101 protein-coding genes, 3 tRNA genes and 1 other RNA gene (1 of these 105 running past the window's edge) are annotated in these 115,343 nt (G+C 48.5%); 87 read left to right on the plus strand and 18 right to left on the minus strand.

The window, feature by feature from the left end; all coding sequences use genetic code 11:
- The 14 genes from J3369_RS06275 to J3369_RS06340 form a co-directional block, all read left to right on the plus strand.
- Positions 1-1,106, plus strand: partial view of an AMP-binding protein gene (locus J3369_RS06275; protein ID WP_349585044.1) — the 3' portion only. It extends 277 nt beyond the left edge of the window; the window shows 1,106 of its 1,383 coding nt (coding positions 278-1,383); its start codon lies off the left edge, out of view; it ends in the stop codon at positions 1,104-1,106.
- Positions 1,093-2,202 carry a LuxE/PaaK family acyltransferase gene (locus J3369_RS06280; RefSeq protein ID WP_349585046.1) on the plus strand — a complete coding sequence of 370 codons (1,110 nt, stop codon included), beginning with the start codon at positions 1,093-1,095 and terminating at the stop codon, positions 2,200-2,202. The genes J3369_RS06275 and J3369_RS06280 overlap by 14 nt, the downstream gene beginning before the upstream one ends.
- Positions 2,199-3,392, plus strand: a complete 1,194-nt coding sequence (locus J3369_RS06285) for an acyl-CoA reductase (protein WP_349585048.1) — start codon at positions 2,199-2,201, stop codon at positions 3,390-3,392. Before J3369_RS06280 ends, J3369_RS06285 begins: the two co-directional genes overlap by 4 nt.
- A complete protein-coding gene (locus tag J3369_RS06290) occupies positions 3,389-4,342 on the plus strand; it encodes a glycosyltransferase family 2 protein (RefSeq protein WP_349585050.1) in 954 nt (317 codons plus the stop codon). The genes J3369_RS06285 and J3369_RS06290 overlap by 4 nt, the downstream gene beginning before the upstream one ends.
- Entirely contained in the window at positions 4,339-5,661 is a 1,323-nt protein-coding gene (locus J3369_RS06295) for a glycosyltransferase family 2 protein (protein ID WP_349585052.1), read from the plus strand. The genes J3369_RS06290 and J3369_RS06295 overlap by 4 nt, the downstream gene beginning before the upstream one ends.
- Positions 5,658-8,000 carry an HAD-IA family hydrolase gene (locus J3369_RS06300; RefSeq protein WP_349585055.1) on the plus strand — a complete coding sequence of 781 codons (2,343 nt, stop codon included), beginning with the start codon at positions 5,658-5,660 and terminating at the stop codon, positions 7,998-8,000. The genes J3369_RS06295 and J3369_RS06300 overlap by 4 nt, the downstream gene beginning before the upstream one ends.
- A 2-nt stretch (positions 8,001-8,002) precedes the next feature.
- Positions 8,003-9,319 (plus strand): glycosyltransferase family A protein, encoded by a 1,317-nt coding sequence (locus J3369_RS06305; protein ID WP_303574386.1) that lies wholly within the window; start codon positions 8,003-8,005, stop codon positions 9,317-9,319.
- 10 nt (positions 9,320-9,329) lie between these two features.
- Positions 9,330-10,664: a glycosyltransferase family 2 protein gene (locus J3369_RS06310; RefSeq protein WP_349585058.1), complete on the plus strand. Its 1,335-nt coding sequence runs from the start codon at positions 9,330-9,332 to the stop codon at positions 10,662-10,664.
- A 163-nt stretch (positions 10,665-10,827) separates the two neighbouring features.
- On the plus strand, positions 10,828-11,187 hold the full coding sequence (locus tag J3369_RS06315; protein WP_474851034.1) for a RapZ C-terminal domain-containing protein: 360 nt from the start codon (positions 10,828-10,830) through the stop codon (positions 11,185-11,187).
- On the plus strand, positions 11,177-11,968 hold the full coding sequence (locus tag J3369_RS06320; protein WP_349585061.1) for a glycosyltransferase family 2 protein: 792 nt from the start codon (positions 11,177-11,179) through the stop codon (positions 11,966-11,968). The genes J3369_RS06315 and J3369_RS06320 overlap by 11 nt, the downstream gene beginning before the upstream one ends.
- 48 nt (positions 11,969-12,016) lie before the next feature.
- Positions 12,017-13,099 carry a hypothetical protein gene (locus tag J3369_RS06325; RefSeq protein ID WP_349585064.1) on the plus strand — a complete coding sequence of 361 codons (1,083 nt, stop codon included), beginning with the start codon at positions 12,017-12,019 and terminating at the stop codon, positions 13,097-13,099.
- Complete coding sequence (locus tag J3369_RS06330) at positions 13,099-14,028, plus strand: class I SAM-dependent methyltransferase (RefSeq protein ID WP_303574381.1); 930 nt, start codon at positions 13,099-13,101, stop codon at positions 14,026-14,028. Before J3369_RS06325 ends, J3369_RS06330 begins: the two co-directional genes overlap by 1 nt.
- Positions 14,013-14,975, plus strand: coding sequence for a radical SAM/SPASM domain-containing protein (locus tag J3369_RS06335; protein ID WP_303574380.1), 963 nt, complete (start codon positions 14,013-14,015; stop codon positions 14,973-14,975). The genes J3369_RS06330 and J3369_RS06335 overlap by 16 nt, the downstream gene beginning before the upstream one ends.
- Positions 14,972-15,760: a sulfotransferase gene (locus J3369_RS06340; protein WP_349585069.1), complete on the plus strand. Its 789-nt coding sequence runs from the start codon at positions 14,972-14,974 to the stop codon at positions 15,758-15,760. The genes J3369_RS06335 and J3369_RS06340 overlap by 4 nt, the downstream gene beginning before the upstream one ends.
- A 3-nt stretch (positions 15,761-15,763) precedes the next feature.
- Here the strand turns inward: J3369_RS06340 and J3369_RS06345 are convergent, their stop codons facing one another.
- Complete coding sequence (locus J3369_RS06345) at positions 15,764-19,279, minus strand: motility associated factor glycosyltransferase family protein (RefSeq protein ID WP_303574378.1); 3,516 nt, start codon at positions 19,277-19,279, stop codon at positions 15,764-15,766.
- A 261-nt stretch (positions 19,280-19,540) separates the two neighbouring features.
- Here J3369_RS06345 and J3369_RS06350 point away from each other — a divergent pair, with 261 nt between their 5' ends.
- From J3369_RS06350 to flhB, 19 genes are all read left to right on the plus strand, one after another.
- Entirely contained in the window at positions 19,541-20,344 is an 804-nt protein-coding gene (locus tag J3369_RS06350; RefSeq protein ID WP_119500559.1) for a flagellin N-terminal helical domain-containing protein, read from the plus strand.
- A 154-nt stretch (positions 20,345-20,498) separates the two neighbouring features.
- Positions 20,499-21,983, plus strand: coding sequence for a sigma-54 dependent transcriptional regulator (locus tag J3369_RS06355; protein WP_303574376.1), 1,485 nt, complete (start codon positions 20,499-20,501; stop codon positions 21,981-21,983).
- Between the two features lie 117 nt (positions 21,984-22,100).
- A complete protein-coding gene (locus tag J3369_RS06360; protein WP_349585075.1) occupies positions 22,101-23,237 on the plus strand; it encodes a sensor histidine kinase in 1,137 nt (378 codons plus the stop codon).
- Positions 23,234-24,580, plus strand: coding sequence for a sigma-54-dependent transcriptional regulator (locus J3369_RS06365; RefSeq protein ID WP_349585078.1), 1,347 nt, complete (start codon positions 23,234-23,236; stop codon positions 24,578-24,580). The genes J3369_RS06360 and J3369_RS06365 overlap by 4 nt, the downstream gene beginning before the upstream one ends.
- A gap of 236 nt (positions 24,581-24,816) precedes the next feature.
- Entirely contained in the window at positions 24,817-25,152 is a 336-nt protein-coding gene (gene fliE, locus J3369_RS06370; protein ID WP_119500563.1) for a flagellar hook-basal body complex protein FliE, read from the plus strand.
- 14 nt (positions 25,153-25,166) lie between these two features.
- On the plus strand, positions 25,167-26,870 hold the full coding sequence (fliF, locus tag J3369_RS06375; RefSeq protein WP_349585082.1) for a flagellar basal-body MS-ring/collar protein FliF: 1,704 nt from the start codon (positions 25,167-25,169) through the stop codon (positions 26,868-26,870).
- An 11-nt stretch (positions 26,871-26,881) separates the two neighbouring features.
- Positions 26,882-27,919 (plus strand): flagellar motor switch protein FliG, encoded by a 1,038-nt coding sequence (gene fliG / locus J3369_RS06380; protein ID WP_349585085.1) that lies wholly within the window; start codon positions 26,882-26,884, stop codon positions 27,917-27,919.
- 34 nt (positions 27,920-27,953) lie between these two features.
- Entirely contained in the window at positions 27,954-28,736 is a 783-nt protein-coding gene (gene fliH, locus J3369_RS06385; RefSeq protein WP_349585087.1) for a flagellar assembly protein FliH, read from the plus strand.
- The gene (gene fliI / locus J3369_RS06390) at positions 28,729-30,063 is read left to right on the plus strand and encodes a flagellar protein export ATPase FliI (RefSeq protein WP_349585090.1); all 1,335 of its coding nucleotides are present in this window, start codon (positions 28,729-28,731) and stop codon (positions 30,061-30,063) included. Before fliH ends, fliI begins: the two co-directional genes overlap by 8 nt.
- A 5-nt stretch (positions 30,064-30,068) precedes the next feature.
- Positions 30,069-30,518, plus strand: a complete 450-nt coding sequence (gene fliJ / locus J3369_RS06395; protein WP_349585092.1) for a flagellar export protein FliJ — start codon at positions 30,069-30,071, stop codon at positions 30,516-30,518.
- A gap of 182 nt (positions 30,519-30,700) precedes the next feature.
- Positions 30,701-32,680, plus strand: coding sequence for a flagellar hook-length control protein FliK (locus J3369_RS06400; RefSeq protein WP_349585095.1), 1,980 nt, complete (start codon positions 30,701-30,703; stop codon positions 32,678-32,680).
- 85 nt (positions 32,681-32,765) lie between these two features.
- Complete coding sequence (fliL, locus tag J3369_RS06405) at positions 32,766-33,323, plus strand: flagellar basal body-associated protein FliL (RefSeq protein WP_349585098.1); 558 nt, start codon at positions 32,766-32,768, stop codon at positions 33,321-33,323.
- 12 nt (positions 33,324-33,335) lie between these two features.
- Entirely contained in the window at positions 33,336-34,394 is a 1,059-nt protein-coding gene (gene fliM, locus J3369_RS06410; protein WP_119500571.1) for a flagellar motor switch protein FliM, read from the plus strand.
- Positions 34,395-34,421: 27 nt separating this feature from the next.
- Positions 34,422-34,829 carry a flagellar motor switch protein FliN gene (gene fliN, locus J3369_RS06415; protein WP_349585101.1) on the plus strand — a complete coding sequence of 136 codons (408 nt, stop codon included), beginning with the start codon at positions 34,422-34,424 and terminating at the stop codon, positions 34,827-34,829.
- Between the two features lie 28 nt (positions 34,830-34,857).
- Positions 34,858-35,277, plus strand: a complete 420-nt coding sequence (gene fliO / locus J3369_RS06420) for a flagellar biosynthetic protein FliO (RefSeq protein ID WP_349586193.1) — start codon at positions 34,858-34,860, stop codon at positions 35,275-35,277.
- Positions 35,264-36,031 (plus strand): flagellar type III secretion system pore protein FliP, encoded by a 768-nt coding sequence (gene fliP / locus J3369_RS06425; RefSeq protein ID WP_303574368.1) that lies wholly within the window; start codon positions 35,264-35,266, stop codon positions 36,029-36,031. The genes fliO and fliP overlap by 14 nt, the downstream gene beginning before the upstream one ends.
- Positions 36,032-36,041: 10 nt before the next feature.
- Positions 36,042-36,311: a flagellar biosynthesis protein FliQ gene (gene fliQ, locus J3369_RS06430; RefSeq protein WP_119500574.1), complete on the plus strand. Its 270-nt coding sequence runs from the start codon at positions 36,042-36,044 to the stop codon at positions 36,309-36,311.
- Positions 36,312-36,323: 12 nt separating this feature from the next.
- The gene (gene fliR / locus J3369_RS06435) at positions 36,324-37,106 is read left to right on the plus strand and encodes a flagellar biosynthetic protein FliR (RefSeq protein WP_119500575.1); all 783 of its coding nucleotides are present in this window, start codon (positions 36,324-36,326) and stop codon (positions 37,104-37,106) included.
- 8 nt (positions 37,107-37,114) lie between these two features.
- Entirely contained in the window at positions 37,115-38,239 is a 1,125-nt protein-coding gene (flhB, locus tag J3369_RS06440; protein ID WP_349585106.1) for a flagellar biosynthesis protein FlhB, read from the plus strand.
- Here the strand turns inward: flhB and J3369_RS06445 are convergent.
- On the minus strand, positions 38,229-40,070 hold the full coding sequence (locus J3369_RS06445; protein ID WP_349585109.1) for a tetratricopeptide repeat-containing diguanylate cyclase: 1,842 nt from the start codon (positions 40,068-40,070) through the stop codon (positions 38,229-38,231). The genes flhB and J3369_RS06445 overlap by 11 nt on opposite strands.
- A gap of 238 nt (positions 40,071-40,308) precedes the next feature.
- Here J3369_RS06445 and flhA point away from each other — a divergent pair, with 238 nt between their 5' ends.
- The 16 genes from flhA (at position 40,309) to J3369_RS06525 (ending at position 58,088) form a co-directional block, all read left to right on the plus strand.
- On the plus strand, positions 40,309-42,411 hold the full coding sequence (gene flhA, locus J3369_RS06450) for a flagellar biosynthesis protein FlhA (RefSeq protein ID WP_119500578.1): 2,103 nt from the start codon (positions 40,309-40,311) through the stop codon (positions 42,409-42,411).
- A gap of 29 nt (positions 42,412-42,440) precedes the next feature.
- Positions 42,441-43,886 (plus strand): flagellar biosynthesis GTPase FlhF, encoded by a 1,446-nt coding sequence (gene flhF / locus J3369_RS06455; RefSeq protein ID WP_349585112.1) that lies wholly within the window; start codon positions 42,441-42,443, stop codon positions 43,884-43,886.
- Positions 43,883-44,749 (plus strand): MinD/ParA family protein, encoded by an 867-nt coding sequence (locus J3369_RS06460; protein ID WP_119500580.1) that lies wholly within the window; start codon positions 43,883-43,885, stop codon positions 44,747-44,749. Before flhF ends, J3369_RS06460 begins: the two co-directional genes overlap by 4 nt.
- The gene (locus J3369_RS06465) at positions 44,746-45,474 is read left to right on the plus strand and encodes an RNA polymerase sigma factor FliA (RefSeq protein ID WP_119500581.1); all 729 of its coding nucleotides are present in this window, start codon (positions 44,746-44,748) and stop codon (positions 45,472-45,474) included. The genes J3369_RS06460 and J3369_RS06465 overlap by 4 nt, the downstream gene beginning before the upstream one ends.
- A gap of 47 nt (positions 45,475-45,521) precedes the next feature.
- Positions 45,522-45,905 carry a chemotaxis response regulator CheY gene (gene cheY, locus J3369_RS06470; RefSeq protein WP_119500582.1) on the plus strand — a complete coding sequence of 128 codons (384 nt, stop codon included), beginning with the start codon at positions 45,522-45,524 and terminating at the stop codon, positions 45,903-45,905.
- A 34-nt stretch (positions 45,906-45,939) separates the two neighbouring features.
- On the plus strand, positions 45,940-46,686 hold the full coding sequence (locus J3369_RS06475) for a protein phosphatase CheZ (protein ID WP_303574364.1): 747 nt from the start codon (positions 45,940-45,942) through the stop codon (positions 46,684-46,686).
- Between the two features lie 12 nt (positions 46,687-46,698).
- Positions 46,699-48,984, plus strand: coding sequence for a chemotaxis protein CheA (locus tag J3369_RS06480; protein ID WP_349585117.1), 2,286 nt, complete (start codon positions 46,699-46,701; stop codon positions 48,982-48,984).
- Between the two features lie 25 nt (positions 48,985-49,009).
- A complete protein-coding gene (locus tag J3369_RS06485; RefSeq protein ID WP_349585120.1) occupies positions 49,010-50,158 on the plus strand; it encodes a protein-glutamate methylesterase/protein-glutamine glutaminase in 1,149 nt (382 codons plus the stop codon).
- A gap of 22 nt (positions 50,159-50,180) precedes the next feature.
- On the plus strand, positions 50,181-50,945 hold the full coding sequence (locus J3369_RS06490) for a ParA family protein (protein ID WP_119500586.1): 765 nt from the start codon (positions 50,181-50,183) through the stop codon (positions 50,943-50,945).
- Between the two features lie 7 nt (positions 50,946-50,952).
- On the plus strand, positions 50,953-51,684 hold the full coding sequence (locus J3369_RS06495; protein ID WP_349585124.1) for a chemotaxis protein CheW: 732 nt from the start codon (positions 50,953-50,955) through the stop codon (positions 51,682-51,684).
- A 17-nt stretch (positions 51,685-51,701) separates the two neighbouring features.
- Positions 51,702-52,190 carry a chemotaxis protein CheW gene (locus J3369_RS06500; protein WP_119500587.1) on the plus strand — a complete coding sequence of 163 codons (489 nt, stop codon included), beginning with the start codon at positions 51,702-51,704 and terminating at the stop codon, positions 52,188-52,190.
- 38 nt (positions 52,191-52,228) lie between these two features.
- Entirely contained in the window at positions 52,229-52,711 is a 483-nt protein-coding gene (locus tag J3369_RS06505) for a DUF2802 domain-containing protein (RefSeq protein WP_349585127.1), read from the plus strand.
- Between the two features lie 130 nt (positions 52,712-52,841).
- On the plus strand, positions 52,842-53,780 hold the full coding sequence (metA, locus tag J3369_RS06510) for a homoserine O-acetyltransferase MetA (protein WP_119503335.1): 939 nt from the start codon (positions 52,842-52,844) through the stop codon (positions 53,778-53,780).
- A gap of 3 nt (positions 53,781-53,783) precedes the next feature.
- Positions 53,784-54,839 carry a homocysteine S-methyltransferase family protein gene (locus tag J3369_RS06515; protein WP_349585130.1) on the plus strand — a complete coding sequence of 352 codons (1,056 nt, stop codon included), beginning with the start codon at positions 53,784-53,786 and terminating at the stop codon, positions 54,837-54,839.
- Between the two features lie 9 nt (positions 54,840-54,848).
- Positions 54,849-57,473, plus strand: a complete 2,625-nt coding sequence (metH, locus tag J3369_RS06520; RefSeq protein WP_349585133.1) for a methionine synthase — start codon at positions 54,849-54,851, stop codon at positions 57,471-57,473.
- Between the two features lie 24 nt (positions 57,474-57,497).
- Positions 57,498-58,088, plus strand: coding sequence for a DUF938 domain-containing protein (locus tag J3369_RS06525; RefSeq protein ID WP_349585136.1), 591 nt, complete (start codon positions 57,498-57,500; stop codon positions 58,086-58,088).
- A 53-nt stretch (positions 58,089-58,141) separates the two neighbouring features.
- Here J3369_RS06525 and J3369_RS06530 read toward each other — a convergent pair whose 3' ends face one another.
- The gene (locus J3369_RS06530) at positions 58,142-58,597 is read right to left on the minus strand and encodes a hypothetical protein (RefSeq protein WP_349585139.1); all 456 of its coding nucleotides are present in this window, start codon (positions 58,595-58,597) and stop codon (positions 58,142-58,144) included.
- Positions 58,598-58,789: 192 nt separating this feature from the next.
- Between J3369_RS06530 and J3369_RS06535 the strand changes: the two genes are divergently transcribed.
- Positions 58,790-59,152 carry a hypothetical protein gene (locus J3369_RS06535; RefSeq protein ID WP_303574354.1) on the plus strand — a complete coding sequence of 121 codons (363 nt, stop codon included), beginning with the start codon at positions 58,790-58,792 and terminating at the stop codon, positions 59,150-59,152.
- Positions 59,153-59,195: 43 nt separating this feature from the next.
- On the opposite strand, the gene J3369_RS06540 is transcribed toward J3369_RS06535, so the two are convergent.
- Positions 59,196-60,086 carry a LysR family transcriptional regulator gene (locus J3369_RS06540; protein WP_349585142.1) on the minus strand — a complete coding sequence of 297 codons (891 nt, stop codon included), beginning with the start codon at positions 60,084-60,086 and terminating at the stop codon, positions 59,196-59,198.
- Positions 60,087-60,196: 110 nt separating this feature from the next.
- A complete protein-coding gene (locus J3369_RS06545; RefSeq protein ID WP_119500596.1) occupies positions 60,197-61,150 on the minus strand; it encodes a hydrogen peroxide-inducible genes activator in 954 nt (317 codons plus the stop codon).
- Between the two features lie 149 nt (positions 61,151-61,299).
- Here J3369_RS06545 and J3369_RS06550 point away from each other — a divergent pair, with 149 nt between their 5' ends.
- From J3369_RS06550 to J3369_RS06565, 4 genes are all read left to right on the plus strand, one after another.
- Positions 61,300-61,947 carry a carbonic anhydrase gene (locus J3369_RS06550; protein WP_349585145.1) on the plus strand — a complete coding sequence of 216 codons (648 nt, stop codon included), beginning with the start codon at positions 61,300-61,302 and terminating at the stop codon, positions 61,945-61,947.
- Positions 61,948-61,956: 9 nt separating this feature from the next.
- Positions 61,957-63,498, plus strand: a complete 1,542-nt coding sequence (locus tag J3369_RS06555) for a SulP family inorganic anion transporter (protein ID WP_303574351.1) — start codon at positions 61,957-61,959, stop codon at positions 63,496-63,498.
- 241 nt (positions 63,499-63,739) lie between these two features.
- Positions 63,740-64,399 carry a carbonic anhydrase gene (locus J3369_RS06560; RefSeq protein ID WP_349585149.1) on the plus strand — a complete coding sequence of 220 codons (660 nt, stop codon included), beginning with the start codon at positions 63,740-63,742 and terminating at the stop codon, positions 64,397-64,399.
- A 3-nt stretch (positions 64,400-64,402) separates the two neighbouring features.
- On the plus strand, positions 64,403-66,046 hold the full coding sequence (locus J3369_RS06565; protein WP_349585152.1) for a SulP family inorganic anion transporter: 1,644 nt from the start codon (positions 64,403-64,405) through the stop codon (positions 66,044-66,046).
- Positions 66,047-66,156: 110 nt separating this feature from the next.
- Here the strand turns inward: J3369_RS06565 and J3369_RS06570 are convergent, their stop codons facing one another.
- From J3369_RS06570 to J3369_RS06585, 4 genes are all read right to left on the minus strand, one after another.
- Positions 66,157-68,865 (minus strand): TonB-dependent receptor, encoded by a 2,709-nt coding sequence (locus J3369_RS06570; protein WP_349585155.1) that lies wholly within the window; start codon positions 68,863-68,865, stop codon positions 66,157-66,159.
- 233 nt (positions 68,866-69,098) lie between these two features.
- Complete coding sequence (locus J3369_RS06575; protein WP_349585158.1) at positions 69,099-70,463, minus strand: glycoside hydrolase family 28 protein; 1,365 nt, start codon at positions 70,461-70,463, stop codon at positions 69,099-69,101.
- Between the two features lie 223 nt (positions 70,464-70,686).
- Entirely contained in the window at positions 70,687-72,765 is a 2,079-nt protein-coding gene (locus J3369_RS06580) for a M13 family metallopeptidase (protein WP_349585161.1), read from the minus strand.
- On the minus strand, positions 72,755-73,978 hold the full coding sequence (locus J3369_RS06585; RefSeq protein WP_349585164.1) for a GNAT family N-acetyltransferase: 1,224 nt from the start codon (positions 73,976-73,978) through the stop codon (positions 72,755-72,757). The genes J3369_RS06580 and J3369_RS06585 overlap by 11 nt, the downstream gene beginning before the upstream one ends.
- 129 nt (positions 73,979-74,107) lie before the next feature.
- Between J3369_RS06585 and J3369_RS06590 the strand changes: the two genes are divergently transcribed.
- From J3369_RS06590 to J3369_RS06680, 19 genes are all read left to right on the plus strand, one after another.
- Positions 74,108-74,557 carry a regulatory protein RecX gene (locus J3369_RS06590; RefSeq protein WP_349585167.1) on the plus strand — a complete coding sequence of 150 codons (450 nt, stop codon included), beginning with the start codon at positions 74,108-74,110 and terminating at the stop codon, positions 74,555-74,557.
- Between the two features lie 178 nt (positions 74,558-74,735).
- Complete coding sequence (alaS, locus tag J3369_RS06595; RefSeq protein ID WP_349585170.1) at positions 74,736-77,333, plus strand: alanine--tRNA ligase; 2,598 nt, start codon at positions 74,736-74,738, stop codon at positions 77,331-77,333.
- Between the two features lie 136 nt (positions 77,334-77,469).
- On the plus strand, positions 77,470-77,667 hold the full coding sequence (csrA, locus tag J3369_RS06600) for a carbon storage regulator CsrA (protein WP_119500605.1): 198 nt from the start codon (positions 77,470-77,472) through the stop codon (positions 77,665-77,667).
- Between the two features lie 162 nt (positions 77,668-77,829).
- Positions 77,830-77,920, plus strand: a tRNA-Ser gene (locus tag J3369_RS06605).
- Between the two features lie 43 nt (positions 77,921-77,963).
- A tRNA-Arg gene (locus tag J3369_RS06610) sits at positions 77,964-78,040 on the plus strand.
- A gap of 49 nt (positions 78,041-78,089) precedes the next feature.
- Positions 78,090-78,166: transfer RNA gene (locus tag J3369_RS06615), tRNA-Arg, on the plus strand.
- Between the two features lie 119 nt (positions 78,167-78,285).
- A complete protein-coding gene (locus J3369_RS06620) occupies positions 78,286-78,957 on the plus strand; it encodes a response regulator transcription factor (protein ID WP_119500606.1) in 672 nt (223 codons plus the stop codon).
- A complete protein-coding gene (locus J3369_RS06625) occupies positions 78,954-80,255 on the plus strand; it encodes an ATP-binding protein (protein ID WP_349585174.1) in 1,302 nt (433 codons plus the stop codon). Before J3369_RS06620 ends, J3369_RS06625 begins: the two co-directional genes overlap by 4 nt.
- A gap of 5 nt (positions 80,256-80,260) precedes the next feature.
- Positions 80,261-80,605, plus strand: a complete 345-nt coding sequence (locus tag J3369_RS06630) for a cupredoxin domain-containing protein (RefSeq protein WP_303575358.1) — start codon at positions 80,261-80,263, stop codon at positions 80,603-80,605.
- Positions 80,595-81,344 carry a hypothetical protein gene (locus tag J3369_RS06635; RefSeq protein ID WP_303575352.1) on the plus strand — a complete coding sequence of 250 codons (750 nt, stop codon included), beginning with the start codon at positions 80,595-80,597 and terminating at the stop codon, positions 81,342-81,344. Before J3369_RS06630 ends, J3369_RS06635 begins: the two co-directional genes overlap by 11 nt.
- Entirely contained in the window at positions 81,344-82,039 is a 696-nt protein-coding gene (locus J3369_RS06640; RefSeq protein WP_349585177.1) for a hypothetical protein, read from the plus strand. Before J3369_RS06635 ends, J3369_RS06640 begins: the two co-directional genes overlap by 1 nt.
- A 94-nt stretch (positions 82,040-82,133) precedes the next feature.
- Complete coding sequence (locus tag J3369_RS06645) at positions 82,134-82,835, plus strand: thermostable hemolysin (RefSeq protein ID WP_349585180.1); 702 nt, start codon at positions 82,134-82,136, stop codon at positions 82,833-82,835.
- A complete protein-coding gene (locus J3369_RS06650; RefSeq protein WP_349585183.1) occupies positions 82,832-84,298 on the plus strand; it encodes an AMP-binding protein in 1,467 nt (488 codons plus the stop codon). Before J3369_RS06645 ends, J3369_RS06650 begins: the two co-directional genes overlap by 4 nt.
- Entirely contained in the window at positions 84,295-84,966 is a 672-nt protein-coding gene (locus J3369_RS06655) for an iron-containing redox enzyme family protein (protein ID WP_349585186.1), read from the plus strand. Before J3369_RS06650 ends, J3369_RS06655 begins: the two co-directional genes overlap by 4 nt.
- Positions 84,966-85,775: an SDR family oxidoreductase gene (locus J3369_RS06660; RefSeq protein WP_349585189.1), complete on the plus strand. Its 810-nt coding sequence runs from the start codon at positions 84,966-84,968 to the stop codon at positions 85,773-85,775. The genes J3369_RS06655 and J3369_RS06660 overlap by 1 nt, the downstream gene beginning before the upstream one ends.
- 41 nt (positions 85,776-85,816) lie before the next feature.
- Entirely contained in the window at positions 85,817-86,413 is a 597-nt protein-coding gene (locus J3369_RS06665; protein ID WP_349586195.1) for a tetratricopeptide repeat protein, read from the plus strand.
- Between the two features lie 273 nt (positions 86,414-86,686).
- The gene (locus J3369_RS06670) at positions 86,687-86,947 is read left to right on the plus strand and encodes an OadG family protein (RefSeq protein WP_349585192.1); all 261 of its coding nucleotides are present in this window, start codon (positions 86,687-86,689) and stop codon (positions 86,945-86,947) included.
- Positions 86,948-86,965: 18 nt separating this feature from the next.
- Entirely contained in the window at positions 86,966-88,756 is a 1,791-nt protein-coding gene (gene oadA / locus J3369_RS06675; RefSeq protein WP_349585195.1) for a sodium-extruding oxaloacetate decarboxylase subunit alpha, read from the plus strand.
- The gene (locus J3369_RS06680; protein WP_119500617.1) at positions 88,756-89,886 is read left to right on the plus strand and encodes a sodium ion-translocating decarboxylase subunit beta; all 1,131 of its coding nucleotides are present in this window, start codon (positions 88,756-88,758) and stop codon (positions 89,884-89,886) included. The genes oadA and J3369_RS06680 overlap by 1 nt, the downstream gene beginning before the upstream one ends.
- A 26-nt stretch (positions 89,887-89,912) precedes the next feature.
- Here the strand turns inward: J3369_RS06680 and J3369_RS06685 are convergent, their stop codons facing one another.
- Genes J3369_RS06685 through pspF form a run of 6 tightly spaced genes read right to left on the minus strand, consistent with a single transcriptional unit; the run spans position 89,913 to position 96,368 of the window.
- Complete coding sequence (locus J3369_RS06685) at positions 89,913-90,719, minus strand: ATP-binding cassette domain-containing protein (RefSeq protein WP_119500618.1); 807 nt, start codon at positions 90,717-90,719, stop codon at positions 89,913-89,915.
- Positions 90,716-91,711, minus strand: coding sequence for a peptide ABC transporter ATP-binding protein (locus J3369_RS06690; protein WP_119500619.1), 996 nt, complete (start codon positions 91,709-91,711; stop codon positions 90,716-90,718). Before J3369_RS06690 ends, J3369_RS06685 begins: the two co-directional genes overlap by 4 nt.
- Positions 91,711-92,604: an ABC transporter permease subunit gene (locus J3369_RS06695; protein WP_349585200.1), complete on the minus strand. Its 894-nt coding sequence runs from the start codon at positions 92,602-92,604 to the stop codon at positions 91,711-91,713. Before J3369_RS06695 ends, J3369_RS06690 begins: the two co-directional genes overlap by 1 nt.
- The gene (locus tag J3369_RS06700) at positions 92,591-93,622 is read right to left on the minus strand and encodes an ABC transporter permease (protein ID WP_303575342.1); all 1,032 of its coding nucleotides are present in this window, start codon (positions 93,620-93,622) and stop codon (positions 92,591-92,593) included. The genes J3369_RS06695 and J3369_RS06700 overlap by 14 nt, the downstream gene beginning before the upstream one ends.
- A complete protein-coding gene (locus J3369_RS06705; protein ID WP_502877416.1) occupies positions 93,619-95,253 on the minus strand; it encodes an ABC transporter substrate-binding protein in 1,635 nt (544 codons plus the stop codon). Before J3369_RS06705 ends, J3369_RS06700 begins: the two co-directional genes overlap by 4 nt.
- A gap of 2 nt (positions 95,254-95,255) precedes the next feature.
- Complete coding sequence (pspF, locus tag J3369_RS06710) at positions 95,256-96,368, minus strand: phage shock protein operon transcriptional activator (RefSeq protein WP_349585204.1); 1,113 nt, start codon at positions 96,366-96,368, stop codon at positions 95,256-95,258.
- A gap of 227 nt (positions 96,369-96,595) precedes the next feature.
- Here pspF and pspA point away from each other — a divergent pair, with 227 nt between their 5' ends.
- The 9 genes from pspA to maiA all read left to right on the plus strand — a co-directional run bounded on the left by pspA (position 96,596) and on the right by maiA (position 104,855).
- Positions 96,596-97,267: a phage shock protein PspA gene (gene pspA / locus J3369_RS06715; RefSeq protein WP_349585207.1), complete on the plus strand. Its 672-nt coding sequence runs from the start codon at positions 96,596-96,598 to the stop codon at positions 97,265-97,267.
- An 88-nt stretch (positions 97,268-97,355) separates the two neighbouring features.
- Positions 97,356-97,595, plus strand: a complete 240-nt coding sequence (gene pspB, locus J3369_RS06720) for an envelope stress response membrane protein PspB (protein WP_349585209.1) — start codon at positions 97,356-97,358, stop codon at positions 97,593-97,595.
- A complete protein-coding gene (gene pspC, locus J3369_RS06725; RefSeq protein ID WP_349585212.1) occupies positions 97,592-98,053 on the plus strand; it encodes an envelope stress response membrane protein PspC in 462 nt (153 codons plus the stop codon). The genes pspB and pspC overlap by 4 nt, the downstream gene beginning before the upstream one ends.
- A gap of 221 nt (positions 98,054-98,274) precedes the next feature.
- On the plus strand, positions 98,275-99,075 hold the full coding sequence (phhA, locus tag J3369_RS06730; RefSeq protein WP_349585215.1) for a phenylalanine 4-monooxygenase: 801 nt from the start codon (positions 98,275-98,277) through the stop codon (positions 99,073-99,075).
- 77 nt (positions 99,076-99,152) lie between these two features.
- Positions 99,153-100,709: a transcriptional regulator TyrR gene (gene tyrR / locus J3369_RS06735; RefSeq protein WP_349585218.1), complete on the plus strand. Its 1,557-nt coding sequence runs from the start codon at positions 99,153-99,155 to the stop codon at positions 100,707-100,709.
- A gap of 204 nt (positions 100,710-100,913) precedes the next feature.
- Entirely contained in the window at positions 100,914-102,020 is a 1,107-nt protein-coding gene (gene hppD / locus J3369_RS06740) for a 4-hydroxyphenylpyruvate dioxygenase (protein WP_349585220.1), read from the plus strand.
- On the plus strand, positions 102,013-103,161 hold the full coding sequence (locus tag J3369_RS06745; RefSeq protein WP_349585223.1) for a homogentisate 1,2-dioxygenase: 1,149 nt from the start codon (positions 102,013-102,015) through the stop codon (positions 103,159-103,161). Before hppD ends, J3369_RS06745 begins: the two co-directional genes overlap by 8 nt.
- Positions 103,158-104,168 (plus strand): fumarylacetoacetate hydrolase family protein, encoded by a 1,011-nt coding sequence (locus J3369_RS06750; protein WP_303575335.1) that lies wholly within the window; start codon positions 103,158-103,160, stop codon positions 104,166-104,168. Before J3369_RS06745 ends, J3369_RS06750 begins: the two co-directional genes overlap by 4 nt.
- 30 nt (positions 104,169-104,198) lie before the next feature.
- Positions 104,199-104,855, plus strand: coding sequence for a maleylacetoacetate isomerase (maiA, locus tag J3369_RS06755; RefSeq protein WP_303575334.1), 657 nt, complete (start codon positions 104,199-104,201; stop codon positions 104,853-104,855).
- 72 nt (positions 104,856-104,927) lie between these two features.
- Here maiA and J3369_RS06760 read toward each other — a convergent pair whose 3' ends face one another.
- A complete protein-coding gene (locus tag J3369_RS06760) occupies positions 104,928-105,395 on the minus strand; it encodes an Lrp/AsnC family transcriptional regulator (RefSeq protein WP_119500633.1) in 468 nt (155 codons plus the stop codon).
- A gap of 196 nt (positions 105,396-105,591) precedes the next feature.
- Here J3369_RS06760 and J3369_RS06765 point away from each other — a divergent pair, with 196 nt between their 5' ends.
- On the plus strand, positions 105,592-106,647 hold the full coding sequence (locus J3369_RS06765) for a Glu/Leu/Phe/Val dehydrogenase dimerization domain-containing protein (RefSeq protein ID WP_303575333.1): 1,056 nt from the start codon (positions 105,592-105,594) through the stop codon (positions 106,645-106,647).
- A gap of 95 nt (positions 106,648-106,742) precedes the next feature.
- An RNA gene (gene ffs, locus J3369_RS06770) (signal recognition particle sRNA small type) lies at positions 106,743-106,839 on the plus strand.
- Between the two features lie 14 nt (positions 106,840-106,853).
- Here the strand turns inward: ffs and J3369_RS06775 are convergent.
- The gene (locus tag J3369_RS06775) at positions 106,854-107,132 is read right to left on the minus strand and encodes a late competence development ComFB family protein (RefSeq protein WP_119500635.1); all 279 of its coding nucleotides are present in this window, start codon (positions 107,130-107,132) and stop codon (positions 106,854-106,856) included.
- A 241-nt stretch (positions 107,133-107,373) separates the two neighbouring features.
- Between J3369_RS06775 and J3369_RS06780 the strand changes: the two genes are divergently transcribed.
- The 3 genes from J3369_RS06780 (at position 107,374) to J3369_RS06790 (ending at position 113,639) form a co-directional block, all read left to right on the plus strand.
- Positions 107,374-108,462, plus strand: coding sequence for a tryptophan 2,3-dioxygenase family protein (locus J3369_RS06780; RefSeq protein ID WP_349585228.1), 1,089 nt, complete (start codon positions 107,374-107,376; stop codon positions 108,460-108,462).
- Positions 108,463-108,886: 424 nt separating this feature from the next.
- On the plus strand, positions 108,887-111,721 hold the full coding sequence (locus J3369_RS06785; RefSeq protein ID WP_349585231.1) for a TonB-dependent receptor domain-containing protein: 2,835 nt from the start codon (positions 108,887-108,889) through the stop codon (positions 111,719-111,721).
- A gap of 184 nt (positions 111,722-111,905) precedes the next feature.
- Positions 111,906-113,639 carry a putative 2OG-Fe(II) oxygenase gene (locus tag J3369_RS06790; protein WP_349585234.1) on the plus strand — a complete coding sequence of 578 codons (1,734 nt, stop codon included), beginning with the start codon at positions 111,906-111,908 and terminating at the stop codon, positions 113,637-113,639.
- On the opposite strand, the gene J3369_RS06795 is transcribed toward J3369_RS06790, so the two are convergent.
- Positions 113,636-115,276 carry a tetratricopeptide repeat-containing sulfotransferase family protein gene (locus J3369_RS06795; protein ID WP_349585237.1) on the minus strand — a complete coding sequence of 547 codons (1,641 nt, stop codon included), beginning with the start codon at positions 115,274-115,276 and terminating at the stop codon, positions 113,636-113,638. The genes J3369_RS06790 and J3369_RS06795 overlap by 4 nt on opposite strands.
- Positions 115,277-115,343 lie beyond the last annotated feature (67 nt).

The raw sequence follows: 115,343 nt of genomic DNA on the forward strand, positions 1-115,343 counted from the left end.
GGCTCCCCCCCAATTTGCTGGTGGCAGATAACAGCCTGACCGTAAAACACCAGCGGTGCATACCTGTAGCCGGGGAACTGGCACTTTTGCTTACCACATCGGGTTCAACCGGTGGTGGAAAGTTTGTTGCTTTATCCCGTGAAAACCTTGCTGCGAATACGGCCTCTATCTGTTCTTATCTGCCTGTTACATCAGAAGACAAAACCCTGCTTAGCATGCCGTTATCCTATTCTTACGGGTTGTCGGTACTAAATACCCATCTGGCAAAAGGGGCGACAGTCAGGTTGACTTCACTCACGCCAATGGACCGTGCATTCTGGACGTTGCTTAAAGATGAAGCGGTGACGTCACTGTCCGGCGTACCGTCTTTTTATGAAATGCTGCTGCGCTTACGGTTCGACCGCCAATTATTGCCGGAACTTGCCTATTTCACTCAGGCTGGTGGCAAGCTCAAAGAAGCCGGGGTTAAAACCCTCGCTGAATATGCCGATAAACACAACAAGCAATGTTTCATCATGTACGGACAAACAGAGGCGACCGCGAGAATGGCATATCTCGAACCACATACCGTATTAAGCAAACCTTCAGCAGCAGGTAAAGCGATACCGGGCGGCAAATTGTCACTTTGTGATGAATATGGCCGGCTTATCAGTGAGCCCTACGTAACGGGTGAACTGCTGTATGAAGGAAAAAATGTCATGCTGGGGTATGTGTCTGATCATACCGATCTGGCAGCGTTTTCTCCTTCCGCTGTGTTACATACCGGTGATTTAGCCTTTTTCGATGAAGACGGCGACTACACCATAACAGGCCGCCTGAAACGCATTATTAAACTGGCTGGTGAACGGGTGAATCTGGACGGACTGGAAGCGTTATTTGCAGAGCAGGGGCTGGAAGTTAAAGTGGCCGGTGAGGACAACTTTCTTGTCATAGCATGCCGGGAAAGTGAGGTGTCAGAAGCTGAAAGTCGTCTTAAATCTCTGGTATCCGCGCCGCCTGCCTACTTAACGGTACGGGCATTTTCAGACTGGCCATTGCTGGGTAACGGAAAAACAGATTATCAGGCTATTTTGAAAGCAGGAAGGGATAAGCATGATAACGGCTGATACCGCGCCTTTTCCAAAGTCTTATGAAGACGCGTATAACCTGCTGCTCAGCGAACCCGTGTATGGCCTGCCTCAGGCAGAGAAAAGTCGCTTACTGTGTCATGTCACGTCATTGCTGCATCAGCATCATCTGACACATTGTGATGCATATCATCAGCTTTTCGCCTCCTCCGCAGAGATTTTCCATGAATACAGCGACTTACCTTATCTGGCTGTGCGGCTTTTCAAACTGATGCATCTTAGCAGTGTAGCACCCCAAAATGTGTTTAAAACCTTGCAGTCATCCGGAACGACCGGTCAGGTGACGGCGAAAGTGACCCTGGACAAAGAAACCAGCGGCAGACAATCCAAAGCGCTGGTTACCATCATGCAGCAATTTATTGGTAAACAGCGTTTGCCTATGCTGATCATTGATTCGCCGGATGTGCTGAAAAGCCCTCATCTCTCAGCCCGGGGAGCCGGCGTCGGCGGCATGGCTTTTTTTGGTCGCGGACATACCTATGCACTGAACACCGATATGTCGCTGAATCAGCAGGCGGTAAAGGAATTTGCAGATAAGTATGCCGGACAACCGGTGCTGGTGTTCGGCTTTACCTTTATGGTGTGGTTACACTTCGTGGAAGCGCTTAAAGCAGACGGTATTGCGCTTAATTTATCTGACGGGATCCTTATTCACAGTGGCGGATGGAAAAAGCTTAAGGACAAACAGGTTAGTAACCTCCAGTTCAAAGATACCGTGCGTACCGTAACCGGCATCACAAAAGTGCATAACTTTTACGGCATGGCAGAGCAGGTAGGCAGTGTATTTGTGGAATGTGAAGAAGGCCACTTACATGCACCTTCACTGGCAGAAGTGGTGATCCGCGATCCCCGTACGCTGGCAATCTGCGGCCCTGACGAACCCGGTATTATTCAGGTTATATCGGCGTTGCCTCACAGTTATCCCGGCTACAGTTTACTGACTGAAGATCGTGGCAGAATTCTGGGGGAAGACGATTGTACCTGCGGGCGTAAAGGACGATATTTCGAAGTCACAGGACGGTTGCCGAAAGCAGAATTGCGGGGTTGCAGTGATACTGCCGGAGGTGCTGTGTGATTAAAGATTTAATCCGGCAGGAACCAGTCTCCGCTGATGCGTTGCCGGCAATCAGTGCGCAAAATCTTCCTGTCAGTGCCGCTGACGTGCTGGTATTTACTACTGCGTTATCGCGCCAGCTCATGACATCATCAGACTGCCGCCAGTATCCTGAACTCATAGCGCTGGGTCACTGGCTCAGACAAGGTAATCTGAATGCGCTGACAGCCAATATAGCAAAGCAAAGTTACCGTCCGTTGGGACTGGTGGTGCATTACACACCGGCGAATGTGGACACCATGTTTATCTACAGCTGGATTTGCGCCTTGTTGATGGGCAACAGAAATCTGGTACGGGTATCGGGCAGAGACAGTGATGTGCAAACAGTTCTGCTGGAAAAGTTACGCTACTTGCTGTTGCTACCGGAACATGCTGCCCTCCATGCCGGCAATCAGTTTATCCATTTTGATCGGGATGACCCTGCCGGCCCGGCAGTGAGCATGCTGGCGGATGCCAGAGTGTTATGGGGCGGAGACGACAGCGTGAGGCAAATACGCGGGTTATCCTGTAAGCCAAGATGCCGGGATATCAGTTTTGCCGATCGATTTTCAGCAGCACTGATCAATGTAGATGCATTGAATAGTGACGGTGCGCAAAGTGCTGATGAAAAGGCAGAAGCCATGGCATCAGCATTGTGGCGTGAATGCGATATGTTTCAGCAACAGGCCTGTTCTTCTCCCCGCATTCTGTTCTGGACGGGAGAAAAGCAAAACTGGAACACATTGACCCGCGCCCTGTCAGACATCGCGGTTCAGCATGCCCCTTCAATGGTGCAGCGTAACGAGCAGCTAGTGCTTGCCCAGTGGTGTATTGCTGATGGTGCGGCAAGTACTGAAGAGCAATGCGGTGATCTGTCTCTTGTACATATTAATCACTGGCACCATGCCTTGCTGGAACGCCATCAGGGGCATAGTACGCTGTTCTGTATTCATATTGATGATGTACAGGCCATTGCCGGTTACGACCACGCAGGCTGGCAGACTTTGTCGTATGCCGGCTTTGAAAAAGAAGCACTTTTTATGATTATCCGCGCGTTGCCGATACAGGGAATAGACAGGGTAGTACCTCTGGGGAATGCACTTGCTTTTTCTCCGGACTGGGACGGATATGATTTGTTTAGCCAGTTAGGCAGAAAAGTGGTGTTTGAATGAAACTGTCAGTCATTGTACCGGCTTATAATCTTGAGCGTTATATCGGGGAGTGCCTGCGTTCAGTGCTGGACCAGCATGTCGATTTCGATTATGAAGTGCTGGTGTGTGACGATGCATCCTCTGACCACACCCGCGAAGAAATTGAAGCGCTGTGTCAGGAGTTCAGTCACTTAAAACCCATCTTTAAAACGCAGAATGCCGGACTGGCTGAAAATATGAAAACCCTGCTTGGTGAAGCAGGAGGTAAGTACATTGCTTATCTGGACGGCGATGATGTTGCCCTACCGGGTAAATTGCAAAAGCAGGTGGACTATCTCGACAATCATCCTGAATGCCAGATGGTGTTTCATGAGTCTGATATGTTCGATTCGCAAACTAATGAAACCATTCGCCTGTACAGCCAGACTTTCTACAACTGGCAGCATATTCCACCACAGTCAGACATCACTCATCTCATTCGCTACGGCACCTATATGCAGGCCAGCAGTGTGATGTTCCGCAGGCATAACCATCTTGCCTGCACCATTGCGACAGAGTGCCGCATTATTCTGGACTATCCGTTTTATATCTTAAACGCCGGTTTCTTGAATGCCCGCATCGACTACATGCCGGACGTACTGGGGCGTTACCGTATTCATCCTGACAGCTTTGGCGCGCAAACGCAGCGTAGTGCAGAGCGTCGTGAGCAAAGCCTGCGGGATATCTGTCTCGCTTGCGAACAGACCGCGCAATTTGGTGTAGAGCCGGACATTATTCAGCAGGGTATTGCCCATCATCAGTTTGCTGCGGCGCTGTACTTTCTGTTCCGTGATAACGATGAGAAATTTGTTGAGTGGATAGAAAAGTCGTCTGCAACCGGCTACTTCTTCGATGAGCGCCACCGGTTTGCGTTTGGCAACCGGGCAAACCCGTCAAAAGTGAAAGCTTTTATTCGTCAGGGGAGTGCATGATGACAGTCTCCCTGACGGCAGTAGTTTGCAACTTCAATAAAAAAGATTACCTGAAAGGCTGCCTCGATTCTCTGTTGGCCACACAATCTGATTCACTGAGTATCAATGTGATCGTGGTGGACAATGCTTCCACCGACGGCAGTCAGCAGCTGATTGAAAGCGAGTACGGCAAACAGGTGACGCTGATTGCAAAAGCAGAAAACACCGGCGGAGCAGGGGGCTTTGCCACCGGCATGCGTGCAGCAGTGGAAACCGGGTGCGATTATGTGGCCTTGCTGGACAACGATATTCTTCTCGACACCGACACCTTACCCAAACTGATTGCGTACTTACAGGCACATTCTGAAGTGGGCGTTGCCGGTGCCAAAATCTGCACCATGGATGATCCGGCCATTTTGCAGGAACTCGGTGCATTTATTGACCGGGAAAACTATGGTGTGAAAACGCCATTAAAAGGCCACAAAGATGATACTTCGCTGCCGGACGTTGTGGTCTGCGATTATGTGCCCGCATGCTGCCTGGTCACACGTACAGAGATAATCCGCGAAGCGGGCGTGTTCGATGAGGCTCATTTTATCTACTGGGACGATATGGACTGGTGTACCCGGGTGAAGCAGGCCGGTTATGAAGTCCACGCTATTGCCAGTGCCCGTGTTCAGCATAAGATGGGAGCAGTTCACGCCACCAATACATTCAGTAATTATTACTTTGAGCGTAACCGGCTGAGGTATTTTGCGAAGTATCTGACCAAAGAGTCTTTTGATTCATTTATCGCTGTAAGGCTAAGTGAGCTCCCCAGACAAGCATTCTGGGCCAGTCGCAAGGGACAGTCTTCACAATCGCTCAGCAGTAATCTGTCTGTCTATGATTTTGCCATGGGGCAGTGGTACGCTCAGCCACAGAATATTCTGGCTAAGTCTGAGTATTGCTGGCGGGATGCCATTGGTGAGGACTGGATCAGGCTGGTGGTGTGTGATGAACCTGACAATTATACTGCAGTGACGGGACAAATCCTTCAGGTCTGGCCTCAGGCCAGAATTATCAGCTGTGCCCAATATGCCGGTTCAGAAGCCGGACAGGATGCTATCCATGTCGTCAGTCATATTCTGGACGTGACAGAAGTGCCTGCAGGCGGATATGTCGTTGATCGTTTTTTTAATGTTTGTCAGGTGCAGGAAGTAACTGCAATTCAGCATGCTTATCATACTTACCAGCAGCTGTTTGCACAGGTACACGGGCCTGTAATCCGCAGGCAATTAGAAGATGGCTATGTGGCGTTCCATCGTGCCGGCACTTCAGTCGCGGATACGTCGATATGAATATTTACCGGCACATTCTTCAGCGTGTCACCGGCAGGCAAATAAAAACCGTTACATTCGATATATTCGATACCCTGATTTTCAGGCACGTCTCAGATCCGCTTCAGGTTTTCAGTCTCATAGATAGCAGCATTTTTGCCGGACACAGGGTGCCTGCTCCGGATTATCCCTCGTTACGTGTCCACGCTGAAGCACTGGCCAGACAGCTATACAATGAACGTGAAGACATACAGTTTGAGCAAATTTTTTCCGCTATGCCCTTTTCTCCTGCATTACGCAGTGCACTGGCGTTGGCTGAGTGTGAGGCGGAAACGCAGATAAGTGTGGTTAACACAGCGCTTGTTGATGTGATCAGGCAACTTAAAGAGCAGGGGATTCAGGTTGCATTCATTTCCGATATGTACTTTTCTGCCGCACAAATCCGTGAGATTTTTTTCAGGGGGAATGAAGATCTTTGTCAGTTACCGCTTTTCGTATCCTCTGAAACCGGCGTTACCAAGCAAAGCGGTAAAATGTTTTTACACGTAAAAGAAGTACTGAAAGCCAGCCCGGAAAGCTGGTTGCATGTAGGTGATAATAAAGCCTCAGATGTGGACGCAGCCCTGGCGGCCGGACTCGACGCTCTGCATTTTTCACCGGCTATCGATGTGCACTTTATTACCCGGATGGAAATGGCCCTGTCTCCGGAGCCCGGTGTCTCTGGCGCTGCACGTACGTTGAGTTGTCTTGAACAACCGGCACACAGCGAAAAAGGGGGAGCAGAGTATATTGCACGTGACTTAGGCAGCTTCGTGTGGGGCCCGGTAATGCAGGCTTTTGCCGGCTGGCTACGAGCACAATGTGAAGTTGCAAACATCAGGCATATTCTCTGTGTCATGCGGGAGGGAGCGTTTTTTACCCCACTGCTGCGAAAGTATTTTGCACTTCAGGGGGAAGACTGCATTACGGTGGAATCACTGTATGTGTCCCGCCTGTCAGCATTCTGGGCTGGGATTAATACTGAAAAAGCAGACTGGCTGGAACAGGCTGTTGATACGCTTATACATTACAATGGATACACGCTGCAGAACTTTGCTGATGATTTTTATCTCAGTTCTGACGGATTCGGCAGTCTCAGTCCATCTGTTTGCTTGCGCAGCGCCGGAAACATGATGGTAGACGGGCGGACATTACGACAGGTCTTGTTGGAAAAAGCACACAAAAACAGTGCAAGAATACAGCAAAAAGTGGCTACCCAAAAATCCCTGTTTTTGCGTTATACGCGTGATATTTTAAGGGCGGATTTCGGCGATTGTGCCGTAGTCGATTTTGGTGATGGCGGGACTATTCAGCATTCTTTGGAGTCCATTTTTGGCAGCCCTGCCAAAGCCAATTTTTTGTTTTTTGCCACGAACAGAATTTACCGTTTCCTCAACCACACTATATACAGTGTTTTTCTGCCTCCCGGTGGACTATATGACCGTATTGCTGATCGTCTGGCACGGTCGCCGGAATGTATTGAAGCTTTATTACTCGGGAGTGAAGGCTCCACACTGAGTTACGTCGATGATGACGGGAAAGTCAGACCGGTCACGGGCAGGGCGTTGCCGGAGAACAGTGCTTTTTGCGATGCCTTTCTTGAAGGTTGCCTGACTTATATGGATATGGCTCATAAGATGGAGCTGCCTCCACCCCCGACCTCGCAGGCTGCAATGCTGGTGAAGCGTTATCTCATGATGCCCTGTGAAGAAGAAGCAACGTTGTTTGCTCAACTGAAGCATCAGGATAACTTTGGCAGTGAAAACGAATTCTATGTGATTGATGAAGAGCAGAAAACAAAGCTGAAAACTGACTCTGCCAGACAACAGGCTGTCGCCCTGGTAACCAGCGGCGGGGCATGGCAGAAGGGTGAACTTCACTGGCCAGCCGGAGTACTGGCAACAGAGGATAAGAATACTGTTCCCCGGTTTATGGGGCTGTTAAAAAATGATAGGCAGCAGGCAATTAATTTTCTGATCAACAGAATGGCGTCTCTGGGATGGCAGAATATTGGCGTATACGGTGCCGGTGAATTCTTTGTTGCTCTGGCTCCCTCGTTAAGAGCAGCCGGGATCGCTGTAAGCCATTTGATTGATCGCAAAGCCGGGCTGGGAAAACACTATCAGGTGGCGGGCTATACAGTTGTCAGCGCGGGAGCGGCGCTTGAGCAGGGTTGCCGGCGAATTGTGATTGCCTCCCAGGCATTTCAGCAGGAAATAAAAGACACCATTATGCTGGAAGCCCAAAAGCAAGAATGCTGCGGTATAGAAATTATCGCGCCGGATGATGAACAGGCGGGAATTTTCCCGGCAGGTGTATAAAAATGAAAGATGAACCGCTCATTTCTGTCATTATCCCCTGTTATCAGCAGTCGCATTTGTTGCAACGTGCACTGAATTCAGTTGAATCTCAAACTTACCGCAATATTGAAGTGATTGTTATTGATGATGGCAGCGAGCCGGCGGTCAATGTGCAGCCTGAAAAGTTTTCCTTTCCGGTTATACTGATCAGACAGTCTAACAGTGGCTTGCCTGCGGCACGCAATTCCGGATTACAGGCTGCCAGCGGGACACTGATTAAATTTCTGGATTCCGATGATGAACTGCTTCCATGCTGCCTGGAAGAGCAGGTGTCAGCAATGAATGGTGATACCAGTGCCATCAGTTGTATCGGGTACCGTGAGCAGTTTGAAGATACCGGCGAATCTCTTAATGTTGTCCGTGCATTTGGCAATCCGCTGCACGGTGCTTTGATGCTTAATCTTTACCCTGTTCACTGTTATCTGTTTAAGAAAACTGATGTGATTGCTGCAGGCGGCTTTGATGTGTCTGAGCGTACACGTGGAGGGCACGAAGACTATGACTTGCTTCTCCGTTTACTTCTCAACAACGCTCAGGTCATCACCCATCATTGTACAGGTGTTGTGTACTATCGTTATTCCGGCTCCATGTCGACCAATCATGATGCTATGCATCGTTCAAGGGCGAATGTCTGGACCAACGCGGTAAAACAGTTATTGATCAAAAATAATCTGAGCGGGCACACTCTGATGGCAATTCTTACCAGCTTCAGTCATCTTAATAGGATCACGCCTGCTGCTTTCTCCTCAGATTTAAAGACTGTCAGAAGTATGCTGGAAGAAAAGTTGCGGGTGCAGGACTTTCCCGGCGGGGCACAAATTCAAACGCTGATTGATGAGTTACAGGATGACCCGGCGAATCTTTCTCTTATTGAATTACTCCGGCCCGGACTCTGCCAGCCACCGCCATACGGTGCCTACTGGGAGTTGCAGGAATTAATTGATTACCGTACCAGCGTGGCACTGCCAATTGCTAATTTTCGTGATGATTATCTGGTTAGTTTATTTGCGCTTATCCGTGAAAAACAAAATATCGCTGTTTACGGTGCTGGAGAACTTGGGCAGCGTATAACCGGACTTATTAAATCCGCCGGCTTCGAAGTGAAGGTCATTTTCGATCAGAACTGGGAGCAAATTAAAGTTTATCGCGATGTTCCCGTGGTGAAAGTCGACGCAGAGAATGTCAGCGGTATCGACGTTATCATCATTGCTTCTCTGGCATACAAAGAAGAAATTTCGGCGTCTCTGAGTGCCTCATTTCCATCAGTTCAATTATTTTGAGTGGCAGGATATGACGAAGATTAATGCACATTTACTCTCTCCTGCTGTGACTGTCGTTATACCCTGCTTTCAGCAACAGGCCTATCTTGAAAGGGCTCTCCTTTCTGTTAAATCGCAAACCTGCCAGAACATCGAAGTTATTGTGGTTGATGATGGTAGTGAACCTGCTTTGAGTATTCCGGCGGGTTATGATTCAGCACGCCTAATCCGTCAGAATAACAGTGGTTTATCTTCGGCACGAAATACTGGCCTTGCAGCAGCAAATGGCGAATTCATTAAATTTCTGGATGCGGATGATGAGCTCAGGCCAGGGTGTATTGAAAGGCAACTACTGTCCTTTGGCTGTGCAGAGAAAACTATCAGTTGTACTGGTTTTACTGAAATATGTGAACAGACCGGACGAACCGGGGATATTCTTCCTGCATTCGGAGAGCCACTTTCAGCCATTGCATTAATCAATTTTGGTCCTCCTCATATCTATTTGTTCAGAACTGCTGAGATCAGGGAAGCGGGCGCTTTTTCTGTTTCAGACAGGGTCAGGGGGGGTCATGAAGATTATGATTTGATCTTCAGATTATTAGTGTCAGGTTTCCGGGTTCGTACCCTGCACAGCGCACTTGCCGTTTATCACAAAAGAGAAAACAGCATGTCGTCTAAAAGGGGACCGATGAACCGGACCCGCTCTCTGGTGTGGCTTCACAACACTCTCGAAGCGTTTGAAAAAGGCCGCATGGCGGAACAGGAAATATTGTTGAGTTTTACTACGGGACTCGCACTTATCCTGAAAACGACGCCTGAAGATTGCAAACACCTCTATGAACCACTGATTGATTTATTTGAATCGTCATTGCGGGAACAGGTTTTGACAATCAACAAAGACGACTTATCCCGTTTAACATCATTATTACTGGAAAACGAGCAGACAGTCAGACTTGCCGGAGGGCTATCAGTCAGTCAATTTGCAGGACTGGAGCAACAGGCTTTTCCGGCCAGATTTATTATCGATCCGCGTTTTCATTTGAAAACCAAAGAAAGGCATTTTCCCGATACTACGCTAGCCCGTGTGCTTGGCCGGACGCTGAAACACAATCACCATTTTGCTATATATGGGGCTGCAGAGTCAGGCCGGCGATTACTGAAGATTTTGTCTGCAGCAGGGATCCGCCCTGCGTTTATCGTTGATCGTGCATGGCAGAATATCGAAGCCATTGATGGTATTCCTGTAAGAGCGCCGGACAGCCTGTCTGAATCAGACATTCAACTTGTAGTTATCGCATCGTCAGGCAGCTATAACGAAATAAGTCGTAGTATTGAAGAAATGGCTTCGGAGTTAGAAATTGTTTGAAAATCAGTGATGATTGAACCCATAGCCGGAGTAAGTACCAACAAAAGTAAAGTTATAACGGATTCCGGCCGATAACATTAATACACAGCCTGATCTGAAATGACAGACAGGTATAATTGCCTGAAGATTAAATCGCTGAGTGAACATAGGTTCGAGGGGCCATATGCAAAAAATTACACTTATTAGTTTTGGGTTTAAATATGGTATCCCAAACTCGAATTATTATTTTGACGTCAGTTTCGCCAAGAATCCTGCCCGTGAAAGTCGCTGGAATTTATTCGACAAGCCAGATGACGAAATGGTGGACTATGTACTGAGTCAGCCGGCTGTAAATGACTTTATCTCGGCACTTCTCCCTATGTTAAACGTTATCGTAACCCTCGATGATGATGCTCGTGTAGCGCTTGGCTGTAATGCCGGACGTCACCGTTCTGCCATCATTGTAGAGCACGTAGCTGCGCGCCTGCGGGCCGCAGGGAAAGACGTGGAAGTTATTCACCGGGAGTGGAAAAATGAGCAGTAGTCCGAGCGTTGCGATTATCATTGTTTCACGGAACAGGAAGGATCTGGTTACCCGCAGTGTAGAGCACTTCAGAAACGACAGTTTTGGCAATAAAGATATTCTGGTAGTTGAGTGTGGTACGGAAGTATCAAACCTCAGTGAGTTTAATACCATTTGCTACACCGATGACGACTTCAAAGGTAAGTGTTTCGGCCACAACGTGGGCCTGAACTACCTGAACATGCAGAAAACCTATGATTATTATCTTTTCTGCATGAATGACGTGTTCGTCGAAGACAAGACGGATTTTATTCAGGAAATGATTGATGTTATGCAGGATAATCCGCGCCTCGCCATGATGTCACCTGCCGAACACGGTGCGCAGTATCCGGGGGCGATTCCTCAGAATAAAGGGCTCCGCCCAGTCACCACATCGGATTACCTGATGCTGTTTATTCGCGGAGACGTTGTGAATAAATACGGCTTTTTAAATCACACCTTTAAATATTGCTGGGGAGCGATCCATGAATACACTTACCGGCTTTATTCCGATGGCTGGTTCGCCGCATATTATGATTTCCTGACCTATCATCATCTTGGGGGGACGACCTACGGTAACAAGTCCACTAAGACTATCCCACGTGAAGAATATATCGCTAATGCAAAGCGTTTCGCTGCGGAGTATTTTGTTGAGCATTACGGCGAAGACTGGGATGAAAAGTTTTGGGAAACAGCATCCCGTGAGCATGACATTGAACATAACACTTACGCTGCGCACAGAAAATACTGGGAGCGTGGCTGAAGCCGTGAGTTGCCGGCCGGCACATAACAGATAAAGGCAGTTCTGAACATGAAACCAATGATCCTGGCAACAGGAACACAAAGCGGTGGTACAACGCTGGTCTCAGCAGCTTTTTTAAAACATCCTGAACTGGATGGCATACTCGATATGGCGTCAGACCGCATCGAAGTTAACCTGTCAGCGGTGACCGCACCGGTAACCTTTGTGAAAATGACGACCATTGCCTTTCGCTGGCAAGAGGTGGCCAGTGTATATGAAATGCATGGTTATAAGCCTTATCCGCTGATGGTCGTCAGAAATCCGTTTGATGTATGGGTGTCGCTAAAGAAAAAATGGTACGGTCTGAACGGACTGACCGCTGAAGATCCCCCTCTTTTCTTACGGATGCAGCGCTTTCTTGAAGACTGGAGGCTGTTTATGGACTCTGGCTATCCGGTGATTCAGTTTGAAGAATTTATCGAGTCGCCAGAAGCGCAACTTCGTGCAGTGATGGAGGCCTTGCCTGTAACATTTGATAAAGCCATGTTGAACCCGAATACGGACTTAAATTCCATATCTTATGTGGCAGAATCGAACGCCTCGTTCATTGAGTCTCTTGATTCGGGGGCATCAGATAAGGTGGCTTTTAAGCAGGCGTTGATAACGGGACGTGAAGCTGACTGGATAACACGGCATTTCAGTGAATATAACGCGTGCTACGGTTATGAGAATAATCACAAAGTCAACGATGAAGAAATTAACGAGCTGAGACCATTTCCTTTCGACAACCGGCGTTTTCTGGGCTTCGGTTCAATAGCATTAACCCGTAAAACATCGCCGAAATATCCGCAGATGGTCGTATCAGCAAGAAAGTATCTAACAGAAGGCAGAAAAGTCGCCATTTACGGAGCCTGCGAATTTGGTGAATATCTCGCGGGTGTTTTCGCTGAAAATGGTATTACTGTGGATTGTTTCTTTGACTCATATAGCACACCGGGAAGTAAAATTGGTGGATACCAGGTAAAAGAAAGAGACGCAGACAATTACTTTATTGTCGTTGCCAGTCTGGCACATAGTCCGGACATTAAGGCGGCTCTGCTTGCTGACGGTATCAGTGAAGAGTGTATTTTCACGTACGGAGATCAAAACTAATGGGCGCACTGACACGTTATGTGAGTACCAGTTATCAGAATAAGCTGATTGTCTCCGGCGATGCTGCTGCACTAAAACGCGCTGAGCAGATTCTGGCTGAAAATAACTTATCCGGAAGTAATGGTGTGCGTCTGGAAATGTTGAACGACATTCAGGAAGTGATGACACCGCCTGGTTTGATCATTGTTTTTGAAATGGATTTACAGCGCGCCCTTGAAACCAGTAAGCAACTGAATCATTTTAAAGATAAGGGAATTCCGGTTGTTTTCGGGAATGCCAGAGATATTTTCTTTACACAACCGGATGTCAGCCAGCGTGGCCTTTCTTATGCTGGTATGTTTCAGTTGTGCAGTGACTTTCTGAAAGGTATTAAACAGCTGGACAGTCAAAAACTGGCGTATGGCGAGTTTGGTGTATTTGATGGCAGAACCTGTACATTAGCGTGGCAACTGTTTCAAAACAATCTTCAACATTTTTATGCCTTTGATTCGTTTAAAGGAATACTCGGAAAAGCGCCGGGTGAAGACTTTTTCTATCAAACTGGTGACTATTACGCTAATAAAGAAACCTTGTTGCTGAATTTTACTTTGGCTGGGGGGGAGGAGAGCCGTCTTTCACTTGTTGAATGTGACTTTGATACCTCTCTGGAAACACCGGACAAGCATGAAGCAGTAAAGCATCAGTTCGGAATTATTCACATCGACTGCGATGTTTATCCTGCCGCTTTGCATGCGCTCGAATTTGCAACTCCCCATCTGGCAGATAACTTTATCTTACTGCTGGATGATTATGATTCTATGTGGGGTGACAGCTCTAAAGGTGAAAAAAGAGCGCTGATTGAATGGATGGATATTCATCCTGAGTGGGAAGTATCTGAATTCAGATGCTATTCGGCAACCGGCAGATCATTCCTATGTCACAAGAAATAGCTCTGCTGGATTCATCACCTGTTGCCGCACCGGACAAGCGTCTGATCGTTGGACTGGAGCTGACTAATGCGTGCAATTTTAGATGTCCTATATGCCCGCAGTCTTATCGTTATGCGAAAAAGCCACAGCCTGCCGGGGCTGCCTATGACAGAGCAATAGGAAATATTTCTGTAGCGGTCTTCCGGAGAGTTGTCGATGAATGTGAGCGGGTTGCCAAAATGGTGGAGCTCAATTTCTTTGGCGAACAGACACTCCACCCCAAATATCACGATTTCCTGGACATTCTGGCAGGGAGGCAGCACTTCCAACTTGTTACTAACACCAACATGTCATTGATGGACGAAAAGACTATGCGCACGTGGATCCATGCGCGGATGGACCAGGTACGGTTGAGTATTGACGCGATAGACAGCGATGTGTTTGATGTTGCCAGGCCCGGTCGGGTGAAAGACCTGAGTGGGAAGAGTATAAAAACGGACCGGCTCAAAGCTATTCATGACAAAATGAAGTTATGGTTTTCTATGCCAGATCACCGCCCGACCAGGTTAGTGTTTGTAGAAAGTCAGTACAACAAAGGACAATCGCAACGTTTCATCGATTTCTGGCAGCCGTTTCTCGGAGAAAGGGACGAAATTATCGTAAAGCCTGTTTTGTCATACGGTGGGAAAATCAGCGATCCCTCAATCACCCACGGAAGTTGCAATGTATGGGACTTGAAAATGTGTCAGCTGGACTGGCAGGGGAATGTATCTCCGTGCAACCTCGATGTAAATATGGATTTGCGACTTGGCAATATAATGGAAAACTCTTTATATAATATTTATTACTCAGATGAGGCGCGGACACTGCAGAAGAAAACAGGTTGCGGAAACGATGTAACGCCTTGCAAAACCTGTACAGACAGTAATTTCTGGGAAGGTATTATCAGAGTAAAGGGGGGGGAATGAGTTATCCGTCGCAAATGCTGAAGCCGCTCATGGTGGGGGAATGTGCAGAGGGTGCCCCCCCTTATTTCATTGGGCTGGGAACGCCCAAAGCGGGAACCTCCTGGTGGTATCACTTGTTGATGATGCACCCTCAGATTAAAGATAATAATTTTGGTGTTAAAGAAACTTGTTATTACTGTCACAACTGGCCTGAAGAAAATGCAGAAGAGTTGAAACAACAATATCAGAGAGGCTTTACCTCAGAAGATTCCGGAACAGTAACCGGAGAATGGTCAACGCTATATCTTTCTCACCCGTTTGCTTTAAAGCGATTGATCGGGGATTTTCCTGAAGCCCGGTATTTACTTTTGTTTCGGGATCCGATTGACACTTTGAATTCCTGGCTAAATCAACTGATGCGTAACAGAGCAAAGAAGATGCTCAAAGACGACGATGCATCCCGCTTTATGTATCTTAATTACGATGCAATACCGTCTTTGTTTGCGCAGATTATGCGTTATCCAACTCTCTTACATGAATTGCAGAATGTTGCGGGACTTAAGCTACTGTGCCTGCAATACGAACAAAATGCTGCAGATATTCAGACACAATATGATAAAATGACAGATTTTCTCGGGCTACAGCGTTTCGAGTTAAATAATGCTGATGTTCAGATCAATACCGCCGATAGTAATCTGGTCGCCGACCTTGTTCTTCCTGAAGTAGTTAAAAATGATCTGAAAGCGTGTGCCCGTGAACTGCTGAAAATGTGCCCTGATTTCGAACCATCTCTCTGGCAGCACTAACTATCAGAAGTCCAGGCTCTTCAACCACCTTTTCTGTTTACTGTACGCTTCTTCTGTCAGTTCAAAATACAGGTCGTCTGCCCGCATGCTCCTGTTTCTGATCTTACCCCTGTCACCTTTTATATCTACACCAATAGTCTTGTAGTGATCAGCACTTAAAGGAATAGCCAGATAATTACCGAAGTCGATAAAACATTTGAAGCCATCGAAGAGTGATAATTGATTGTTGATTTCGGTAAGCATCGTATCTGACGGCACATTGGCAAAGCGTAACTTTTGGATGAAAATACAGGACCGGGCAATATTTTTTCTCATCAAAGACATTTGCCTTGCATGGTATACAGGTGCAAAGAAAGGTAGCTCTCCTGCCAGTATCTCTGCATCTTGTGTACTGGTGTTATCATGCAATGAGGGATAGTAGTAATAACTAACACCTGTTTCGGGCGTATCTTCGCGGGACCGCCAGTTTTGCAACTGCTCAAAACTGCAAACACCAATGAAAATCATATCGCAGGGTGTTCGAAGGATTATCTGATTTGCTTTATCGATACTGTCATCATTCCATACCCTGCTGAAAAGGATAAGTTCTGTCGGTGCAGAATTACTGGCATTCGTACCATGGTTAAAAAAGTCTGTGTAGGCTTTTTCGAACCACGGGTTACTTTCAGGGAACCAGAATCTGCAGTTTCTGACGAGGGCATATTTTTTCGTATAACTCGCTATCCGTAAGTGGCGGAAAGAAGATATCAAATCATATGCGTCAGGCGCTTCAAGGTAGTCATTAATCAGAATTTCCGACCACTTCTTCCAGCTTTCCAGTGCTGCAGGCAGCAGGGTTTCAGCTTCGTCTGAGGCGATAACTTTTATCAAAAAGGCATTGGTGTAGTTCACAGTCCCGTGAAGCAGATAGAACAGCAGTGACTTGCCATTCGAATAGGAATCAAAAATCAGCTTTCTTTGCGCATCAACCAATCTTTCCACTGCTGTGGCGGTAGCCTCTGTACTGTCTATTAATGACCGTAATTTTTCTGCTTCGTTTCTGAAACTGTCAGTCTGATAGCGCTCATTGTATGTTTCTGCAAATTGTGCAGTATTGCTGACGGGCCGGAAGGCCAGCGTATCGATGAAGGTCCGGGATGCTTCCCTGGCTTGAGGAGTTGATGTGGTTAATATTAAATCCGGAGCCAGTGGAGACGTACCATTGATGAACGCGCCATCGCTGGTGTTGTAACAGGTTGAACCCTGATATTTTGAGTAAACCTGTTCCAGTATTGTCCTGGACATCTTGAATTCGTATTTGGTAAAAACGAACGGACGGAAGTTTCCTCTGGTTTTAATTGCTGTGTTGTTGGCTTCACGATAATCGTAAATTTCATTACCGTCTTCGTCGTAGTAACCTGAGTCCTTACTGTGATGATAGGTGTCGTCGGCGAACCCCAGGTCAATACCGAACAGATATAACTGAGTAAAGCCAAGTTCACAGAAAAGGTTATTCACTAAGTTGGCTACGGTAGGGTAGGCAAATTTAAGTTCGGTATAATTCTCCCGTCCGAGCACTTCAAGGCTGGATACTGTTGAAGACTCCCCGTCTTTAAACGCAATCAGTGTTTTACCAAAAAGATCTGAAGTATCAGGATGGATGCCGTTACAGGAGATCAGTGTGATTTTCTTTAGATAATCGAAGGCTCCCACTCTTGAGCACCAGTCGAATGTGGAGCGGTTTTGTTCTATTTCCGCGTGATAATCAGGCGTGATGCCGGCTTTTTCCAGTGGCATGAGCGCAGTGCCGCAAGAGATAACTATGGAAGAATCCCGCCACTCCTTTATTGCCTCAATACTGGCATCAAGAGAAGGGCCGTTACCCACAATGAATACCGGGACATCGGCAATGTCAGCCGGAACAGGCCGCAATGCTTTCTTAGTGAGGATGGGCGAACCGCGCAAAATCATTTCTTTGGTATGCGAAATTCCAAATCTGGCATGGTCAAAATATTCGCCCATGCTGATGAGCAACTGGAGATGCTCACGCATATTCGCTATCGCGTGAGACAGCGTGGGATTGAAGTAACTTTGATAGAAATATGTGTCGACCAGATTATAAGGGCCGACGGCATAGAACTGATGAGTTAAATCGTTGGACAGATTGCTGCCATCGTCTCCTATATTGACATACAGCCTGCCTTCAATGGCTTCTGTCTGATCGAAAATTGCCTGCCAGTCGATGGCAAATAGTGAGGCGTAGAAAAAGTCGCGGTCAGGTTCACAAATAAATAGCTTATTCACAGAGTGGGACGCGAGCAACGCTTCAAGCTGATAACCAAAGCCAAGGCCAAAAAGAATCAGAGATTTTATCTCTTCTGGTAAATTACTCTTTGTCTCATGCAGTTTGTCCAGCAAGCCTTCTGTTTCTTCAACATACTGATAATGGAGGTAGTCATTTAACTTACCTCCTGTGTATCCCATGATTAAACCATCTTTGTGGGGATATCTGGCAAAGTTTTGCTGATTAAGCTCACCTTCTGTGCGCGGATTCGATAAAAACAGCGTGTTATCTGTTTTATCGAGTAAGTTAATGTCACCGTTTTCGCATTTCACCGGAAACCAGTATGCCGGGGTAAATTCCTTAAATTCGTCAAAAATATCCGGAAAGTACTTCTTAAACGCCTTCAGGTTTTCAACAAACCGGGGAGCGGTATCATTTAACGCTTCGTGTGTGTCAGGGTCCAGATAAACGGTTGACCATACGGGCTTGAGTACATCACGGCGAATGTACTTTTCTACATTAAGGTTTTGTGCAGAAAGAACCGCCCAGTCATCTTCGCTGAAAGCACGGAAAATAGCGTCGGAAACCGGCGTGCTATAATGTTTATAGAGGTAGAAGTCGTTAATGTTTTCGTGCTGTTTAAGTTCAAGCAGGTCATCAACAATGGTGTTGCCGTTATTTTGTGGCATGAAAAAGAGCAGGGTATTATTGTCCCGGGCTACAGAAAATATTCTGCTCCAGTCGCACATCATCAGTGATGCTTTGAAATACTGAATCTCCGGCTCATATATAATGAGGTGGCGAATTGAATATTCAGTTAATAAGTATTCAATATGTATTCCGCCGCCCAGCCCGAGACTAACCAGTGTGTCGATGGTGTCACCTTTCACCAGGGGGGCGTTTTCCAGCCGTGAAGATTTATCCGGAGAGGGGGGTGATTTAAGAGAATACTTTTTGGCTGCATGGCTGGCCCAGCTGTCTACATGGGAGCACACTTCCTGTTCAGGATGCAAACCATAGAATGCCTGCCCTGCGCCGTAATCAATGATATTAAGTTCGCCAAATTTATTACAAAAAACGGATATGTTGCTGCTACGTTCATTTTCTACAAGAGAGGCGAGCTGAGGCATGTTGATCTTCAGCGTTTGCAGGCCTTTTTTGTATGTCTTGATCAATGTTTCTGCATTTTCGGCCTCGATAGATTTCTGGATCTCTTCATCAGCATGCAGGTGAATTCTTATATCGTTTATGATCATTGACGGGAACTTTAATCATCGGAAAACATAAATGTTATGCCGAACTACCCGGCAGGGCAAGCCGGTGAAGTTAATTGATTTATAAGAACCTTCAATGCCTGATGAGGGTTGCCGGTTATCAATATCCGGTTGAGCAAACAGCCGGCAACACCTGTGAATTTTGGTTATGGAACTCCATACCTTGTAATTCATCCTCATAACCTTAAAGTTAACCATTGTGTTATCACAGATCTGCTATACTTCGTCATAGAGGAGGCGTGTATGATCAATTTCAACAGCAATTCGTCATCGACAACATCATTACTTCAGCAGGTGCAGGAAAAACAAACCAGCCTGATGGAGAAACTGGCGTCGGGCAAACGCATTAACAGTGCTGCCGACGGTGCGGCTGCGCAGCAAATCATCGACCGTCTTACTTCTCAGGTAGAAGGCAACCGTCAGGCAATCAATAATGCCTATGACGGTATCTCGCTGGCGCAGGTTGCGGAAAGTGGCTTGTCCGGCATTAATGACGACGTCAACCGTATCCGCGAACTCACCTTGCAAGCCGGCAGCGGCGTACTGAATGATGCCGATCGTCAGGCGATACAGTCTGAAATTACCCAGTTGCAGGATAATATCTCGCAAACAATCGATCAGACGACCTTTGGCGGCAAGCCTCTGCTGAGTGCTGAAGGGGAAATTAATTTTCAGGTGGGGGCAAATCCTGATCAGTCCGTGGGCGTACGCACTTCTGATGTTGCCGGCAATCTGTCCGGTATTTTGAATATTGATATCACTTCCGGCGATTTGGATGCTGCGTTGCAGGCGGCTGATGAAGCCGTTGAGTCAGTGGGCGGATTCCGCGCAGATCTCGGTGCGACACAGAATGCACTGGCCAGTACGGCAAGAAACCTCAGTGAAGCCGATGTGAACGTGTCTGCAGCCCGTAGCCGAATTCAGGATCTGGACTATGCGCAGGCGGTATCAGAAAATATCTCTAACAGCGTACTGGGTCAGGCTGCTACTTCTGTGCAGGCACAGGCGAACCAACAGCAGGGACAGGTTCTGGCATTGTTAAACTAGAACGGGTGTGATTACGTTTTAATCAAAAAGGCAGGTTAAACCTGCTTTTTTTGCTTCAGGAACAAGAATCAGTGTTTGCGAACTGATCTTTTACCGCTACAATCATGCAGATGCGCTAAACTGTAAATAATAAAAATGCGTTCTCGGGGAATAGATGAAGGAAATTCTGCTCGTTAGTGATGACGGCGAACTCATTCAAAAATTAGAAACCGTTATCACGTTCATGGGGGAAGCTTGCTACGGGCAATCTTTTGAGGATAGCTACGGCTATCTGAATACCCATACCGTTGAAGCGGTCATGATTGATTACGCCAGAGCTGACCAGGTTCAAAACCTGGTGGCGCAGTTTCCCCACATCCCGTTTGTCGCTATTCAGGCGCAGGATGGCCTTATTGCACCGAATTGCAATCTGGTCAGTACCGCTACACTGCCTGTTACTTATCCTGTTCTGACTCAGGCAATTCACCGTTGCCAGGAATATTCCCGTCACCGCCCGGGCCCGGTAAAAACAGCTGGCCTGAAAACCCGTCTTTTCCGTAGCCTAGTTGGCCGCAGCCAGCAAATCCAGACTGTACGTAAACTGGTTGAGCAGGTTGCCCCGACCGATGCCACCGTGCTGATTCTGGGTGAATCCGGTACCGGTAAAGAGGTTATCGCCCGTAACGTTCACTTTATGTCTGAGCGTAAAGAAGGCCCGTTTATTCCGGTCAACTGTGGTGCCATACCCGGTGAACTGTTAGAAAGTGAATTATTCGGCCACGAGAAAGGCGCATTTACCGGTGCAATCAGTGCACGGAAAGGACGCTTTGAACTGGCAGAAGGCGGAACACTGTTTCTTGACGAAATAGGTGACATGCCGCTGCAAATGCAGGTTAAATTGCTACGGGTATTGCAGGAACGGACATTTGAGCGTGTTGGTGGTCATACACCGATAAAAGCCAATGTACGTATTGTTGCTGCCACCCACCGTAACCTGGAAAACATGATTAAAGACGATAAGTTCCGTGAGGATCTTTATTATCGCCTGAACGTGTTTCCCATCGACAGTCCTGCACTTCGTGAACGCCGCGAAGACATCCCGTTATTGCTGCAGGAATTAATCAGCCGTATTCAGGGTGACGGCGTATCGGTAGTTAAATTCACCGAAATGGCTATTTCCTCTTTAATGGAACATGACTGGGCGGGTAATGTCCGTGAGCTGTCTAATCTGGTAGAGCGGCTGAGTATACTGTTCCCTAATCAAATCGTTGATATTCAGGACTTGCCGCCTAAGTATCAGTACGGTGAAATTCAGGCTTACGAGCCGGACTATCCTGAAGAGTTGCTGGAACGCGATGCATTCAATGAATTGTTCGCCGAGTCAGCTGCTTCAGAAGATTTACGTTCACCGGTTGAAGATTCGGCTTATGCTGTCCCCCGTGAAGAAGGCGCTGAGTCTTCACAGCTACCGGAAGAGGGCGTAAATCTTAAAGAGTATCTGTCGGAGCTGGAAATTAACCTGATCATACAGGCTCTGGATCAGCAGGACTGGGTTGTTGCCCGTGCTGCTGATAAACTGGGTATGCGCAGAACCACTCTGGTTGAAAAGATGCGCAAGTATGAAATTCAGCGCGAAGAGTCGGTATCGTCAGATAATTGACTTTAAACTTCTTTACAAAACTTCTATAACATACTGTTTTAAATGTAAAATAATACTGGCACATCAAATGCATTAACCCAGTCAGGACGTAATGTCTGCTTTTTGACGAGGGTTATCATGACATACGATGGGCATAGCTACGCAGCCGCTGCCGGCGAAGCATCCGTACATTTATCTGACTATCATTACGCGCATTCTGCACAGGCGGAAAGCAGTAGTGATGATATTGATGTGCTTAAAAAGCAGGCCAGTCGTTTATCTCATTTATTGCAGGTCATGCCTGCCGGCGTTATCGTCATTGACGGGCAGGGGATTGTGCGTCAGGCGAACGGTCAGGCTAAGTCACTGTTAGGTGAACCCCTCGAGGGCCAGCTCTGGCGAACCATCATTGCCCGTTCATTTAAACCCCGTGCGGACGACGGCCATGAAGTGTCATTAATTGACGGCCGCCGGGTAAAGCTATCCATTACCCCTCTTGATAACGAGCCGGGCCAGCTTATTGTACTGACCGATCTTACCGAAACCCGGCAATTGCAGGCCAGAGTCAGCCACATGCAGCGCTTATCAGCGCTGGGCAAAATGGTGGCGTCACTGGCGCATCAAATCCGCACGCCGCTTTCTGCTGCGATGTTGTACGCCGCTAATATGAAACGCAAGGGCCTCGGGGAAGCGGCCACAGTCGATTTTGCCGGTAAACTCACCGACCGCCTGAAAGAGCTGGAGAGTCAGGTAAACGATATGCTGCTGTTCGCCAAATCCGGTGAAGATCAGGTCGTGTCTGTACTGACACCTGCACAACTTGAAGATGCCATTGTTCCTGTTGCAGAAACCATGACCCGTCAGGCCGGCGTGAATTTCTCCGTCAGCGGTTTCAGTACTGACGCCACACTTACCGGCAATATTACCGCCCTGCAGGGAGCGTTACTTAATCTTGTACATAATGCCTGTCAGGTCAGTGAAGCCGGCGGGACGGTCTACGTCAATGCCGTTTGCAGCGGTGAACACATTGCTGTTTCTGTTATTGATGAGGGCCCGGGTGTTCCGGCAGCTGTGCGCCAGAAAATTTTTGAACCGTTTTTCACTACGAAAACCCATGGCACGGGCCTGGGACTCGCGGTAGTGAAATCTGTTGTGAATGCACACAAAGGCCGGCTTGGTGTGACTAATTTAGAGGGACAGGGAGCATGCTTCACCATGACGCTGCCTGTTGCCCGGACCACTTTATCCCCTGAGAATACAGGAGACCTTGTATGAGCCACTCTACTATTTTGATTGTTGAAGACGACGCGGGGTTGCGTGAAGCATTAAATGACACGCTGAAACTGGCTGATTACCGGGTTATTGCTGCGGCTTCTGCAGAAAATGCACTGATTCAGCTGGCTGCGGAGAAAGTTGATCTCGTCGTCAGTGACATTCAGATGGGTGACATGAACGGTCTGACCCTGCTGAAGAATATCAAAGCCCGTTATCCCCAGTTACCGGTATTGCTGATGACGGCGTATGCCACCATTGATGATGCGGTTCAGGCCATGCGTGACGGAGCGACAGATTATCTGTCCAAGCCGTTTGCTCCTGAGGTACTGCTGAATCTGGTCAGCCGCTATGCGCCGGCACATAAAATTGAGTCCCGTACGCCCATTGCGGCAGATCCCGGCAGTCTCAGATTGCTGGAGTTGTCCCGCAAAGTTGCCGGTTCTGATGCCACGGTAATGGTACTGGGGCCAAGCGGTTCCGGTAAAGAAGTGTTATCACGTTATATCCACGATCAGTCATCCCGCGCTGCGGAGGCCTTCGTGGCGATCAACTGCGCGGCTATTCCTGAAAATATGCTGGAAGCCACATTGTTTGGCTATGAAAAAGGTGCCTTTACCGGTGCGGTTCAGGCATGTCCCGGCAAATTTGAGCAGGCGCAGAACGGCACTATTCTGCTGGATGAAATTACCGAAATGGCCCTGGCTCTGCAGGCGAAATTACTGCGTGTACTACAGGAAAAAGAGGTCGAGCGCCTGGGCGGACGCAAGACCATTGCACTGGATGTCCGTGTCATTGCCACCAGTAACCGGGATTTGCGTCAGGCTGTAGAGGCGGGGGAGTTCCGCGAAGATTTATATTATCGCCTGAATGTTTTCCCGGTGGTCTGGTTGCCGCTGGCGAAAAGGCCGGGTGATATTGTTCCGCTGGCCGAACACCTGATCCAGCGTCATACCGGCGGTCAGCGAGAAAGTACGCTGCGTTTGTCCGGTGCTGCCAGAAACAAGCTGGTTCAGTATGACTGGCCGGGCAATGTGCGGGAACTGGAAAATGTTATCCAGCGCGCTTTAATCCTGTGTGACGGTGAAGTTATCGAATCCTCTGATCTGATGATTGATATGGCGGCTACACTGGCAAGCCACAGTATTCAGGCTGATGAAGTGGTTACCGACGACAGTAAGCTCGGTTCTGAGCTGCGTCATCAGGAACATCAGATAATCCTGGATACACTGCAGTTGTGTAAAGGGAAACGTAAAGATGTGGCTGAAAAGCTTGGTATCAGTCCCCGTACCCTGCGCTATAAACTGGCCAGAATGCGGGAAGAAGGTATCGACGTTCCTGCCTGATTAATATTGCATCAATATATTCATTGCAAGTGTGTGTTTCACACTAAAGCCTCTTGCCACGGCAGCCGCCGTGGCTTTTTTCGTTTTTCTCTCCTGCCTGTGTCATTAATTTGGCATTCTTTCTAACTTGCTGATTAAATTGAAAAATAAAAGTTGGTATTGCTTTTGCTTTTGTCTGTTTAAGAACCAGTGTCAGACAGCTTTCTGACGATAAGCATTATAACGAGGAGTGGGGTATGGACGTTAAAGCCAACAGTTTGTATCAGGAGATGCAATCAATGATCGGCCAGACTCGTCTGCAGGCTACAGAGATGCCCGAACAGGCACTCGAAGTAAAAAATGCCTCTGCCAGCGATTTTTCAGCCATGTTGAAACAGGCCGTTGAAGGTGTGAACAACATGCAGATGGAATCAAAATCAATGCAACAACGCTTTGAGATGGGCGACCCGTCATTAAGTCTTGCCGAAGTCATGCTGACCAAAGAAAAAGCAGGCATTGCCTTTGAAGCGACCGTTCAGGTACGCAACAAGGTGCTCGAAGCTTATAAAACTATCATGAACATGCCGGTGTAGTGGAGTAGTACGTCATGGCCGAAGCAACAGGTACTAACCTGACAGTCAGCGACTCAACCGGCGAAACCGGCGGTTCAGACGCGGAGAACAAATCCGGATTCATGGACACGCTGGGCAGTGCCGACATGGTGCGCCAGATGGCACTGGTCGTTGTACTGGTGATTTGTGTGGCCATCGCCATTTTCATTTTATTGTGGGCACAGGAACCGGATTTCCGGCCGTTGGCGAAAATGGAAACCGAAGAGCTTATCGAAACACTGGATTACCTGGATGCCAGTCAAATCGAATACAAGCTGGAAGGTAATACCATATATGTGCGCAGCGACGAGTTTCAGGATGTGCGGCTGGGAATGACCCGTCAGGGACTTACCCGTGCGGGAGATGCCGGCACCGATATCATCATGCAGGATATGGGATTCGGTGTATCGCAACGGGTAGAGATGGAGCGTCTTAAACACGCCCGCGAACAACAGATTGCAACCACTATCGAAGACATGGCCAGCGTCCAGAAGGCCCGTGTGTTATTGGCTATGCCAAAAGAAAACGTGTTTGCCCGCCGGGAAAAGAAAGCCAGTGCTACTGTTGTGCTCACGGCCAAACGTGGCAAAGTGATTGCCGGTGAAGAAGTGGATGCGGTGGTGGATATCGTCGCTTCCGCTGTGCAGGGCATGGAGCCGTCACGGGTTACCGTTACAGACAGCAATGGACGTCTGCTGAATTCCGGTTCGCAGGATTCCATGAGTGCAAGGGCGCGGAAAGAATATGAAATCGAGCGCCAGCGTGAACAGGAATATCTGGAGAAAATTGATGCTATCCTGATCCCCATTCTCGGGATCGGTAATTATACGGCGCAGGCTGATATTTCCATGGACTTTACGGCCATGGAGCAAACCCAGCGTACATACAATCCGGACCTGCCAGCTGTACGCAGTGAAATGACCGTGGAATCAAATTCCGTTGGCTCCATAGCCGGCGGTATCCCCGGCGCGCTGAGTAATCAGCCGCCGCTGGAGTCCAATATTCCTGAAAATGCCATCGGACAGGATGGTCAGACAGCGCCGGTCCCCGGACGCAGCAACCGCGAGTCCACGAAAAACTATGAGCTGGATACCACTATCAGCCATACCAAAAAGCAAACCGGTGTGATCAGACGTCTCAGTGTGTCTGTGGCGGTGGATCACGATCGTACCGTTGCTGAAGACGGCAGTGTCACCACCGCACCGAAAAGTCAGGAGCAACTGCTGAATATCCGCCGTCTGCTGCAGGGTGGTATAGGATTCGACGTCGCCCGCGGAGATTCTCTGGAAGTCGTCAGTGTGCCGTTCACACGGATGGATGCAGAAGGTGTTGAAGAGGTGCCTTTCTGGGAACGTCCTGAAATTTTACCTATACTTAAACTGGTAATGGGTGGGTTGATCATCATTGTATTGATTATCTTCGTGATAAGACCCATGTTACGTCGTCTTATCAACCCTGATGAATCGAAAAACACCGACGAGTTTGATGCAGATGAAAGTCTCGACCTGGGTGATGATACCATCAGCATGCTGAGTCAGGATTTCGACGAAGCACAGGTTGGCTTTGCACCGGACGGCTCACTGATGCTGCCGGATCTGCATAAAGATGAAGATGTTCTTAAAGCCGTGCGTGCACTGGTGGCCAATGAGCCGGAGTTGTCTGCACAGGTTGTTAAGGGCTGGTTGACACTGGATGATTAAGGTTCAACGTAATGCCTGATGAAATGGCTCAAGGCCAACAAAGTTACGATATCAGTAAATTAGAAGGGGTGGAGAAAGCCGCCATCCTGTTACTGAGCTTATCGGAAGAAGATGCTGCGCAAATTTTAAAACACCTGGAGCCGAAGCAAGTGCAGAAGCTCGGCGGTGAAATGGCAAAAATTGAAGACATGACACAGCCGAAAATTACGGCGGTGCATAAGCATTTCATCGAGGAAATTCAAAATTACAGTACCATCGGATTCCAGAGCCAGGACTTCGTTAAACGGGCGCTGACTGCGGCATTAGGTGAAGATAAAGCGGCAAACCTGATTGACCAAATTCTCATGGGCAGTGGTGCAAAAGGCCTGGATTCTCTCAAATGGATGGATTCCAAACAGGTTGCCAGTATTATCCGGAACGAGCACCCCCAAATCCAGACCATTGTATTGTCTTACCTTGAGCCGGAACAAAGTGCTGAGATTTTGGCACAGTTTCCTGAAAAAGTCCGTCTCGATTTGTTAATGCGTATCGCCAACCTGGAAGAAGTGCAGCCGGCGGCACTGCAGGAACTGAACGAGATCATGGAGAAACAGTTTGCCGGTCAGGCCGGGACTCAGGCAGCAAAAATGGGTGGCCTGAAGTCTGCTGCCGACATCATGAACTACCTCGATACGTCCATTGAAGGACAGTTGATGGATGCTATCCGCGAGCAGGATGAGGAAATGAGTCAGCAGATCCAGGATCTGATGTTTGTCTTCGATAACCTGATTGACGTTGATGACAGAGGTATTCAGGCTATTCTGCGTGAAGTTAATCAGGATTCATTACTGAAAGCGATTAAGGGTGCGGATGAAGAATTGAAGAATAAGATTACCGGCAATATGTCTAAGCGGGCTGCTGAAATGATGCTGGATGATCTCGAAGCGCTGGGTCCAGTGCGCTTGTCTGAAGTGGAAACTGCGCAAAAAGAAATTCTGTCTGTTGCCAGACGTCTGGCTGACTCCGGTGAAATTATGCTGGGCGGCGGCGGTGGCGAAGAATTCCTGTGATAAGTGCTTGTGCAGTTAGCGGGTGCCAGATTATATGAGTGATAATTCAACACCAGATGACAAATTTAACGAGGCTAAATCCTGGGATTTACCGTTTTTGTCTGACGAAAAAACAACGCAGGATCTACAACGCACTAATGCGCTGAATCGTCGCAGTGACTGGAAATATGAACCTCCGGAGCCGGAAGAAGAAGAGATCCTGCCTCCTACTGCGGAAGAAATTGAAGCCATCCGTCAGTCAGCCCATGATGAGGGCTACAATGAAGGCAAGCAAACCGGCTTTGAAGAGGGCAAAGCGCAGGGATATACCGAAGGCAAAGAACAGGGTCATGGCGAGGGTCTGGAAGCCGGTAGAGCAGAAGGTATCCGGGCCGCTCAGGCTGAAATAGATGCACTGGCTGCTAATTGGACATCACTGGCAGACAATCTCACTGCGCCGTTATCGCAGGTAAATAATGATACCCGCAAACAACTGGTCAGGCTGGCTGTATCACTGGCAAGGGCAGTGATACGCACCGAAGTGAAAACCGGTGAGGACGCTATTTTGCAGGCGCTGGCCGAAGGGTTAAAAGCCCTGCCGGTGAACGAAACCCGTTACCACATCTCCATGCACCCTGATGACATACAGCTGGTCACAGAGCATTACGGAAAAGACACGGTTGAGCAGAAAGGCTGGCAGTTTATTGAATCTCCGGCAATGTCCCGTGGCGGCTGTGATATTACCACCCAACAAAACGCTGTTGATGTGTCTGTAGAACGCCGCTGCAAAGATATACTTAGCAAGTTCCTCCTCGAACGGGGGCTTTCAGATGACTAGTCCCTGGGGCAGTTATTTTGAAGATCTTATCGACCAGATACCGCAGCCTCCTGTGGTTACCGCCGGAAAACTGGTTCGTGGTATTGGTCTCACCCTTGAAGCCGTCGGCTGCCAGCTGCCTGTTGGCAGTCAGTGTATGGTACAGACCATTGAAGGGGAAATTGAAGCTGAAGTCGTCGGTTTCGGCGACGATATTACCTATCTGATGCCCACTGAAGCGGTTCGCGGGATTGTTCCCGGTTCAAGAGTGTTGCCACTAAACCGTGAAAGTGGTCTGGCTGTGGGTATGGGTCTGCTCGGTCGTGTGGTCGACGGGAATGGCCAGCCTCTTGACGGATTAGGACCGGTAAAAACCGACATCCGCGTGCCCACCACCAAACCACCCATCAACCCGCTGACACGCCGGCCAATCTCTGAACCTATGGATGTGGGCGTACGCGCAATTAACGCATTGAACACAGTAGGCGTAGGGCAGCGGATGGGACTCTTTGCCGGATCCGGTGTGGGTAAGTCGGTGTTGCTGGGCATGATGACCCGGGGCTGTGAAGCTGATGTGGTGGTCGTGGGTCTTGTGGGAGAACGGGGCCGTGAGGTCAAAGAGTTTATCCACGATATCCTTACTGAAGAGGAACGCCAGCGCGCCGTGGTTGTGGCTGCACCGGCAGACACCTCGCCGTTAATGCGCCTGAAAGGCTGTGAAACAGCCGTGACGATTGCTGAGTATTTCCGCGACCAGGGCATGAACGTATTGCTGCTGATTGATTCTCTGACCCGTTATGCCATGGCGCAACGGGAAATCGCGCTCGCCGTAGGCGAACCCCCGGCAACTAAAGGCTATCCGCCCTCTGTGTTTGCACGCTTACCGGCACTGGTTGAGCGTGCCGGTAATGGCAGCGCCGGTCAGGGCTCGATAACTGCTTTCTATACAGTTTTAACCGAAGGCGACGATTTACAGGACCCTATTGCCGATGCGGCCAGAGCTATTCTTGACGGTCACGTGGTGTTGTCACGTACGCTGGCAGACAGTGGCCATTATCCGGCAATTGATATTGAAGCGTCTATCAGCCGGGTGATGCCCATGGTGACCAGTGATGAGCATTTACAGCAGGCGCGGCGTATCCGTCAGGTGTATTCCACGTACAAGCAAAACCGCGATCTTATTTCTATCGGTGCTTATGCGAAGGGCTCTGATCCCCGTATCGATCTCGCTATCCGTGCGGAACCGGCTATTAATGCATTCCTGCAGCAAGGCATGAAAAACGTTTTGCCCTATGATGAGTGTCTGCAGGGCATGTCGGCACTGGCCGGCGGGTTAGGTAAAGGGTAAGGTCAATGAGTCAGCTGGCACTGGTTGCAAAATTCGAACTGGAAAAAGAGCAGAAAGCTGCGCAGCAGTTTCAGCTTGCTCAACAGCACGTTACTCAACAGCGTCAAAAACTCAGCAATTTGCAACAGTACCGACTTGATTATGTCCGTCAAATACAGGCAACCGGTAAAGGTGGCGTGGCAGCGAAAGCTTACCATCAGCATTTGTCGTTTGTGGGTAAGCTGGATAAAGCCTGTCAGCAGCAAATGAATGTGATTTCTCAGGCATCACTGGTCGCTGAGCAGCGAAAACGGGCCTGGCTGGAGCAGCAAAAGCGCCGTAAAGCGGTGGATATGCTCATTGACAAAAAAGCAAAGGAAGCGCAGCGTATTGAAGCCCGCCGTGAGCAGCAAATGCTTGATGAATATGCCTCTCAGAAATTCTACAGAAATCAATTAACTAAATCTCCATTCTAACTACCGGTGCCTCTGTTCGGGTATGAATAAGCCCGGCGGTGCCGTAATTAATTTCCTCTTTAACGTCTGAAACCGGCGACCTGGAACAGGTTTTGCGTAGTTGTAAACGTGAAAGTAATTAACCCGCAAATACCACTGTTTTTTGACAGAAATACGGGGTTTCCGGGAAGAGGATTAAGATTATGATGCAACAAGTTGCCACTCAGCGTTCAGAAATTGCCGCTTTGCCGATAGATATCGATACATCCGCCGGAGTATCGACGTTTGACGGACAGCAACAGGCTTTTGCTGATGTGTTTAACCGCGCTGCCACACCGGCAGAGCAGGCAAGAAAATCCTCTTCTGCCAGTCAGCGTCCTGATAATACTACAGATGCCAAATCCGCGGACAGTAAACGCAGTGTCTCCTCCCGTGATACACAAACAAGCCGTGAGCCCATGGAACGGAATAAAAACCATGTGGCAGACGAACACAAAGTGACTGAATCTGCGCAAACTGCGGCAAAACAAGTTGCTAAAGAAAAGGCAGACGTTGAGAAAAGTAATGCATCTGAAAATGCTGTGGTAACAGCAGAGGCTGAGTCAGAAACAAACGTGGAAAGCGCCGCCTCTGCAGATACGCAGAGTGCCACAGATAAAGCAGAAGATTCCACAGACTGGCTGTCTTTTGTTGATGCCGTGCGCCGTCTGAATGAAGGTGAACTAAACACCGGTGCACAGGTAGAAGGTGATGTCACGCTGGCTACCAGTGTTGAAGCGTTACCGGAGGAACTGCACCTTGACGCATTGATCAGCGGCGAAGAACTGTTTGCCGGTAATGGCAATGATGAGCTTGAAGCGCTGATCGCCAGCTTAAAAGAGGCGCAAAAAACGCAATCCGGAACGGGCGAAAGCAATGATGTTGACGGCAGTGAGTCATTACAGGCCCTTGCTGAAGCCCTTAACGAAGCCGTCAATGCGCTGATTGCCGCACAGGAAGAGGAAAGCGCTGCCGCCGGTGCCGGTGATGCAGAAATCTCAGATGAAGAGGCAATGAAGCTGGCTGCCGCCATGATTGCTGCTATGAATAAGGCGTCAGGCAAAGATGTAAACAAAGCGGCTTCAGAGAATGCTGAAAATGCCGGACTGACTGAAAGTGAACTGGAAGCAGAAGCTGCCTTGCTGGTTTCTCTGATGAAAGCAGAAATGAGCGGCGAATCCGGTGCGGATAATCAACAAAGCGGGAAAGAACAGCAAACACTGAACAGCAGCGCATCTGCGAATGCTGAAGCGGGCATTGTCGCACAAAACACCGCCGGCGAATTTGCCAAAATACTGGCGTCATCATCAGAAGAATCACAGACACTGGTGACAGACAACCTGGCTGATAAGGTGGTGGCTATGTTACCCGACACCGCCAGTGAAGGTCAGAAAGCAGAAGTAAAACAAGGCGTCATTGATGCCGTTAAGCAGTTTCAGGCTCAGTTGCAAAGCGGCAGTGAACAACAGTCAGCGCTGGAAGCGATGATTGCCAGTGCCATTGAAGAAGCCGGCGTGGCGCCGGTGGAGAACCTTGAGGTAATGCTGCAAACAGAAATGAGACAACTCACTGCCATTACGGGGACCGCTTCGCAACTGGCGCAGGGCATCACAGTGACAGCTCTGGCATCACTTCATTCGGGCTCAGATACTACCGTAGCTGATATTCAGCAGGCCCGGACTGAGCGGTCAGCCGCTCAACAGGCCGCTGATGCAGACAAGCCGGTGAATATTCATCAACCGGAAGGTCAGCAGCAACTGGCTGAGAAGGTACGCTGGATGGTCAATGCCAGAAATTCCATGGCGGAAATCCGCCTCGATCCGCCGGAATTGGGCAGCATGCAGGTGCGGGTGAATGTATCCGGTGACGCAGCGACGGTAAACTTTGTCGTACAGTCAGCGCAGGCCAGAGATGCTCTGGCTCAGGCCGAGCCACGGCTGCGTGAAATGCTGGCAGAGCAGGGTATTAATCTGGGCGAATCTTTTGTCAGTCAGCAACAACAGGGTGGCAACGGTGAAGGTGGTGAAGGCAGTCAGCAGGGTGGCGGAAATGGCCAGCTTGCACAGGAAGCCGGCGAAGACAAACAAGTAACAGAACAATCGCTTACCCGCCAGGCGCAGGGCGGAATTGATGACTATGCTTAACCATGAGCAGACATACGCAATGGTTATTGCCAATTGTCTGTAATTCACCATAATACTCGCCAAAATGGTTAACGGGGAAAGCGCAATGGCTGATGAAGAGTTACAAATCGAAGAAGAAGGTGGCGGCAAAAAAAGTAAGATGATGTTGATCATCATCATTGCTGTGGTATTGATTGGTGGCGGTGCCGGTGCTTATTTCTTTCTGTTTGCCGGTGGTGATGAGCCTGCAGCAGAAGCATTAGCTGAAGGCGAAGAAGCCGCAGCCGCTGAAAGTGAAGGCGAAGCGCCGGAAGCTGCTCCGGCATCAGGTTCAGCGGAAGTGGGAACAGCCTTGTATGTTGCTTTACCGCAACCCTTACTGTTCCATATTCCGGGCAGTGGCCGTGAGCGTACGGTACAGATTAAAATTCAGTTGCTGGTCAGGGGCACTGATAATGAAGAAACTGCGAAAGTGAATATTCCGCTTATTCAGGGGCGTTTATTGCAGGTATTCAGCAGCAGTAATGCCGATGATCTGGTCACAGAAGCGGGTAAAATCGAATTGCGGGAAAAAGCCCTTGAAGAAGTACAGTCGGCCATGAAGGAATATACAGGGTCAGAAGTAGTTGAACAGGTATTGTTCACAGGTTTCGTGATGCAATAACGGGTTATCACAGTGAGCGATTTATTATCACAAGACGAAATTGACGCGCTCTTACACGGTGTCGATGATGTCGAAGAAGAAGAGGTATCGGACGCACCCTCCGACAGATCTGCGCTGGAATATGATTTCTCCTCGCAGGACCGGATTGTACGTGGCCGTATGCCAACGCTGGAAATTGTTAACGAGCGTTTTGCCCGGCATTTGCGGGTGAGCTTGTTTAACATGATGCGACGGTCTGCCGAAGTCTCTATTAACGGCATCCAGATGATCAAATTCGGCGAGTACATTCACACGCTGTTTGTACCCACGAGCCTGAACATGGTGCGCTTCCGTCCGCTGAAAGGAACGGGGCTCATCACCATGGAAGCCCGGCTGGTGTTTATTCTGGTGGATAACTTCTTCGGTGGTGATGGCCGCTATCATGCGAAAATCGAAGGTCGCGAATTTACGCCTACTGAACGGCGTATTATTCAGATGTTGCTGAAAATTATTTTCGAAGACTACAAAGAAGCCTGGGCGCCGGTCATGGACGTTTCTTTTGAGTATCTGGATTCTGAAGTTAACCCGGCCATGGCTAACATTGTCAGCCCGACTGAAGTGGTAGTTATCAGTTCTTTCCACATAGAACTGGACGGCGGCGGTGGTGACTTCCACGTGTCGTTGCCCTATTCCATGCTGGAACCTATTCGTGAATTACTCGATGCCGGTGTGCAATCTGATAAAGAAGACACCGATTTACGCTGGAGTAAGGCACTGCGTGACGAAATCCTTGACGTAAAAGTGGCATTAACCACGCATATGCTGGATGTGGACGTGCCACTGCGTCAAATTATGGAATTTAAAGCCGGGGATATCATTCCGGTGGAAATGCCGGAGCACATTACTGTGCTGATTGAAGATCTCCCAACGTTCCGGGCTAAGCTCGGACGCTCAAGGGATGCGCTGGCACTAAAAATTTCCGATAAGATCCCGCGTCCGACGTCGGTGAAATCGGAACTGCAATTATTAACCCGCGGCGGGCGCGTTATTGATAACGACGCTGAGCTGCAAGTACTTGAAGAAGATCTGTAGTGACGATCTTAGTAAGAGGGCAAAGTCATGAGTGATAATGACGGAATGGACGACTGGGCCGCAGCCATGGCCGAGCAGGCTGATGCTGAAGCTGGCGAAGGTGAAGGTGATGATGACGTTCAGGTTGCTGAATTAGATGAGCTGACCGATGACGCGCCGATTACTCAGGAAGAGAAAAAGAAACTCGATACCATTTTAGATATTCCTGTGACCATTTCTATGGAAGTGGGACGCAGCCAGATAAGCATCCGTAACCTGCTACAATTGAACCAGGGTTCCGTGGTCGAGCTGGACCGGGTGGCCGGTGAACCACTGGATGTTCTGGTAAATGGCACGTTGATTGCTCATGGAGAGGTAGTAGTGGTCAACGATAAGTTTGGTATTCGGTTAACGGATGTTATCAGTCAAATCGAGAGAATCAAAAAGCTTCGCTAAAACGCTTTCTAAAACAGGGGGTTGCATTCTGCTGCCCCTGTTATTTAGCCATCAGGCCTGTGCTCAAAGCACCCGGTCAATAACTAATCCCACGTCTGTACTGTCAATTTTCCTGTCATTGCTGGTGGTTGTCGGCATTATATTTTCCCTCGCCTGGCTTATGCGCCGGTTTAATGTCACTCATGCTGCGAACGGGCAGATGAAAGTGGTTGCCAGCATGATGGCCGGTGCCAAAGAGCGCATTATGGTTATTCAGGTGGGTGACGAGCAGCATCTCATCGGCGTGACTGCTCACAACATCAATCATCTCAGTAAACTGGAAACGCCATTAGCACCTGCCGGAAACGGACAGGAGGGTAACGGTGCAGATTTTCGTCAGAAGCTGGTTAAAGCTATGGCTGGCGCCATGAATCCGGCAGTGAAAGGAGAGGGCAATGATAAACAATAAGTGGTTGTGCCGTTTTCTGACGCTCTGTCCGGTATTATTTCTTCTGGCTCTGCCAGCCAGTGCCCAGCAGGGGATCTCTGCCGTCACTGTGACCACCAATGCGGACGGTACGCAGGATTATTCAATGACGTTGCAGGCATTGTTCATCATGTCTGCGCTGAGTCTTATTCCTGCGTTTATTATGATGATGACGTCATTTACCCGCATTATTGTAGTGTTATCCATTCTCCGTCAGGCCATTGGCCTGCAGCAGTCTCCTTCCAATCAAATCCTTATCGGCGTGAGCCTGTTTCTGTCTATGTTTATCATGACGCCGGTGTTTGAAGAGGTAAATGAGCGCGCCCTGCAACCTTATCTGAACGAGGAAATGACCTCCCGCCAGGCGCTGGAAGAAGCAGCAGAACCCATGCGGGCGTTTATGTTGTCACAAACCCGGGTGAAAGATCTGGAAACCTTTGTCCGTATTGCCGGCGATGAAGACAAGTATGATGAGCCTGCAGATGTGCCGCTGACCATTCTGATCCCGTCATTCGTGACCAGCGAGCTGAAAACCGCATTTCAAATCGGTTTCATGTTGTTTATTCCTTTTCTCATTATTGACCTGGTCGTGGCCTCCATTTTGATGGCGATGGGTATGATGATGCTGTCGCCGATGATTGTGTCACTGCCCTTTAAATTAATGCTGTTTGTACTGGTGGATGGCTGGAATCTTATATTCGGCACCCTGGCAACCAGTTTCGGCATGGGCGTGTAGGAGACAACACATGACACCAGAAGTCTTTGTTCAAATTCTCCGTGAATCCATGTTTATGGTTATCCTGCTGGTGTCAGCGGTGATTGTGCCCAGCATGATTGTGGGTCTGATTGTGGCAGTGTTTCAGGCGGCCACGTCAATTAACGAACAGACAATGAGTTTCCTGCCCAGGCTTATCGTGACCTTGCTGGCACTGGCGTGGGGAGGTAACTGGCTGGTGGAGCAACTGATGGACTTTACCTTTCATATGGTCAATCAAATCCCTCAGGTCGTCGGGTAAAGGTTACGTTCCGTGAACGTGGATTTATCTACCATTAATCAGTTTCTGGCTGATATGTTGCTGCCGTTTATGCGCATCAGCGGCATGTTTGCAGCCATGATTGGATTAAGTGCCAAATCTATTCCCCAGTCGGTGAGAGCCCTGCTGGCTATCTTTCTGACCCTGGTGATTATGCCGGTCGTTAAACCGGTACCCGTGGACGATTTGGTCGGCGTAGGATCTTTTCTGATGGTTATTCAGCAGTTGCTGATTGGAATCGCCATCGGGTTTATTTCTATGATGGTCCTGAACACCTTTGTTCTGGCAGGTCAGATCATCGCCATGCAAACCGGTCTGGGGTTTGCCTCTATTGTCGACCCGGTAAACGGAATTAACGTGCCGGCAGTCGGTCAGTTTTATCTGATCCTGGCGACGTTGCTGTTCTGGACCGTTGACGGCCATCTGGCCATGATCCAGATGATTGTTATCAGCTTTGATGCGTTTCCCATCGGCGAAGCATGGTGGACAGCAGATCAGTTCCGCGATATTGCAGAATGGGGCGGCTGGATGTTTGTGTCTGCGATTACGTTATCGCTGGCGCCCATCGTGTCACTGCTGATCGTGAACCTCGCGTTCGGGGTGATGACCAAAGCATCGCCACAGTTAAATATTTTCAGCATTGGTTTTTCCATTGCTCAAATCATGGGGTTAATCATTATCTGGATTACCCTCGATAACTTTACGTCCCACTTTGCCACCCAGTGGCAACGTGCTCAGCAATTCATGTGTGAGTTGCTGATGATCTGTCCCGTGTGAGGTAGACGATGGCTGACGAACAGGAAAAAACAGAAGACCCCACGGGGAAAAAACTCGACGACGCACGAAAAAAAGGCCAGCTTGCCCGGTCAAGAGAGTTGTCGACGACACTGGTTCTGGTGGTCAGTGGCGTCATGTTTCTTGTCATGGGGGGCACCATCGCACAGGCTATTTTCGGCATGATGAAAAACATGTTCCAGCTTTCCCGCGACCAAACCTATGACGCAACTCACATGTTTGGGGCCTGGGTTTACGGTTTTTCTGCGGTGGCAGCGCCTGTTTTACTGTACATGGTCGTGGCGATGGCCGCCGGTATTTACGGCTCTATTGCGCTGGGCGGATACAATTTCACCTGGGAATCGGCGTCGCCGAAAATGAATAAGCTGAATCCGCTTAACGGTTTTAAGCGCATGTTCGGTGTTAATGGCCTGGTGGAACTGCTTAAGTCCATTGCCAAGTTCTTCGTTATCGGTTCCATGGCGCTGGTATCGTTAATGTACTTTCAGGATGAAGCACTGCATCTTGACCTTGAGCTGTACCCGAATAATTTGTTCCACGCACTGAACATGCTCGAATGGGCGTTTTTCCTGCTGACACTGGGCATGATCCCCATCGCTATTTTTGATGTGCCGTACCAGCTGTACAAGCACAACAAAGAAATGAAAATGTCCAAGCAGGAGGTGAAAGACGAACGTAAAAATGCCGAGGGTGATCCTCAGGTGAAAGGACGTATACGTCGCCTGCAATATCAGGCTGCAGCCCGCCGGATGATGCAGGAAGTACCGAAAGCGGATGTGGTTGTGACTAACCCGACGCACTATTCCGTGGCGCTTAAATACGATGATAACGGCGGCAGAGCACCTGTGGTGGTGGCAAAAGGGATTGATGAACTGGCCATGCATATCCGTAAAATTGCCGGTGCCCATGAAGTGCCTGTTGTGCCGTCACCCATGCTGGCAAGGGCTATTTATTATTCCACTGAAGTTGAGCACGAAATTCCCCACAAATTGTTCATGTCGGTGGCACAGGTGCTGGCGTATGTGTATCAATTACGTGCATTTAAGGCGGGTAAGGGCAAACGTCCTAAACCACTTAAGAAAGACTTGCCGATACCACCTGAACTCAGAAGGTAAATCCGTCAGTACTTTTATCTACAGTAATGATGGCGTCGCGGCCTGTTTCTTTGGCCTGATATAATGCTTTGTCGATGGCTTCCAGTTCTGCGGCCATCGTATCCGGTCCGGTAACGTATCCTATCCCGCCGGATACCGTGAGCGGGCCCAATGCATAGGGAAGGGCATTTCCGGCCGCTTTGAGGGCTGCTCTGAATTTGTCTGTAGCAGCTTTTGCTTCTGTAAAATCCGCATCAGGAAATATGAGTAAAAATTCTTCACCGCCTATTCTGCCTGTAATATCGGTTTTTCTGAAATTGTCTCTGACCAGAGCACCAAAGGTACGTAATACTTCATCACCGGCAGCATGACCAAAATTATCATTTACCTGTTTGAATAAATCGATATCGAGCAGGGCGACAGCAAGCTTTTTGCCGCAGGCCCCGGCGATGTCAGCCTGTTCTTCCAGTGATTTAAAGGTATGCTGGCGGTTTAGCAGAGATGTCAGGCTGTCAGTCATCGCAATCTGTTCCAGTTTATGCTGATACCTGGCGCGCTTTTTCTGCAAAATAACCAGTGCCACGCACAGACTGAAAAGCAAAACGAGCGCCGATATCATAAAGAAGCCCCGCTGGCGCTCTGTTTTTATGCGCAACTCCTGAGCTTTCGTCATCGCTTTGAGGGCGGCATTTTCCTGACTTTTCTTATCAACGTCGAAAAGAGTCTGCAGTTTGAACAGCTTTTCAGCACTGATTTCATTCAGGCGCTTTACTTGTTTATTGCGTGCGTCTTCCAGTGTTTGATAGGCCTCGCCGTAGTTACCTAATGCCGCCTGAATTCTTGATTCCAGTATCCGTGACTCAATCACTTCTTTTGGCGTAGCAGATGCAGAAATCGTTTCTGCGCGGGCCAGTGTGTCCAGTGCGGTGCCGAAGTTGCCGGTATGATAATGGGCGTTTGATAATCCCCGTAATATATCCCCGTAATACTGTTCCGACGGCAATATTTCCTGAATCAGTATCAGCTCCCGGTAAATCGCCAGCGCCTCTGCATAGGCTTTCTTTTTCATTAGCCTGTCAGCGTCAAGAAGTTGTAATTCCACCTGCGCATTTTTGTCTGCCAGTTCCCGTGCAATGGTCATTGCTTCGTCGAAATAACGCTGCCCTGCAATTTCGTCGCCCGTAGCGAAGTGAGAAAGAGCAAGCTTATGTAACAGGTTTTGCTGATTGACCCGGTTGTGCCTGGAGACTGCAAATTCCAGCGCCTCCTGCAAATAGGGAAGGGCATTGTCGTATTGTTCAGCCTGCTGAAACACCGATGCAATAAGACCCGCTATGTGAGCAGGCGGAATTTGAGTAGCGTTCTCCGATGCAATTCTGTGGGCAATGATCAGTTTTGTCAGCGCGGCCACACGATTTTGTAGTGATTGCTGAATTAATCCCTCTGTCATTAATGCACCGATGTACAGCTGGGTGACAGTATGCTGCTGCGCCCACTCACTGACGGCAGCAACATAATGCAGCGCCAGCACCTGGCGCTCTGTCTTTTCGTAAAGTTGCGATTTTTGCAGCAGTAAACGGTGATAGAGCAACGGTTCGCCTACTTGATCTACATTTTCAAGCCCCTGTTTCAGAAGAGACTCTGAGCGGCTGAAATCACCCAGTTTCATGTAAAAGTACGACAGCAGATATTGAATAGTGGCAGGCGTATATTCGGGCAGGACATCATCAAGCATCTCTTCCAGACCGAGTACGGTTTCCTGCGGGTGCTGATGAAAAGACTTAATGACGCGGATTACCGCATCGTCGGGCGCAGATACCTGTGCCGGTGCCGCAAAGGCGCAAGAAGACATAAATATCAGGCCTGTCGCTGCAACAACAGGAAAAATATTGTTCTTAAATGCAATACGTCGCTGTTTTAACGGGTATTCCGGCACTTGTTGTCCTGAGCATGTCTCATCCGGTTTAACTATAGTTCAAAAAACAACGCCGGGCGCTTGTTGGCAAACATTTTCAAACTGGCACATTAGTTGAACTGACACTGACAGACACGAAGTAAGCGTCAATTTTCTGTTAGCGAGAGCAAATTTTATGCAGCTATCCGGCTATCTGCAGCGGTTCGACAAAAATCAGATTCAAAATATCACCAGTGGTCTGGGGGCGCCTGTCGTTTTGCTTGCGATCATGGGCATGGTTATTTTGCCAATGCCGCCCTTTCTGCTCGATGTTCTTTTCAGTTTTAACATCGCCCTCAGTCTGGTTATTATTCTTGTGGCTGTATTTACCCAAAAGCCGGTGGACTTCGGTATATTCCCCCTGGTTTTGCTGATCGCAACGGTTTTACGGCTGGCATTAAATGTAGCCTCTACGCGGGTCGTTTTGCTGTATGGTCATGAAGGCGGCGATGCTGCGGGTAAGGTAATTGAAGCCTTCGGAGCCGTGGTGATTGGTGGGAACTATGCGGTGGGGGTGGTGGTATTCGCCATCCTGCTCATAATTAACTTCAAAGTAGTGACAGCCGGTGCCGGCCGTATTTCAGAAGTCAGTGCCCGGTTTACCCTTGATGCCATGCCCGGTAAGCAAATGGCCATTGATGCCGATTTGAATGCCGGCTATATCGATCAGGATGAAGCCCGTAAGCGCCGGGAAGAAATCACCGCAGAAGCAGACTTCTATGGCTCGATGGACGGTGCGTCAAAATTCGTTAAAGGTGACGCGGTAGCCGGTTTGTTCATCATGATGATTAACATCGTCGGCGGTTTATTTATCGGCATGATTCAGCATGACTTGTCCTTCGGAAATGCGCTGGAAGTTTACACTATCCTGACCATTGGTGACGGTCTGGTTGCCCAGATCCCATCCCTGTTGTTGTCGGTGGCAACGGCAATTATCGTCACCCGCGAAAACGAAACTCAGGAAATGGGTAAGGAAATCCGGACACAGCTGGGTAATCAGCAGGCTCTGTATATTGCCGCAGCAGTGCTGTTTGTCATGGGCATTGTGCCCGGCATGCCTCACGTGGCCTTTCTGGGATTTTCTGCTATTGCTGCCGGTTATGCATACTGGCAGGGTGTACAGGCGAAGAAAGCGGCAGAAAAACCGGCTGTGCCGGCCAAAATGGAAGGCGGTGCTGACCAGCCTGCACCGGAAATCAAGGAGCTGGGATGGGATGACGTACAGCAAGTTGACACCATTGGTCTTGAAGTCGGTTACCGGCTCATTCCGCTGGTGGATAAATCACAGGGCGGCGAATTGCTGACCCGTATAAAAGGTGTGCGGAAGAAACTGTCTCAGGAACTGGGCTTTCTGGTTCCGCCGGTACACATCCGCGATAACCTTGATCTCGACCCCAATGCTTACACGATCTCCATGCTGGGGGTGACCATCGGCGATGCGCAAATCAGTCATGATGAAGAGCTGGCGATTAACCCCGGGCAAGTGTTCGGTAAGCTGGAAGGACGGGCGACTAAAGACCCCGCTTTCGGACTGGATGCCGTGTGGATACGGCCGAATCAGCGGGAGCATGCGCAAACCCTTGGTTACACAGTAGTGGATGCGGCCACCGTGGTAGCGACACATCTCAGTCAGTTACTCAGCAACAATGCCTACCAGTTACTCGGTCATGAAGAAGTTCAACAACTTCTCGATATGCTGGCGAAATCCAGTCCTAAGCTGGTGGAAGGGCTGGTACCCGATATTCTGCAGCTGAGCACCGTAGTAAAAGTACTGCAAACCTTGTTGTTCGAAGGCGTTCCCATCCGCGATATGCGTACTATCGTTCAAACCTTATCGGAATACGGCCCCCGCAGTCAGGATCCGGATGTGCTGGTATCTGCAGTGCGTATTGCGCTGAAGCGTCTGATTGTGCAGGAAATCAGTCAGGGAGCGAAAGAAGTGCCTGTCATAACTCTGGCACCAGAGTTGGAACAGATGTTGCACCAGTCACTTCAGGCAGGAGGAGAAGACGGCGCCGGCATCGAACCGGGACTGGCCGACCGGCTCCAGCAATCCCTGCAACAGGCCGCACAACAACAAGAACTGAATGGCGAGCCTGCGGTACTGTTGACGTCAGGCATGTTAAGACCTGTGCTGTCACGCTTCCTGAAGTATTCGGTAGCTGGCCTGCATGTGTTGTCTTATCAGGAAATCCCTGATGACAAACAAATCAAAATTGTCAGCTCTGTGGGTCAATAATCTGACGCCGGGTGAGTGAAGAGGTTGAGATGAAAATCAGACGGTTTTTTGGCAAAGATATGCGGGAAGCATTAAGCCAGGTAAAAGCAGAATTGGGCAGTGACGCCGTAATCATGTCGAATCGCAAAGTGGCAGACGGTATTGAGCTGGTCGCCGCTTACGATAAAGAGCCGGAAGCAAAAATAAAACTCAACACCCGCCATGACGCAGGTAAGCCTGCTGCACAGAAGGCGATGCCAAGCCTCAGCGAAATTATCGGTGACGACGGTCCGGATACCTTACGGGCGTTGCTTGAAAAGCAGGCTGCAGAAAAAGCTGCGGCTGCCGGAAGTGACCGTCAGAACCCTGCAGTTTCTCCTGCACCACAAACATCGTCTGCCTTCGCCGGAGATCCCCGTGGAGTCAATCCACAACCCGCTGCATCTCATGACGAAGAGGCGTTTTCATTTGCTGATGTATTTTCTGCAAAAGAACAAAAGCCTGCACCGGTATCTCAGATGAATCCCGACTTTAGAGCGGCGGAAAGTCAGCAGTCTGCCGGTGCCCCGGCCAGTGAGCTGGATGCGATAAAAGAGGAGCTGGCCTCTCTTCGCAGCGTTTTACAATATCAGGTCGCAGACTTGATGGATGCGAAAAAGCAGCGTCAGCGTCCCGTACACAGCTATCTGACTCAGTGTTTAACCGGTATGGGGCTGAGTGCTTCACTGGCTGAGCAACTGGTGCACTACACCCCTTCTCAATACACCGAGCGGGAAGCGTGGATTTATCTTCTCAACCTTTTGGCTAATCGCCTTAATGTTTCCGGTAATGATATCCTGACCCAAACCGGTGTGGTTGCTCTTGTTGGTCCAACGGGAACAGGCAAAACCACGACTGTTGCTAAATTAGCAGCACGCTATGCGCAAAAATACGGTGCTGATCAGGTGGCTATGATCACTATCGATACCTACCGTATTGCCGCTTATGAACAGCTGGCAACGTATGGCAAAATTATTGGCTGTACCACAAGGAAGGCGCAAAGCAGTGAAGAATTAGCCGAACTTCTCTTCCAGTTACGCCATAAGCGTCTAATATTAATAGACACGGCTGGTTTCAGTCAGCGCGACAGTCGTTTAATAAAGCAACTTGGTCAATTTAATCACGGACAAATGCAACCTGTCCGTAAATACCTGGTTGCGCAGGCAAATACCCAATATCCTGCATTGCAACGCATCATTGAAGCGTATAATTCCGTTAAGCTTGACGGATGTATCTTCACGAAAGTTGATGAATGCTACAGTTTGGGTGAGGTTTTAAGTGTTGCTGTTGAACAGCAATTGCCAGTTAGTTATGTGACCGACGGGCAGCAGGTACCTGAAGATATTAAAGTTGCTGATGCAAAATCTCTCGTATCTGCCGCTGCAAAGCTTTATAAAAAGTACGGTTTGAATCATACTAAGCGTAATCATGAAGTTAATTCAGTTCAGGCAGTATGATCGAAGATCAAGCGAGTAGCTTACGAAAGATGAATCAATCACGCCTCATAAAGGTTATTGCCGTTACCGGCGGCAAAGGTGGTGTTGGTAAAACCAATATTACATTAAACACGGCGATTGCTATGGCCAAGCAAGGTAAGCGGGTCATGGTACTCGATGCCGATTTAGGATTAGCGAACGTTGACGTCATGCTGGGTCTGCGTGTTGAGAAGAACCTTTCTCACGTATTATCCGGTGAATGCACACTTGATGATGTTCTGGTAACCGGACCTCACGGTATTAAAATCGCTCCGGCGACTTCAGGTACTCAGGCAATGACTGAGTTATCGCCCACAGAACATGCCGGATTAATCCGTGCTTTCAGTGAGTTGCGGTCGCAGATTGACGTGCTGATTGTAGATACCGCTGCCGGTATTTCCGATATGGTACTGAGTTTCTCCCGTGCCTCGCAGGACATCATGGTCGTGGTTTGTGACGAACCGACTTCTCTGACCGATGCCTATGCACTGATTAAAATATTGAACCGTGAACACGGCGTGTTCCGGTTCAAAATAGTGGCAAACATGGTTCGGGACATCCGTGAAGGGCAGGAATTATTCAGTAAATTATCAAAAGTGACAGGCAGATTCCTGGATGTGGCACTAGAATTGGTGGCAACTGTGCCTTTCGACGAAAATATTCGTCGGGCAGTCAGAAAGCAAACCGCTATTGTGGATGCATTTCCCGGTTCTCCTGCGGCCGTCGCGATTAGTCAGTTAGCCACCAAAGCGCTTAACTGGCCGGTACCGGCTCAGCCGGGTGGTCACCTGGAATTTTTCATTGAACAACTGGTGACGAAGCAAGCAGTAGGAAGCCAACGTTGAATAGTAAAGCGGCAGCTTACCAGCAGCAGACCGACAAGTCGCAGCTGGTCGAGCGCCATGCATCCCTTGTAAAACGCATTGCCCATCACCTGATGGCGCGTTTGCCTGCCAGTGTGCTGGTGGATGACCTGATTCAGGCAGGGATGATCGGATTGCTGGAAGCAGCCAGAAATTTCGACGGCTCGAAAGGGGCCAGTTTCGAAACCTTCGCAGGTATCCGTATTCGTGGTGCTATGCTGGATGAAATCCGTAAGGGCGACTGGACACCCCGTTCAGTGCATAAAAATAGCCGTGCTATTACGGAAGCCATAACACAAGTTGAAAGAGAAACTGGCAGAGACGCGCGTGATACAGAAATTGCTGCTAAGCTAAATGTCAGTATTAATGATTATCATCAAATGCTTAACGAGGTGAATGCCGGTAAACTTGTCGGTATTGAAGACCTGGGTGTGTCAGAAGATGTAATCAGCACAGAACAGAATAAAGGTAATGATTCACCCCTCGAAGATTTAATGCAGGGGGCGTTTCAAAAGGCGTTGGCGCATGCCATCACAACATTACCTGAACGGGAAGCAATTGTACTGTCCCTGTACTATGATGAAGAACTGAATTTACGTGAAATCGGTGAAGTTCTTGAAGTCAGTGAGTCAAGGGTCAGCCAGATTCATAGCCAGGCCATGTTAAAACTAAAAGCCCGAATGCAATCATGGCAGGCAGAAGAATAAAACATACTAATATTAATAACGATTGATAATCCTCACCGGAGGCTATTTTGGACAAGAGTATGAAAATTCTTGTAGTAGACGACTTCTCTACTATGAGACGAATCATAAAGAACCTGCTTAAAGATCTTGGATTTTCCAATATTCAGGAAGCTGACGATGGAAGTACGGCCCTCCCCATGCTCCAGCAAGGCGACTTTGAATTTGTCGTGACCGACTGGAACATGCCAGGTATGCAGGGTATCGACCTGTTACGCGCTATTCGTGCAGACGACAAACTCAAGCACTTGCCAGTATTGATGGTGACAGCTGAAGCGAAAAAAGAGCAAATCGTTGCTGCAGCACAGGCAGGTGTAAACGGATATGTTGTGAAGCCTTTCACAGCCGCTACACTTAAGGAAAAACTCGATAAGATTTTTGAGCGTTTAGGTTGATCCAGCCGCTCCCGCCAGAGAAGAGGATTACTGGATGTCTCCTACTAAAAAAGTCCCTATTTCGCTCGAAGAAGCAAAACAGCTGGTAGCATATCTTGAGCAGGGCGATGACGACTCCGCCAGCGCCCTGCTTGAAGCCGTATCTGCCAAAGAGTCTGTCGAACTTTTTGCTGAAGTTGGCAAACTTACCCGTCAACTTCATGACGCCCTCAACACCTTCCAGTTAGACGAGCGTATTGCTGGTCTGGCTAATGATGATATTCCTGATGCGCAAACGCGTCTCACCTACGTAATTGAAGAAACTGAAAAAGCGGCTAATACTACAATGGACGCTGTAGAGTCCTGTATGCCCATTGCTGAATCTTTATCAGACCGGATCACAGCCCTTGAGCCTGAATGGCAAAAGCTTATGACCCGTCAGATTGAGCTCGGTGAATTCAAGAGTTTATGTATGGATATCGACGCCCTGTTTAAGGACGTGTCGAAAGATTCTTCTAAACTTAATAGCCTTTTGACCGAAGTATTAATGGCACAGGGTTATCAGGATTTGACAGGCCAGGTTATTCGCAGAGTGATTGACCTGGTGAAAGAAGTCGAAGACAGCCTTGTGAACATGCTGACCGTGTTCGGTGAAAGGGATGCACCTGTTAAAGCACAGAGCACCACGAACAAGCCGGACGCTGTTGAAGCGGAAGGGCCAATCATGAACGCTGAGAAGCGGGATGACGTAGTACAAGGCCAGGATGACGTGGATGATCTCCTGTCGAGCCTTGGTTTTTAGGGGAGCGAATGAATGTCGTTTGATGTTGATGAGGATATATTACAGGACTTTCTGGTCGAAGCCGGAGAAATCTTGGAACAATTACAGGAACAGTTAGTTGACCTGGAGAATAATCCGGAAGACGCTGACCTCCTCAACGCGATTTTCCGTGGATATCACACGGTAAAAGGTGGCGCAGGTTTCTTATCTTTGACTGAACTGGTTGAGATTTGTCACGGCGCAGAAAACGTCTTTGACGTAATGCGTAATGGCCAGCGTACACTGACGCCGGAATTAATGGATGTCATTCTGCAAGCGACAGACGTCGTAGTGGAAATGTTTGAGCGGGTAAAAGCCCGTGAACCACTCGAAGCCGCTGATTCAAATCTTGTTGATGTTCTGCATAAGTTGAGCAAGCCTGAAGCCCCCGGCGAAAATATTTTTGGCGGGGAAACGGCAGCACCTGCAGAAGAAGTGCCGGTAGCAGAAGAGCCTGAGCTGATTGTTGAAGAGGTACCGGTTGCACCGGAAGCCGCCGCTGTTGCAGAGCCTGCCGGCGATAACAGCATTGAAGATATCAGCGAAGATGAATTTGAAGCGTTACTGGACCAGCTACATGGTTCCGGTGCGCCCGGCAGACCGTCAGCAGATGCAACTGCTAAGCCGGCAGCTCCTGCACCCGCTCCGGCAGCAGCCGCTGGTGGAGATGGTAAAGATATCACCGATGATGAATTTGAGGCTCTGTTAGACGAGCTTCACGGTAAAGGACAGTTCGGTGGCGATGCCGCACCTGCCGCTACACCAGCGGCCGCAGCACCCGAAGCGAAACAGGCTGCAGCCGGTTCTGATGGTGACGAAATCACCGATGACGAATTTGAGGCTTTGCTTGATCAGTTACACGGTAAAGGTCAGGGGCCCGGCATTGCCGGTGGTGTTGAAGTCGACACTCAGGCAACCAAAGCCGTTCAGGCTGCCAAAGCGGAACAGTCTAAACCTGCTGAGCCTGCCAAGCCGGCTCAACCTGCTAAAGCTGCAGCACCTGCCCCGGCCGCAAAAGCGGCTCCGGCTGCGCCAGCCGCACCCGCTGCACCTTCTAAGCCCGCAGCGCCTGCTGCTAAAGCTGCACCTAAGAAGGAAGAAAAGGCCCCGCAGGCAGAAACTACTGTTCGTGTAGACACCAAACGACTTGACCAGATTATGAATATGGTCGGTGAGTTAGTGCTGGTTCGTAACCGCTTGTTAAGCCTTGGTATCAATACCAATGACGAAGATATGTCGAAGGCTATCGCGAACCTGGATGTGGTGACCGGTGATCTTCAGGGCGCGGTAATGAAAACCCGCATGCAGCCCATCAAGAAAGTCTTCGGTCGTTTCCCCAGGGTTGTCCGCGACCTTGCCCGGAGCCTGAAAAAAGAAATTACTCTTGAGCTTGAAGGGGAAGAAACGGATCTGGATAAAAACCTGGTTGAGGCGCTGGCCGATCCCCTGGTTCACCTGGTGCGTAACTCCGTCGACCATGGTATTGAAATGCCGGATGACCGTGCTAATGCGGGTAAACCGCGCATGGGTACAGTGAAACTGGCAGCTTCACAGGAAGGTGATCATATCCTGCTTACTATCACCGATGATGGTAAAGGGATGGATCCGGAAAAGCTGAAAGAAATCGCTATCAGTCGTGGCGTGCTTGATGCTGATGCCGCCGCCCGTATGTCTGATGTGGAAGCGTTTAATCTGATATTCGCGCCGGGCTTCTCTACCAAGACAGAGATCAGTGATATCTCCGGTCGTGGTGTGGGCATGGACGTGGTTAAAACCAAAATCAACCAGCTGAATGGTACTGTAAATATTGATTCTCATCTGGGTAAAGGTACCCGGTTAGAAATCAAAGTACCGTTAACGCTGGCAATCCTGCCAACTCTGATGATTGTTGTCGGTCAGCAAACCTTTGCATTGCCATTGGGTGCTGTTAACGAAATTATCAATATGGACATCAAGAAAACCAATACGGTAGATGGTCAGTTGACGATGATCGTCCGCTCTAAGGCTATCCCGCTATTCTTCCTTGGTGAATGGCTTATCCGCGGCCCGAAAAATATCGAGAAAGAAAAAGGTCATGTTGTTGTAGTTCAAATCGGTACGCAGCAGGTGGGCTTCGTGGTGGATGCATTGATTGGTCAGGAAGAAGTGGTGATCAAGCCACTGGATGCCTTGTTACAAGGTACACCGGGTATGGCTGGTGCAACCATTACATCGGATGGCGGAATCGCGTTAATTCTTGATATCCCGAGTCTTCTTAAGCGATATGCGCGCAGGTCATAGTCGCAATTAAAGGAACATCATTACTATGGCTTTTAAAGTCCTTGTTGTGGACGATTCGACGTTTTATCGTCGTCGTGTACGCGAAATTCTGGATGAGGACAGAGAACTCGAGGTTGTTGGCGAAGCCAAAAACGGTGAAGAAGCACTGGATATGCTGATTAAGTTGTCACCCGACGTAGTGACAATGGATGTGGAAATGCCGGTGATGGATGGCATTTCCGCTGTAAAAGCGATCATGCAGAAACGCCCTGTACCCATTCTCATGTTTTCGTCTCTGACACACGCCGGCGCCCAGGCAACTCTGGATGCGCTGGAGGCCGGTGCGCTGGATTTTCTGCCAAAGAAATTTGAGGAAATTTCTAAAGAGCGTAAAGAAGCTGTTGGCTTACTACGGACCAAGGTGCGTTTACTGGCGAGACGGGGAGTTGGCATACGCCGCCCTGTTATCTCCAGACAAGAGCCTGTGGCAAAGCCCGCTCCTCCAATGCCTGCCAATGCCCCCAAGTCGACGTTTTTTAAAAGCTCGTCTATTCTCACCGGACGCACTGAGACCGCATCCCAGCCTACTGTTTCTAAAGTTAAGGCATCAGGAAAACGGTATAAATGTCTTGCCATCGGGGCTTCTACAGGTGGTCCGGTGGCACTGCAGAAAGTGCTGTCAGGGCTGCCGGCTAACTTTCCTTATCCGATTTTATTGGTTCAGCATATGCCCGGCACGTTTACAAATGCGTTTGCCCAGCGGCTGAACAATAACTGCGAGATTTCGGTAAAAGAAGCTGAACACGGGGATATACTTAAACCCGGTTGTGCCTATCTTGCGCCCGGGGGCAAGCAAATGGTGGTGGAGTCTATGTCACTGCCAAATATTGTTATCCGTGATGCCCATGAACATGAGAAAGATACCTACAAACCCAGTGTGGATATTACACTTAACAGTCTGGTGGATATTTACGGCGGCGATGTACTGAGTATTATTCTGACGGGCATGGGATCTGATGGACGTGAAGGCTGTGAAGCACTTCACCGTAAAGGCGCCAAAGTGTGGGCGCAGGATCAGGACACCTGTGTGGTATACGGTATGCCACAGGCGGTAGCGAAAGCGAACATCGCAGAAAAGAGCATAGCCATTGATAACATCGCTTCGTGCATACTCACGGAAATGATGCAGAAATAGCTCAGTCAGCAGGAGTTGAAGGTTGAAAATATGGACGATTGCTAACCAGAAAGGCGGGGTAGGGAAGACCACTACCACCGTGACGCTGGGCGGCATTCTGGCGCAACAGGGAAAGCGCGTTCTGCTTATTGATACCGACCCTCATGCATCGCTGAGTTATTATTTTGGTATGGATGCCGAGGAGCTAAATGCTTCTGTTTACGATATTTTTATTAATCATGAACAGATTACTGCCGATAGAGTGCTTGACTGTTTATGTCCGACAAAATTAGACAGTCTGTATATTTTGCCTGCCTCAATGGCACTTGCCACGCTGGACAGGCAAATGGGTATGCAAAACGGTATGGGGCTTATTCTCAAGAAAGCACTGGATACTGTACGCAACGAATTTGACTACGTATTGCTGGATTGTCCGCCGGTTCTGGGCGTGTTGATGGTTAATGCGCTGGCTGCATGCCATAAAGTCATTGTGCCCGTGCAGACCGAATTTCTGGCATTAAAGGGCCTTGACCGGATGATCCATACACTTGAGATTATGGGTCGTTCTTTAAGAAAAGAATTTGATACATTGATAGTGCCGACTATGTTTGACCGCCGGACTAATGCGGCCATCCAGGCACTACAAAAACTGAACGAAGATTACGGTGATAAGGTTTGGCACGGGATGATTCCTGTGGATACCCGCTTCCGTGATGCCAGCCAGGCGCAGTCGCCTGCGTCTGTTGTCTATCCGAAAGCACGGGGCGTTTACGCCTACACCAAATTGTTAGATGAACTGGAGCAGTGAGTCACCTATGAGTAAAAGTACGCCCTTCGCCCGCGAAGATGTGATGCAGGCGTATCTCGACAGCTTGTTACAAAGTCCGGAAGATCCGGCTGAAGTAACGGCTAACACTGCCCGTTTGCTGGAACAGGCCACGGCGGACATTATCGCCAAAGAACCTGTGGTTGCTCCTGTGGCTGAGCCGGTCATAGCGCCGCCAGTCACTGATGATGTTACGGAGACGGCCGTTGAACAACTGAGCGGGGCAGTACCTCCGCCGGTCAAAACCACGCCTGTGAAAGACATGCTGGAAAATCGTTTTCAGGCATTGTTTTTTGAAGTGGCGGGGTTAACGCTGGCTGTACCGCTTATCACTTTAGGTGGCATTCACCGGATTGAAAAAGTGGGTGGGCTGATAGGAAAACCCAAATGGTTCAAGGGCGTAATGCTTCATCGTGATCAAAAAATAAACGTTGTCGATACTGCAATGTGGGTTATGCCAGAAAAATACGACCAAAATCTCGCAGAAACGCTAAACTATCAGTATCTTATTATGTTAGGGGACAGTTTGTGGGGCTTAGCCAGCGACAAACTGGTCAACACCGTTACACTGACCAGGGACGAGGTAAAATGGCGCGAGTCAGGAGGCAAGCGTCCATGGTTAGCGGGCATGGTAAAAGAAAAAATGTGTGCGTTAATAGACGTATATCAGTTAATCGCAATGCTAAATAGCGGCTTAGGCAGTAACGACCAGACGCCATAGCCCGGGGAGCCAGGTTCATGAATGACAAGAGCACAACGAATAACGCGCCGGATAACGATCAGGTGCTTCAGTGGGTTACCTATCGTTTAGGTGACGAAACTTACGGTATTAACGTAATGCAGGTTCAGGAAGTATTACGCTATACCGAAATTGCACCTGTTCCCGGTGCGCCGGATTATGTGTTAGGCATTATCAATCTGCGTGGTAATGTTGTGACGGTTATTGATACCCGCGCCCGCTTTGGCCTTATGCCAACCGATATTACCGACAACACACGGATTGTAATTATTGAATCCGATGAGCAGGTTGTCGGCATCCTGGTAGACAGCGTTGCCGAAGTGGTTTACCTGAAATCATCTGAAATTGACAGTGCGCCTAACGTGGGTACTGAAGAGAGCGCCAAGTTCATTCAGGGCGTGAGCAACCGCGATGGTGAATTGCTGATTCTTGTAGATCTTAATAAGCTTCTCAGTGATGACGAGTGGGATGAACTGAGCAGTCTGTAATGTCATGCAGCGCCTGCTAATCCGGCGGGCGCTTGTCAATGCCTGTATCTTCGCTGCGCTGTTCAGCGCGCGCTATTATCAAAGGGAGAAAACACATCAATATGGACGTGCCGGCACTATCTTTACTCGCTGTTGCTACAGGGTTACTCGCCGTCATTGCTGTTATATGGATGTATTTTTTCTTCAACCGTCAGTTTAAACAACTCGACGATACTGTCCGCTATCAAAAAGAACACATCGATACCCTGCAACTGGAAATTAATGACCTGGAAAACCAGAACGGTGAAATGCAAACCCGTTCGATGGTACAGGGCAAACACATGCGGGAGCTGGCAGATCAATGCACACAACTCGAAAACCAGCTACGTGAAGTAAAAAGTCAGGACCCGTCCATGCGCTTATATACCCGCGCCGCTGAGCTGGTCAAAGCCGGCGCTGACGTCGAAGAGGTGATGCAAGCCTGCGACCTGCCCCGTGCAGAAGCCGAGCTGCTTATCAGCATGCATCGTCAGCGCAGCTAACGGTAAGTTTTCTCTTCTACCAGAGTTAGACTAATGTTTTGAGCCGTTTAGACGTCCAGCCGTAAAGATGTTGACATCTATCGGGATTCAGCCACAATAACGTTATTATCCGTTAATTGTTGGAGCTGCCATGCCTATTTGTATTCCCGAACAACTTCCCGCGCAGGATGTGTTGTCAGGTGAGAATATCTTCACTATGGACAGCACCCGCGCAGCGACACAGGATATTCGCCCCATGGAAGTGGGGATCCTGAATCTCATGCCCAATAAAATTGAAACGGAAGTGCAAATATTACGTTTGCTGTCTAACACACCTCTGCAGGTGAACGTGAACCTGATCCGCGTAGACAAATTAGCGCCAAAGCACACGCCTCAATCTCACATGGACGCCTTCTATCACGACTTTTCTGAAATTGCTGATAAGAAATACGACGGTTTAATCGTAACAGGTGCACCGCTGGCTCACTTGCCTTATGAGGAAGTGAAATACTGGGATCAGATGACAGAGATTTTGGAGTGGGCACAACGTAATGTGCAATCCACACTCTATCTGTGCTGGGCTGCACATGCGGCGATGTATCATTTCTACGGCGTGCAGAGAAAACTCAGGGAAACCAAACTTTCTGGTGTGTTTGAGCATAAAGTGCTCGACCCTTATAACGAGTTGCTGAGAGGTTTCGATCCGGTTTTTTATGCGCCTCATTCCCGTTTCGGGTATATTGACTCCGGTGAATATAACAGTGTTGAAGGTTTGAAGGTCATTACGGAATCTGATGAGGCGGGTGCATACACCATCGCATCTGAAGATAAGCGTATGGTGTTTGTTACCGGGCATCCTGAATACGACCCGGAAACTCTGCATGACGAGTATTTCCGTGATTTACAGGCGGATGCCCATCCGGCAGTGCCGGCTAACTACTTTACAGACGATGACCCCGCAAAAGCGCCTTTAGTTCGCTGGCGCTCCCATGGTAGTCTGCTGTTCAATAACTGGCTGAACTACTATGTTTATCAGACAACACCTTATGATTTGAGTCAGCTGGCTGAGAAACCCCGGCCAAAGAGGTAATAAGTGACATCAGGTACAAAACAACAACTTCTGGATGCAGCGGCAAATCGCGTTTTGATTCTGGACGGTGCCATGGGTACTATGATTCAGGAGCACAAACTGGAAGAAGCCGATTATCGTGGTGAGGCATTTGCTAACTGGCATTGCGATGTAAAAGGCAATAACGATTTGCTGGCGATTACACAGCCGGACATTATTTATAATATCCATTGTGCTTATCTTGAAGCCGGTGCAGATATCATTGAAACCAATACGTTCAATGCTACCACCATCGCCATGGCTGACTACGACATGGAAGCGCAGTCGAAAGACATTAACCTTGCTGCTGCTAAGCTGGCCCGTAAAGCCTGTGATGAATTTACTGCAAAAACACCGGATAAGCCCCGGTATGTGGCAGGGGTCCTCGGCCCCACAAACCGCACAGCGTCAATTTCACCGGATGTTAACGACCCCGGCAAGCGGAATGTAAGCTTTGACGAGCTGGTAGAAGCCTACATCGAGTCCACAGAAGCGCTGTTAGATGGCGGTTCAGATATCATCTTGATAGAAACTATCTTTGATACCCTGAATGCCAAAGCGGCAGTATTCGCGGTAGAAACCGTATTTGAGAAACGTGGTGAGCGCGCACCGGTGATGGTATCAGGTACTATTACCGATGCATCGGGAAGAACCTTGTCAGGACAAACTGCTGAAGCGTTTTACTATTCCATGCGTCATGTATCGCCGGTTTCCATGGGCCTCAACTGTGCATTGGGTCCGGATTTACTGCGTCAGTACGTCGAAGAAATCAGTAATATTTCTGAATGCCTGGTCTCGGCTCACCCCAATGCCGGTTTACCCAATGAGTTTGGTGAATATGATTTGGGCGCAGAAGAAATGGCAGCACACATTAAAGAATGGGCAGAGTCGGGCCTGGTGAATGTGGTAGGTGGTTGTTGCGGCAGTACACCTGAACATATCCGTGCCATGGCCGAAGCGGTAAAAGACGTGAAACCACGTACCGTACCGGTTTTTGAACCTAAAATGCGCCTTTCCGGGCTAGAACCTTTTGTTCACTAAGGTGTTATTGTGACAGCAGAGTTTTCAACCTTTATTAATGTCGGTGAACGGACAAACGTTACCGGATCGGCCGCATTCAAACGCTTAATTTTAAATGCTGAGTACGAGAATGCCCTCGATGTAGCCCGCCAGCAGGTGGAAAACGGTGCGCAGGTGATAGACATCAACATGGACGAAGCCATGTTAGATTCTGTTGAGGCCATGCGTACGTTTTTGAACCTCATTGCTTCAGAACCTGATATTTGCCGTGTTCCGATCATGATTGACTCATCAAAGTGGGAAGTCATTGAAACCGGACTCAAGTGTGTTCAGGGAAAGGCGATTGTGAACTCAATCAGCCTGAAAGAGGGGAAAGAGCAGTTTGTTCATCAGGCTAAACTGATCAAGCGCTACGGTGCCGCAACGGTGGTCATGGCGTTTGATGAAACCGGCCAGGCCGATACCAAAGCGCGTAAAATTGAGATTTGTCAGCGCAGCTACAAAGTGCTTACCGAAGAGGTCGGATTCCCGCCGGAAGATATCATTTTCGACCCGAATATTTTTGCTGTCGCGACAGGCATTGAAGAACATAACAATTATGCGGTGGACTTTATCGAAGCCACCCGCGTTATCCGTCAGACCTGTCCTTACGCCCATATCAGCGGTGGACTATCAAATATTTCATTCTCGTTCCGGGGCAATAACCCGGTACGTGAAGCCATGCACTCGGTGTTTTTGTATCACGCTATCCGCGCGGGTATGGATATGGGCATTGTGAATGCCGGTCAGCTGGAAGTGTATGATCAGATCCCTGAAGAACTCCGTGAGGCAGTGGAAGATGTGATCCTGAACCGTCGTGAAGACGGCACTGAGCGTTTGCTGGACATCGCACCCAAATACCAGGGGGATGGCAAAGCCGCGGCGGCAGAAGATCTCACGTGGCGTGAGCAGCCGGTGAACAAGCGGCTCGAACATGCGCTGGTTAAAGGCATCACCGATTACATCATTGAAGATACTGAAGAAGCCAGACTGGCGGCTGAACGTCCGCTGCACGTAATTGAAGGGCCGTTAATGGACGGCATGAACGTGGTGGGCGACCTGTTCGGTGAAGGTAAAATGTTTCTGCCTCAGGTGGTGAAGTCTGCCCGGGTGATGAAAAAAGCGGTTGCTCACCTGCAACCGTTTATCGAAGCAGAAAAGGACGGCAAGTCATCGAGCAACGGTAAAATTCTGATGGCTACCGTTAAGGGCGACGTGCACGATATCGGCAAGAACATCGTTGGCGTGGTACTGCAATGTAACAATTTCGAAGTAGTAGATTTGGGCGTCATGGTGCCCTGCGCTACGATTTTGCAGGTGGCCAAAGACGAAAACGTGGATATGATCGGGTTATCAGGTCTTATAACCCCGTCGCTGGACGAAATGGTACACGTGGCCAAAGAAATGGAGCGCCTGGGATTAGATTTACCACTGCTTATAGGCGGTGCGACGACATCCAAAGCCCATACTGCGGTGAAAATTGAGCAAAACTACAGCCATCCGGTAGCTTATGTACCTAATGCAAGCCGTGCCGTGGGTGTGTGCCAGAAGCTGATTAACCCTGAGTCCCGCAAAGTCTTTGAAAAAGAACTGTCAGACGAATACGAAAAAGTACGGGCCCAGCATGCCCGGAAACAACCCCGCAGTAAGCCGGTTACGCTGGCAGAAGCACGGGCTAATGCGTATGAGCCGGACTTCTCTGTTCTGCCTGTAAAGCCCAGAACGCCGGGCGTAACACCTGTGTCCGTCGATTTGGCGACACTAAGAGATTATATCGACTGGACACCTTTCTTTTTAACCTGGTCACTGGCCGGTAAATTCCCCCGCATTCTTGATGATGAAGTGGTGGGTGAGCAGGCAAAAGAGCTGTATGCCGATGCCAATAAAATGCTGGATAAAGTCATTGCTGATGGCAGCCTGCAGGCAAAAGGGGTAATCGGTTTATTCCCTGCTAACCGGGTTGGCGATGATATTGAAATTTATCAGAATGATAACCGCGATGCCGTGCTGGGCGTTTCCCGTCATTTGCGTCAGCAAACATTTAAAGACAAGTTTGCCAACTATTGTCTGGCAGACTTCGTTGCTGAGAAGCAAAGTGGAATTGCTGACTACATCGGTGCGTTCGCTGTTACCGGCGGGATCGGTGAAGACGAACTCGCTGAGTCCTACAATAAAGCCGGAGACGATTACAACGCTATCATGGTGAAAGCTGTGGCTGACCGTTTGGCAGAAGCGTTTGCCGAATATCTGCACGAGCAGGTGAGAAAAGACTACTGGGGCTTTGCGCCTGATGAGCACTTCGACAACGATGCGCTCATCCGCGAGAAGTACCTGGGGATTCGTCCTGCGCCAGGTTATGCAGCCTGTCCTGAACACACTGAGAAGCAGTTGATTTGGGATTTGCTCGATGCGGAAGCGCATACCACCATGAAGCTGACTGAAAGTTACGCTATGTGGCCGGGAGCAGCAGTATCAGGCTGGTATTTCTCGCACCCTGAATCCAAATATTTCGCAGTGGCAAAAATTCAGCGTGATCAGCTTGAAGATTACGCACAGCGCAAAGGCTGGAGCACAGAAGAAGCCGAAAAATGGTTAGCGCCGAATCTGGATGATTAACCTGCCTGACAGCCGGAGTCACTTATGACTGATGAACTGCCTTTCTCACAGGCATGCGAAAATAACAAAGGGCCCATTTCTGCCATTTTGGAAGTGGCCCTGAGTCAATGTAAGCGTGTGCTTGAGGTGGGCAGTGGCACTGGACAGCATGCGGTGCACTTTGCACCCTTGTTACCTCACCTGATATGGCAGACCAGTGAACAGCCGCAGTATCACGAAGGGGTACTGAAATGGATAGCTGCGTATCCGTCTAAAAATTTGCTACCTCCGCTTAACCTCACCGTGGGCAAAGACAGGTTGCCTTTTTCTGAATATGACGGTGTTTATTCAGCGAATACTGCTCATATTATGCAGAAAGCCGAAATTAAAATGATGATGCAGAGCCTGTCTGAATCACTGCCGCAAGGTGCAGTATTTTGCCAGTATGGCCCATTTACCGACAACGGTGCATTCAGCAGCGAGAGTAACAGAGAGTTTCATCAGCATCTGATAGCCAGTGGCTATGGCGGTTACCGGGATATACAGGAATTGCAGGCATGGGCGCCGGCACTCACGCTGGAGAAAATTCATGAAATGCCGGCGAATAATTTGTTATTGCAGTGGGTAAAAAACTGAACGCCGGGTCTGTTCAAAAATCATTGAAAAACGGTGCCCCGGCACCGTTTTTTTTATGTCGTCAAATCAATTCTTTTTTCTACAATAACAGGCACACCGTTTCGCACTGCAGAAATGCGCACTCTTACCCGTTTATCGTCGCCGCTGCCACTGCGATACTGAATTTGCTTGTCTTCTTTCAGGCGGGTGAGATAAAGACTGTCTCTTCCCATTATCCTTACGCCTTTGCCGGCAATAATGTCAGCTTTTACATTATGATAATCAGGATGGACTTCATAGCTCAGTAACAGGTTGGCGCGGTTAAAGGCATCATTAGATACTGACAGCGAAACCTGGATAGGGGCCTGTGCCGGCGGACTGAAATGCTGCAACATGACCGGATGCAACGCAGGCTTCAACGGCGGAAACTGAGGAATGTTATTTTCCGTCGGCTCATGGAACTGACAGCTTATCGCATCGGCCGCCATTAAGCTGAGAATGGCTGTCAGACAGTAAATTTTTTTGTTCATAGTGAGGGCTCTGATTAAGTTATAAAGGCGCATGTGCGCCGGTCCTGAGCCTGAAAATGCAAAGCATGAACCCGTTGTCAGTGGCAAACTGCTTTGGTTCTGCAAAAGAATTAATTTATTATATTTCTACTGTATAACCTTAAACCAGCAAAGCCGGAGGGTAAAGTGCTACCGGTTAAGCTTTATCGATGAATGATTAACATCCGACGTATTTTCAGCCGTTTCAGAGCGCAACCCGCAGCGGTGGTGGTGGCAGGAACTGACTATCCGTCATACCAGCTGGCGACCAGAATTCAGCAAAATCCTGCGTTTCATCTGGCTTATTTTATGAATGAAGAGCCCTGGCATCACCGCACCTTTATTTTGGGTGTTGAGCTGCGTTACGCCACTGAGCTGCTTTCTCTGGTGAAAAAACACGATATAAAAGCCGTGTTTTGTGCCTGCGAAGATGATTATCACAGCTGGCTTTCAGATATGGGAACGGCGCTGACCCAACATCATTGTCAGGTATTGCTGTGCCGCCCGGGTGAAACGCCGCAACTGCCAGCCGTTTAAAGCGTATCTGTCAGTTTCTTTTTAATTGGCATGCTGCCCCTGCTCAGGGCGTACCTAACGCTCTGGCGAGTCCGATAAAGGCTCTGATAAACGGTGCATCAGCATCACTCTTTCTGAACCCCATGTGCAGTGACTTGGCGATACCGTTTTTTCCCGGCCTGACAGTTGTCAGATTTAAGTTGCCGTCCTGCTCTTCAATCAGCCATTTAGGCAGTGCACCGATGCCCCGGCCGGCACTGATCATTTGCAACATGATTTCAGTGGTTTCAATGGTTTTGTGCTTTTTCACTGTACAGCCCGCAGGCGTCAGAAAGTGGGAAAAGATGTCCAGTCTGGAAGGCTCTACCGGATAGGTCAGTAAGGTTTCTTCTGCCAGCGCTTCTGGCGGTACCCATTCACTGGCTGCCAGTCTGTGGTCGCGGCTCATTACCAGCACCTGCTCATAGCCGAATACCGGCTCGTATTGCAAAGAAGGCAGGTGAAGAGGGTCAGGTGTTAAAAGCAGATCAATATCATAGCCGTGTAGTGCCTGCAGGCCTCCGAACGTAAACTTTTGACGTACGTCTACATCTACCCCCGGATAATCCGCCAGAAACGGTTTGACGACCTTCAGGAGCCATTGATAGCAGGGATGGCATTCCATACCGATGCGCAGCACGCCTTGTTTACCCGAGGCGATCTGACGCAGCTGTTCTTCTGTGTGCTCAAACTGGGGTAACAGCCGGTGGGCAAGATTAAGTACTGCATTGCCCGCATCCGTCAGTCGCAGTCGTCTGCCATCTTTTTCCCATAGTGGTGCACCGCTGTGCTGTTCCAGCTTTTTCATACTATGACTCAGTGCAGACTGGGTGAGATGCAGATGTCCGGCGGCTTCTGTGAGCGTGCCATAGTCATAAATGGCAGCAATAATTTTGAGGTGTTGACGGTCTAACATAGCGCGAATGACTAAATTTCACTGATTTTGCTAAATGTATCACTTAAATTCATAGATTGTGCAAGGCAGCGGTGAAGCTGCCACAATATCCGGCTAATGGTTTACCTTGCTTATGACGGGGAAATATCAGTGACAGACACCGCTGTGGCCAGCCGGTCGCTGATCACACTTCGCATCAGACTCGCCAGTTCTCTGAAAGTAGCGCGGGCAGGGGAAGTGTTCCGCCATGCCAGCATGTGCTGACGTACTACCGGCATATCAGCGAGTTCGCATACATGAAGGGCTTCAGGGTTATGCAACTCAGAATGAACATAGAGTCCGGGCATAAAAGCCATTCCCATGCCCATAACAACCATCTGCCGCAAGGTATCCAGACTCGTCCCCTCATAGTCGCGGTCGACATTTGCGCCCAGTTGAGTACAAATTTCCTGCACCTGATAGTGAAAGTGATGCCGGTCTTCCAGTGCCATAATTTTCTGGCCCCGAATTTCTTCCGGTTCAATAAATTGCCTGCCGGACATCGGATGGTCTGCCGGCAAAACAAATTTCAGAGGTTCTATAAACAGCGGCTGAACCTGAATTTGCGAGTCGCGGTTCGACATGGGAGACAAAGTGATATCGAATTCGCCGGTCAGCAGGCCTTGCAGTAACTGTTTAGGGGCTGCTTCGCGGACATAGAATTTCAGGCCGGGGCGAAGGCGGTGAATGTCCGGCAGAATATGAGGCAGCAGGTAAGGGCCCAGCGTCGGCGGGATCCCCAGCCGGTAGGTTGTAGATTCGCCCTGGGCAAGTGACCGTGCCATCTCACCGAACTGCATCGTCGACTGAAGCACGGCTTCTGCGTATTCAAGCAACGACTTCCCCTGTGCTGATAACAGCGTGCCTGATCGGGAACGTTCGAATAAAATCAGACCCAATGTGTTTTCCAGCGCACTGATCTGGCTGGTTAACGTGGGTTGACTGATCCCTAAAATATTTGCCGCCCTGCGAAAATTGAGGTGTTTTGCGACGGTGACGAAGTACCTGATCTGGTTCAACGATGGGGTTTTGCCGTTGAATAACATGGTGTAGTCCTGCTAACTCGATTAAAATCCGCTGTCCCTGATAGCTTTTGGCTATCTCCATCTACTCTATAATTCTATAAAGCTATCAGTCAATCTTAATAGTATCTGAATGTAGCAGTATTTTATTCAATTTAATTTAGGAGTATTAAATGGACCACGTAATCTCTGGCGTAGCTAAGTTCCAGCGTGATGTTTATCCTGAGAAAAAGGAAACTTTCCAAAAATTAGCTAACGGTCAGAATCCGGAAGTGTTGTTCATCACTTGTGCCGATTCCCGTATCGATCCTAACCTGGTTACCCAGACGGACCCGGGTGAACTGTTTATCTGCCGTAATGCCGGCAACATTGTACCTCCACACAGTAACCAAACCGGCGGCATGACTGCCTCTATCGAATTTGCTGTTGCTGCTCTGGGCGTAACGCACATTGTTGTATGCGGTCACACCGACTGTGGCGCAATGAAAGGTGCACTGGCACCAGAGAAACTGGACAGCCTGCCACATGTAAAAGAATGGCTGGGTCACTGCCGTTGTGCCACTGAAGTTGTGAAAGAGAAGCACGGCGAACTGACTGCCGATCAGCTTGGCGAAGTAACCAAAGAAAACGTGTTACAGCAGTTACAACACCTACGAACTCACCCTGCTGTTGCTGCGAAGCTGGCTACGAAAGCCGTTCAGCTTCACGGTTGGGTTTACGACATTGAAACCGGCATGATCCATTGTTATGACCCGAAAACGGAAACGTTCAAGGAAATGGAACAGGCCTATGCTGAGCGCACTATGGTAGCAGGCGCATAAGGATAGCCTATGAAACTTGATTTATCGTTCAAAGAAATTAAAAGCGACTTACCTGCCAGTATTGTCGTTTTCTTTGTAGCTCTGCCGTTGTGCCTGGGTATCGCCCTGGCATCCGGCGCACCGTTATTTTCCGGCGTAATCGCCGGAATCATCGGTGGTATTATCGTCGGTCTGGCCAGTGGTTCACGCCTTGGTGTGAGTGGTCCGGCGGCGGGTCTTGCTGTTATCGTTTTTGATGCCATCGGTACCCTGGGAAGCTGGGAGTTATTCCTTTGTGCTGTGGTTCTGGCGGGTGTGTTCCAGCTAATTCTGGGCTTCATGCGTGCCGGATTTGTCGCGTACTTTTTCCCGACGTCAGTTATCACAGGTATGCTTGCCGGTATCGGTTTGCTTATCGTGCTTAAACAGTTGCCATACCTGTTCGGCTGGCACTCTGATTTTCTTGGCGAAGAAGCCTTTAATCAGGTTAACGGTGAGAATACGTTCTCTGCCATTGAGCACGCGGTTTCTATGATGTCTCCGGCTGCTATTGCCATTTCGGCAGTGTCTCTAGCGCTGCTGGTGATTTGGGATAAGTACCTTACAAAAGCACATAAAATCTTCCAGTTGATTCAGGGACCGATTGTCGTTGTGTTACTGGGTATCGTAGCTTCAATCATGCTGGCTCAGGCTGGTATGCCTCTGCAGGCTGATCAACTGGTAAGTTTACCGGTTATCGACAGCTTCGAGGCGTTCAAGGCAGAAATGGCGTTTCCGGCATTTTCAGAGATGCTGAACATTGATGTATTCACCATCGCGCTTGTTATGGCGGCGGTTGCCAGCATCGAAACTCTGCTTTGTGTTGAAGCGACTGACAAACTGGACCCGCAGAAAAATACCACGCCCACAAACCGCGAACTGAAAGCGCAGGGTATTGGTAACATCGTGTCTGGTCTGGTTGGTGGTCTGCCAATTACTCAGGTAATTGTACGCAGTTCTGCGAACATTGCGTTTGGTGGTAAAACGAAAGTTTCAGCCATTCTGCACGGTGTGTTTCTGTTGATTGCTGTGTTTGCCGCTGCGTCTATGCTGAATCAGATCCCGCTGGCTTCTCTGGCAGCCATTCTGATTACTGTGGGTTACAAGCTGGCTAAGCCTGCCATGTTCAAAGTCATGTACAAAACGGGTTGGGAGCAATTCCTGCCGTTTATCATTACCATTGGCGTAATGTTGTTCACAGACTTGCTGACCGGTGTTGTTGTTGGTCTGGGTGTGAGTGTTTTCTTTACGCTTAAACACAGCTACCGCAACTCGTACCAGTTCACTGAAACGGTGAACGAGGACGAAGGTGGCAGCAAAACGCATCATATTGTTATGGCCGAAGAAGTGTCTTTCTTCAACAAACCAAGCATTCTGAAAAAGCTTAACTCTATTCCCGGCAATTCAAAAGTTGTACTGGATTTCTCCAAGAGTAAATCTGTAGCCTTTGATGTGAAAGAGCTTGTGAAAGACTACCTTAATCAGGCTGACAGTAAAAATATCAAAGTTGAAACGATTCAGTTTCAACAATAGGCAACTTACCTTCCCCAACCTGCCGGTACTTCCGTACCGGCCTTCTAAAAAGGGGCGGCAATTTGGCCCCTTTGCTTTACCTCCGCTAACTGCGTTATCGTTCATCTGACTGCATTATTGATACTTATCTCATACTGATAGTTTTTATCTATCGCGAGATACGGTGTTTTTCTATGAAGCTATCAGTTAAAACTTTCTTTAGAAAATAATGATAACAATATGTTAATATGAGGTAATTATCATGGATCATGTCATTTCCGGCGTTGCCAAGTTTCAAAAAGAAGTCTTTCCGAAAAACAAAGAAGTTTTTCAGAAACTGGCAAACGGCCAAAATCCTGAAGTCCTGTTCATCACCTGCGCTGATTCGAGAATCGACCCCAACCTCGTGACTCAAACCGGCCCGGGTGACCTCTTTATCTGCCGTAACGCGGGCAACATTGTGCCGCCGCATTCAAATCATACCGGTGGTATGACAGCGTCGATTGAGTTTGCCGTGGCGGCTCTGGGTGTAAGCCATATCATCATTTGCGGACATTCAGACTGCGGTGCAATGAAAGGCGCACTGGCACCTGAAAAGTTAGACGCCCTGCCGCATGTAAAAGACTGGTTGAGTCACTGTCGTTGTGCCACTGAAGTGGTGAAAGAAAAGCACGGAGAGCTGACAGCCGATCATCTTGATGAAGTCACTAAAGAAAACGTGTTACAGCAAATACAGCACATCAGAACCCATCCTGCCGTTGCAGCAAAAATTGCCACTAAGCAGGTGCAATTGCATGGCTGGGTGTACGACATAGAGTCAGGCAATGTACGTTGCTATGACGAAAAAGCAGAAGAATTCAGACTGTTACAAGAGGTTTACGGCGGTAAGCCTTTCGGTCAAAAAGACAGCAAGGGGGAATAACCCATGAAAGGCTTATTTAATAATGTACGTGGTGATCTTACCGGCGGGTTAACCGCCGGCATTGTTGCTCTACCTCTCGCGCTGGCGTTAGGTGTCGCCTCGGGCGTAGGCCCTATGGCGGGTTTATACGGCGCGATTGCCGTTGGTTTCTTTGCAGCTTTGCTGGGTGGTACGCCTTCGCAAATTTCCGGTCCGACAGGTCCGATGGTTGTGGTTCTGGCTGGTCTGTTTGCATCTCTGTCGGGAGACTTAGGCCTCATATTTACCGCTGTTATGCTTGCCGGTTTATTGCAAATCATAATGGGCTTCACCGGGGTTGGTCAGTATATCCGGCTTGTGCCTTACCCGGTTATTTCCGGTTTTATGTCAGGCATTGGTGCGATCATCATCATCCTGCAACTGGGACGGTTAATGGGCCATGAGCCTCCGGGCGGTACAATGGGCGCATTAATCTATTTGCCTACCGCTCTCGCTGATATCGATTTTGTGACCCTGGGATTGGGTTTAGGCACGCTCATTATTGCCTATAAATGGCCTGCCAAACTTGGCAAAATTGTACCCGGTGCGCTGGCTGCCCTTATCATCGGCACACTGGTGAGTTTATCTCTGGAAACCCCGGTGTTAGGTGATATTCCTACAGGATTGCCTGAGTTGCACATGCCGGTATTCGACCAGTCTAAGGCGCTACTGGTGTTCGAAGCTGCTTTCATTCTGGCCATTCTGGGTGCTATCGACTCATTATTGACTTCGCTGGTTGCTGATAACATGACCCGTACCCGTCACGACAGTAATAAAGAACTGATCGGGCAGGGTGTGGGTAATACGGTTGCCGGTTTGATTGGTGGTATTGCCGGTGCCGGTGCAACCATGCGTACTGTGGTGAATATCCGCAGCGGTGGTAAAGACCGTTTATCAGGCATGGTACACGCGCTTGTGCTACTGGGTATTGTTCTGGGTCTGGGTCCTCTTGCGGCTAAGATCCCTCATGCAGTTCTGGCTGGTATTCTGGTGAAGGTAGGTCTTGATATTATCGACTGGAGTTATCTGAAGCGTGCCCATACCGGACCTCGCTGGGACTTCGCGCTGATGCTGCTGGTACTGGGCCTGACTGTATTTGTCGATTTGATTACGGCAGTAGGTGTGGGTGTTGTTCTGGCTGCGCTGGCCTATGTTAAGCAGGTTGCACAACTGCAGTTAGATGAAGTGAAGAAAATCCCTGACACACTTCAGGATCCGGAAGAAGATGCGCTGCTCAAGCTGACGAAAGGCAAGGTGCAGATTTTCAGTTTCGGCGGTCCTCTGAGCTTTGGTGCTGCCGCAGACTTAGGGCACCATGTCCGCGAAAAAGTCAGTCGTGGTTCAAGTGCTCTGATCCTCGATTTCAGTCGTGTACCTGCCATGGATGTTTCCGCTGCCATGGCCGTTGAGACCATTACTTCTGATGCTAAGGCCGCTGGCCGTCAGGTACTGATGTGCGGTGCTGTTGAAGCAGTTAACACGGTACTGAATAACATCAATGCGCATCAAAGCGGTGTGACAGTATGTGCAACACGTAAAGAGGCACTGGCGAAAGCTGTTGAAATGGTGAATCAGCTGGGAAAGGCTGAGGGTAGCGGTTCAGCTACCCAGCATCTAGTCAGCGTGTAACTGAATTAATTAACGTTCAGTAATACTGAAAAAGGCTTCCCCGGGGGGAAGCCTTTTTTAGTTTGAGTCGTAGTCAGACCGAGCCGGATATTTATCCGGCACGGCTGCAATTACATGGTGTATCTGGCGCCCAGGAAAATCTGAGTACCTGTATGGTTGTATTCACGGATAAGGTTTTGTGAACCGTCACCGGTGGTAAACAAACGCTCATATTCATCAGTGAGGTTAATGCCTTCGATGGTAAACGTGAGGTTCTCGTTGTAATTGTAATAAGCAGACAAATCAACGTATGTCGGGCCGGTAGTGGCTTCTTCCGCGTTACCGTTACTGCCGCTGTAATCCGTAATGTAGTCATCACGTTTGTTCAGCGACAGGCGGATACCGTAATCTTCCCGCTCATAGTAGAGGGTTGCATTATAGGTATTTTTTGACAGACCGGTAATTTCACCTGCTGACACACGGGTATAGTTCATCACCGTGCCTAAACCGTCAAACGGAGCCGGCAGAAAACGGAAAGGCTGCTGATAAATAATCTCAAAACCATTTACCGTAGTGCCTTCACCGTTCACTGGTGAGGTATGTGTATACGGCACAGTACGCGGGTCGAGGGCCAGTGCAGGATCGTACTGCGGATCAGAATCAATAAACGGCAGATATACCGCATCAACCAGGCGCTCTTCCGTTGCTGAGGTAATAAACGTTTCTATATCTTTATAGAAATAGTTGGCTGCCAGTAAAGACTCTTCCGCAAAGTACCATTCAAGTCCCAAATCGACGTTGTTAGACGTGAATGGATCCAGATAAGGGTTACCGGAACTGACAGTACCGTTTACGTAAGAAAATGAAGGATTACCCGGGTTCAGTGAACTGAGGCTCGGACGGGTCATAGTGCGTGATAAACCCAGACGGGCAATGACATCTTCAGTCACCGACAAAGACAGGTTCATCGACGGCAGGAAATTGTCATAGTCGTTTTCAACCGTGACTTCGTCCAGCTGAATGAAGCCCGAGGCCGTGGACGTGGTTTTCACATAACGCATACCGAAGTTAGTGCGTAAGTTCATGTCAGCGATATCGTACTCAGAATTAAACTCAAGATAACCACCCAGCGTTTCTTCGCCGACTTCCCAGCTTTGTTCTGTGCGGGGAGTCCAGGTTTTATTCAGTAGCTGAGACTCGATGGCACCAAAGTCAGCCACAATAAAGCGATTCAGTTCTCCGTCAAATCCGTTACCAAAATCGTCGTAAGGGATGAGTTCTGCAAATCCGACCGCCGAGTCCTGATCAGGGAAACCGTTAATTTGCTCTTCACTGTAGGAGACGGTCCGGTCGTTCCAGGCCATACCCATTTTGATTTCTACACTGTCATTGGTATAGATAAAGTCGACTTTCGCGGTGTCGTTCTTGCGTTCAACGTCAGTGGCCCGTAACCGGCCATCAGATAAGTCGTACAGGCTGGCGTCGGTGATATCGTAACCGTAATCCATCACCGGAACATTGGCATTGCCACTGAAATCAAAACTGAACGTATGGGGTGTCAGGTTCGTCATGTTATAGCGGTACTGTTCAGAACGGGCGTCTGATTTAGCGGTACCGGCCATAGCATTCATTTTCAGTTCATCAGATAAATAGAATTCACCACTCAGCACATACTGGCTGAAGTCGGTTTCTGATAACTGCTGACGACTCTCTACCCGGGATGTCATATTGTCAAAGGTACCGGCAACAACCTGCTTACCGCTTTCATCCACTGTCAGTGACACCGGTGTGATATCGCTGAATGTGCTGCGGAACATTTCAAAGTTGTTGTACATGGTACGCTGGTTCTCCAGCGTGGAATGCAGGGTATCGAAAGTGATTGTACCTGCGTCTCCGACTGCAAATTGCAATGAACCGGTTATGCCCAGACGGTCCTGATTGTTACCGAAGAAATCATAGCGGGGCAGGCGGGGTGTCCATAAACAGTTTACCGGGTCGACAGCTTCGCCGTCAGCTTCACAGGGACCGGTATTGATTGTGCCGTTGATGGTTGTGTTCCCGGTGTCGGTATAAATACCACCACCGTCCCTTACCGGCGTGGTCCAACGGACGGTGCCGAAACCTTCCTGGCGGACGGTACGCTGTGATTTGGCAACGGAAAACAGTGCGCCGATGGTGTCGTCAGCAAAGGTGTTGCTGATCATAAAGACCATACGCGGATCGACTTCTTCCGTAACATCGTTATAGCCGGCCTGACCTGACGCAGCGACGTGAAAGCCCGGATTAGAGAAAGGTTTCGCGGAATACAGGTCGACAGTACCTGCAATACCGCCTTCTTCCGTAGATGCTGACGAGGTTTTTTGAATGTCTACCCGGTTAAATAACTCTGAAGCAAAGACGTTGAAGTCAAAAGCACGTCCACCATTTACACCACCACCGGAATCGGTTCCGTCGGTACTGGACGGGACTTCCATTCCATTTAACGTGGTACGGGTGAAGTCGGGACCTAAGCCGCGCAGCGTAATCTGGCGACCTTCACCCCCTTCGCGGGAAATTGCCACACCCGGTACCCGTTGCAATGACTCTGCAATATTCAGGTCCGGAAATTTACCAATGTCTTCACTGAGTATGGTTTCTTTTGAAGTCACGGCACTGCGTTTTTCAAACAGTGCGCGGTTCAGCGCGCCACGAAAGCCGCTGACTTCAATGATTTCATAATCTTCTGCTGTGGTATCTTCAGTTTGTACTTCCTGTGCAAATGCCAGGGAAGAAGTAGAACAGCTCAGCGCAACAATCATCGCGCTGAATACAGGGTTTTTACGGAAACGGTTTTTATTCATGGTGTTCCTCTGCTCAGTTCGTCCTGCATTGTTGTAGGGTGCTTAACAGCGGCACGAAATCAACAATGGGTGTCGTAGGGTATGACAGCCATGTTCACACATATCTATAAACGAAAATGCATGTGTGAACTGGACAGTGTTAGGTTTGCTACCGGTGGCAAATCAGGCGTTACGTTACAGACTTGTTAATGATATTGTCAATAAAAATGTGATCGTGATTACAAAATAGTTAATTAGTCTTTTACCGCTTTCGCATCCTTCAACGCAGAGAATTTACCGTTCCAGAACTGGTTGCCAATCTGCACATTCTCAAAGTGAATATTTTCTGCGTTTTCCAGGATCAGCGGGATGTCAGCCTTTTTGATACGGATATTCCGGAAGGTCACATCGTGAACAGGGGCTTCATCCGGAGCATGGATTTCAAGCACAGTACCCACATTCTCTATGGTCATATCTTCAATAATGATGTCAGTGTAAGTTGCCGGAAAATTACCGTGCAGATTGCTCGGGTAATTGAGCTGGAACCAGAAAAGATGTTTAAACGAGGCGACTTTACTCCCGCGGATCCGTATCATTTCAACACGTCCACCACGATCTAAGTTGCTTTTAAAACGGTAAGCCGAATCTCCTTCGTGGAGGGTATTATTCTCGAAGAATACCCGTTTGATACCACCGGACATTTCCGACCCCAGACCAATGCCGTCTTCGCCACCAAGATCATTATTTCTTACGACGATATCAGTACTGGGTATACCTATGTTACGGCCATCCGCATCGCGGCCGGACTTGATTACAATGCCGTCATCACCGGTGCGGAAATGATTGTTTTCCGCCAGTACAAACTGGCTGGATTCAATGTCCAGACCGTCATTATTGTAAAGGTGGCTGTCTACTTTAACCCTGCGAACCGTTGCGTGAGAGGTGTATACCAGATGGTTAACCCAGAAGGGGGAGTTTTTGGCCGTGTAGTCTTCCAGCAGAACACGTTTGGCATGGAAAAACTGAATAAGCGGGGGGCGAAGAAAATGCCCTTCACCGAATTGCCTTTGTTGCACAGGCACACTGTCAAAACCCATTCTTCTCAGCGCATGCATGTCAGTATTTTGCTTTTCGTACCAGTTGATAAAAGCAGAGTTTGCATTGCCATCTATTGTGCCTTCACCTGTGATAGCCACATCTTCCACATTGGCTGCGTAAATCATTGGTGAGTAAGTAAATACTTCCGTTCCTTCCCAGCGTGTTTTCACAACCGGGAGAAATTCAGAGGGCGTAGCTGAAAAGAGAAGTGTGGCGTTTTTCCCGAGATGCAGATTGATTTTACTTTTCAGGTGCAAAGGCCCGTCAACATGCCAGATACCCTCCGGAATATGAACTATTCCACCACCGGCAGCCGCAGCTTTGTCGATAGTTTGCTGAATGGTTTGTCTGGCGGCCTTTCTGATTGAAGGTGAGTCTTCCACAATAAACTGTTTATCCGGAATGTCCGGCAAGCGAATTTGCTGCAAAATTCCGGTCGCAATTTGCCAGTCTTGCTCAGTAGAGGCGCGGGTTGATAGCGGGATCAGAAAACACAGGATCAGGGTAAGGCGGAATATCATGAAAGCTCCGGTATTCCCGAAAGAGTCGTGTTACGACTGCGGGAAGTTAATTGGTTTACAATATTTACAATCAGTTAATAATGCTACCGGTGGCATTTGGTGTCAAAGTATTTAATAAATATTGGTTTCTCAGGTGTGAGGAAGGAGTAAGGAAAATAGTTTGTTGGAGGGCATTAGGAGATTATTTTGCTCCCCCGTGCGGAGGAGCATGTTTGTCAGCGTGTTACCAGATCTGAACGCGGTCTTCCGGTGCAAGATACAAAGCATCGCCGGGCTGGACGTCGAAAGCTTTATACCAGATATCCAGATTGCGTGGCGCCTGTGTGCGGTAACGGGCCGGAGAGTGCGGATCAGAGCGGAGCTGGTTAATCAGGCTTTGCTCAGTGCGTTTCTCACGCCATACCTGTGCCCAGGCGAGGAAGAAGCGTTGATCGCCGGTGAAGCCGTCGATGACAGGGGCTTCTTTGCCATTCAGGCTCAGCTTGTAGGCTTCATAGGCCATTGACAAACCACCCACATCGCCAATGTTCTCACCCATGGTCAGACGTCCATTTACATGGTTGCCGGGGATTGGCTCATACTTATCATACTGAGCACCCAACTGGTCAACTTTGGCAGTAAAAGAAGCCAGATCTTCTTCAGTCCACCAGTTGCGCTGAATACCTTTGGCGTCTGACTTGGCGCCCTGATCGTCGAAACCGTGTCCCATCTCGTGTCCGATAACAGCACCGATAGCCCCATAGTTTACAGCAGGGTCTGCATTCGGATCGAAGAAAGGAGGCTGAAGAATGGCGGCAGGGAATACAATCTCATTAAATGACGGATTGTAATACGCGTTGACCGTTTGTGGTGTCATACCCCAACGTTCGCGGTCAGTGGGCTTAAGTTCTGCTTCCACATCTTTAGCGTTAAAGAATTTGCGCAGGTTACGAATGTTTTGAACCGGCTTATCTGAAGATATTTCCAGACCGCTTAAATCTACCCATTCGTCCGGATAGCCGATTTTAGGATGGAAAGCCGCCAGTTTTTCTTTCGCCTCTTTCTTCGTTTCTTCACCCATCCAGTCCAGGTTGTCAATGCGCTTGCCCAGCGCTGCGCGCAGGTTTTCAACCAGTTCAGACATTTGCTCTTTCGAAGATTGAGGGAAGTAACGGTCGACATAAATCTTGCCCAGCGCGAAACCCAGAGACTGTGTACCGGACATTTGCGCAACTGCGCGTTTCCAGCGGGCTTCCGGTTCTTCCTGACCATTCAGCTTTTTGTTATAGAATTCAAAAGATGTCTGATAAATCTCCTCCGGCAGCAGAGAGGCATTTTCACTCAGAGTATGGAAAGTCAGATACGCCTTCCACACAGCAAGATCCGTTTCGTTGATGATGGTAATGACATCTTTAACGGGTTGCGGGGTAGTGATGTTCAGTTCAGGTACTTTTAAGCCACTTTGTGCGAAAAAGGTATCCCAGTTGAAACCCGGATACGCATCGGAAAGAGACGCTCTTTCAATCTGGTTTAATGTCAGATCACGGTCCCGGCGTTTTTCCCGCGGCCATTGGGCATGAGCGATACGGGTTTCCAGGTCCATAATTTGTTGTGCCTGCTGTGCAGCGTCCTGAACACCGGCAAACGATAGCATTTTTTCGATATGAGACAGGTAAGCATCACGAATATCAACAAAGCGTTCCTGATCACTTAAGTAATAGTCCCGGTCAGGCAGACCCAGGCCGCCAACACTGACACTGACCTGATACTCGTTGGGATCAAGACGGTTGTACCACATGCTGCCCAGCAGAGGCGTTGCTGTGCCGTACAACCAGGCATTCCCGAACACCTCTGTCAGTGCCTGACGGTTATCAATGGCCTGAATTTTAGACAATACATCTGAAACAGGCTCAATACCTTTAGCATTTATGCCTTCCACATCCATATAAGCGGTGTAGAAATCTTTTACCATCTGTTCTTCAGCATTCAGATCTTGCCTGGTCATCAGGTCGTCGATGATGGCTTTAACCTGTTCTTCGCTGCGGTCACGCAGGGCATTAAATGCACCGAAGCGGGTTTTATCTGCCGGAAGTTCATAATTTTTATACCAGGTGCCGCTGGCGTTGGAAAAGAAGTCGTCGCCGGGTTTTACGGCTTTGTCCATTGCTGTCAGGTCGATGCCGAAGCTGCCCAGTTCTGCACTGCCTTTTTGTACGGCAGACTGTGACTCTGATGATGAGGCTGTGGTGTTTTGTTCCGGCTTGCTGCAGCCGGTTAAACTTAAGGCCGCTGCAATGGTGGCAGCGAGTAATTTATACTTCATTGTCGTTTCTCTTTTTTGTTGTTGCAGCGTCCGGAGTGACCACTGCTGTACTTGTTGTTTTTAGTGTTGTTTGCATCGCTTCATTGAAAGGTAACACAGTGGCTGCCTGTTGAAAGTAACGGGCAATCTGTGGCGTCTCCTGCTGTAAAAATTGTTCTACAGCATGCTGGAAATCTGCATCATACAATTTGTGAAGAGATACACACCAGGTGGGCTCAAAGCCCCGTAAAATTTTGTGTTCGCCCTGTGTGCCGGGGTTGAATAAAGGTATGCCACGCTCAACAGCAAAAGCAATGCCCTGATTGTAACAAGTTTCGAAATGCAGGCCGTCGACCTCTTTCATCGCACCCCAGTAGCGTCCGTAAAGCCCGTTATCGTCATAGAAAAACAGTGCACTGGCTACAGGTTCCTGTTCTTGTGCTGCGACGACCAGCACAACATTTGATGCCATGGTGCTGAAGATCTGGCGGAAAAAAGCCGGAGTCAGATATCCCGTATGGCCGGAGCGTTTTAAATAAGTTTGCTGATAGCAGCGGATGAAAAATTCAATGTGTTCTGAGGTGAGGGCATCACCGGTAATTCTTGTCAGCGAAACACCGGCCTGTTCAAGTTTCTCCCGTGACTTACGCAGGGCTTTACGCTTTCTTGATGTCAGTGCAGCGGTAAAATCGCTGAACGTCTGATAGCCATAGTTGTACCACTGGAACTGCACGGAATAACGGCGGGCGAAGCCCTGTTCATACCAGCTTTTGCTGTTGTGGTATGGAGAAAAAAGAATATGGGAAGAAGAGCATCCTTGTTCTGATAATGCCTTCAGAGCAGGCACCGCTACTTGGAGAATGTCCCTTTCTTCATACTCAGGGGATATCAGAAGTCTGTTGCCGGTGACCGGTGTAAAAGGCACTGCACTTATCCACTTGGGATAATAATTCAGCCCGTGCTGATCGTAGGCATGTGCCCAGCCGTGGTCAAAAACATATTCCCCGTAACTGTCTTCTTTCAGGTAACCCGGCATCACCGCCACCAGTTTATCACCGTCGCAGACACTCAAGTGATGAGGTTGCCAGCCTGTTTCAGGACCCACGCAGTGACATGCTTCCATCGCAGCAAGAAACGGATATTGCAGAAACGGACCTGCATCCCGTGCAAGTGCCTGCCACTGTGATGAATCAATGTCTTTAATCGATGAGATAAAGGATGTGGTATATTTCATTTTTATTTTCGCAGTAAACACGTTTTTAATTCACTGCTGTATCGTGGTTAGTCACTGCATTGTAGTGCGACGAACTCTTCCATGAATGCCGGTACATTTACATTAGAGCTAAATTAAACATTCTTCAACATGACAGACCCTGACCGCAAAATCATTATCGACGCGATTACACGCATGCTGGCACGACGAGAGCACAGCCATGTGGAGGTACTGACAAAACTGACACAGAAAGGTCTCGACGCCGGTTTGTCGTCGGCTATTTTGCAGGAATTCACCGACGCTGATATTCAAAGTAATGCCAGATACGCCGAAATGCGTGTCCGCGCCTGTGCATCGAAAGGTCAGGGGCCGGCCAGAATAAAGCGTGAGCTGGCGCAGCATAAACTCGATGACGCTACCATCGCATCTGCGATGAGCGAAGCCGATATTGACTGGTTTGAATTAGCCCTGAAGGTAAAAGAGAAGAAATTTGGCGAAGGGCAGGAGCGGGACTTCAAAGCCAGACAAAAGCAAATGCAGTTTCTCAATTACCGGGGCTTTACTCAGGAACACATCCAATACGCCGTAAATGGTGACTAAATTAACCGCGAATGCCTTAACAACGGCGCGTGTTCCATGATATGTTTGCGCCCTGCGGGCCGTATGCCCGATTTTGTGACTTGTGCACCACAATCCCCGCATCTGACGAGCCATTTTATCAGAGTAAATTTGTGCTCCCGATGTTCACCGTTAACAAGAGTAGGAAGTTAGGATTTCAATGACATTATCAACTGCTGACATACGCCAAAAGTTTATCGATTACTTTAAAAGTCACGGCCACCAGGCAGTGGCGAGTTCCTCATTGGTACCTGCAGATGATCCTACGCTCCTGTTCACCAACGCGGGGATGAACCAGTTCAAAGACGTTTTCCTTGGCGCAGAAAAGCGCAGCTACTCCCGTGCAGTGTCTTCACAACGTTGTGTGCGTGCCGGTGGTAAGCACAATGACCTGGAGAACGTTGGCTATACTGCCCGTCATCACACCTTTTTCGAAATGCTGGGTAACTTCAGTTTTGGCGATTACTTCAAAAAAGACGCCATCTCCTTTGCCTGGAATTTCCTGACTGTTGAGCTTGGATTACCAAAAGAGAAACTGCTGGTAACCGTTTATTCAGAGGACGATGAAGCCTTCGATTTGTGGGAGAACCACATTGGCGTGCCGGCAGAAAAAATCATCCGGATCAACACGTCAGATAACTTCTGGTCGATGGGTGATACCGGCCCCTGCGGTCCCTGTTCTGAAATTTTCTATGATCACGGTGAGCACATTTGGGGTGGTCCTCCGGGAACGCCTGAAGAAGACGGTGACCGGTTTATTGAAATCTGGAACCTGGTTTTCATGCAGTTCAATAAGCAAGCAGACGGTACCATGGAACCGCTGCCTAAGCCTTCTATCGATACCGGTATGGGCCTGGAGCGTATTTCTGCCATTCTTCAGAATGTGCACAGCAACTATGAAATTGACCTGTTCCAGAACCTGATAAAAGCGACTGCTGACATTACCGGGGCTAAAGACCTGGAAGACAAGTCTTTGCGTGTTGTGGCTGACCACATCCGTTCATGCGGCTTCCTGGTATGTGACGGCGTAATGCCTGGCAACGAAGGTCGCGGCTATGTACTGCGCCGTATCATTCGTCGTGCAGTACGTCACGGCTATCAACTTGGCGCGAAAGACATTTTCTTCTACAAACTGGTAGCGGCTCTGGTGAAAGAAATGGGTGAGTTCTACCCTGAACTGGCTGATCAGCAACCTGTCATTGAGAAAGTATTGCGGGTTGAAGAAGAGCAATTCAGTAAGACTCTTGAACGGGGCATGAACATGCTCAATGACACGTTATCTTCACTGGAAGGCGATACGATTCCCGGTGAAGTGGTGTTCAAACTGTATGACACTTACGGATTCCCGGTTGATTTAACCAACGATGTTGCCCGCGAACACGATGTAAAAATTGACGAAGCCGGTTTTGAAAAGGCCATGGAAGCTCAGCGTGCCCGTGCTCAGAAAGCCAGTAACTTCGGTGCCAATTATAATGACCTGCTGAAAGTTGAACATGAAACAGCATTCACCGGTTATACCGATGTGGAAGGCGAGGCAAACGTTGTCGAACTTATTCATGACAATCAATTTTGCGAGTCGCTCACCGACGGACAGGAAGGTGTTGTGGTATTAGACCAGACGCCCTTTTATGCCGAGTCCGGTGGTCAGGCCGGCGACTGTGGTGTGCTTAAAGTGGCTAACGGTGAATTTATTGTTACTGATACCCAGAAAATGGGTAATGCATTCGCGCATAAAGGTAAGGTTGCCGGTGAAATACGTAAAGGCGAAAAAGCGGCTGCGGCTATCGACAACAGCAATCGTGAAGCAGTGAAGCAAAATCACAGTGCGACTCACTTGCTGCATGCTGCGCTGAGAGAAATCTTAGGTGATCATGTCACTCAGAAAGGCTCTCTGGTAGAAGCACAACGCCTGCGTTTTGACTTCTCCCATTTTGAGGGCGTGACGGCAGAGCAGTTACTGACAATTGAAAACCGGGTAAATGAAGAAATTCGCGCTAACCATGCGCTGCAAACTGAATTAATGGAACTGGATGAAGCCAAAGCCTCTGGTGCGATGGCATTGTTCGGTGAGAAGTACGACGAGAAAGTACGCGTTGTCACAATGGGTCCGTTCTCTGTTGAACTTTGCGGTGGTACTCACGTCAAACGTACAGGTGATATTGGTTTATTTAAGATTGCGTCAGAAAGTGGTATCGCATCAGGCGTTCGTCGCATAGAGGCGATAACTGGCGCAACTGCAGTTGAGTTTGTTCAACAACAACAAATTCAATTACAGACCGCAGCCGGATTGCTGAAAACTGACGTATCAGGACTGGTTGACCGTATCGGTGTACTGCAAACGCAAACGAAAGAGCTTGAGAAAGCATTATCAGCGGCGAAGCAAAAACTGGCTTCTCAACAAGGCGCTGATATGCTGGGTCAGGCTATCGAAATTAATGGTGTGAAAGTGTTAATTTCTGAACTGGAAGGCGTTGAGTCGAAAGCGTTACGTGGAATGATGGACGATCTTAAAAACCGAATCGGCGAAGGGATCGTAGTACTAGGTATGGCTGATGGTGCGAAAGTCAGTTTGATAGTTGGTGTAACCAAACAGCTTACCGGCAAAGTGAAAGCAGGCGAATTAGTAAACTTTATTGCCTCACAGGTTGGCGGAAAAGGTGGTGGCAGACCAGACATGGCGCAAGCCGGTGGTAGTCAGCCAGAAAATTTGGCAAGTGCATTGGCTTCGGTTAACGCATATTTGTCAGATAAGCTATAATCCAGATTGTAAGATAATCAGTGAGTTTTTGGAGTGACACAAAAACACGGAATCACTGACGTTACCGTCGGGTCGTGCCGGCGAGTGACATAAGGTTAAAGGATGTTTTCATTTGTAAAGGACCAGGAGCAAGCGAATGCTTATTTTGACTCGTCGTGTAGGTGAAACCCTGATGGTCGGTGATGATGTAACGGTTACCGTGTTAGGCGTTAAAGGAAATCAGGTACGAATTGGTGTGAATGCGCCGAAAGAAGTATCAGTGCATCGTGAAGAGATTTACATGCGTATACAGGCTGAGAAAGGCGGGCAGCCGGGTAACAGTGTTACCGAATAATCCCGATAGAAAAAGGCCGGTTGAACCGGCCTTTTTTGACTCTGAGGTATGATAAAGCGGGCTTTTTATCCGATTTGTTTAAAATGGCAGCATACGATTCATTTTATTGAAAAAAGGGTTTGACTCCCTCACGAGTATCAGTAAAATGCGCACCACTGTTACGGAGAGGTGGGTGAGTGGCTGAAACCAGTTCCCTGCTAAGGAACCATACCTATTACTGGTATCGAGGGTTCGAATCCCTCCCTCTCCGCCATTGTTCAAGGTTGGACGTGGTGGCCAACAATAAGTTTTAATGCGCGTGTGTAGCTCAGCTGGATAGAGTACCTGGCTACGAACCAGGCGGTCGGAGGTTCGAATCCTTCCACACGCGCCATCTTATAAAAGCACCACCTTTTACGGTAAAACGTAAGAGTACAGTTAAAGCGTGTGTAGCTCAGCTGGATAGAGTACCTGGCTACGAACCAGGCGGTCGGAGGTTCGAATCCTTCCACACGCGCCATACCGGAAAGCCCACCATCAGGTGGGCTTTTTTCGTTTTTCCCCCTTTAAATTCAGCCTTAAGTTTTCTTTAAGCTTATGGTGCTATAATCTGCCAACAATTCTATCAGATTCAGTGTTATGCGAATTCTACTTGTTGAAGATGACAGACCCCTTTCAGATGCCCTTGCACAATCCCTGCGGGACGCGAATCACGTTGTTGATTGTGTATACAAAGGGAAAGACGGGATTAACACTGCACTGACCGGTCAGAACGACATAACCATTCTGGATCTCGGCTTGCCCGATATGGACGGATTAGAAGTACTCAAATCACTTCGTCATAAATTGCCGCATATGCCTGTCATCATTCTTACCGCCAGGGATAAAGTATCTGACAAAATTCTCGGACTCGACGCGGGAGCCGATGATTATCTGCCAAAGCCATTTGAAATGGACGAGTTGTTCGCCCGTTTGCGGGTTGTCGAAAGACGTTTGGGAACGGCAACCAGTGCTGTGGTCTCTATTGGCGAAGTACAGCTTAACACGCAAACCCTGGAACTAAGTGTCACCGGGCAATCTGTTGCTTTGCCCCGCCGTGAGTTAATGCTGCTTAAGGTGCTGATGGAGAATGGTGGCCGTATACAGCCTAAACAAAAACTTGAATCCCGGCTCTATGAGTGGGGAGAAGAAGTAGCCAGCAACACGATTGAAGTGCACATACATCATTTGCGGAAAAAGTTACCGGAAAGCTTTATTAAAACTGTTCGCGGTGTGGGCTACTGTATTCCCGTGAAGGCTTCCGGCCAGTGAGATCGATTCGTCGCTTTTTGACGGCAGTTCTGGTCAGCTTCCTCATACTGACTATATTCAGCGCTGCTATACATGGATACCGGGCTGCGACCCGCGTGTCAGGCTCTTTTATGGATGAAGAGTTGCAAAGCGTGCTGGGTACAGTGGCTGTCACTAATGGATTAATCACAGACACAAATAATGACCCGGGCCTGGTCTATCAAATCTGGCAAAATCAGAAGCTTATTGCGCGCTCAGAGAATGCACCGTTAACTGCGCTAGCCTCAGGAGAAGACGGTTACAGTGACAGAAATTTTGCTGCTAAACGCTGGCGGGTATTAAGGCAAACACTCCCGGGAGACTATGTGGTACTGGTGGCTCAACCTATTCAGCGTCGGGTCGACCTGTCGGAGTCATTAGTTGTTTCGGTTATCATGCCCTTTATTTATGCGGTGCCGATCCTTGCTCTGATTATATTTTTATCGGTCAGCAGAGGGCTGCGTCCGCTAAAAGTGTTATCGGAAAAATTGTCCCGCAGGAAAGGAAAGGATCTCTCGACGATTCTGTTACCGCAAGTTCCCGAGGAAATGCAACCTGTTATGAAAACGCTAAACAGCATGTTTTCGCGGCTGCAGGAAGCGTTTGAGCGGGAACAGCAATTTGCTTCAAATGCTGCCCATGAGTTACGTACGCCACTGAGCGTGATGAAAATAAACTTGCATAATGTGGCTCAGGATATGCCCCAGCAATCTTCAAAGCTCGCTGCAATCCGGGAAGATACTGACAGAATGATTCATGTGGTCAATCAGATTTTACTGCTAAGCCGGACAAGTCCCGAACTGTTCCACTTGCAACTGGGCAGAGTTGACGCATTCGAAGTCGCACAGAAAGTCATTACTGACTTGTACTCAAAAGTAGAGTTAAAAGAACAGGATATTAGCCTTGAAGGAGAAAGTAACCGGTTACATTCTACTGAATTTACACTTTACACCCTGCTGTCAAATCTTGTAGCAAATGCGATTTCATACTCTCCTGTGCATGCGGTGATTCAAATTACTGTTCGTCAGCAGGGAAATAGCGCAGAGCTGCTCGTTGAAGATTCAGGTCCGGGGATCGCTGAAGAAGAAAGAGAAAAGGTCCTTGAACGTTTTTACCGGGATCAAAAGCAGGAGGCCCGCCAGACGAACGGGAGCGGCCTGGGATTAGCTATCGTCCGGCAGATTTTAACGTTGCACCAGGGGACGATTGAACTTGGGACCTCAAGCCTTGGAGGGCTGAAAGTTCGTGTTCAGTTGCCTTTGAATGAGGTATCTCTGTGAGAAAAATGAGATATCCGGCAGGACTGAGCTTCCTGCTTATCCCATGCTTTACCTTTGCAAAGCTGCCTGAGGCTGTAATAGAAATCAGAGACAATTTGTTTGTGCCGCAGACCATCGTGATCCCCGCTAATCAGAAAGTAAAGTTGACATTCATTAATCATGACACCACGCCGGAAGAGATCGACAGCTTCGATTTAAACAGAGAAAAAGTTATTTTCGGTAACAGTAAAGGCACTATCTTTGTCGGGCCTCTGCCGCCCGGCGAATATCAATATTTTGGTGAGTATCACCCGAATACCGCAGTAGGGTCTGTTGTAGTCAGCGCAGAAGGAAAGTCAGATGCTAATTAATACTGTCATTCTGTTTATTCGCGATACTTTGCCTATCTTCCTGCTGATCAGCTTTTTACTGGTACAGCGACAGACAACAGTAAAAGTGATCCTTACCGGCACAATTACAGGCCTTGTGATGGCAATATTTCTGTATATCAATTTGTCAGCCTTATCTGAACTGGCCGACGGTAACGGGCTGGAATGGGCAAAGAGTATTGCTCTCATTGTCGCATTTATTGCCTTTTGTCGTTACTCAGTCGCTGAGCCGGTTTCATTATTTTCTGCATGGGCAGTGTTAAGCAGTATCACAATGGTAAATGCCATTCATTTTATTATTTATAGTGTTGCCTACTGGCCATCTCAGCAAGCTGATATGAGTCTGATGATAGGAACGATTATCGGGCTGGGGATCAGTTGCAGTGTCAGCGTATTGCTATTCTTTGTGCTTGAATCCACGCATTCTTACTTCATCAAAATCAGCATGCTGGCTGTTTTCATTGGCGGCCAGGTGGCGAACATAACGGTGATGGCTGAGCAAATTAATTTACTGAACGAGCAGCCAAGAGTGTGGGACACGTCATCATGGCTGGCAGATGACAGTGAGTATGGCCATTTCTTCAACGTGCTGGTGGGCTACGAGGCAACGCCTGGCCCTGTTTATCTGGCTGTCTACTCTTTTGCGGTCATTGTGCCTTTAATATTGAAACTTTCGTTGCGTGGACGACAAAGACGTAAAGCAACGGGGAGAAGTGTGTAATGCGGTATTATATTTTTCTTCTTTTCAGTCTGCTGATTTCCGGCTCCGCACTGGCTGATAATTTCATCGTGGACAGAGTTTATCATCCTTATGTACTGCCTTTTGAGCGGGAAGTGGAGTGGCGTCTCATGTCCAGACAGAACGACGATGGCAACCTGCTGCAGCAGCGCTATTCCTTCGGGCATGCTTTATCGGAGCGCACAATTCTTGAGGCATATATTGTCGGTTCCCGGGATGAGCAGGGGGACTTCGGTGCAAGTTCATATGAGCTGGAATTTCGCTGGATGCTGACAGAACAGGGTCAATACTGGGCTGACTGGGGAATGCTGTTTGAAATCGAGAAGGAACATGCTTCGAATGACTGGTCTGCAAAATCCGGTGTGCTGACTGAAAAGGAATTTGGCCGGTTCAGCCTGACTACCAACGTATTTCTGGTGTATGAATGGGGCGATAATATAGCCAGTGAATTCGAAGGCGAATTTAAGATGAAATACCGGTACCGATGGATACCGGAAATTCAGCCGGCTATTGAGTTCTATGCCGCAGAAGATTATGTGGGCGCAGGGCCGGGTTTCATGGGGATAAAACGTTTCCCGGCCAGCAGACAATTAAAGTGGGAAGTTGCATTTATCACCGGATTCAATGGTGATAATAAAGACCATACGTTACGGATGGCGCTGGAATATGAATTCTGAATTATTTGACGTTAACCGGGTATTTTTATCTATATTAAGATTGCCTTAAGTTTTCCCCTTCACACTGTACTTAACAAACAAAAGAGTGTCTTTTATGTTAAGTACAGAAACTGCTGCAGATGTTTCCGCAACGGAACTGCCTGCAAATAAACGGTATAAGCCGGCATCGACGCTTTCGGTGTTTGCGGCTACTCAGGGGGCTATTAACCGTCCGGTGCTCGAACAGCAAGTGGCAGGAGGTTTCCGGGCAGCATTTGGTGCTGAGATAACAGAATTCATGCCATTGCTGGTCGGGGTCGGAAATACAACCCCGTTGGCCGTAGCAGGGATCAGAACAGGACAGTCCCCCTTTTTTGTAGAAACTTATTTGAAAGATAGTTTGCAAGTGTGCCTGGTGCGCAACGGCCTGGTGACACCCCGCCACCGGATTGCGGAAATCGGCAACCTGTTCAGTCCGTCTTCATATCTTACTTTGCCCTTATTACTTATCACAGCACTTGCACTTTTCAGGCGCGACTATGAAGTCCTGGTTTTTACTGCCACTTCTTCTTTGCGAACCCTGATGGCTAAAAGTCATATTCAATTGACAATTCTGGCCTCAGCCAGGCGGGACGCATTGTCTGATGATGACCAGATAAAATGGGGGAATTATTACGATACCTCGCCACAGGTGGTAGCAGTTAGCTTATCTCACATCGTTAGTCAGCTTTTCAGAAATAGCCGGATCCGGACTTTATTTTCGGGGCTTGCTTCTCAATGTGCTCAGCTTTCCACTGAAATAGAGGAGGGCCTGTGATTTTAGCTAACTGGTTATCCCGGGCTGAACATCCCGCTCTGGAGTGGGAAGAGGGCGTAATGACTTACGGAGAACTGGCTGCTGAAGTTGACCGGTTGTCATTCTGGTTTGAATGTCAGCCTGGTGCTCATTTTGCCATTGAGGTCAGCAACAGTCCCGAATGGATCATTCTTGATCTTGCCTGTCAGGCTCCCGGAAAGGTGCTGGTGCCTGTACCTCCCTATTTCTCCCGGCAACAACGGGCTCATTTATTCGCGGAAGCCGGTATTGAATACTATTTTTCTGCTAGTCCTGTGACGAATCAAACGTTCAGTTTGAAAGAGTGCCCGTTTCAGCGACTATATCTTTATCAAATTGCCGGAAGTAAGACGCCTCTGGTACCTGACGGTACCGGTAAGATTACTTTTACCTCTGGTTCAACCGGAAATCCAAAAGGCGTATGCCTTAGTCACCAGTCGCAAAAAGTGGTGGCTGAAAGTCTTGTCAATGCGACCGGTATCGCTTCGCCCAGGCATTTGTGTTTGCTGCCTTTGTCTACTTTGCTGGAAAACATCGCAGGTATCTATGCGCCTCTAATGGCAGGAGGCTGTGTTGTGCTTCGTCGTGCTGAATCACTGGGCTTTGAGGGCGTTTCGCTTACATCACCGGATCGCATGATTCAAAGTATTTCAGAGGCGAAGCCTTCCACACTCATTCTTGTACCTGAGCTCTTGCAGCTACTGGTCTCAGCGTGTTCTCAGGGCTGGCAACCTCCTGCTTCATTATTATTTATTGCTGTGGGCGGAGCGACTGTACCGGCGGCACTGATTAAGAAAGCCAGAGATTGCAGATTGCCTGTTTATCAGGGATATGGACTGTCTGAGTGTGTATCGGTTAATACGCTTAATACATCAGCTAAAGACAATATTTACAGTGCTGGCACAGCACTTGGCCATAACAGGCTGGTCATTGAAGATGGCGAGATTGTGATCACCGGAACGCTTTTTCTGGGATACGTAAACATGCCGGAGTCTTTTTATCCCACAGCCGTTTACACCGGAGATCTCGCTGAGCAAACAGATGGATTTTTCCAGATCGCCGGCCGCAAAAAGAATGTGTTTATTAATTCTTTCGGCAGAAATATTTCGCCCGAGTGGATTGAGGGAGAACTCATGGCAACGGGTTTATTCAGACTTGTTGTGCTGACGGGGGAAGCCAGACCATATTGCGGTGCGCTTTTGCTGCCATATGAATCCGGTGCGGACAGCAAAATAACTGGCCAGGCAATCGCAGCGGTAAATCAGCACTTGCCCGAATACGCCAGGGTAAAAGTATGGCAATCCGTGCCGGAACTGGCCACAGACAAAACCCTTTTCACGGCAAACCGGAAGCTTAAACGGGATGTTCTGGCGTCAAAATATCAGTCAGTCATCGACACAATGTATGCCGGGAGCGGCCTTATCTCTGAGGAAATTGAAGCATGAATCTGTATCAACGTCTTGAAAATGAAACCCAAAAAGAACGCGCATATCTGGTCAGTTCTCCGGTTATCCGGCGTTGCTTTGCCGGCGAGGTGTGCCTGAGCGACTATATTGCCTTTTTGAGTCAGGCATATCATCACGTGAAACATACTGTGCCGCTCCTGATGGCAACAGGCGCTGCTTTACCTGACGACAAAGAGTGGTTGCGGGAAGCTGTTGCGGAATATATTGAGGAGGAATTGGGGCATCAGGAATGGATTCTGAATGATATTGCCGCCTGTGGTGCCGATAAGGAAAAAGTGCGCTACAGCCAGCCTGCCGCAGCTACTGAACTCATGGTTTCCTATGCATGGGACAGTATCCGCAGAAAATCACCTCTTTGTTTTTTTGGAATGGTGTTTGTGCTGGAAGGTACCAGTATCGCTTTAGCTGACAACGCTGCGGCATCAATTCAAGAGGAGTTAGATCTGCCCCGCAATGCTTTCAGTTACTTGCGTTCTCATGGTTCGCTGGATCAGGAGCATATCGTATTCTTCAAAAACTTGATGAACAAAATTGAGGATGTCGAAGAGCAGAATATCATTGTTCACAGCGCCAAAATGTTCTTTCAACTCTATGCAAATATCTTTCGCACACTATCTCATGATACCGCCATTCAAGAGGTTGCATAATGTCTGTTCAATGGCAAAAGCAAGTTTGTTTACTCACAGGCGCATCCGGCGGAATTGGTCAGGCGATAGCTAAAAGGCTGGCTGATTCGGGCGCGCGTCTTATCCTTACCGGCCGTAATGCACAAAAGCTGTCTGAGCTGGCAGAGGCCTTGCCCGGTCAGCACCGGATTCTATGTGTTGATATTACCAGGCCTGATGACAGAGAGAAGATCGCTAACGTATGCCAGGAGATGGGATTAACCCTGCTTATTAACAATGCGGGCGTGTCTTGTGTTGGAGATTTCCACGGTGTACCCGCACAGGCTGTTGAAGATGTGATGACTGTTAACCTGCTGGCACCTGTGGCGTTAACACAAAGACTTTTGCCGGTTCTGCGAAGAAGTGAGGAAGCGAGGGTTGTTAATATAGGGTCGACGTTTGGTTCTGTAGGCTTTCCATATCACAGCATTTATTGCGCTTCAAAATTCGGATTAAGAGGTTGGACAGAATCACTTAGCCGCGAATATCGCGATACCTCCGTCTCTTTCCATTATCTTGCACCCAGAGCAACGAATACTGCAATTAACAACAAAAATGTTGTCGCAATGAATCAGGCTCTTGGCAATGAAACTGATGCGCCGGAGGTTGTTGCTGACGCCCTGATGCTTCAGCTTTCTAAATCCAGACGTCGATGGTTTATTGGTTCACCCGAAAAATGGTTTGTGCGTCTTAACGGAGCGCTGCCTGAGTTGGTAGATTTCGCGTTAGCAAAAAAGTTAACAACAATCCGTCAGTTTGTAAGTTCAGCGAAAGAGGAAAAATGGCTATGAAGATAACTAAATATATAGTTTCAATAGTGGCTGCCAGTTTTATGAATACTGTGCTTGCCAGTGAAGCAATCAGTTTGTCAGACATTCAGCATGAATGGGCTGAAATTAATTACAAGACGAAGGAAGACAAAGATAAGGCATTTAAGAAGTTGATCACAAAAGCAGAGTGGCTGGTAAAGCAGTCTCCGGAAAAGGCAGACAGTCATATCTGGCTTGGCATTGTACAGTCGAGTACAGCTGGAGCTGAAGGTGGGCTGGGGGCACTTTCCTTCGCAAAGGCAGCCCGCAAAAACCTGGAGGAAGCGCTCAGGCTGGATGAGAATGCGCTGCAAGGTTCTGCACTGACAAGTCTGGGAGTGCTGTATCATAAGGTACCCGGATGGCCCATAGGCTTCGGCAGTGATAAAAAAGCAGAGCAACTTTTGAAAAGGGCGCTTGTGGTCAATCCTGAAGGCATCGATCCAAATTACTTTTATGCAGAATATTTATATGACGAAGGTAACTACACGCAGGCAAAGCATTTCGCCGAAATGGCTTTGCAGGCGCCGGCCAGAGAAGACCGTCCTGTTGCCGATGAAGGTCGCCGGGCAGAACTTGGCCAGTTAATCAGTAAGATCAATAAGAAAATATCTGATTAGTTTCTCAAACACTCCCGCTATGTGCCTGGCTCCCTTGTTCAGGCACATATCTTCATTAATTCTGAATCAACGCCTTCATTCAATTTGCGATTGTGCAAATATCGCCCACACTGAATGCATAGCACATGTGCAGGTTCGTCCGGTGTTCTGTCTGATTTTCATCGCAAAATGTTGCTTTTGTTGGTGAATATAAGGCCGAAGTCGCATTGTTTCTGCCTGTTTAACATGTTACTTATTCTTAATACTCACATCACAATATAAACAGGTTCTGACATGGCATCGGATTCGTTAGTTAGTTTGCTTGGTGAAGCTGCCACATTAATGTTAACCGGCATGGTATTTGTGTTCGCTTTTCTGGCACTGCTCATCGCCGGTGTTAAAGCCATTGCCTGGTACTGCCGGCGTTATCCCGGCAATGAAGACGTCGCTGTTCCGGTGAGAACGCAAACTGCACCTGTCCAGTCAGCCGTGAGCGGGCAAACCATAGCTGCCATCACAGCAGCCATTCATCAGCACAGAAACAATCAAAAATAGCATTAAAGAGGATTTTTTATGTCTAAGCCACTGGCACTGACAGAACTTGTATTGCGTGATGCCCACCAGTCTTTACTGGCTACCCGCATGCGCCTGGAAGACATGTTACCCATTGCAGGCGAGCTCGATAATGCAGGTTTCTGGTCTGTTGAATCCTGGGGAGGGGCAACGTTTGATGCCTGTATCCGTTATCTGGGTGAGGATCCGTGGGAGCGTATCCGGGCGCTGAAAAAAGCCATGCCGAAAACCCGGCAACAAATGTTGCTTCGTGGGCAGAACTTATTAGGATACCGCCACTATGCTGATGATGTGGTTACCCGGTTTGTTGAACGTGCCCATGAAAATGGCGTGGATGTTTTTCGCATATTTGATGCGATGAACGATGTTCGCAATCTGCAAACGGCAGTTAAGGCTGCTATTGATTGTGGCGCTCACGCGCAGGGTACCATGTCCTATACCATCAGCCCTATGCACACCATCGACGGCTGGGTGGATATGGCGAAGCAGCTCGAAGACATGGGCGTGCATTCTATCTGCATTAAGGACATGGCTGGTTTGCTTAAACCTTACGAGTGCGAAACGCTGGTTACCCGCCTGAAAGAAACGGTGCAGGTGCCCATTGCCATGCAGTGTCACGCTACAACCGGCCTGAGTACTGCAACCTATCAAAAGGCCATCGATGCCGGCATTGATATGCTGGATACCGCTATATCGTCAATGAGTATGACCTACGGTCACAGCGCCACTGAGACTATAGTGTCGGCCCTCGAAGGCACAGAAAGAGACACTGGCTTGTCGCTTGAGGGATTAGAAGAAATTGCCGCTTACTTCCGCGACGTGAGAAAGAAATACGCCAGGTTTGAAGGCAGCCTGAAAGGAGTGGATGCCCGTATTCTACTGGCGCAAGTGCCGGGCGGCATGTTAACCAATATGGAAAGCCAGCTGAAAGAGCAGGGCGCCGAAGATAAGTTTGATGAAGTATTGAAAGAAATTCCCCGTGTACGTGAAGATCTTGGCTTCATTCCCCTGGTCACACCTACCTCACAAATCGTGGGGACTCAGGCTGTTTTGAACGTACTCACCGGCGAACGTTATAAAAGTATTTCCAAAGAAACGGCGGGTGTACTGAAAGGCGAATATGGCGCAACTGCTGCGCCGGTGAATGCTGAATTGCAGGCCCGTGTGCTTGATGGTGGTGAGCCGGTTACCTGCCGTCCGGCTGATTTGATCAAGCCGGAAATGGAAAGCCTGACTGACGACCTGGCATCATTGGCCAAAGAACAAGGCTTCCTGTTGGCGGAAGAGCAAGTTGACGACGTACTCACTTACGCCTTGTTCCCCCAAATCGGTCTGAAATTCCTGCAAAACCGCGGCAACCCGGATGCCTTTGAACCTGCGCCCGGCAAGGAGCCGGAAGTGACTACAGCGCCTGTTGCTGCTGCTCCAAAAGCCGCGGGTCAGCCCTCTAGCTACGATGTAAAAGTAGACGGCAAAGTGTATCACGTGGAAGTGGCTGAATCCGGCACGCTGACCAGTGTTACACCGGCCGCAACAGAGCGAGCACTGGCTCAAAGCAGCGCAGCCGCACCGGCTGACGGACAGGCAATCAATGCGCCGTTATCCGGCAATGTGTTCAAAATTTTAGTATCTGAAGGTGATACTGTGTCCAACGGGGATGTGGTTATTATTCTTGAAGCGATGAAAATGGAAACCGAAATCCGTTCCGCTTTTGACGGAACAGCTGGCCGTATTCTGGTGAAAGAGGGTGACAGTGTTGCCAGTGGTCAGGCGCTGATAGAGTTAAACTGATGGAAAAATTATCAATTTTATGGGACAGCACTGCGCTGGCGCATTTTCAGGGCGGGCAACTGGTGATGATGGCAGTGGGTTTACTGCTTTTATATCTGGCCATCGTGAAAAAATTCGAGCCGTTATTGCTGTTGCCCATCGGTTTCGGCGCGCTGTTAACCAATATTCCGCTGGCTGGCTTCAGTGAACCGGGTGGACTGTTATATTACATTTATGAAGTTGGTATTCATTCCGGCGTGTTTCCGTTATTAATTTTCATGGGCGTGGGAGCAATGACGGATTTTGGCGCATTGATCGCAAACCCCAGAATGTTGTTGCTGGGCGCGGCGGCTCAATTTGGTATTTTTGCCACATTGTTCGGTGCTATTGCCCTTAATTTCATTCCCGGTTTCGACTTCACGTTAAAAGATGCCAGTGCTATTGCCATCATAGGTGGTGCTGACGGACCCACGGCAATCTTTCTGGCTTCCCGTCTTGCTCCTGATTTGCTGGGTGCAATTGCTGTCGCCGCTTATTCTTACATGGCACTGGTTCCTATTATCCAGCCTCCTATTATGAAAGCGCTGACCAGTGAAGATGAGCGGAAAATTGAAATGGCGCAGTTACGCCATGTGTCGCAAAAAGAGAAAATCATATTTCCTCTGGCGGTACTCATTCTGACCATTTTATTCCTGCCTTCTGCAACACCACTGGTGGGTATGTTTTGTTTCGGTAACCTCATGCGGGAATGCGGTGTGGTAGACCGGCTGTCAAAAACGGCGCAGAATGAACTTATCAATATTGTGACCATTTTCCTCGGCCTGGCTGTGGGGTCTAAATTATCTGCCGATAAATTTTTAACGGTGGAAACGTTAGGGATCCTCGGTTTAGGTGCGATTGCTTTCGCTATCGGCACTGCCGCCGGCGTATTGATGGCAAAACTCATGAATAAAATGAGCGGTGGCGGAATTAACCCGCTTATCGGCGCTGCCGGGGTGAGCGCTGTACCCATGGCGGCGAGAGTGGTCAATAAAGTGGGTTTGCAGAGTAACCCGCATAACTTCCTGTTAATGCATGCCATGGGGCCTAATGTGGCAGGTGTACTGGGTTCTGCCGTCGCAGCGGGTATTCTGCTGGCGCTGGTGGGTTAACTGTTTTTCCGGGCAACGTTGACCACTCAGGTCAACGTTTGCTGGGGCACCAGTGACTGATAAGCAAGGATCAGCTTTTTAGTCATATCATGTTGCGGCCAGCGGAAGATTGTTTCCGTTTTGCCGGTTTCAACAATCTGTCCGTTTTCCATCACGATGATCCGGTCGGCAATGTGTCTCACAATGCCTAAGTTGTGGGAGATAAAAATAAACGACAACCCCAGCTCTTTTTGCAGGTTCAGGATCAGGTTTACCGTCTGCGAGCGCACTGAAGGGTCCAGTGCGGCAAAGGGTTCGTCTGCGACCAGAATCTTTGGCTGTAATACCATGGCTCTGGCGATGGCTACACGCTGCTGCTGACCGTCAGACAACATGTGGCGGTAAAAGTAGTAGTGATCACGCAGCAGTCCCACTTTAACCAGAATATCTTCGATGACTTTCTTGCGTTCTGTTTCATCCAGTTCAGTGTTCAGCGATAACGGCTCATCAAGAATACGCCCTACAGGAATGCCGGGGTTCATGGCCTCGCTGCTGTGCTGGAAAATCATGCGGATATCGTTGCTGGCGTTATAGCTCTTAGTCGATTTCTTTTTGGCCGCGTTATACATCACGTTGCTGAGGAATATCTCGCCTTCATCGGCAGGCACTGCACCCACCAGCAGCTTGGCCAGCAGGGATTTTCCGGCGCGGTTTTCACCTATGATGGCAATGGTCTCGCCGCGCTTCACACTCAGTTCTATAGGACCTAAGGCAAACACTTCCGGCTTTTTCAGCCAGCGTTTCTTATCACTGTGGCGGAATGTCAGCCCGCTGACATGCATGATCTCACTCATAACTTCTCCATGTGCAGAGGGAAGTGACAACTGTAAGTGTGGTCATGAATACGACGCACGCCGGGCGTACTGACACAAGCGCGCTGGGCGCGGGGGCAGCGCGGGCCCAGCCGGCAGCCAATAGGAACGTGTTGCAATGAAGGAATGGTGCCGTCCAGTGCCGGCAGCACTGACTTAGGCGGTAAGTCATTCCTGAAACTCGGCGCACTGTCCAGCAGTGCTTTGGTGTAGGGGTGCAGCGGCCGTTTACGGATATGCTTCATCTTGCCGGATTCAACAGTTTGTCCGCAGTACAGCACTGTCATGGTGTGAGACATACTGGCGATGGCAAGCAAATCGTGGCTGACAAACAATATGGATAAAGACTTTGTTTGATTCAGACGTGTAAGTAATTTCAGTACTTTGGTCTTGGTGGTCGTTTCCATGCCACGGGTGGGATCGTCAGCAATTAACAGTCTGGGCTGTGAAATCAGCGCCATAGCAATCATGAACTTCTGACCAATGTCGGTAGGCACCTGGTGGGGATACGCATTCAGATAGTGCTTATGATTTTTAATCCCGACTTTGTGCACAGTACTGATAGCGGTTTTCCGGCGGTCCTGCTTACGTTGCCAGAACCATTTACCGTTTACCAGTTCATCCGGGATGGCTTCCTCCAACTGCTCACCTAATGTGGTGGAGGGATCCATGGCTGATACCGGATCCTGAAATACCACGCCGATATCCCGGCGCATCAGTTCACGCCGCTCTTTTGCTGACATGGACAGCATATTTTTGCCGTTCCAGCTCATTCTGTCAGCGGTGATACGCCACTGCTGGGGAAGTGAACCGGAAATTGCCTGAACCATCAAACTCTTGCCTGAACCGGATTCGCCAACCAGCGCGCGGATTTCTCCGCTGTTAACGGTCAGGTTCACTTTATCTAACGCTTTAACACGGGTATTCCCGTTGTCTATCTCAAGCGTCATATTCTTTATATCGAGCATGGGCATTAGTGTGTCAGCCTCCGTCGAAGTGCAGAGCGCAGTCCGTCACCGACAATGTTCACCGCCAGTACCATCAAAAATATCGTCAGGCCGGGAAGGCCCACATTCCAGGGCGCGATATAAGCCACATCCAGTCCGTCTGCCAGAATTACGCCCAGCTCGGGAAGGGGCGGCTGTGCACCGAGATTCAGAAAACCCAGTGCGGAAATGTCGATGACCGCAATGGATAACGCCAGTGAACCCTGTACCACCAGCATTTCAATCATATTCGGCAGCACCGAGTGAAAAAATAACTGCAAAGGCCGGGCGCCATCCAGCCTGGACGCCAGAATGTATTCTTTTTTCATTTCACTGCGCACATAAGAGCGGGTGTGATGGATAAATTGAGGGATAAGTGCCAGCGTAATTGCCCACATACTGTTGACGAGACCAGTACCCAGAATGGCCACGATAATAATGGCTATCAGCAGAGTAGGGATGGCCATCAGCGCATCCAGTGTATGATTTATCACGCTGGAGCGAACACCGCTGGTCATGCCGGCAATGGTACCGATTGTTACACCTGCCAGCATAGCGATAAGCACGAGCATCAGGCTGGACCCGAAGGTAACACGGCAGCCGTACATGATCCGGGAAAACACATCTCTGCCCAGTGCATCAGTGCCGAACAGGTGAGAGATGGTACCGTTCGCTTCCCAGCTCGGCGGCACCAGCAGGGCATCGATGTTTTGCTGTAACGGGTCGTAAGGCGCTACCAGCGGCACAAACAGAGATACAAAGAAAAACAGTCCGAGCACAATGAAGCCGGCAAAGGCCACATGACTGCTGCGGAACTCTTCCCAGGTGCGCTGCCAGGGAGAGGGCTGGGATTCTTCCTGATATAAACTAAACCGTGCCACGTTCGTACTTTTCCCTGCTTGGATCGATAAAGCGGTTAAACAAATCAATCAAAATAGTAAAACTGATCACCACAGTAGCTACAGCCAGCATACCAACTCGCAGTGCCGGGTAATCGCGCTGGTAAATGGCCTGAATCAGCCAGTTGCCAATACCCGGCCAGGAAAACAAGGTTTCAACAATCATGGCATTGGTGATGAGCGTCGTAATCTGGATCGCCATCAGTGGCAAAATGGGGAGTAAAGCGTTTCTCAGTATATGGCGGAAAAAGATTTGCCGCTTGGAAAGTCCGCGGGATTCGGCCGCTGCAATGTACGGGCTTTTCAGCACGTCGATCACTGAACGCCTTGTCAGCCGGACCATGGAGGCGGTGGAAACCAGCGCGATAGATACCGTAGGCAGGAGCAGATGGATGAGCGCATCGCTGAGTGCCAGGCCGCTGTCCACACTGTCAGCAATGATGATGTCGATGAGGATAAAGCCGGTTTGCGGAGGCACATCAAATAGCAGGCTCACACGTCCTGATAGCGGCACCACACCAAGATTCAGACTGAAAAATAAAATGAAAACCAGCGCTATCCAGAATACCGGAAATGAGTAACTGACCATACTGGCCGAATTAATCAGGTAATCCCGTTTGGTGTAACTGCGTAACCCCGCATAACAGCCAAGAGGCACACCCACAAAAATTGCGATAAAAAGCGCATAGGCACTGAGCTCTATTGTGGCGGGCATGGCGATACCAATTTCCTGCCTTAACGGCAGACCGGATATAAAACTGTACCCCCAGTTCCCCTGAAGCAGTTGCTGCACATAATAGATAAATTGAAACAGATAAGGCTTGTCGAGCTGAAACTGGCGGATGAGCGCAGCTCGCTGCGCCTCATTTTGCGGAGTAATCCCGGTCAGATTAACCAGTACGTCGCCGGGAAACAAATAAGCAAGGGCGAAGGACAATGCCGCCAGCACGAGCATAGTGGTTATAAACAGGGTCGCATAGCGGATCAGAATTTGTATCACAGGGATTTCGTCACTCCGGCAAAACGTACACCACCGTACGGATTAATACTCATGCCCTTCAGATTTTTACGGTAAGCCTGATACCGGTATGCGTGAGCAATAGGCACGATGGGTAATTCATCATACAGCAAGCGGTTAACTTCTTCATAGATTGCTTTGCGCCGCTCCATATTTTGCGTTTGCAGGGCTTCATTAATCAGTGAATCGTATCGTTCGTTACACCACATTGCGCGATTGGTGCCGGACGGGATCGCGCCGCAACTGAGCAAAGGCCGGTAAAAGTTGTCCGGATCACCATTGTCTGCGGACCAGCCAATCAACACGCTGTCGTGTAAGCCTTCCCGCAGATGGCGGCGAAACGTGGTCCAGTCATAAGTGACAATGTTTACCTGAATATCCACCGCAGACAAATATCGCTGGATCAGCTCTGCCATTTTGGTGGCATTCGGGTTGTAAGCGCGCTCCACAGGCATTGCCCAAATTGTCATGGTAAAGCCCGGTTCAATACCGGCTTCAGTAAGTAATTTTTTCGCCAGTACCGGATTGTAAGCGGTATCTTCGGCATCACTCTGGAAAGCCCAGCTTGCTGTAGGAAGCAGGGTTTTTGCCCGTGTGGCACTGTCAAAGTACACAGCTTCAAGGAGGGTATTTTTGTCGATAGCCAGTGCCAGCGCTTTACGCACGTCCGGATTGTCGAATGGAGGCCGGTTGGTATTGAACGCCCAGAAACCGATGTTCAGACCGGGTTTTTCCGACAATTCAAGCTCTTCACGGTTACGGATTACCTCCAATTCTGTCTGGGCAGGGAAGGCAATGGCATCACACTCTCCGGTGATCAGTTTGGCAAGCCTGATTGAGCTTTTCGGCGTGATGTCGTAAATCAGGTGTTCCGTGTTTGACTGGCCTTCCGGCAGCGACTGTTCACCCCAGTAATATTCGTTGCGCAGGAAACGGATGTAGTGGTCTTTGCGGTAGCTTTCGAATTTAAACGGGCCTGTACCAACAGGGTAATAGTCAATTCTCTCCGGCGTGCCCCGGCTCAACAGAAAGTCAGCATATTCGGCTGATAAAATAACGGAAAAGTCTGTCGCAAGGTTTGCCAGAAAAGAGCTGTCACGCTGTTTTAAGGTGATCTCAATCCGGTAGCCGTTGATGCGCTTCACATCTTCGATATTGGCAGCGATGCCGAGACTTTCAAAATAAGGGTAACGTCCACCGGACACGCGGTGATAAGGATTGGCTTCCAGCCGCCAGCGGTTAATGCTGAAAATGACGTCGTCGGCGTTAAAGCTCCGGGTCGGGGTAAAGTAAGGCGTGGTGTGAAATTCCACATCTTTATTTAACTGAAATGTATAGGTAAGTCCGTCATCCGATACCAGCCAGCTGCTGGCCAGGTTTGGCACAATCTGACCGGTTTCAGGATCGAAATCCATCAGCCGGTCGTAAACCTGGTGGGCGGTGGCATCGGCGGTGGTGCTTGATGTATCGGTTTGCGGGTTAAAATTCACCGGATTACTTTCAGAACAGTAGATGATACCTGACTGGTAAAAAGCAACCTGCTCTGATTTATCGCAGGCCTGAAGCCCTGTCAGCGCGACCAGTATAGTTGCCCACCGAAAACCCTGTCGCACCGTTATGCCTCCACAGATTCCTCTGAAGAATCCAGTAAATTGTATTTCTTTAAATAGCCTCTGAGCTGATGATAAGTCAGACTCAACTTTTCTGCAGTCTTTTTCTGATTAAACTGACTGTCTTCAAGTGCTTGCCTGATCATATCAATTTCAAATTGCTGGGAGCGCTCTTTCAGATCCAGCGGATAAACCGGAGCTTGCGCAGCTTCGGGTACCGGCGTAAATACTGCGTCGTTGGGAGGCGGGGGTAGATCAGGTTGAATGCCGTTGATTTCAGATGCCAGCGGGGGAGCGGTAATTCTGTCCTGAGTCTTAATGCGACCTTTTGGTCTGAAGGGGGATTCAAACGGGTCAAGAATGATTTCGTGAACAGGCAGGTGAGGGTTATTGCAGCGGTAAACGGCCCTTTCCACCACGTTTTTGAGCTCACGGATGTTACCCGGCCAGTGATAATCGAGTAAGGTGCGGCGGGCTTTCTCTGTGAAACCACTGAATAATTCCATATCCAGCTCCCTTGCCATATTAATGGCAAAGTTTTCAGCCAGTAACAGAATATCTTCTTTCCGTTCTCTCAGCGGTGGGATGGTAATAACGTCAAATGCGAGTCTGTCGAGTAAATCGGCGCGGAATTCACCGCTTTCCGCCAGCGCAGGTAAATCTTCGTTGGTTGCTGCTATCAGGCGAACATCTGTTTTGAGTGTTTTAGTACCACCCACACGTTCAAATTCGCCGTACTCAATGACCCGGAGTAATTTTTCCTGAATCAGACCTGAGGTGTTCGCTAACTCATCCAGAAACAGGGTGCCGTTGTTGGCGACTTCAAAGCGGCCCTCACGGCGCTTGGCTGCACCGGTAAATGCCCCCGCTTCATAACCGAAGAGTTCACTTTCGAGCAGATTTTCATTCAGTGCGGCACAATTCAGCTTGATGTAATTTTGATCCCAGCGCTGAGACAGAAAATGCAGACGGGCGGCAATAAGCTCTTTACCCGTCCCCCGTTCTCCGATAACAAGCACCGGCTTGTTAAGTGGTGCGATTTGGGAAATTTGTTCCAGTGTTTCCAGAAAGCTGTTGGCCTGACCCAGCAAGTTATCCTGTTGGCGAAATCTACTCATTTAGTCCCTCAATTGTTAGTCATTTAGACCAATAATTAGTGTAGATGAAAAACTTCGCAGAATCGAACATTAATTTAATTCAGAAAAAATGAATAAATTCAGTGAATTAAAAAGTATTAGCTAGTTGGCAAGCATATTGAATAGCTTATGACAGAGATGCGTATTAACTACGAGCATTAAAATCCATGCACTTTTGCATGATTCCATACGAGCTGGAGGTAATGAATATGGGTATCTTCTCGCGTTTCACCGACATAGTGAACTCAAATATTAATGCATTGCTGGATAAAGCTGAAGATCCGGAAAAAATGGTTCGTCTGATTATTCAGGAAATGGAAGACACACTGGTTGAGGTGCGTTCAGCATCTGCGAAAACCATCGCCAGTAAAAAGGAAATTACTGCACAAATCAGTAAATACGAAGCCGATGTACAGGACTGGCAGGCCAAAGCGGAACTGGCTTTAAGTAAGGACAGAGAAGATCTGGCACGTGCGGCGTTACAGGAACGTAAGAAAGCTGCAGAAGCTGCCGTTGCTCTGGGTAAAGAGCTGGCGGTTGTTGAAGAGCAGATTTCGAAATTGCAGGACGAGGTTGGACAGTTACAGGATAAGCTGGCCGATGCAAAAGCCCGTCAGAAAGCGATTATCATGCGCCAGAAAACGGCAAGTTCACGTTTAGAAGTGAAACGTACGCTGGATAGCAGTAAAGTAGATGCTGCTATGGGCCGGTTTGAGCAATATGAGCGCAAAATCGACGACCTGGAGTCCCAGGTAGATGCGTACGACTTAGGTAAGAAAACGCTGAACGATGAATTTGCCGAGCTGGAAGCCGGCGATAAAATCGACGAAGAATTAGCGGCATTAAAAGCTAAAATAAAAGAAAATAAAAGCGCAGAATAATGCGCGCCCGGTGCCGGTTTCCTTGCTCACAGGAAGCCGGACAATCGGCTTTGTGGGCAGTTCTCACTAGAAATCGGAGGTTATGGTTATGGACGAGGGAATACTGGCACTGTTATTGGTACCCTTATTTTTGTTTTTGACATTTGTCGCACCCATCTGGCTTATTCTGCACTATCGCAGTAAAAAGCAAGTCAGTCAGGGCTTAAGCGCAGAAGAGTTCGCAACAATCAATGAACTCGCGGAGAAGGCTGAAAAAATGTCTGACCGCATCAAAACATTGGAAGCCATTCTTGATAGTGAAGCGCCTCAGTGGAGAGACAGAGCATGAACCGTCAATTCTATCGTGACACCGAAAATGCCCGGATTGCAGGGGTATGCAGTGGTATAGCAGACTATTTCGGGTTGGAAAGATGGCTTGTCAGAATTCTGGTTGTGTCTGCTTTTTTCCTGCTTGCCGGTACCTTCGTGTTCATCGGCTACATCGCCTGTTGGTTTATTCTGGAACCGAAACCTGCAAATGTTACTGCTCAGCAGGATGATCCGCTAAGCCAGTTTAAAGGGCATCAGGGTAAAGGCTGGACGAACAGCAATACCGGTGCACAGCAGCATGAGTCATCCGGCAAGGTGTCGGTAAAGACAAAAGTCTGGCAAGCCGGTGAGCCACCAAAGCAGGCAGTGCATGATATCGCCTCGAGGTTCAAGGAATCAGAATTGCGTCTGCGCAAGATGGAAAAATATGTAACCTCCAGAGAGTTTCAGTTAAACCGTGAAATCAGCCAACTCTGAATAAAATGACAGGTGAAGCAGACCGGTAGTCAAAGAACTCAAATGAGGGCCGGTGACACATCAGTGTCACCGGCCTTTTTATTTACTTAAAATAATTCAATGGCTTACCTTAGTTTGTAAAATTAATGTTACATGGGAGGTCTCTGGCTGAATCAGCCTGAGACTTCCACAGTGTCATAAATTCCTTAGACTAAAATGAGTAACAGCAATTAAGGTATTTTATGGCGAAGTCATCTGCTTATCAGTCCAGACAACCGGACGAAAACGGTGTGATCTCCTGGTCCGGAGAAGAGAACACGATTTGGTCTGAGCTTTATCAACGACAGGATTCGTTATTACAGGGCAGAGCCTGTAAACAGTATATGGACGGGCTGGCACTACTGAATCTGCCAGCGCACCGCATACCACAATTAGGTGAGATTGACCGGATCCTGCAAGCAACAACAGGCTGGAAAACCGCGCCGGTACCGGCACTAATAAACTTCTCATCCTTTTTCTCGCTGCTGGCAAATAAGCAATTTCCGGTGGCAACATTTATCAGAAGCCGGGAAGAATTCGATTACCTGCAGGAACCGGATATCTTTCATGAGGTCTTCGGGCATTGCCCGCTGTTAACCAATCCTTCGTTTGCGCATTTTACCCATACCTACGGGAAGCTGGGTCTTGATGCGTCGAAAGAAGAACGTATCTATCTGGCCCGCCTGTACTGGTTTACCGTTGAATTTGGTCTGGTTAAAACCCCCGGAGGGCAGCGTATTTATGGTGGCGGTATTTTGTCATCGCCGGGTGAAACCCTCTATGCGCTGGAAAGCGATACCCCTGTGAAAGTGCCTATGAATGCGCTGGATGCCCTGCGTACACCTTACCGCATCGATATTATGCAGCCGCTGTATTATGAGCTGTCCGATTTCGATGATCTTTTTACCCTGGCAGAAAGCGATATCATGCATTTAGTGCGTCAGGCCATGCGGCTTGGCCTCTATGATCCCCTGTTTGAACCTGCGCCCAGACGGGTGAGTTAAACAAATTTAAGCGTTCCAATGTTAGTATTTTGTGATATCCTGTAAATATATATTTACAACAAAAATGACAGAATACTATGCGCTTAGAAATCAGTTGTCAGGACCGTCTTGGGATCACTCAGGATATCCTGGATATCCTGGTGGCTCATGAAATCGATTTACGGGGCATCGAAATTGATGAAGCGGGCAAAATTTTCCTCAATTTCCCTAATCTTGAATTCGAAGATTTTCAGCATCTCATGCCAAAAATCCGGAGGATCAATGGTATTGATGACGTAAAAACCACGCCGTATATGCCCGGCGAGCGGGAGCGGAATCAGCTTTCGGCCATTTTGCGTACTTTACCTGACCCGGTATTTTCCATCGATAACCGCTGCCGTGTACTTATGTGCAATGAAGCAGTGATTAGTGGTCTTGAATTGCCGTTTTCCGATATTGAGTCCACAGAAATCAGTGAGCTGGTTAAGGGTTTTAACTTTAACCGCTGGATGGAGAGCAAGGACAATGCGGCCACTTCAGTGAAGGTCAAGTTTATCCAGCAGGATTATCTGGCGGATATTTTGCCGGTAATAGTGCCGGATGGTCAGAACAGTGCCATCTTTGCCGGTGCGGTGGTGATTCTGAAATCAGAAATGCGTCTGGGTCAGCAATTTACGGCTTTCCATCAAACTGAAACAGATTCTTTCGACCACTTCATCATCCGGTCGCCGGCTATAGCAAAGGTTGTCAACGATGCCAAGCAAATTGCCGATCTTGATGCGCCGGTGCTGATCTTCGGCGAAACCGGTACGGGAAAGGAAATGATTGCCAAAGCCTGTCACCAGGCAAGCCGGAGAAACAAAGGTGAGTTCCTCGTACTTAATTGCGCTTCGTTACCTGACAGTGTCGCAGAATCTGAGTTATTCGGTTATGCAGCCGGTGCATATAATCAACCGGAGGGTAAAGCAGGCTTACTAGAGCTGGCGGCAGGCGGTACAATTTTGCTGGATGAAATCGCTGATATGTCTCCGCAATTGCAGGCTAAATTGCTTCGCGTACTGGAGCACAACGAATTCAGACGCGTTGGTGATGATAAACCCGTAGCGGTAAACGTACGTTTCATTTGCACTACCGGTCGGGATCTCGGGCAGATGGTGGAAGAGGGCGTGTTCCGAAAGGATTTATACTATCGCCTGAATGTACTGAGCCTGGTCATGCCGTCATTAAAAGAACGCAGACCGGACATATTGCCACTGGCCGAAGCATTCATTTTGCAACACAGCAGTAAACTGGGACGCCGTCCGGCCAAGCTGAGCAAGTCCTGTGTGGATTTCCTGCAGCAGTACCCCTGGCCCGGAAATGTCAGGCAGTTACAGAACGCCTTATTCCGAGCGCTGTCGTTGCTTGATGGCAATGAAATCTCTAAAGAAGATATCCAGTTGCCTTCCTGTGCACCCAGTGTCACGTACATCGATGAAAACTTTGACGGCACGCTGGATGAAGAGGTGAAGAAGTTCGAGCGGGATCTGCTGAAACGTTTGTATCCGTCCTACCCGAGTACCCGTCAGCTGGCGAAAAAATTAGGCCTGAGCCATACAGCCATTGCCAACAAGTTGCGTGAATATGGCATAAATAAAGGCACTGTAAAGTTATAGATACGCTCTGTACTGCCCGCTTTACAAAAATCTCGGGGAAGGGGGCTTCACAGGCGGGTATTTTAATTGTGTCCGCCTGTTGTTCAGTTTTATTTACAGCTTTCCTCCGTCAGACCTTCAATGTTATCCGCAGGCCCTGTCTTTTCTGATTGTTAAATTTGGTGTTTATTGATCACATAACTTTTACAAGTGTGAGGAAACATCATGTCACAAGTCGATTACTCTTATAACCCGCTGGGCTCAGACGGTTTCGAATTCGTTGAATATACCGCTGCTGATGAGAAAGGTATTGCGGCCCTTAAAGACCTTTTTTCATCTCTGGGTTTTGCTGAGATAGCCAGCCACCGTTCCAAGCGTGTGTGGTTGTATCGTCAGGGGGATATCAATTTCATTGTTAATGCTGAACCGGCATCACAGGCAGAAGAGTTTGCCAAATTGCGTGGCCCCAGTGTTTGCGGCATGGCGTTCCGTGTTAAAGATGCAGGAATTGCAATGAAGCACGCACTGGCAAACGGCGCGAAGCAATTCGTGGGCAATCTGGGACCCATGGAACTGAATATTCCTGCCGTTTATGGTATAGGCGAGAGCACGCTTTACTTTGTTGACCGCTACGGTGATGACAGCATTTACGACGTAGATTTCACCTTTTATGACGACTGGCAGGCAAGAATGGAAAAAGCCGGAGCCGGCCTGAGTTTTGTCGATCATCTCACTCACAATGTCCGCCGGGGTAACATGGCGTTGTGGGCCAATTTCTACGAGAACATCGGCAACTTCCGCGAGATCCGTTACTTTGATATAGAAGGCAAACTCACCGGCCTGGTGAGCAAAGCGATGACGTCTCCCTGCGGTAAAATTCGTATTCCTATTAATGAATCGTCTGACGATAAATCACAGATTGAAGAGTTTATCCGTGAATATAACGGCGAAGGTATTCAGCATATCGCATTAGCCACTGACGACATCTATCAGACAGTCAGAGATCTGAATGCCAGAGGAATGCGCTTTATGGATACGCCTGATACCTACTATGAGGGCGTGGATGCCCGTGTGCAGGGGCATGGTGAAGATTTGAAAATGCTCAAAGAATTGCGCATTTTAATCGATGGTGCACCAATGAAAGATGGCATTTTGCTGCAAATCTTTACCGATACAGTCATTGGCCCTGTATTTTTTGAAATTATCCAGCGCAAAGGTAACGAAGGTTTCGGTGAGGGGAATTTCAAAGCGTTATTCGAGTCCATAGAACTCGACCAGATCCGCCGTGGCGTTTTAGATGGCCAGGCGCTGGACGAGAAAGAAAATGCGTAACTGGATCCGGTTTCCGGCTGCGCAGGGGACGCACTCGAAGCAGGCCCACGCCGATTTTCCGGAAGAGGGCATTTATGAACGTGAAATTGGTCGCAGTGGCTTTTTTGGCCCTGCGAGTCATTTACATCATAAACATGCGCCGACCGGTTGGATTGACTGGGAGGGGGATTTACGACCCCGCGCCTTCGACCTGAATAAGTTGCCCCGTGATGCAGAGCACGGACCTTTTTCCGCTCCTCTGATCCTCGGCAATGCTCACTGTAAATACCGCTTATGGCATTGCCATACTGCCATGCCGCGCCTGGCCCGTAATGCTGACGGTGACGACTTATTGTTCATTCATGAAGGTGAAGGTGAACTGTTCTGTGATTACGGACATCTGCCGGTAACCGCCGGTGATTACGTGCTTATTCCCCGCTCCACGCTATGGCGGCTGGAGCCGGCAAAGCCCATGACCATGTTAATGATTGAAGCGACTAACGAAGCGTATGAGTTGCCGGATAAAGGCATGCTGGGAGGTCAGGCTATTTTCGACCCCGCCGTGCTGGAAATACCGCAAATCAATGACAGGTTTATCGGCCAGCAAGACGAGAATAACTGGCAGGTAGAGGTGAAACGGGGCAACAAGGTATCGGTGATCACTTATCCCTTTAATCCTCTCGATGCCATTGGCTGGCATGGTGAAGTGTGTGTGGTTAAGCTGAACTGGCGGGACATCAGACCTTTAATGAGTCACCGTTATCACTTACCACCGTCAGCGCATACCACCTTTGTGGCCCCGCGTTTTGTTGTCTGTACGTTTGTACCACGGCCAATAGAAAGTGACCCCGGCGCTTTGAAGGTGCCGTTTTATCACAATAACGACGATTATGATGAAGTACTGTTCTACCACGAAGGTGACTTTTTCAGCCGTGACAACATTGAAAAAGGCATGGTGACTTTTCATCCGGCGGGGTTCACTCACGGCCCCCATCCAAAAGCCTTTGCAGCCGGTCGTGCACATAAGAAAACATTTACTGATGAAGTCGCCGTGATGCTGGATACCCGTGATGCGCTTGAGATGGGGGATGCCGCGCTGGCGACAGAAAATCCGGAGTATGTGAATAGCTGGAAGACACCGGTGAAGGAGAATGAACAATGAAATTTGCGACCTATAAAAATGGCAGCCGTGACGGGCAACTGATGCTGGTTTCACGGGATTTGACCCGTACTGCTGCGGTACCGGATATTGCACTGACATTGCAACACGCTCTGGACAACTGGGCGCAGGTTGCCGGCGCATTGCAGTCACGATATGAACAATTAAATGATGGATTAATTGAAAGTGAGGCCTTCAAAGAAGAGCGCTGTGAGTCGCCTCTGCCACGTGCTTATCAGTGGGCTGACGGCAGTGCCTATGTGAATCATGTGGAACTGGTGCGTAAAGCCCGCGGTGCAGAGATGCCGGAGAGCTTCTGGACAGATCCGCTGATGTATCAGGGTGGGTCTGATGACTTCACTGGCCCCCGGGATGACGTTATTTTACCCAGTGATGACTGGGGTATTGATTTTGAAGGGGAGGTGGCGGTTGTCACCGACGATGTGCCAATGGCATGTTGTGAAACTGTCGCGGCTGAACGCATCAGGTTGATTATGCTGGTGAATGATGTGTCACTCAGGGGGCTCATTCCCGGTGAACTGGCTAAGGGATTCGGATTCTTTCAGTCTAAGCCTGCCAGCAGTTTTTCACCGGTGGCGGTAACACCTGACGAACTGGGTAGTGCATGGAACCAGGCACAGGTTTGCCTGCCACTACGCTCAACCTATAACGGAGAGTTATTCGGCATGCCACATGCGGGCACCGACATGACATTTAACTTCGCGCAACTGGTTGCGCATGCCGCGAAATCGCGTAATCTGGGAGCTGGAGCTATTATTGGCTCAGGTACCGTATCGAATAAACAGGGTACGGACCATGGCAGCGCTGTAAAAGAAGGTGGTGTGGGTTATTCCTGTATTGCCGAAATCAGGATGATTGAAACCATCCGTGATGGCAAGCCATCCACTCCCTTTATGCAGTTTGGCGACAGGATCCGCATAGAGATGCTGGATGAGCAGGGACACAGTATCTTCGGCGCGATCGAACAACAGATTAAACCACTCAGCTAACAAGAAGTGGCAAGCAAAAAAGGGCGAAACATGAGTCTGAAACTTTATGGTTACTGGCGTTCTTCGGCAACCTACCGGGTGCGCATTGCAATGAACCTGAAGGGGTTGGATTACGAATATGTACCGGTTCACCTGGTGAAAGAAGGCGGTGAACAAACTCATGAGGTGTTTAAGCGTCTGAATCCGGCGCAACTGGTACCTGCACTGGTGGATGACGACGAAGATTTCGTACTCAATCAGTCTCTCAGCATCATCGAATATCTGGATGAAAAGTACCCTGATACTTGCCGTCTGATCCCCGAGCACGCGCTTGAAAGAGCACGGGTTCGCGGACTGGCCCATGATATTGCTATGGAGATGCAGCCGTTAGGAAACTTACGGGTGCTGAATGCATTGCGGGATGATTTCAATGCGGAAGATGAAGACATTGCCGCATGGGTGCGCAAGTGGTCAGAAAAAGGGTTTCAGGCGATTGAACGTCGTTTGCAAACACAAGCCGGAAAGTACTGCTTTGATTTTAATGTCACCATGGCTGACGTTTGTCTGGTGCCACAGGTATACATTGCTAAGCGGTTTAAACTGGACATGACACCGTTTCCGCTCATTTCCAAAATTGTTGATAACTGTCTGGCGCTGGATGCGTTTGAAAAAGCGAGACCGGAAAATCAGCCGGACTGTCCTGAATAACCATGACATAAGAAACAAAAAGCCCGTTGATACTGCCATGTATAAACGGGCTTTTTCGTTTCTGATAACCGCTTACTGACTTTTTATTGGTAACTCTGTGGTGTTTTTCACCTGCTTCAATGCAAAAGTGGAGCTTAAGTGATCGACCAGTGGCAGATGAGTCAGCTTGGTTTTCAAAAGATATTCATACTCTTCAATGCTTTCAACAACCACTTTAAGAAGATAATCCTTCTCTCCGCTGGTGGTATGACATTCTACGATTTCGTCAATAGACTGTACCGCCGCTTCGAAATCGGTGAGTGAATCTCCGTCGTGGTTTTTCAATGTCACGAAAATGAAAACCGATACGCCGAGATTCAGCTTTTTGCTGTTCAGCAGCGTCACTTTGCGAAGAATAATTCCTTCTGATTCCATGCGTTTAACACGGCGCCAGCACGGCGTATGTGACAATCCGACCTTTTGACTCAAGTCGGCCATGGAGACAGTGGCATCCTGTTGAAGCACGCGAAGAATTTCGCGGTCAAATTTATCTAATTTCATTAATCAGGCATCTCGTCAGGTGTATGATAATTATTATAACACTCACATAATACTAGGATATATATCCTAGTCTATAGTTCTTGTGAATAACCATATTTCCTCTTGTAAACATAGCTTGAAATTAATGCAAAATCTGTCCTCGTGATGTTCGGATAAGATAGCCGGGTTATCAGTCACGATCAGAAGAAGAAAATCCATGTCAGTTTTTGAACATCCAGAGTTTGACAGTCACGAACATGTGGCATTTTTCCACGATGAAGCTTCGGGCTTAAAAGCGATTATTGCAGTGCATAATACGAATCTCGGTCCGGCATTAGGCGGTTGCAGAATGTGGCCGTATATCAACAGTCATGAAGCGCTGACAGATGTTCTCAGGCTTTCAAAAGGTATGACCTACAAGTCTGCCATGGCCAATCTGAAGCTAGGGGGCGGGAAGTCAGTGATGATCGGCGATCCCCGTAAGCACAAGTCTGAAGAAATGATGCTGGCTATGGGAAGATTTGTAGATTCTCTGGGCGGCAAGTATTTCACTGCTGAAGATTCCGGCATTGCAGTGACTGATTTGAAAACCATGGCAACACAGTCGGAATACATCACCGGTGTAAGTGCTAAGTATCATTACAATAATGAGCAGCCTGACGGCAATCCTGCTCCTTCAACAGCCTATGGTGTCTTCACCGGCTTGAAAGCAACAGTCGAACACGCGCTGAAAACAGATCTGAAAGGGGTGCGGGTGGCCATTCAGGGTGTTGGTCACGTGGGTTACCGTCTGGCGCAACATCTTCATGCCCACGGCGCTGAATTGTTCGTCACCGATATTTTTCCGGAAGGCATAGAACGTGCAGTCTCTGAATTAGGTGCGACGGCGGTGAAGCCGGAAGAACTATACGGACTGGACGTGGATGTGATTGCACCCTGTGCGCTTGGCGCATCCATTAATGATGAAACGGTGCCTGAAATAAAGGCCAAGGTGATTGCCGGTGCTGCGAACAATCAGCTTGCCAGAGAATCTATGGGGGAAGTTCTGCGCCAGAAGGGTATTGTTTATGCACCTGACTATGTGATTAATGCCGGTGGTGTGATTGATATTTATCACCAGCGCATGGAGTCATCCAGTGAAGCTATGCGTGAGCATATTGAGCAGATTGGCCTGACGCTGAAAGAAATCTATCAACGTGCTGATTCTGATGAAAAAGCCACCAATATTGTGGCAAATGTTATCGCTGAAGAACGATTTAATCACAAGGCTTGAAACTTCGTCTTCAAATCGTCATAATGCGCCGCTCCTGAGGACAGCCGTCACGGCATAGTATCCGTTTTCAGGAGCACGCAAAGTTCAATGGTGGGCCCTGGTCCTCTCGCAATGATACTCTGTGAACCCGGTCAGGCCCGGAAGGGAGCAGCCGCAGCAGACGACTCATGTGCCGGGATGTGGCTGGGGCCCGCCACCCAATCTCCTCATTCATCTGTTCGTTTCGATTTTGCCTGGTCCAGATATTTTATTGCCTTGTCCACGGCGTGTTCCACATTCATTTCCATTTGTTGTCTTTCACTCTGAGGAAGATAAAACGCCATATCAACTTCGAAGCGGATATACCGTGGCGGTACCTGATTCAGCGCAAGGCAGCAAATATCTGCCAGATAGTCTGATGATTTAGTTTTATCAAGCTCCAGTTCGCTAAGCCGCTGCAAAACAAGGTGCTCATAATAGTTATGGATATCATCATCTAACTTCATAATTTTTCCTTTTTACCGGTAATTACTAAACTTACCCATGTTGCCATGCTTACCTTAACAGGGTGTAAACCTGTTCTGCCAGCACAAAAATGCCCTGAGTCTGGCGCACAGTTCCCTCTACTGTTTATAGTTTGTTTCGTCTAAATGTCGAGAATTATCCGCCACATCAGCATGTTTAGTGGTGCGGCAATCAGTTTGATATTCACGACAGTCGAACTCTCCTTACCAATAAGGCAGGAATATGAAAAGGAATACCATGCCGGTTTATTACGGCGATTATCTGCAACTGGATAAAATTTTAGGCGCACAAAGCCTGCAAAGTGAAAAGTATGGTGCTGCGGCCCACGATGAAATGTTATTCATCATTGTGCATCAGGTCTATGAACTGTGGTTTAAACAGGTACTGCATGAATTGAATGCGGTCATCGATACCTTCTCTCAGGACAAGGTAAAAGACGAACAACTTATCGAAGTGGTTCATCGCCTGCACCGTATAATTCAAATTCAGCAACTGATGAATGATCAGATCTCAGTAATGGAGACCATGACGCCACAGGATTTCATGTCTTTCCGTGATTACCTCGTGCCTGCTTCGGGTTTTCAGAGTATTCAGTTCAAACGATTGGAAATATCTCTTGGATTAAAGAGAGAGTTCAGAATCGACTTCGATAAACAGAGCTTTTATAACCGTCTGACAGATCAGGATCGTGCGTTGCTTGAAGCGCTGGAGTCAAAGGACAGTCTGTTTGAACTGATTGACCGCTGGCTAAGCAGGCTACCGCTTCTCAAAAAAGATGAATTCACCTTCTGGCAGCATTATCAGGAAACTGCAGAAGCGCTGTTACTTCAAGACAAAGCCACTATCGAATCGACAGCACCCGATGAAGCATCACGGCGTCAGGAATTACATGACTGGCAAACAACAAGAGATAATTTCGCCGCGCTGTTCGATAATCAAAAATATAATGCGCTAAGAGAGAAGGGGACATTCAGACTCAGCCATGACGGTATGCTGGCAGCCTTGTTCATCAAGCAATATTCTCAGGAGCCTATATTTAATCTTCCGTTTCAGGTGATTACCGCATTAACGGAAATTGATGAGAAGCTGACTATATGGCGATACCGCCATGCAATGATGGTTCAGCGTATGATTGGCAGCAAAATAGGAACCGGAGGTTCGTCCGGACACCATTATCTCAAGCGGACTACAGAGTCGAATCGCATTTTTACTGATTTTTTTAACATGGCATCTTTCTTATTACCTAAGGCTTCACTCCCTCCATTGCCGGAAAATATCCGTAAGTACTGTGGCTTTTATTTAAGCGAATAGCATTGATTCGTATTACCTGCGCACTTGCTTCATTTTTTGTATAGATAAATTTACGGTATGATCAAATATGTCGTATTAAGTTATCAAAATGTTACTTGATCGTGACTTATGTTTAGCGCTGTAATGAAGAATATTTCCAAATTTTGCTTTTATAAGGATGAGTGTTTTACGTAGTTGTATTTTTTAGTGTTTTTATCTCATTAAGTGCGGCTTTATTGTCCTTAAAGATGATTGATTTCCTAATAATGTAAAAATTCAAAAAAAATTTGAACTTTTGGAACTGACCCCCGCAAAGTAAGTTGACCGTCTGATAAGTATGTGGTTATTATCATCGCTGAGGTGTTATACCTTTTAATAATAAGTCGTGAAAAAACGATTTAATAACACACACACTAATTACTTTAGTGGTCCAGGGAGACAATACATGTTTGAAAATACAAGACTGGCGAAGTCAGTAAAGCTTGCTTGTGCCTTCGGTGCAGTAACTGCTGCCTCAATGACCAGCAATGGCGCATTCGCGCAAGAGGAAGCCGCGGCAGATGGTGAAAAAGTTGAGAAAATCCAGGTAACTGGTTCTCGTATTCGTCGTACAGACATCGAATCTTCCAGCCCGGTGCAAATTACATCAGACGTTGAAATTAAACTGTCTGGTTTTACCCGTGTTGAAGACCTTCTGAACAGCCTGCCTCAAATCGAAGCTGGTCAAACAGCTTTCCAGGCTAACGGCGCCTCAGGTACTGCATCTGTTGACCTTCGTGGTCTTGGTCCAAGCCGTACTCTGGTATTGGTAAACGGTCGTCGTCTGCAGCCGGGCGGTGTTTATTCTCAGTCTGCTGACATTAACCAAATCCCTGCTGGTCTGGTTAAGCGTGTTGAAGTACTGACCGGTGGTGCATCAACCACTTACGGTGCTGACGCGGTAGCGGGTGTTGTTAACTTTGTAATGGATACTGATTTCGAAGGTTTCGAATTCACTGCCGGTGCACAAGGTTACCAGCACGATAACTCTAATGAATACATCCAGGGTCTGATGGACGAACGCGGCTTCGAATACCCTACAGGAAGCTCTGGTATTGACGGTACGTCTTTTAACTACGATCTGGCAATCGGTGGTAGTTTCGATGGTGGTAAAGGCCACGCAGTTGCTTACGCAACTTACCGTCGTGATAATGAATTACGTCAGGAAGCCCGTGATTACTCTTCATGTGCTCTGAGTGCAGATGGTACTTCTTGTGGTGGTTCAGGTAACGCTGAAGTACCTAACTTCTACATTGGTGGCGTAGCTGACGGTGCGTTTGACTGGGATAACTCAGGCTATTACACGCTGGACACTAACAGTGACTTCATTGATTCTGTTGGCAATGCTTATAACTACGCGCCTATCAACCACTTCATGCGTCCGGATGAGCGTTACAGCATTGGTGCTTTCGTTAACTATGAAGTTAATGAGCACTTTAATCCGTACATGGAAACCATGTTCATGCGCGACGTAACGCGTGCGCAGATCGCTGAATCCGGTACTTTCTTCGCAGAAACTTACCTTATCGACTACGACAGTGAGTTAATTAACGATTCACAGCGCGCTTTCCTGACATCTGAGCTGGGCTTAACCAGTGGTGATCAGTTTGCGACTTACATCGGTAAGCGTAACACTGAAGGTGGTCCACGTTCTTCTAACCTCGAGCACAACTCTTTAAGAATGGTTGTGGGTACTCGTGGTGCAATCAACGACATGTGGGAATATGATGTTTCTGCACAGTACGGTACTACCGGTTCTTCTGCTGCCTACATCAATGACTTCTACCTGGAAAACATCGCTGCAGCACTGTCTCCGGACTGTGATGGCGATTGTATCCCTTACGAAGTATTCACTTATCAGGGCATCACTTCAGAAGCTGCAAGCACCTTAACCGGTACTGCAATCCTGAACGGTGAAACTGCTGAAACTATCGTGAACGGTTACGTTAGCGGTGAGTTCGACTACACACTGCCTACTGCTGATGCGCCAATCGCGGCTGTATTCGGTGCTGAGTACCGTAAAGAAGAGTTCTCACGTACTTCTGACACCGTATTCGCAACCGGCGCACTGGCTGGTCAGGGCGGTCCTACGCCTAGCATCTACGGTTCTTACAGCGTTAAAGAGCTGTTCACAGAATTAAGCGTACCTGTTCTTGAGTCACTGACTTTAGACCTGGGTTACCGTTACTCTGACTACAGCACTTCAGGCGGTACTGATACGTACAAAATCGCCGGTGAATTCCAGGTCAACGATGACTGGATGATCCGTGCTAACTATAACCGTGCGGTTCGTGCACCTAACGTTGCAAACCTGTTTACTCCTCAGGAGCTGGGTCTGTGGTCTGGTGTTGATCCATGTGCCGGTGCAACGCCTGAATACAGCGAAGCACAGTGTGCTCTGACTGGTGTTACAGCTGCGCAGTACGGTAACGTTGTTGCAAGCCCTGCGAGCCAGTATAACGATTACACTGGCGGTAACCCTAACCTTGACCCTGAAGTTGCTGATACTTACGGCTTAGGTGTGGTTGCTAACCCAATCGAAAACCTGAACTTCTCTGTTGATTACTGGTTAATCGAAATGGAAGACGTTATCGGTACAGTTGGTTCTGAGCTGACAGTTCGTCAGTGTGCTCTGACTGGCAGCGCTACTTTCTGTGATAACGTAGTGCGTTCAGGTTCAGGCTCTCTGTGGTTAGGTACTGAAGGCTATGTTTCTGCAACTAACATTAACCTTGCCGGCCGTACCTGGGAAGGTATCGACTTAGATGCGAACTATGAGCTGGAAGTGGGTGAAGGCACAATCACTACCCGCTTAATCGGTACATACTTCCTGACCAAGGAATACGATACAATTCCTGGCGTAACTGAAGCGTATGACTGTTCTGGCGAGATCAGCACTGACTGTTTTGCTCAGCCTGAGTGGCGTCACACTCTGACAGTTAGCTACACCACTGGTGACTTCTGGTCTTTACAGGCTAAATGGCGTTACTACGGTGAAGTTAACTACAGCGGTACTACCGATACACTGCTTGCAGATGGCATTTCTGCACAAAGCTACCTTGACCTGAAAGGTACTTTTGATGTGAATGACCACGTTGGCGTACTGATTGGTGTGAACAACGTTCTGGATAAAGAGCCGCCTCTGGTTGGTGGTAGCTTGTCTTCTAACGGTAACGCAGTTGCTGGTTTCTACGACACACTGGGTCGTTTCCTGCACGCTAGCGTAACTGTTCGCTACTAAGATAAAGTTTATCTTTGTAAAAGCCCCGACCTAGTCGGGGCTTTTTTGTTTTTATATCGTTAAAAAAGTGTTATTGGTCGCAATTGACTTGCTTAAAGTACTTGATTTGTGTGTCCCACTGTTACAAAAATAGAGAGGTTGAAGAATCCGGAAAATAAAATAATAAATATAAGCAGGTAGTTACGTGGAAACACTCAATCGCGGTCTGAAGGAAATTCAGCTGCTGATGCAGCAGCAGCACTACGACAAAGCACTTCATGCTATAAATGAACTCGAGCGGGCATTCGGGCCATCAACTGATACAACATTGTTTCGCGCCAGAATATGTTTATACACCCACAGGTATGCTGACGCAGAGAAAAGCTACCTTACAATCGGGGTCCCGGCGCTCATTAAATGTAATGAGATCTATAACTTTCTTTTTGTTCTGAAAAAGCTAAAAAAAACACACACAGCTATCAATCAGTATCAGCAGTATAATCTCGCGGTCATGTCTCTGAACCTGGCATTACTGTATTGCCAGTTGCTTCATGAAGCCGGCATGGCTGAGCACCTTTTGAAGCATCTGAGAACTGCTACAGTTAAATTTCAACATGATGAACAGTTTTTGATTACCAGTGCTTTCTATCATCGCCTGGCTAATCACCCGTCCCCCTCTTTCGAAGCGTTACAAGCAAAATCAGGGACTTCAGAGCATTACTTTCTGGAGCTCGCACACGGTTACCTCCATCAACAACAGAGCGCTAAAGCAAAAGACGTTCTGCATCAGGGATTGAAATGTCATCCTCAAAGTATTGCCTTGCACAAGATGCTGGCAGAGACATTACGCACCATAAATCCTGTCGGGAATATTTTTGAGGTACTGGATGAGCATATCGCACGTCTTAATCAGAGTAGTGTGCAGTTACTACCGCTGGCTTTTCTTAAAGCAGAAATACTCATTACCATTAAATCATTCAGTGAAGCCGGTAAATATCTGGCCTCTCTGAGCCAGCGCTATCCCTCGCAACTCCGGCTGACATATTTGAAATCTGTGGTTGCTTGCCGGCTGGAAAAATATGCTGAGGCTGAACAATTACTGGACATTTGTATCAATGGCAGCGGCCCTGACAAGCGACTCTTTATTGATAAGTCTTTTTATCTCATGCGAAGAGGGGATTTTCCCGCTGCAGAGTCGTTTTTGATGAAGGCAGCCAATATCGCGCCATTTGATCAGGAAGTATTGGGGTATCTCAGTGTTTGCTGGCAGCAAGATAAAACACAACACCGCAACTGGCTGGTTAATCAGCATGAATTCGTGAAGTGCATACAGGTTAAAGACGATTTCGAACAGCTTGTGCAATCAGAGGATGCCTGGCATCAACTCACCGGGTTTCTCAAACAGTTACACAGCAATCAACAAGACCCTCTGGATCAGAGTGTTAATGGCGGGTCACAAACAACCGGCAATTTGTTCTCGTTAACTGATCCTCTCGTCCTCAACCTCAGGCAGGTTCTTGAAAGGGCTGTTGACCAGTATCTCAAAACCTTGCCAAATGATCCCAATCATCCGTTTTTAAAACGAAAAGGCTCCGGCTTTTGTTGTTCGGGAAGCTGGTCAGTAAGATTACGGGGTGAGGGCTTTCATACCAACCATGTCCACCCGGTAGGCTGGCTTTCAGGCTGTCTGTATGTCGATGTGCCATCGTCATTATTAGACAGCCATGCTATGGAACAAAAAGCGGGCTGGATCAAATTCGGTGTCTCAGACATTGTGCCGGATGTTGCGCCTGATGCCTCGTACCCGCCGGTGCCGGGCAATCTGATGTTGTTTCCGGCGTATTTCTGGCACGGCACTAATCCGTTTAAGGTGGAGGAAGCAGAGCAGGGGGCTTCACGGTTAACCGTGATTTTTGATATAGAGCCGGTTTACGGTTAGTTGCCGAATAGTTCGCTGTAATGTTTCCAGCGTCCGACGGACCGGTTATGAAGGGGCTGACGGACCTGTTCCATAGAAGCTGTGGTAATAATCCCGTTATCATCTGACCCGCTGTTGCGGGCAGCGGGGTCAAGACCAAGCCATCTGAGCACGGTATCAACGGTGTCCGCCTGATTTGCGACCAGGTCTTCGTAAGACACAGTTAATATGTCCTCTTCATAGTGTGTTTGCCAGTAAGACAGTAATATTTGTTGACGCTCGAGGTAGTCCAGCGCAGTTTCTGTCGTCAATGAATAAGACATTGCCGGACCAAAACGGTTAAACAATAGGGATGTTGCAATGTCCTTATGATTGCGCCCGGTACAAATAAACCTCGCGCGGGGAAAGAGGGCTTTAATAAATCCGATTTTTTCAATATTGTCCGGTCGTTTATCAAGCACCATAACATCACCGGTTGTCCGTAAAGCATCGAGCCGCTTAAGGTAGGTTTGCCTGATCCGGTCAATAGATTCTGATGTTATTTCAGCAGCAGGTGGAAATCCTCCGCATAACAGAGGCGCGAATTTGAAGAAATGATCAATCTCTCCACCTGAACAGAGAAGAGGGTGAGTTGACAGTTGTTTTTCGAGGAGTGTTGAGCCACTCCTGAAAGGGCCGCAAATAAACACAGGCGATACATCATCTGGTTCTGAGACAGGGTTTTGCGGGATCTTGTAACAGGTTTTGTGCCAGCCTTGTATGCCGGACAACCGTTGCCGGTGACATTCTTTTATCGACTGAATATTCAAATTTGACTGAGCCAGGTCGGCATTGTTGGCCTGTACTATTAACCGGGATGCTGTGTTGAAATCATTTCTGCTGTCAAACCAGCGGGCAACCGCATAAACAAGATCAACATCATCGTTATCCTTAAATGCGCCCGGAAACACAAAATGGGAAGATACCTGATTGGCAAGCCGGGCAATATCCGCAGACTGATGATCGCCCAGAAATTCAACTAATCTGGCAAGGGCACGCTTTTTATATTCCTGAGATGAAAGCAAGGACTCAAACGTGCGTTTTGCCGCAGTATAGTCTCCGGTTTTCTGTAAAAATCCACCGTAGTCAAACAACCCCGCTTTGTAACCGGGGGACAAAGACAGTGCCTCACGGTAATGTTTAAGCGCCGTTAGTTTATCAAGATAATGATCTGTGTAGATAACCGCGAGCTTAAGATGCACTTCTTCCGGTTGTTCAATATGTTTTTCGAGACACAGTTTGTAGAAGCGAATGGCTTTCCCGTAATCCCCGCAGCCTTCTGCATACCAGGCAATATTAAACAGAATATTGTGGTTATCGGGATGGCGTTGATTGAAAGTTTCCAGGACTTCAACGGCCTTAAAAAACTCGTTATTGGAAGCATAGGTTTCAGCCAGTTTTTCACTCCACAGAGGATTGTCACTTTCACGCTCTGATTGTTGTTCATAGAATCGTATAGAGAAAACGGAGCAAGGTTGTACTTTTGCCAGTTCAAAATAAAAGGAAATCCTTTCACGTTCTGTCAGAGAGTGCTCCTCGTCTACCATACGCCTTGCTTCATCAAATTGTTGCTTATCAAGTAATTGGCGGAAACTGGAAAGAAGTACAGCTATATTCATCGGGTTCTCTTTTGGTGAAGCGCACTTTCAGGGAATGCGGGTAAATGCATTAAGAAGGGTAACATTT

It is taken from the genome of Alteromonas sp. NFXS44 (genome assembly GCF_040148705.1).
Taxonomy (GTDB): domain Bacteria; phylum Pseudomonadota; class Gammaproteobacteria; order Enterobacterales; family Alteromonadaceae; genus Alteromonas.

Excerpts from the sequence above, each read along its gene's own strand:
- J3369_RS06315 (WP_474851034.1), top strand. The coding sequence starts at position 10,828 with ATGCAAAAAATTACACTTATTAGTTTTGGGTTTAAATATGGTATCCCA.
- J3369_RS06345 (WP_303574378.1), bottom strand. The coding sequence starts at position 19,279 with ATGATCATAAACGATATAAGAATTCACCTGCATGCTGATGAAGAGATC.
- J3369_RS06300 (WP_349585055.1), top strand. The coding sequence starts at position 5,658 with ATGAATATTTACCGGCACATTCTTCAGCGTGTCACCGGCAGGCAAATA.
- J3369_RS06540 (WP_349585142.1), bottom strand. The coding sequence starts at position 60,086 with ATGTTAGACCGTCAACACCTCAAAATTATTGCTGCCATTTATGACTAT.
- J3369_RS06495 (WP_349585124.1), top strand. The coding sequence starts at position 50,953 with ATGAGTAAAAGTACGCCCTTCGCCCGCGAAGATGTGATGCAGGCGTAT.
- J3369_RS06560 (WP_349585149.1), top strand. The coding sequence starts at position 63,740 with ATGGATCATGTCATTTCCGGCGTTGCCAAGTTTCAAAAAGAAGTCTTT.
- fliQ (WP_119500574.1), top strand. The coding sequence starts at position 36,042 with ATGACACCAGAAGTCTTTGTTCAAATTCTCCGTGAATCCATGTTTATG.
- J3369_RS06360 (WP_349585075.1), top strand. The coding sequence starts at position 22,101 with ATGACATACGATGGGCATAGCTACGCAGCCGCTGCCGGCGAAGCATCC.
- J3369_RS06635 (WP_303575352.1), top strand. The coding sequence starts at position 80,595 with ATGCTAATTAATACTGTCATTCTGTTTATTCGCGATACTTTGCCTATC.
- J3369_RS06295 (WP_349585052.1), top strand. The coding sequence starts at position 4,339 with ATGATGACAGTCTCCCTGACGGCAGTAGTTTGCAACTTCAATAAAAAA.
- fliE (WP_119500563.1), top strand. The coding sequence starts at position 24,817 with ATGGACGTTAAAGCCAACAGTTTGTATCAGGAGATGCAATCAATGATC.
- fliL (WP_349585098.1), top strand. The coding sequence starts at position 32,766 with ATGGCTGATGAAGAGTTACAAATCGAAGAAGAAGGTGGCGGCAAAAAA.
- J3369_RS06665 (WP_349586195.1), top strand. The coding sequence starts at position 85,817 with ATGAATACTGTGCTTGCCAGTGAAGCAATCAGTTTGTCAGACATTCAG.
- J3369_RS06690 (WP_119500619.1), bottom strand. The coding sequence starts at position 91,711 with ATGCCCATGCTCGATATAAAGAATATGACGCTTGAGATAGACAACGGG.
- alaS (WP_349585170.1), top strand. The coding sequence starts at position 74,736 with ATGACATTATCAACTGCTGACATACGCCAAAAGTTTATCGATTACTTT.
- J3369_RS06575 (WP_349585158.1), bottom strand. The coding sequence starts at position 70,463 with ATGATATTCCGCCTTACCCTGATCCTGTGTTTTCTGATCCCGCTATCA.
- J3369_RS06795 (WP_349585237.1), bottom strand. The coding sequence starts at position 115,276 with ATGAATATAGCTGTACTTCTTTCCAGTTTCCGCCAATTACTTGATAAG.
- pspA (WP_349585207.1), top strand. The coding sequence starts at position 96,596 with ATGGGTATCTTCTCGCGTTTCACCGACATAGTGAACTCAAATATTAAT.
- J3369_RS06460 (WP_119500580.1), top strand. The coding sequence starts at position 43,883 with ATGATCGAAGATCAAGCGAGTAGCTTACGAAAGATGAATCAATCACGC.
- flhB (WP_349585106.1), top strand. The coding sequence starts at position 37,115 with ATGGCTGACGAACAGGAAAAAACAGAAGACCCCACGGGGAAAAAACTC.
- J3369_RS06680 (WP_119500617.1), top strand. The coding sequence starts at position 88,756 with ATGGAAAAATTATCAATTTTATGGGACAGCACTGCGCTGGCGCATTTT.
- J3369_RS06485 (WP_349585120.1), top strand. The coding sequence starts at position 49,010 with ATGGCTTTTAAAGTCCTTGTTGTGGACGATTCGACGTTTTATCGTCGT.
- tyrR (WP_349585218.1), top strand. The coding sequence starts at position 99,153 with ATGCGCTTAGAAATCAGTTGTCAGGACCGTCTTGGGATCACTCAGGAT.
- J3369_RS06765 (WP_303575333.1), top strand. The coding sequence starts at position 105,592 with ATGTCAGTTTTTGAACATCCAGAGTTTGACAGTCACGAACATGTGGCA.
- J3369_RS06640 (WP_349585177.1), top strand. The coding sequence starts at position 81,344 with ATGCGGTATTATATTTTTCTTCTTTTCAGTCTGCTGATTTCCGGCTCC.
- J3369_RS06555 (WP_303574351.1), top strand. The coding sequence starts at position 61,957 with ATGAAACTTGATTTATCGTTCAAAGAAATTAAAAGCGACTTACCTGCC.
- pspB (WP_349585209.1), top strand. The coding sequence starts at position 97,356 with ATGGACGAGGGAATACTGGCACTGTTATTGGTACCCTTATTTTTGTTT.
- J3369_RS06565 (WP_349585152.1), top strand. The coding sequence starts at position 64,403 with ATGAAAGGCTTATTTAATAATGTACGTGGTGATCTTACCGGCGGGTTA.
- J3369_RS06655 (WP_349585186.1), top strand. The coding sequence starts at position 84,295 with ATGAATCTGTATCAACGTCTTGAAAATGAAACCCAAAAAGAACGCGCA.
- J3369_RS06685 (WP_119500618.1), bottom strand. The coding sequence starts at position 90,719 with ATGAGTGAGATCATGCATGTCAGCGGGCTGACATTCCGCCACAGTGAT.
- fliN (WP_349585101.1), top strand. The coding sequence starts at position 34,422 with ATGAGTGATAATGACGGAATGGACGACTGGGCCGCAGCCATGGCCGAG.
- J3369_RS06305 (WP_303574386.1), top strand. The coding sequence starts at position 8,003 with ATGAAAGATGAACCGCTCATTTCTGTCATTATCCCCTGTTATCAGCAG.
- J3369_RS06780 (WP_349585228.1), top strand. The coding sequence starts at position 107,374 with ATGAAAAGGAATACCATGCCGGTTTATTACGGCGATTATCTGCAACTG.
- flhA (WP_119500578.1), top strand. The coding sequence starts at position 40,309 with ATGCAGCTATCCGGCTATCTGCAGCGGTTCGACAAAAATCAGATTCAA.
- flhF (WP_349585112.1), top strand. The coding sequence starts at position 42,441 with ATGAAAATCAGACGGTTTTTTGGCAAAGATATGCGGGAAGCATTAAGC.
- J3369_RS06290 (WP_349585050.1), top strand. The coding sequence starts at position 3,389 with ATGAAACTGTCAGTCATTGTACCGGCTTATAATCTTGAGCGTTATATC.
- J3369_RS06350 (WP_119500559.1), top strand. The coding sequence starts at position 19,541 with ATGATCAATTTCAACAGCAATTCGTCATCGACAACATCATTACTTCAG.
- fliJ (WP_349585092.1), top strand. The coding sequence starts at position 30,069 with ATGAGTCAGCTGGCACTGGTTGCAAAATTCGAACTGGAAAAAGAGCAG.
- fliP (WP_303574368.1), top strand. The coding sequence starts at position 35,264 with ATGATAAACAATAAGTGGTTGTGCCGTTTTCTGACGCTCTGTCCGGTA.
- J3369_RS06355 (WP_303574376.1), top strand. The coding sequence starts at position 20,499 with ATGAAGGAAATTCTGCTCGTTAGTGATGACGGCGAACTCATTCAAAAA.
- J3369_RS06330 (WP_303574381.1), top strand. The coding sequence starts at position 13,099 with ATGGGCGCACTGACACGTTATGTGAGTACCAGTTATCAGAATAAGCTG.
- J3369_RS06590 (WP_349585167.1), top strand. The coding sequence starts at position 74,108 with ATGACAGACCCTGACCGCAAAATCATTATCGACGCGATTACACGCATG.
- J3369_RS06760 (WP_119500633.1), bottom strand. The coding sequence starts at position 105,395 with ATGAAATTAGATAAATTTGACCGCGAAATTCTTCGCGTGCTTCAACAG.
- J3369_RS06570 (WP_349585155.1), bottom strand. The coding sequence starts at position 68,865 with ATGAATAAAAACCGTTTCCGTAAAAACCCTGTATTCAGCGCGATGATT.
- J3369_RS06325 (WP_349585064.1), top strand. The coding sequence starts at position 12,017 with ATGAAACCAATGATCCTGGCAACAGGAACACAAAGCGGTGGTACAACG.
- J3369_RS06670 (WP_349585192.1), top strand. The coding sequence starts at position 86,687 with ATGGCATCGGATTCGTTAGTTAGTTTGCTTGGTGAAGCTGCCACATTA.
- J3369_RS06505 (WP_349585127.1), top strand. The coding sequence starts at position 52,229 with ATGCCTGTATCTTCGCTGCGCTGTTCAGCGCGCGCTATTATCAAAGGG.
- J3369_RS06580 (WP_349585161.1), bottom strand. The coding sequence starts at position 72,765 with ATGAAGTATAAATTACTCGCTGCCACCATTGCAGCGGCCTTAAGTTTA.
- J3369_RS06550 (WP_349585145.1), top strand. The coding sequence starts at position 61,300 with ATGGACCACGTAATCTCTGGCGTAGCTAAGTTCCAGCGTGATGTTTAT.
- oadA (WP_349585195.1), top strand. The coding sequence starts at position 86,966 with ATGTCTAAGCCACTGGCACTGACAGAACTTGTATTGCGTGATGCCCAC.
- J3369_RS06500 (WP_119500587.1), top strand. The coding sequence starts at position 51,702 with ATGAATGACAAGAGCACAACGAATAACGCGCCGGATAACGATCAGGTG.
- metA (WP_119503335.1), top strand. The coding sequence starts at position 52,842 with ATGCCTATTTGTATTCCCGAACAACTTCCCGCGCAGGATGTGTTGTCA.
- J3369_RS06475 (WP_303574364.1), top strand. The coding sequence starts at position 45,940 with ATGTCTCCTACTAAAAAAGTCCCTATTTCGCTCGAAGAAGCAAAACAG.
- J3369_RS06620 (WP_119500606.1), top strand. The coding sequence starts at position 78,286 with ATGCGAATTCTACTTGTTGAAGATGACAGACCCCTTTCAGATGCCCTT.
- J3369_RS06320 (WP_349585061.1), top strand. The coding sequence starts at position 11,177 with ATGAGCAGTAGTCCGAGCGTTGCGATTATCATTGTTTCACGGAACAGG.
- J3369_RS06335 (WP_303574380.1), top strand. The coding sequence starts at position 14,013 with ATGTCACAAGAAATAGCTCTGCTGGATTCATCACCTGTTGCCGCACCG.
- J3369_RS06645 (WP_349585180.1), top strand. The coding sequence starts at position 82,134 with ATGTTAAGTACAGAAACTGCTGCAGATGTTTCCGCAACGGAACTGCCT.
- hppD (WP_349585220.1), top strand. The coding sequence starts at position 100,914 with ATGTCACAAGTCGATTACTCTTATAACCCGCTGGGCTCAGACGGTTTC.
- J3369_RS06750 (WP_303575335.1), top strand. The coding sequence starts at position 103,158 with ATGAAATTTGCGACCTATAAAAATGGCAGCCGTGACGGGCAACTGATG.
- J3369_RS06400 (WP_349585095.1), top strand. The coding sequence starts at position 30,701 with ATGATGCAACAAGTTGCCACTCAGCGTTCAGAAATTGCCGCTTTGCCG.
- phhA (WP_349585215.1), top strand. The coding sequence starts at position 98,275 with ATGGCGAAGTCATCTGCTTATCAGTCCAGACAACCGGACGAAAACGGT.
- J3369_RS06775 (WP_119500635.1), bottom strand. The coding sequence starts at position 107,132 with ATGAAGTTAGATGATGATATCCATAACTATTATGAGCACCTTGTTTTG.
- J3369_RS06365 (WP_349585078.1), top strand. The coding sequence starts at position 23,234 with ATGAGCCACTCTACTATTTTGATTGTTGAAGACGACGCGGGGTTGCGT.
- J3369_RS06785 (WP_349585231.1), top strand. The coding sequence starts at position 108,887 with ATGTTTGAAAATACAAGACTGGCGAAGTCAGTAAAGCTTGCTTGTGCC.
- pspC (WP_349585212.1), top strand. The coding sequence starts at position 97,592 with ATGAACCGTCAATTCTATCGTGACACCGAAAATGCCCGGATTGCAGGG.
- J3369_RS06280 (WP_349585046.1), top strand. The coding sequence starts at position 1,093 with ATGATAACGGCTGATACCGCGCCTTTTCCAAAGTCTTATGAAGACGCG.
- J3369_RS06745 (WP_349585223.1), top strand. The coding sequence starts at position 102,013 with ATGCGTAACTGGATCCGGTTTCCGGCTGCGCAGGGGACGCACTCGAAG.
- J3369_RS06340 (WP_349585069.1), top strand. The coding sequence starts at position 14,972 with ATGAGTTATCCGTCGCAAATGCTGAAGCCGCTCATGGTGGGGGAATGT.
- J3369_RS06525 (WP_349585136.1), top strand. The coding sequence starts at position 57,498 with ATGACTGATGAACTGCCTTTCTCACAGGCATGCGAAAATAACAAAGGG.
- J3369_RS06445 (WP_349585109.1), bottom strand. The coding sequence starts at position 40,070 with ATGTCTTCTTGCGCCTTTGCGGCACCGGCACAGGTATCTGCGCCCGAC.
- csrA (WP_119500605.1), top strand. The coding sequence starts at position 77,470 with ATGCTTATTTTGACTCGTCGTGTAGGTGAAACCCTGATGGTCGGTGAT.
- fliH (WP_349585087.1), top strand. The coding sequence starts at position 27,954 with ATGAGTGATAATTCAACACCAGATGACAAATTTAACGAGGCTAAATCC.
- J3369_RS06545 (WP_119500596.1), bottom strand. The coding sequence starts at position 61,150 with ATGTTATTCAACGGCAAAACCCCATCGTTGAACCAGATCAGGTACTTC.
- J3369_RS06585 (WP_349585164.1), bottom strand. The coding sequence starts at position 73,978 with ATGAAATATACCACATCCTTTATCTCATCGATTAAAGACATTGATTCA.
- J3369_RS06630 (WP_303575358.1), top strand. The coding sequence starts at position 80,261 with ATGAGATATCCGGCAGGACTGAGCTTCCTGCTTATCCCATGCTTTACC.
- J3369_RS06660 (WP_349585189.1), top strand. The coding sequence starts at position 84,966 with ATGTCTGTTCAATGGCAAAAGCAAGTTTGTTTACTCACAGGCGCATCC.
- J3369_RS06480 (WP_349585117.1), top strand. The coding sequence starts at position 46,699 with ATGTCGTTTGATGTTGATGAGGATATATTACAGGACTTTCTGGTCGAA.
- J3369_RS06530 (WP_349585139.1), bottom strand. The coding sequence starts at position 58,597 with ATGAACAAAAAAATTTACTGTCTGACAGCCATTCTCAGCTTAATGGCG.
- pspF (WP_349585204.1), bottom strand. The coding sequence starts at position 96,368 with ATGAGTAGATTTCGCCAACAGGATAACTTGCTGGGTCAGGCCAACAGC.
- maiA (WP_303575334.1), top strand. The coding sequence starts at position 104,199 with ATGAGTCTGAAACTTTATGGTTACTGGCGTTCTTCGGCAACCTACCGG.
- J3369_RS06535 (WP_303574354.1), top strand. The coding sequence starts at position 58,790 with ATGATTAACATCCGACGTATTTTCAGCCGTTTCAGAGCGCAACCCGCA.
- fliI (WP_349585090.1), top strand. The coding sequence starts at position 28,729 with ATGACTAGTCCCTGGGGCAGTTATTTTGAAGATCTTATCGACCAGATA.
- J3369_RS06310 (WP_349585058.1), top strand. The coding sequence starts at position 9,330 with ATGACGAAGATTAATGCACATTTACTCTCTCCTGCTGTGACTGTCGTT.
- fliF (WP_349585082.1), top strand. The coding sequence starts at position 25,167 with ATGGCCGAAGCAACAGGTACTAACCTGACAGTCAGCGACTCAACCGGC.
- fliG (WP_349585085.1), top strand. The coding sequence starts at position 26,882 with ATGCCTGATGAAATGGCTCAAGGCCAACAAAGTTACGATATCAGTAAA.